The sequence below is a fragment of the Chelatococcus sp. GCM10030263 genome (assembly GCF_042666455.1).
Classification (GTDB): domain Bacteria; phylum Pseudomonadota; class Alphaproteobacteria; order Rhizobiales; family Beijerinckiaceae; genus Chelatococcus.
Map to the genome: position 1 here is coordinate 858306 of NZ_JBHTDB010000005.1, position 113244 is coordinate 971549.

Sequence of the window (113244 nt, forward strand, 5' to 3'; positions counted from 1 at the left end):
CGGCCGCCGGTTGCGCTGATCGGGGCAAGTCCCGCCATCGCATCTGTCCTTGCGCTGATGCGCATTCACGGCTGGCGTCAGTTGCATGCTGCGCTGATTCTTGGTCCGCCATGGTTAGCCGAGAATTCCACTAGGGACCCGTGCCGTTTTCGAGGAGCGGTCATGCAGCAGGGATATGTCGACATTCCAAGCCTTCCGACGCGACATTCATTGCAGCGCGACAGGCTGATCCATATAGTGTCGACATATGGCGCATGCTCAGGCGCTGCCTCCCGCTCGTCCGCGGGGATGGCAGCCCGGTCTCCGCCAAAGCAGACCAGAAACGGGAGGTGTTCAATGAGGTTCTTGAAAAAGTCGGTCTTCGCGTCCCTCGGCTTGCTGTTCCTCGCGGGGAGCGGCGGCGCATGGGCCCAGGAGCCTGTGACTTTGAAGGTCTCGACGACCGTCAAGCGGCCGAACGAGGCTTATGTGTTGCTGGATTATGTGGCCGCGCGGGTGAAGCAGCTCACCAAAGGCCAGGTCACGATGGAGGTGCTGCAGCCCTTCGCCTCCGAACGCGACATGTTCGAGCAGGTACTGCTCGGCCAGCTGCAGGGCCAGGCGTCGAGTGTCGACGTTTTCGGCCAATTCGTTCCGGCGGCGCGCATCGCGAGCCTGCCGATGTTCTACGAGAGCTTCGACGACGTCTGGAAGGTGCTGGACGGGCCGATCGGGCAGCAAATTCGCACCCAGGCCGAGGCGAAGGGCTTCAAAGTGCTCGGCTTCATGGGCCAGGGCATTCGCGGGCTCATCATGCGCAATCCCGTGAAATCCATCGACGACGTCAAGGGGCACAAGGTCCGCATCCAGAATTCGCCGATCTGGAGCGCATTCTACCGCTCACTCGGCGTGATCGCCGTTCCCATGGACTGGAACGACATCTACACGGGGCTGCAGAGCGGCGTCATCGACGGGGTGGACACGGTCTTCTCGAGCTCGCTCAACAACAAGCACCAGGAAGTCGCCCCCCACGGCGTGACGACCCGGCACTCCTACCAGGTGCAGATCTTCGTCGTCTCCATGAACGTCTGGAAGAAGCTCACGCCCGAGCAGCAGGCGGCGGTGCAACAGGCGGTGACGGAGGCTCTGCCGGCCGAGCGCTTCGCCTCGATCAGCCAGCAGGGCTACGAGGCGATCCTCAACTGGCGGATCGCCGGGGGCGAGGTGGCCGACCCGTCGCCGGAATTTCTCGACGCCATGCGCAAGGCGGCCGAGGCCGCACGGCCCGAGTTTGCCAAGGCGGTCGGCGGCGAGGACGTGCTGAAGCAGGCCGAGGCGAGCCTCGGGCGCAACTGAGCCGGACTTCATTCGCCGGGTCGCCAGAGCGGTGACCCGGCTCCTGTGCGATGCCGGTTTCGGCCGGCCTTTAGCCGCTCACCACATCCACGACGATCTTGCCCTGTGCCGTGTGTTCGGTGATGGCGCGGTGAGCGTCTTCGACTGTACCGAGGGTGAAGCGGCGCGGATCGACATTCACCACGAGCCGTCCGCCCTCGACGAGGCGCCGTGCCTCCTCCAGGATTTCGCCGTGATGGGCGCGGCCTTCGCCGGTCAGAAGCGGGAGCAATGTAAAGACCCCCGAATAGGTCGCAGCGCGGAAGGAGAGCGGTGCGAGCGCATGCGTGCCCCACCCCAGCGCGCTCACCACATGGCCGAACCGGCGGACCGCTTCAAAGGACCCATCCAGCGTCGGACCGCCGACCGTGTCATAGATGAGATCGAAGCCCTTACCGGCGGTGAGGCGTCCGACATAGTCGGTGACAGGCTCCGCGCGGTCGATGAAGGCTGCCCCGAGCCGCTCGACAAAGGCGCGTTTGGGCTCAGAGTCGGTTGCGAAGACCTCGGCACCAAAGGCCTTGGCAATCTGGATGGCGACATGTCCGACACCGCCGCCGCCACCGTGGATCAGCGCCGCCTGACCGGCCGAGACATGCGCACGATCCACCAATCCTTCCCAGGCCGTGATGAAGATGAGCGGCAAAGCGGCTGCCTCGCGCATGGTCAAACCGGCCGGCTTCAACGCCAGGAGATCAGCATCGACGGCCGCATATTCGGCAAGCGAGCCCTGATGGCCGCCGACACCTCCGGTCATCCCATAGACTTCGTCACCAACGTGAAAGCGGGTGATCCCAGGCCCCAACGACGCCACGGTGCCCGCGAGATCCATTCCCAGGATAGCTGGCAGCGGATGCCGAGCATGGTCAGCGACACCAGCGCGGATCTTGGTGTCGAGCGGATTCACGCCGCTCGCGTGAATTCGGACGAGCACCTGACCCTCACCTGGCTGCGGCCGTGCGATATCGGTGATGCGGAACGGTCCGCCGTAGATTTCGAGAAGGGCCGCTTTCATGGTCGAGGTCGTCATGGCGAATGTCCTTTCGTCACCCTGGGGATGATGACGAAAGATGTTCCATTCCAATTAGCATGAGAACAAAAGACATGGCACGATGCCCATACATTTCTGTTTGGGGGCTTGCACGTGGAATGGAGCGATCTGCGGATATTTCTGGCGATCGCCCGTGAAGGCACACTGGGTGCGGGCGCGCGACGGCTCGGACTGACGCAGCCGACCATGGGACGGCGGCTGCGGGCGCTCGAGGCCGCAGTCGGCCAGACGCTTTTCCAGCGCACCGCCGACGGTTTCGTATTGACCGACGAAGGCAATGCCGTGCTCCGCCACGCCGAACGCATCGAGGAGGAAGCGCTTGCCTTTCAACGTCAGCTCGCCGGGCGCGATCATCACCTTGAAGGTATGCTGCGCCTGTCCTCCTCCGACTGGTTCGGCGCCACCGTGCTGGCGCCGGTGCTTGCGGAATTCGGCGAGCGGCACCCGAGGGTCACGGTCGAACTGCTGACGGACGCGCGCCTCTACAGCCTGCCGCGGCGCGAGGCCGATCTCGTGTTCCGCATAAAGCCTTTCGACGAGCCTGAGGTGATCTCCCGCCGCCTGATGCACATCGACTATGCGCTCTATGGGCGCGCTGGCACCACACCGCCGGATCGCGGCGACGGCGCGGGTGCGCGCGTCGTGACGATGGACACCGCCTTTGCCGAAATGCCGGACGCCCTATGGCTTCGCAAAGTTCTGCCCAAGGCAGAGGTGGCTTTCCGCAGCAACAACCGCGAAGTACAGGCACGGCTCTGCGCGCAAGGCGCGGGGCTGGCGGTGCTGCCGCGCCCGCTCGGCGACACGAGCCCCGGAATAGTGCCGCTCGACATCGGCGAGGTCCCGCCGGGGCGAGACACTTTCGTCGGCTACCATCGGGATCTACGTCATCTCACGCGGTTGCGTGCACTGCTCGACCTGGTCATCGAGCGGCTGGCGAATTGACGTTAGGGGCTACCCATCAAGAGATTGGGCAGCCAGAGCGTCACCGCCGGCACATAGGTGATGACGATCAGCGCAAAGACGAGCGCGCCCATGAAGGGCCAGGATTCGCGGACGAATTCCCGCATGGATACCTTGGCGATCGCCATGACGATGAACATGACCGTGCCGACCGGGGCGGTGATCATCCCGATCATCAGATTGAGAATGACCACGACGCCGAGCTGAACCGGGTCGATGCCGAGATTGGCGAGTGGTTCCGCGAGGATCGGCGTGATCAGGATCAGGATCGGCAGCGGCTCGATGAAGATGCCGAGCAAAAGCAGCAGGATGTTGAGATAAAGGAGAAGCAGCCACGGCTGGCCGCCGGCGAGTTCAAGCAGCTTCATCACGAGAAGCTCGCCGACATTGTCGAGCGCCATGATCTTGCCGAAGATCGCCGAGGCGGCGATGACGATGAGCACCGCACCGACCGAGACGATCGTCTCCTGCGAGGCTGCCACGATGCCCTTCAAGGTCAGCTCGCGATAGATCAGCTTGCCGATGAGGATGGCCGCGGCGACGGCGATGACACCGGATTCAGTTGCCGTAAAGACGCCTGCCACGAGCCCGAGAACGACGACGAAGGGAACGATGAAGGCCGGTCCCGCCGAGAGGAAATTCGTCCGCACCACCGGCCAGCTGAAGGGCGAGGTCTGGCCGAGGCCGCGCCGCCGGGCGACGAAAAAGCTCGTCGCCATCAAGGTCAGGCCCATCAGAAGGCCGGGCACGATGCCGGCGAGGAACAGCCGGCCGATCGAGACATTGGCGAGTGAGCCATAGACGACCATCGGGATGCTTGGTGGAATGATCGGTCCGATGATGGCCGCAGCGCCAACGATATTGGCGGCAAAACCACCGCCATAGCCCTTGTCCTTCATAGCGGGGATCAGCGTCGAGCCGAGTGCGGCGGCATCGGCCGTCGCAGAGCCGGAGACGCCGGAAAGGAAAATGCCGCTGAGGACGGAGGCATGGGCGAGCGCGCCCCGGAACGAACCGACCAGGCTGAGCGCAAAGTCGATGAGCCGGCGCGTGATGCCGGCCGCCACCATCAGCTCGCCCATCAGAATATAGAGAGGAACGGCGAGCAGCGACCAGTTGTCGACGGAATTGACGATGGTATGCGGGACGATCGTCAGCGGGATCGGGGAGATGAAGAGGAGCACGATCAGCGCGGCGAGGATCAGCCCGAACGCGATGGGCAAGCCGATCAGCATCAGGAGCGTGAGCAGCACGCTCATGCCGAGTACGGTCATCGGCTTATCCTCACGCGTTGTTGGGGGCCGGGCGCGCGGCCGGGCTGACGAGGCGGATTGCGATGGAAAGGAGCATCAAGGCTTCGAGCACCGCCGTCGCACAGGTGAAGATGATGAAGGGCAGATACATCCAGGTGACGGAAATATCGAAGGCGGCCATGGTCTGGCCGCCGACGAGGTCGAGCATCAGCCAGCCCTGATAGGCGAGAAAGACCGCGATCGTCGCCGTGGCGAGCGCGATCATGGCGCGCATCAGGAGCGGCTGGGCGGAGGGATCCTCCTGGAAGGCGATGGCGAAATGCCGTCCCTGTGCCATCGCCACGATCGCGCCGATGAAGGTGAGCCAGATCAGTGCAAGCCGCCCCAGCTCCTCCGGCCAGGGCAGACCGATCTTGAACAGGAAGCGGTCGAACACACCCGCGAGCAGGGCGATGACGAGCACGGCCAGCGCAAGCCCGCCGAAAAGCCAGCACGCCCACGTCACCAACCGGACCACGCCGCGGTGGATGATGCCGAACCGGCCCGGCGCCGGCGATACGAAGCCGACCGCCGGTTGAATGTCTTGCGTCATCGGACATCCCCTTCCCAGACTGCGATGTTATGGCGCCTCGCGGTCAAAGGTGGCGACACTTTGGGCGCAAGGCTTCCAGCGGCAGGCCCTCCATAGCCTCTACGCAGCGTGCCGGTTGCAGGCGCGATAGGCATTGGCAAGATCAAGGGCGTCGGCCCAAGGGCCGAAGGCCGGGAGGTTGAGCTTGTCAAACACGGGCCCAACGGTTCCGATCACGCCGACCACATCGCGAGCAGGCCCGGTGCTCTCGGCATCGGCGAAGACGCGGATCTGCCGGACGCCGGCCTTATCCGCGAAGGAGGTTTTGAGGCCCTCGACGATGGCCGCGTCGGCATCGGCCGGCACGGCGCGAAAGCGCAGCACGAGCACGTCGGGGGAGGGCTGGAGAAGCTCCTGCCCGGGATAGATCTGATCGGCCACGAGGCGCAGCACATGCGCGCGCGACAAGATGCGTTTGGTCCACGGACTATTGTTCGGGCCGGATACCCGTGCATAGGTCTCAGACTGGAGGACGTCTGCCCGTTCCACGTCATAGATCGCGAGATAACGTGGCCAGGCGCTGTCGGAAACATAGCGGCTCGCCGTCTCAAAACCCGGAACGGCCAGTCGCTCCTGCACATGCTCGGTATCGTACCAGGTGTTGAACTCGTCCTCCATGTCCGGGGACACTTGGGTCATTGCGAGCAAGATGCCCTTGTTGTGCATGCGTCATGGTCCTCCCGATAAGCTGAAGCCGTAAACACGCTGCGCGCGAACCCAGGCGGGCCGGGGCGCTTCCTCAAGCCTGAGGTTACGACCTCATCGAACAGCTGTCGACACTACAGTGCCGTTATGCACGCCACGATCGGCGTGCCGCGATCAAGGAGCCGCCGACGTGAGCCCGTGCTGGGCCATGAAGCCCTCCACGAGGCCCGCAAATTCGGCCGGTCGTTGATAGGGGATGAAATGCGCCCCGCCCTCGACGATCGTGAGTTCCGCCGAAGGCAGATGCGCCTTGATCTCCTCGGCATGCTCGGGCGGCAGCAGGCGGTCCATGCTGCCGGCAACAAGCAGCGTCGGACAGCGGATCTCGGAGAGGTCGGCTGTCACATCGGCGTGCAGCATGCCTTCGATCGTCGCCGCATAGAGCGTCGGATCCTGCGCGCGGAAGCGGTCAACGAAACGCGCCCGGACCCCATCGTCCGGGCAGCCGGCGAAAGCACCGTCGACGATAGGTGGTACAGCTGCCTCCATGCCGTCGCGGCGGACGGCGGCCGCCCGCTGCGCGAGCGCCTCGCGTGCCGCCTCGCGCGTCCTGATGCCCGGATTCGAGAGCACGAGGCCGGCGACGCGCTCCGGGTGGGCGGCGGCATAATGCACCGCCGTCATCGCGCCAACCGCGCAGCCCACCACAACGAGGCGGTCAGGCCCGAGATGAGCGACGAGCGCTTCGAGGTCTCCCACATGGCTCGCCGGTGTCACCGCGGCCGCCGGCCGCAGCGAGCGCCCGGCGCCACGCAGATCGCAGGCGATGGTCCGGAACCGGGCGTCCCAGATGGCGCGGCAGCCGTCCCAGAAGCTGCTGTCGGCGCCCATGGCATGGATCAGCAGGAGCGTGGGCGCGCCGGGCAGGCCGCTGACGGAGTGGTGAAGGAGCTCCGCCATGTCACGCTTCCTCCCCAGCCGGCGGTGTCGATCGTCTCATGGAGTGGGTCACGGGATGAGCACGCTCGCGCCGCGCGTGCGGCGGCTTTCCAGCGCGCGATGCGCCTCGGCCGCGTCGGCCAGCGCGAAGCGCTGGTGCACCGCGGCTTTGACCGCGCCCGTGAGGATCACATTGAACAGATCCGCGGCGCGCGACAAAAGCTCCGCCCGGCTCCTCACGAACCAGGCGAAGGCGGCGCTGGTGATCGTCAGCGAGCCCATCTTGTTGAGCAGGAACAGGTCGAAGGGCGGCACAGGGCCGGAGGCCGTGCCGAAGGAGACGAGCGTGCCGCGCGGCCTCAGACATTTGAGCGAGGCCTCGAAGGTATCGCGGCCGACGGCGTCGAACACCACCGGCACGCCTTCGCCCGCGGTGAGCGTGCGCACCCGCTGGGCGATGTCCTCGCGGCCGCTGATGAGCACATGCTGGCAGCCGTTGGCTTTGGCGAGTTCGGCTTTTTCCGGCGAGCCAACCACGCCGATGACCTGCGCGCCGAGATGGTCGGCCCATTGTGAAAGGAGAAGCCCGACGCCGCCGGCGGCTGCATGCACGACGATGGTGTCGCCGGCCTGCACCGGATAGACGCTCTTCAGGAGATATTGCGCCGTCAGCCCTTTTGTCAGGATCGCCGCGGCCGTGATGTCGTCGATCTCGTCCGGCAGCAGCACCAGCCGGCTCGCATCGAAGAGGCGCGCCTCGGCATAGGCGCCGGGCGGGAAATTCGGCCCGCCGGCGGCATAGGCGACCCGGTCGCCGATCTTGACCTCGGTGACGCCGGGGCCGATCGCCTCGACGACGCCGGCCGCCTCGCCACCGAGCACATGCGGCAGCGAGGGCAGGGGGTAGCGCCCCTCGCGGTTATGGGTATCGGCGAAATTGAGGCCGATGGCCCTGTGGCGCACCAGGGCTTCGCCAGGGCCGGGCGCACCGATCTCGATGTCCTCGTAGCGGAGCTGTTCCGGGCCGCCATAGGCGTGGATGCGAACTGCCTTGACCATTGCGAGCGAATTCCTTCAGCGCGCGACCGTGCCCGGCCGCAACCGTCACTTCATCGAATGCGGCAGGTACAGTGCCATTTCCGGAAAGGCCAGCAGGAGGATCAGCATGACTGCGCAGGCGATCATGAAGGGCCCAAGTCCGCTGAATATTTCTTCCAGTGTGACGAGATCGCCGGCCGCACCCTTGACGACAAAGCAATTGATGCCGACGGGCGGCGTGACCGCGCCGATCTCCGCCAAGATGATGACATAGACCCCGAACCATAACGGGTCGAAGCCGAGCGCCGTCATCGTGGGATGGGTGATCGGGAGTGAGATGGCGAGCAGCGACGGCGCATCCATCAGCATGCCGAGCACGAGATAGACGGCCGTCACGATCGCCACCACGACCCAGACGTTGAGCGTGCCGTCGGCGAGCAATTCCCGGATAGCCTCGGAAACGCCGCTCAGCGCGAGAAAGCGGGCGAAGAGGAGCCCCGCGATGATGATGGCGAAGATCATTGCGGTGAGTTGCACCGTCTCCAGCAAGGTCTTGCCGAGCTGCAGTCCGCGCAGCCCGCGCGCGCGGATGACCGCCATGACGAAGGTCACCAGCGCGCCCATGCCGCCGGCCTCGGTCGGCGTGAAGACGCCGCCGTAGAGGCCGCCGATCATGGCCATGATGACGACGATGAGCGGACCGACAAGCCGTAGCGACCACAGGCGCTCGCCCCAGGTATAGCGCTCCGCCATGCGCGGCGCCTTCTTGGGGTTGACCATGGCGACGACGAAGATGGTGAGGCCGAGCAGGATGGCGAAGACGATGCCGGGAATGATACCGGCGATCAGGAGATCGCCGATCGGCGAGTCGGTCAGGATGCCGTAGACGACCATGAGCGCGCTCGGCGGGATGACGACGGCGAGCGTGCCGGCGATTGCGATGGCGGCGGCGGAAAAGCCGCGATCGTAGCCGCGCTTGATCATCTCCGGCAGGGCGAGCTTGGTGAACAGCGTCGCCGAGCCGACGCTCGAGCCCGAGGCCGCGCCGAAGGCAGCCGCAGCCCCGGTGGTGGCTATGGCGAAGCCGCCCGGCAGGCGCCCCATCCACTTCGTGCAGGCGTCGAAGAGATCGTTGCCGATGCCGGCGCGCATGGCAAAAAAGCCCATGAGCAGGAACATCGGGATGACGCTGAAGTGGAAGCTGTTGACGACGGTGAAATAGATCGTGCCGAGCACCGACAAGGCCGGCGCAAAGCCGGTCAGCAGCACGAGACCGGCAAACCCGACGAGCGACAGCGCCACCATGACATGGGCGCCGAGAAAGATCGAGGCGACGAGAACGACGATACCGGCAACGCCGATCATGACCTCAGACATGAACTTCGCCCTCGATGGCCTCGGGGGAGTTCGTGGCCCGGTCGTCCTCCGGAAAGAATGAGAGAAGGATCGCATCGAGCACGAACTGGATCGTGATCAGCAGGGCGCCGACGCTCACCGCCATCTTGGCGGGATAAAGCGGAAAGCGGATGGTCGCGCCCCAGACCATCTCGTTCATACGGAAGGACCGCATGGCGTACCGGTAAGCGGCATAGGTGAGGCAGGCGAATAGCACAGCCCCGCCGATCAGCGAGATGATGTGGAGAATGCGCGCGACACGCTCGGGGAAATGCGCCACCAGCAGCGTCGTGCGCACATGATCGCGGCGCAGCTGCGTATAGGCGAAAGGCAGGATGATACTGATCGTCAGGAGTGACTGTGAGAATTCGACGCCGGCCGGAAGCGGCCAGTTGAAGAGCTTGCGCAGAATGACATTGGCGTCGATCACCCACATCATAAGGAAGGTGGCGATGCCGCCGATGACGGCTGCCCCGAGCAGCAACTGCCCATAGGCGCGATAAACCTTTAGAAACGGAGCTCTCATCGGGCCTCCCGCCACCGGGCCAATATGGGATGCGGGCCCTCCTCCCCCAGGAGAGCCCACATGCGCCTTTGCATCAATTGTTGATGTCGTTGACGACCTGGCGCGCCTGATCTTCCGGCAGGCCTGCCGCGACGGCGCGGGGGATCCAGCTGTCCCGGACGGCCTGAACGCGCGGATTCTTCAGGGTAGCGTTCAGGAATTCCTCGGCGGGGAACTGAATGATCTCCACATTGCCGTTCTTCTTCCAGCCTTCGCGCACCTCGTTGACGGCCTGATCGTAGACTTTCAGATATTCGTTCAGGTAATCATGCTTCATGTCGTCGATGATCTTTTTGAGATCATCCGGCAGCGCAGCGTATTTATCCTTGTTGATGACCAGGATATGGCCCCAGGATGCGCCCATTGGCACGTCGATGAAATACTTGGCCTTTTCCTCATATTTGAAGCCGCGGGCGATGCCCGGATCGGCAGGCGAGCAGTCGAGCACGCCATTGCTCAGCGCCTCATAGGCATCGACGTCGGCCATCGATACCGGCACGGCCCCGAGAGCCTCGAGCATGGCCGGAAGGGCAATGCCATAGGAGCGGATGCGCTTGCCCTTGAAATCGGCGAGCGTGCGGACCGGCGTGGTGCAGATGATGCCATAGGAGGCCAGCGGCCGCACCGAGACGAGCTTCAGGTTGTATTTATCGAGCTCGTCGCTGAAGGCCTTGTATTTTTCATGCCAGCTGAGCATCAACTCGCCGAGTTGCTTTTGACTTTTCGGCTGAGGCCAGAAGAAGGGCAGCGCATTGTTGATGGGAAACTGGTCGGGAAAATAGGGCGTGACGAGCGCGCCCATGTCGATGACGCCGTTCTCGACTGCCGTCGGCACCTCGCCCACCGTGACGACGGTGCCGCCCCAGAGCATCTGCAGCTTGTGCTTGCCGCCCGAACGCCGGCTGATCTCGTTGGACAGCCATTCCGCGGTCTTTGCATGTTCGGTGCTGCCTTGCGCCATCCAGTCGCCCCATTTGAGGGTCTCGGCATGCGCGGCACTGGTGATGCAACTCACGAGGCCGATGGCCGCAAGAGCGCCTTTAACGAAAGCCTGCATCTTCATTCCTCCCTGAATATTCGCGCAAGGTTTGGGCGCCGTCTTCTCCACATCAACGAAGTCGAGCGGGGTGCGCGCGTTCTGAATCTCTAGGCGCATATCGAGGTCTCGATGCTGAAGCGCGGCGCACTCTAGCGAACCCGCCGAGATCATCGCACATCATCGAAGCGGCGGCAGACGCGTCCTGCCGGACCCGCATGGGAGCATCAGCGAACCACTGCACGATCACCTCCTGTCGCCTCGGTCGGAGCAACCTTGCCATGGCCACTACTCATCGACGCCGAGCCAGGCTCGGCCCTGGTCATCCCCCTTGGACAGCCATGCGGGGCTGTCCAAACGCCTCAAAACCATTCCATGTTTTACTCTTTTGGTCAACATGTGTCGACACTAGTCGGAAATTTCTATCGTTTTCTGCTGCCCAGCATAACTGTTCTCCGGCAGGCGCTTCTTGGGATCCAGCAGCGCAACGAGTGCTCACAGGAGAGGTGAACAGCAAACATACGATAAATTCCGAAAAGAGCAGGGCATCCTCTCCGCTTGGTGCTCCCTGTTGGGCGGCAGTGCTGTCGTTCTCCACGGCGGTTGCTTTGGTGTCGACGAGTGTCGACAGATGACAGTTAAGCACGCCGCGCAGCCTCACCGCGGATCGGACTACCGAAAGAGGCCGCGAGAAAGTCGAGGACGGCGACCGCGAAGGCATCCGCCGTTTCGATCTGCATCATATGCGGGGCGCCCGGGAGCACGGCGAGCTTGCTGCCGGGAATGGCCGCGGCGAGCGCCTGTGACGCCTCGAGCGGGGTCGCCGCGTCCTTGTCGCCGGCGACGACAAGCGCCGGAATCGCGAGCTTCGACAAGGCGCCGAGTGCGTCGTGGCCCGAGATTGCTTCCCAAGCGGCAGACCAAGCCGAAACGTCGTCCGACAGCAGGCGCTGACGCACCGCCTCCACCTCGGGCGAAGAACGAAAGCCAGGTGTAAACCAGCGCTCTAGCGTAGCCGGGACAACCGCCTCCATGCCGCCGGCTTCCGCCTCGCGCCCGCGCGCCAGGATCGCCTCGCGGGCGGCCTCCGGCATGCGGCCGGGGCAGCCGCAGGTGATCAGCCCGGCGACCTGCTCGGGGTAGGCCACCGCCACGTTCTGCGCGATCATGCCGCCGAAGGAGAGCCCGATCAGGATGGCCGGACCGCTGTCGAGCTCTTTGACGAGCTCCGCGACCGTCCGGGCATAATAAGCCATGTCTCCGGGCCGCGGCGCGGGGCCGGCGCGGCCATGGCCCGGCAGGTCCACAGTGACGACACTAAAGCTTTCGGCGCAACGACCGGGCAGCGCCCCCCAGAAGCTGCCGTCGAGCCCGACCGGATGAAGAAACACCAGCGGCTGGCCGTGTCCGGAACGCTCGTAATGCACTTGTCCGTTCACCGTGCCCTCCCTCTTGCCTTCGTTTTGCTCATAATCTGTCGACATGTGAGTTTTAGCAGCCGTGCACCCTCGTTCAATGGCGCAATTCGTCTGGGGTCGCCGCCCGCCGCGCTCAGACGGCGATCTTCGTGGAATCGGGCACGAGCCGTGGAAGTTCGAAGACATCGCCCGTGCGCACATAGGAATTGCCCTGCATGCGGCCGAGCATCCGCAGCTTCCGCGTGTCGATGTGATAGCGTGCCTTGTCCAGCACTGCCTCGTCCGCGACATGCATCACCTGCACCTCGCCGAGCACGAGCGAGCGCCCCGGGCCGAGCTCGACGATCGTGAGGAGCCGGCATTCGAAGGACACCGGGCTTTCCGCGATCCGCGGCGACGAGACAGTCAGCGACGGCACGGGGGTCAAGCCCGCCTCGGCGAACTCGTCGACCTCCGGCCGGAATTCGGCGGCGGTCACGTTCATCTGCGCCGAGAGCGTCTCGCTCACCAGATTGAAAACGAAGTCTCCGCTCCGACGGACATTGGTGCCGGTATCCTTGCGATCACCCGGCCGGCGGTCGTTGATGCTGAAACCAACCACCGGCGGGTCCTCGCCAAAGACATTGGAGAAGGAGAAGGGGGCCGCGTTGGGCACGCCTTCGGGGCTCACGGTGGAAATCCAGGCGATCGGGCGGGGCACAATAGTCGAGGACAGAAGCTTGTAGCGTTCGAGCGGACCGAGTTCGGCGAAATGGAAAATCATCGTCGCTCCAGGCGGATGGCATCGGTTGGCTGGGCCCCGGCTCAGGGCCGTTGCGCGCCGCGCTCGCCCACATAGATAGCGTAGAGCGAGGTCGCGCAGGTCAGGAACAGGCGGTTGTGCTTCGGCCCGCCGAACGTGAGATTGGTCACGACCTCGGGGCATTGGATCTTGCCGATGAGCTCGCCGTCCGGCGCATAGCAATGGACGCCGTCGCCGGCGCTCGTCCAGATATTGCCGGCGGTGTCGACGCGGAAACCATCGGACACACCGGGCTCGATCGTCGCGAAGACGCGCGGCTCGACCAGCCGCCGGCCGTCCACCACCTGCCAGGCCATGATGTGATGGGCGCCGGCGGGATCGTGCGAAATGCTCGTGTCGGCGACATAGAGAATGGATTCGTCCGGTGAGAAGGCGAGGCCATTGGGCTTCACCATCTCGGCCGTGGCGGTGTCCAACGTTCCCGAACGCGGATCGAAACGGAAGACGTGATTGGCGCCGAGCTCGCTCTCCGCCTTGTCGCCCGTATAATCCGAGAGAATGCCGTAGTCGGGATCGGTGAACCAGATCGTGTCGTCTGACCTGACCACCACGTCATTCGGCGAGTTCAGGCGCTTGCCTTGAAAATTGTCGGCAAGCACGGTGACGGAGCCGTCATATTCCGTGCGCGTCAGGCGACGCCCGCCGCTCTCGCAGGTAATCAGCCGGCCTTGCCGATCGCGCGTATTGCCGTTGGCATTGTTGGACGGGTAGCGGTAGGTGGTGACGCCACCGCCTTCGACCCAGCGCAGGATTCGATTATTGGGGATATCGCTCCACAGGAGGTAGTCGCCATCGGCGAAATAGACGGGCCCCTCGGCCCAGCGCATGCCGGTATGCAGCAGTTCGAGCCGCGCATTGGCGACGATGCTCGGCCTGAAGCGCTTGTAATTGATGATCTCGTATTCGGGGCTCACGGGCGATCTCCCTCGACAATCCGTGTTTTGAAGGCGTTGTCGTCCACCCTTGGCGGGTCGATCTCGCCATACATATTGGCCAGATTCATTTTCATGTAAAATGCATTTTCAAGGCACCCTCCCGCCCGTCCGGTCAATTGACAGGGCAGGGGTTCCTCGCTACGGTTCAAATAAAATGCATTATATAGAATGGGGAGGTGCAGGACATGCTGAAGTCGCTGCTAGCAGTTGTTTCTATTGCCGCAAGCTTGGCTCTGGCGCCTGCCGCGCAGGCGCAGCAAGAGGAACTCAAGATCGGCGTGATCGCCGCCTTGTCCGGCGGGGGCACCGGCTGGGGCCTCGGCCTGCAGCGCGGGGTGCAGATCGCCATCGACGAGGTGAACGATGCCGGCGGCTTGAAGATCGGCGGGAAGACCTATCGTCTTCGGCAGATTGCCTTTGACGATCAGTATAATGCTGCGCAGGCAAAGACAGCTGCGGACCGACTGGTCAATCAAGAAAAGGTGAAGATCATCTTTGGTCCGGTTGGCTCGCCCGGCGCGCTCGGGTCGCTGCCGGTCACGCAGCCCGCCAAGGTTCTGCAATTCGTCGACGGCTATGCGCCGGCCATCCTCAAGAACGAATGGCACGGCGGCTACGTCTTTCGCGTCAACAACAGCAATCTCGAATTCTCCGAGCCCATCGTCAAATGGGTCAAGGAGGCCATGCCGAATGTGAAGAAGGTCGGCATGATCGCCCCCAATGATGCGGTCGGCCAGGCGGCGGTTCCGACGCTCGTCAATGCTTATAAAGCCCAGGGATACGACGTCTGGGTGGAGTATTACGAGCGCGGAACGAAGGAATTCACGCCGCTGCTGGTGCGCATGCTCGCGCAGGGCGTCGACCTCTTCGAGCTCAACAGCAATGCACCGGGTGAAGCGGGGCTCCTGGTCAAGCAGGCCCGGCAGGTGGGCTACAAGGGCCCGATCCTGCAGTCCGGCGGCGCCGGTATCGACGAGATCATCGAGATCGCCGGCCCGCTCGCCGAAGGCTTCCTGAAGTATGACGTGATCGACACCTCGCTGCCGCAGGTAAAGCCTTTCGTCGATGTCTACGAGAAGAAGTACGGCGGAATTTTCAATGGCATGGCCCCGGTTTACTACAATGCCGCCCAAATCGTCTTCGAGGCGATGCGCCGTGCGGATTCCACCGATACGACCAAGATCCGCGACGAGATCGAGAAGATGAGCGGCTACAAGGCGCCCATCTTCGGTGACGTCGTTTGGACCGGCGAGAAGAGCTATGGCGTCAACCACCAGTTGTTCCATGCCTTCCTCATCAAGGAGGTCAAGGACGGCAAGGGTGTGGTGAAGACGGTGATCAAGGCGCAGTGAGGCTGGAACCGGCCGCCCCGGGCTTGCTCGGGGCAGCTTCTCCATGCCGCCGGGTTCCGTGAGAGAGCCTCGCCGACAGCGGTCGTCGGCCCGCGCTGCCTTTCAAGGCAGGCAGCATGGGCCGTCATCGAGCGCCGCACCGCAGTATGTGGCGCGGAATCCCTGTTCCACCTGAGATCGCCCCATGTTTTCGCCGATCGTCATCGCGCAGGTCATCGTCAACGGCATAGGCTTGAGCGCGATCTATATTCTGGTCGCGCTCGGCTTCACGCTGCTCTTCGGCATCATGCGCGTCGTTAATTTCGCGCATGGGGCCTTTGCCATGCTGGGCGGCTATGCGCTTTACTATATCTACGGTGTCTATCACATTCCCTATCTGATCGCGGCCCCCGCCGCCGCGCTCCTGGTCGCGACGCTCGCGCTGGTGCTGGAGCGAACGGTCTACCGGCCCTTCTACCAAAAGATGTTCCAGAGCATGATCGGGCTCCTCGGCCTCGATATGGCGCTGGTCTTCACGGCGGTCATCATCTGGGATGCGCAGGAGCGCTCGATCCCGCCTGCAGTCAGTGAGATCCTGCAGTTCGGCGGCATCATCGTTCCCGCTGACAAGCTCGTCATCGCCGGTGTGGCCGCGGCGGCCTTGCTCGCCTTCTATCTTTTCACGCGGTTTACGCGCTACGGCCTCGCCATGCGCGCAGCCGCCCAGGACGTGGAGATTGCCGAGGCGCAGGGCGTCAATACCGATTTCATCTATGGACTTGCGTTCTTCATTGCGATCTTCATGGCGGCGCTCGCCGGCGGCTTCTATGGGCAGACCTATGCCCTCTCGCCGCTCATGGGCGAGCGCCCGCTGATGATGGCCTTCATCGTGGTCATCCTCGGCGGCATGGGCAGCATCCCCGGGGTGGCGCTCGGCGGACTCTTGCTTGGCTTCGGCGAGAGCTTCCTGTCGACGTTCTACGGCAGCTCCGTCTCCGTCTTCGCCTCTTTCGGCGCCGTCATCCTGCTCCTGATCTTTCGACCCTGGGGCCTCTTGGGAACGCCTGAACGATGACCGAACTCGCAGCCTCGAATGCGGCAGCGCCGATCCCTGCCGCCCGCCCGCAGCGCCGATCGCTGGCATTGAGCGGCGCGATTGCGCTTGTCGTCCTCTTGGCCGCTCTGCCGCTCGTGGTCACCGACACCTTCATCCTGAATGCGTCGACCACCGTCTTCATCACGGCGATCGCGGCGGCCTCCCTTCATCTCATCATCCGCACCGGCCATGTCTCGCTCGGGCACGCCGCTTTCATGGGTCTCGGCGCCTATGCCTCGGTGCTGGCGAATATGACGCTCGGCTGGCCGTTCTATCTCTGTGTCGTGGCAGCCTTCCTGCTGCCGGCGGCGCTCGCGCTCCTCATCGGGCCGCTGGTGCTCCGCCTCACCGGCAAGTATTTCGTGCTGGTGACCTTTCTCCTCGGCGAAATCGTGCGCATGGTTTTCGTCGAGTGGCAGAGCGTCACGGGCGGGGCCAACGGCGTCTTCGGCATCGCCCCGCCGGCGCCGATCTTCTTGCAGCCGGCCGCTTATTATTATCTCGCCCTCGGTTTCGCGGTGGTCCTCATCGGCTTCATCGCGCGGCTGCTCGCCTCGGAGGTCGGGCGCATCGTCGATTCCATCCGTGAGAGCGAGCAATTGGCGGAATGTTCCGGCGTGCCGGTGCTGCGCTTCAAGGTCATGATGTTCGCGCTCGGCTGCGGCATCGTCGGCATCGCCGGCGCGCTGCAAGGCCATTTCGTCCGCTATATCGATCCGACCTCCTTTTCGATCGTCCAATCCCTCAACCTGGTCGTGATCAATGTCATCGGAGGGATGTATGCCATCGTCGGGCCGCTGATCGGAACGCTCTTTCTCGTCGTCGTCCCGGAATTCCTGCGCAGTTACGTGGAATTGCAGCGGATCATCTTCGGCGTAATCCTCATCATCGTGATGGCTTTCTTTCCCGGAGGCCTGATCGAAATCGGCACGCGCGCCGCAGGCCTGCTGCGCAAGGGGAGGGCCGGGCGATGAGCGCGCTCCTCAATGTGTCCGGGCTTACCCGGCGCTTCGGCGGCCTCACGGCGGTTAGCGACCTGAGCTTTGCGGTGGCCGAACGGGAGATCCTCGGCATCATCGGCCCGAACGGCGCCGGCAAGACGACAGCGATCAATCTGATCAGCGGCGTCATCCGGCCGACCTCCGGCGAGGTGACCTTCGACGGGCAGACCGTCACCGCCTTTCCGCCGCACCGGCTCGCCGCGCGCGGGCTCGTGCGCACCTTCCAGTCGACGACCGTCTATACAGACCGGACCGTCTGGGAAAATACGCTGCGGGGCGCCTATCACGGCCTTTACCCCGGTTTCTTCCCGGCCGTCTTCGGCACGGCGCAGGCGCGCCGGCGAAGCGTGGAGACCGAGCGGCGGGTAGCCGAGCTCATCGAGTGGCTTGGCCTCACCGCCGTCGCCGACCAGCGGGCGGGCGATCTGCCTTACGGCTATCAGAAGACGCTGGGCATGGTGATCACCCTCGCCGCCGAGCCGCGGCTCGTCATGCTCGACGAGCCCGTGGCGGGCTTGAGCGCGGAAGAGGCCGATCATGTGCGCGATACCGTGCTGCGCATTCGCGAGCGCGGCATCACCGTCGTCGTGATCGACCACAATATGCGCTTCATGAAGGGCCTGTGCGATCGCGTGCTCGTCATGAACCAGGGCCGCGAACTCGCCATGGGCACGCCGGCCGAAGTGCTGGCTGATCCGCGGGTGATCGAGGCCTATCTCGGGAGGGGACATGCCGCTCATCAGCATTGATCGGCTCGAGGTCCGCTACGGGCGGATCCGCGGCACGCAGAACGTGTCCTTCTCGGTGGAGGAGGGCGAGATCGTGGCGCTCGTCGGCAGCAACGGCGCCGGCAAGAGCAGCACGCTCAAGGCCATCCTCGGCATGGCCGGCTATGAGGAGGGTGCGATCCGTTTCGCCGGCGCCGATCTCAAGGGCAAGAAGCCGTCGGAGATCGTGCGCCTCGGCATCGGCTATTCGCCGGAAGGCCGGCGGGTGTTCCCGCAGCTCACTGTGACGGAAAACCTCCGCATGGGTGCCTTTACCCGCAGTGCGCGCGAATGCGCCGAGCGGGAGGAACAGATGTTCGGCTATTTCCCGCGGCTGCGCGAACGCGCTTCCCAGCGTGCCTCCAGCATGAGCGGCGGCGAGCAGCAGATGCTCGCGATCGCACGGGCACTGATGTCGCGTCCCAAGCTCTTTCTGCTGGACGAGCCGTCGCTCGGCTTGGCACCGATCATCGTCGAGCGCATCGGCGACATCCTGCAGGAGATCCGCGTGAAGGAAGGCCTGGCCGTCATCCTCGCCGAGCAGAACGCCAATTGGGCGATGAGCCTTGCCGCGCGCGCCGTGATCCTCGACCTCGGCAAGGTCACGCTGACCGGTCCGTCGAGCGAGCTTCTCAAGGACGAACGCGTGCGCAGCGCCTATCTCGGAGCATGACGGGGGAGGGCGTCAGATGACACCCTCTTCCGCGAGCTTCTCCACATCCGCGGCCGAGAAGCCCAGCAGCGTCGTCAAGATGTGGACATTGTCCTCGCCGTAGCAGGGCGCGCCGCGGTCGATCGGCCCACCGGCATAGGCCGGCGTGCGACTGAGCTTCACCGGGAATTCCGGCACCGGCCAGCGGCCGATCTTCGTGCCGGTGACCTCGGTCAGCCAGTCGAGCGCCGTGAGCTGCGGATCGTGATCGCAGCGGTCCTGCGCCGTCTGGCAGACGCCGGCGGGCACACCGGCTGCCTGCAGCCGCATCATTACCTCATAGGCCTCGCAGGTGGCCGTCCAGCCCTCCACCACCGCGTCGAGCTCGTCCTGGTGTTTCAGGCGGTCGGCGAGGGTCGTGAAGCGGGGATCGGCCCTGAGCGCCTGAAGGCCAGCGACCTCGGTGAAGTCAGTCCATTCCGCCTCGTCGAAACAGGCGATGGCGACCCATCGGTCCTCGCCCAGGCAGCGATAGGCGCCGTGCGGCGCCGCCGACTTATAGGGCGAGCGGTTGCCGATGCGCTGCCAGGCGCGACCATTGGCGGACCAGTCGAGGATCGGCACGGCCGTCTGGAAGATGCCGGCCTCGCATTGCGAGGAATCGATCCATTGGCCCTCGCCGGTCCGGTCGCGGTGGTAGAGCGCGCCGAGAATGGCGAGTGCAAAGCCATAGGCGCCGGCCCAGTCGAGATAGGAATAGCCCCAGCCGGCTGGCATCGCAGGCTCGGCCAAGCCGGACATATCGGTCGTGCCGGCGAAGGAGGCGGCAACCGGCCCGACCGTCCGGAAGCGTCCGTAGAGGCCGCGGCTGCCCATGCCCGACTGCTGGATATAGATGATGTCCGGCCGGATCGACTTGAGCACGTCATAGCCCAACCCGAGCCGCTCCAGCACGCCGGGCGAAAAGCCCTCCGCCACGATATCCGACATGCGGATGAGATCCTTGGCGATGGCGAGCCCTTTGGGATGACGGATATTGAGCGAAAGCCCCCGCTTGCCGGCATTCTTGTTGTTGAACTGCCCGCCCATGTCGGGATCGGTGACGCCTTGAAGCGGCGCGGTGGCCGCCGCGCGCGCCGCCCGCCCGCCGATCGGCGCCATGGCGGCAAGGCGCGTGTCGGGATTGTCCTTCCACTCCACCTTGAAGCTCTCCGCGCCGAGCGAGGCGAGGAAGCGTGTGCCGCCCGCCGAGGCAAGGAACCAGGAAAAGTCGAAGATGCGGATGCCCTGCAGCGGAAAGGGCTTTCCGCGCGGGGAGAGGCGCGGCGGTGTCTCCATCTTGGCCACCGCGAAGGGCCGCTCGGCAACAGGTTGCCACTCACGGCTTGCCGCCAGCACCTCGGCCGTGTGCTCGCCCACGAAGGGCGCGCGCCGGCCCGGCTGCCAATCGGTCCCGGTGCTCAGCCACTTGCTCGTCGGGTAGCGGAACGAGCGGCCGAGCTCAGGATGAGGAATGTCGGTGAAGGTGCTGCGCGCCTCCCAATGGGGATCGCCGGCATTCTCATGCGGCTTGCGCACGGGCGCCCAGAGCAGCCCCGTTTCCTGCGCCTCGCGCCAGGGCACGTCCTTGTAGCGGTAGCTGCGCACGAAGCGCTGGATGACGTCCTGGGTGTGGTTGCTTTCCTCGTCGCTCGCGGCCGAACCGGGGATGCTGCGGGCGGTGAGGTCGGCATTCGCGTCCGGCGGCTTGAGGTCGGCCGCCATACCGTAGCGGTCGAGGAAAGGTACGAGTTTCGACTTGTCCTTGGCCGAGACGCCCCAGGACATGATCCACCGCCCATCCTTGGTATTGCTGACATTGGGCGTGCGGTTGGGATGCTCGACCGCATGGCGCGCCGTCTGCCGGAAGAGCGGCGCGCGGCGCATGATCCAGGACATCAGGTCGAGCTCGGTGTTCTTTGACACCGCCTCGTGCACGGCGACCGAGACGTCCTGTCCCTCGCCGGTGCGGTTGCGGTTGAAGAGCGCCGCGGCAACCGCCGTCGCGAGCTGCTCGCCCGCGATGTGATAGGCGTGCCAGAGCTGCGGGGCGATCGGCGGCAGGTCGTAGCCATCGGGAGACGCGTCGTAGCCGCAATTCATCATGATCCCGCCGAGCGCGAGATGGATGAGATCCGAGCCCTTGAAGTCCTTCCACGGACCGGTATCGCCGAAGGGCGTCAGCCGCGCAGTAATCAGCCGGGTATGGCTTTCGTTGAGGCTGCCCGTGACGCCGAAGACGGCGAGCCCCCGCCCGCCGGTGCTGTCGAGCAGGACGTCGGCGCCGGCGATGAGCCGCAGAACGTCTTGCTTGCTCGTCGGGCAGATGGACTTCTTGCCGCGATTATAGGCCCAGAAATGGAGCGACTTCTCGCGGTCTGGATCATCGCCGTAGAAGGGGCCGATCAGCCTGCTGGGCGAACCCTCCGGCGGCTCGATCTTGATGACCTCGGCGCCGAGCCCCGCGAGGATGAGGCCGCAATATTCGCCGAGCTCATCGGCGGTCTCGATGACGCGGATGCCCGTGAACATGCCGGGCTTGAGCGGACGGTCGGCCTCAGTCGCCATCGTCGTGCAATCCTCCCTATATGATCGGCCGCGATGCCGATTTCAGTGGGCGCGCTTACCCTCCCCTTGAGTGCGGGCTATTGCATATGGAAGGCAGAGGCTGGTTTACCTCTCCCCTGCGGGGAGAGGTCGGCCGCGAGCGGCCGGGTGAGGGGAATCTTGCTATGAGAGATCCTGCCCCTCAGCCTGGCCCTCTCCCCGCATGCGGGGAGAGGGGACGACAGCCCATATGCAATTGCCCTTCCTCAAGGTGGATGGACGGGCGCCCCAATCGGCGGCCTTAGTCATCTTCGAACTGGAACCTGAGCCCGCCGGGGCGGCTGACGACGCGGCCTGCGGTCGGATCCGGGAAATGGCCGGTGAGCATCAGAATGTCGCTGTCGACGCAGCGCTCGATGAGCTTCACCCGCGTGTCCTTGCCCTGCGGGCTGTCGTAGTCGGCGAAATTCGACAGTTCCGGCGCCGCGCATTGGATGGCGTGGTGCAGCACGTCTCCGCAGAAGCAGGCCCGCCGGCCGCCCGATTTGAGAAAGATATTGACGTTGCCGGGGCTGTGGCCCGGTGCGCCTTCGAGCCAAACATTGTCGGAGAGGTCGACATCGATCACGTCGCCCGGCTCGACCATCACCGCCTGGCCATGCTCGACGACCGGCAGCACGCTGTCGACGAAGCTGCCACGGTTGACGGTCTGGCCGGCGCGATGCATCGCGTCGAAATGGGCGAAATCCGTGCGCGAGAAGATGTAGCGCGCCTTGGGGAAGGTCGGCACCCAGCGCCCGTTGTCGAGCCGCGTGTTCCAACCGACGTGATCGGCATGGAGATGCGTGCACATGACGATGTCGATGTCCTCGGGCGCCAGTCCGAGCGCCTTGAGCCGCTCGAGATAGGGCGTGTCGAGCCGGTGCCAGTCCGGCATCGACGGCCGCTCCTTGTGATTGCCGTTGCAGGTATCGACGAGGATATTGAGCGTCGGCGTGCGAATGACATAGCTGTGGAAGCTCAAATAGAGCTTGTCCGTGCCGGTTTCGATGAGACGCGGCCCGAGCCATTCGCGGTTCTCGGCGAGATGCTCCGATGTGATGTTGGGGAGGAGCCAAGTTGCGTCGACGGCCAGCCGCTCGATTTCGACCAGCTTATGCACCTCGATGGAACCCAAGGTCTGCGGCTTCATGGTTGCTTCTTCTCAGAGACACGCAAGGAAGGCGGGCGAGGCGATCTCAATTTGCGGTTTCACTTGGCGAGCCGCACTTGCGGGATGATATTATCGGCATTGTCGCTGCCGTAGCAGATCTCGACATCCCGGCCGATCCAGCTGCCTTCGGGCTCTTCGCCGACGAGATTGCTGATGACGAGCGGGCCTTCCGCGAGTTGCACGGAAACGACATTGTAGGGCGGCTTGTAATTGTCGAAATATTGGCGGTGGAAGACCACCCAGGAGATGATCTTGGCCCTGCCCGACAAGGGCCGCCACGTGGTCGCCATGGAAAGGCAATGGGGGCAGATGGGGCCGGGCGGATAGCGGAAGGTGGAGCAATCGTCGCATTGCTGCAGCTGCCAGCGCTCGGCGCGAATGCTCTCCCACATCGGCTCATCATAGAGCGAGACGACGGCTTGCGAATTGGCCATGGCGGCGCGTGTCCTCAGGTGCCGTAGATGATCGAGACGGCCTTGCCGGCGACATCCGAGTTGTAGTGAACGAAGCGGCAGTCCTCGACCTGCCGCGGCCCGCATTCGCCGCGGACCTGGCGGACCGCCTCCACCTGGTGGTTCCAGCCCTGCATATAGGTTTCTGACAGATGGCCGCCGCCGGTATTGACCGGCAGTTTGCCCTTGAGCGAAATGCCGTCCTCGCGCATGAAGCGGCCGACATCGCCGGTGCGGCAATAGCCATAGCCTTCGAGCGCAAAGGGCACATGGCAGGAAAAGCTGTCGTAGATCTGCACGGCGTCCATGTCTTCGGGGCCCAAACCGGCCATGTTGAAGACTTGTTCGGCGCATTTTTCTTGGGCCGGGCGATAGAAATCGAGAAGCCGCGGCTCGAGGCTGGTCGCGCCGCGATTGAGATCATAGCGCCCGACGCCATGCACGAGGACAGGCGTCTTCTTGGCGATGCGCTTGGCGCGCTCGGCCTCGGCAATGATCAAGACGACGCCGCCGTCGTTGATCAGGCAGTAATCGAAGAGATGCAGCGGCTCGCAGATGTAGCGCGAGGCGACATAGTCCTCGATGGTGATCGGCTTGCGCATGAGGGCGTGCGGATTGAGGCTCGCCGCATAGCGCTGCGCCACCGCCACTTCGCCCAAGTCGCGCTCCGTGCAGCCGGTGAGCTCCATGAAGCGGCGGAACATCATGGCGTAGAGCGCGCCCTGCGAGGTGTAGCCCCAGGGCGCGTGATAGACGTAGGACAGAAAAAGATTGCCGCCCATCGCCTCCGGGCCGCCATACTGGATGGCGGCCGACCGCTGGTCATTGCCGTAGACGAGCGCGACCACTTCGGCCATGCCGGACTTGATCGCCATCAGCGCCTCGATGACGGCGAGCATCGCATCGGCCTGCCCGCCCCAGCGCGGGTTGATGCCGAGGATCTCGCCGGTGCGCTCATAGGCGATCGTCGGGCCGACGATGAGCCCGTCGATCTCGTCGCGGTCGATGCCGGCATCCGCCAGCGCATCGCGGAAGGCGACTGCCGCATAGCCATAGGAATCATGCGGCTTTTCGCCGGCGCGCACACGCGCATAATCGCCGACATAGTCGCTTTGACCGACGCCGATGACGGAGCCGACCTTGGCCAGTGTCATTCGAGCACTCCCTCGGCATGCAATGCGCGAACGCGCTCGGGCGTATAGCCGAGGATGTCGGTCAGCACGCTGTCCGTATGTTCGCCGATGAGCGGCGGCCGCTTCAGATTCACCCGCTCGTCGTCGAGCAGGAAGGGCGGAGAGGTGAAGCGGCTCTCGCCGATTTCCGGATGATCGATGACCTGCCAGTAACCGCGGTGCTTCAGCTGCTGGTCCTCGTCCATCAGATAGCGCGAACTCGCGACGACGCCGGCCGGCACACCCTTGGCCTGCAGCTCCATCATCACGGCCGTCGCATCACGCGTTGCGGTCCAGGCGCCGACGGCCTTCTCGATGCGCTCGACATCGGCGAGGCGGCCCTCGGCGGTCGCAAGCGCCGGGTCCGCGGCGAGTTCTTCATCGCCGATCGCATCGCAAAGCGCCCGCCATTGCGCATCGCTGGTGACAGCGACGGCGCACCAGTCGTCCTCGCCGGCGCAGCGGAAGATGTTATGCGGTGCGTGATGGGGCGAGCGGTTGCCGAGCCGCTCCCGCTCCACGCCGGTGACCGCATGTTCGAGAAAAGCAAGGCCCATGCAGTTGATCGTCGATTCCACCTGCGACAGGTCGATCTTCATGCCCTTGCCCGTCGCGCGCCGATGGCGCAGTGCCGCCATGACGGCGAAGGCGGCGTGGTAGGGGTTGGCCGCATGGTCGGGGAAATGGGTGCCGGGGCCGAGCGGCCCTTCGCCCTCATAGCCCGTCTGCCACATGAGACCAGTGACGGCGCTGATCGTCATGCCCACGCCGAGCAGATTGGCGAGCGGGCCGTTCTCGCCATACATGGGCATGGCGAGATAGATGATGTCCGGCTTGATGGCCTTCACGTCGTCGTAGCCGAGCCCGAGGCGCTCCATGGCGCCCGGTCCGAAATTGTTGCTCACCACATCCGACTGACGAATGATGTCGTAGATCGTCTCGCGGCTTGTCGGGTTCTTCAGATTGATCGCGACGCTCTTCTTGCCCGTATTGCGCGAGGCAAAGTAGCCGCTGCGATTGATGCCGAAGATGCCATCACGGAAAGGGCCGCCGACCCTGACGGGGTCCGCACGCGACTTGCCCTCGATCTTCAGCACCTCGGCGCCGAAGTCGCTGAAGATCTTCGTCGAGAAAGGACCGGCTCCGGCCCAGGTGAAGTCCGCGAAGCGGATGCCTTTCAGGAAATCGGCCTGCATTGAAAAAGCTCCTACTGGCGGGCCTGGCGTGCGCTCGTCGTGCCGAGCACCGCATCATCGTCCTGGCCGAGGCGCGGCGCCGGGCGATCGATGCGCCAGACCGGCTCCGACAAACGATAGGGCGCACCGGGGAAGAGCACATCGCGGCCGAGGCCGGGGATCGCGACCTTCTGGAAATAGCGGCGGAAGACGAGCTGCGGGTCGGTCTGCAGATCGGCGATGCGGCTGACCGGCGCCATGATGATCTTGCGCTTGAGGGCCTCGGCTCCAAGCTCGGCCTTGGTCTTCTGGCCGATGAAGCGTTCGAACAGTGCCCGGAATTCCTGCTTCATGGCGGCGGTCGCCCGCTTCGGGCGATCCTGCCAGTCGGGAGAGGCGAGACGGGCGAGGCCGTCGAAGCCCTCATCCTTCATCCAGGCGAGAACACCGCCCCAGGATGCAGGCAGGGACAAGGGCGCAGCCAGGAAGACATAGCCGTCCTTGCAGGAAAAGGAACTTTCGGTCGCGTCGCGCACGCCCTCGCCGCCGCGACTCATGACGCGTCCTTCGAGGTCATAGACCTGCACGGCATTCTGCAGCGAATGGGCGATGGCTTCTTGGGCGGAGACGTCGAGCACGTGGCTCGCGCCCGTGTCTTCGCTGTGCCACAGGGCTATCGCCGTGCCGGCGGCCGCATAAAGCGACGCGACGAAGATGCTCTGGCTGCCGGCGAGCTTGAGCGGCGGCTTGCCCGGCTCGCCCGAGAGAAAGGCGATACCGCCGAGTGCCTGCGCGACGAGGTCGCATCCGACAAAATGACTGTAAGGGCCGGTAAGGCCGAAATAGGAGACGGCCGTGACTACCCGCTGGCCGGGAACAGCCAGTATCTCAGCGAGCTCGGCTTCGCTATCCTCGCCGGGCTCATAGATCACGACCTGTGCCGACGCGACCAGATCCCGAAAGATCTCTGCTCCCCCCGCGCTTTTCAGATCAACGACAATGCTCTTCTTATTGGCGTTGAGGAAAGCATAGGGAATGCCGCCCGAGGCCGGATCGACTCCGGCGAGTGTCGGCGGCGCTTGCCGGTCGGCGCGACCTTCCGGCGGCTCTATCCGAATGACCTCGGCACCGAGATCGGCGAAGAGACGCGCGGCATAGGATCCGAGCTCGCGCGTGAGATCCACGATCCGCACGCCGTCATAGGGGCGGCTTTCGCTGGTTTGCATGACCTGATTCATCCGTTCTCGTGAGCCGTAGTGATTACGGCCGGAGGACATCGCACGGAACGAAGCCTGCGTGTTCAAATATAATGCATCATATAAAAAACGATCGCAATACTCAATCGAGCAGATAGGCTCACTCTATTGTGGGTTGCCGTCTCAGTTCCCGTCCTGCCGCTGTCTGATCAGGCGCGACAGAAGAGGATTGAACCTGTCGGCCGCCTCGTACGGCAGCCAATGGCCGGCGCCCGGCACGAGCGTCACGACCACATCCGGACGTATGGAGCGCAAGAGCGCTTCGCGCTCGGCAAAATGCGGCGCGGCCACGGGATCCTTGTCGCCCCAGATCGCGAAAAGCGCGTCCGACCGGCATTGGGGCAGCACATCGGCGAGCACGCTGGAATGGGCGAAGCGGCGGCTCTTGATTCGCGCGAGCCCGACATTGATCTCTTGGATATCGACCGCGAGCTCGTCGATCTTCTCGGGATCGGCGAACATCAAGAGCGCGAGGTTGTGCCGGTGAATCGCCCGCTTTTCCGCTGCGGTGGTCACCTGGTCATGGCGCTCCAGCAGGATTTCGGTTCGCGGCAGGCCAAGCGCGCCGGCCCCGACCATCGTGAAGGAGGCGAGGCGATCGCGCTGCGCGGCCACATGGCCGCCGACCACAGCGCCGAAGGAGAAGCCGACGAGATCGACATCGGCGCCGAGACCGAGATGATCGAAGCCTTCCGCGATGATCCCACCGATCGTGAAGAGCGAAGCGGGCTCGGGCGGCGCGTCCGAATCGCCCAAGCCCGGAATATCCGGCACGAATATCCTGTGGGTCGCTTGGAAATACGGAATGGTGCGCACCCAGTGCCGCCAGGAGCCGTAGCCGCCGTGCAGGAGAACGAGCGGCGGCCCGCTTCCCCAGACCCGCCAGACCATGCGGCCCCTGCCGCAGGGCGTCTCGAGATGGCGCGCGGCCGCGTCGAGCTGGTCGAGAATGTCCGCCCTTCGCATGTCGGATTGGGTCACGGCGTCTCCACCACATAACGGACTGACCGAACCGGAACGCCCAGGGCTCTCATGCGAGGGGCGGCTGGCCAGAGCAAAACGGTTCTGTCCGACTGCGACGCTCGCGCGCGCCGCGCAGCGTGGCTATCGGTCACTGCATCATGCATCTGATAAGGCCATATCGAAGCCTGCGTCCCACCATCCCACCGGTCAGCGCGGACGGGAAGCGGTTTTGCGCGGCGAGGGGCTCGCCTCGGCTCGTTTCTGTGGTCGCGGACGCCGGCTCTTGGTCTCGCCATCCTCGGACGTGGTCTCCAGATTGCCCTCGCGCCAACCGTTCTTGATATGCTGCACCATCGCCTCTACCGCTCCGGCCAGATCGTCTTCTTCGATCTTCTGGAGAAAGACATCATGCTCGCTGCGCATGCGCACCGGGCGATCGCGCCGGACGTCTTGCATGGTGAAGGGGTATTTTGCCCAGAGCACGCGCACGAAATGCAGCGTCTGCGGCCGCTCGGCGATTTCGTAGAGCCTGAAATGGAAGCGGAAATTGGCGGTGCGAACGGCCTGCAGGTCGCCTGAAGCAATCGCCTTGACCAGGGTGCGCTGGAGGTCCTTGAGCTCCTCGAATTTCCCGGGCGTGAGCTTCGACAGGGCAACCGCCGTGAGTTCGCGCTCCAGCATCACCCTGAGCTCGAAGATTTCGCGCAGCTGCCCTGGGATGAATTCGGGGACGAGCAGGCCTTTGTGCGGCAGGCCGCGAACATAGCCTTCCGCTTCGAGCATCAGGAGAGCTTCGCGGACGGGTGTAATCGAGACGCCGAGCTCGGCGGCGAGATCGGCCTGCTTCAGCTTATCTCCACGGCCATAATGGCCGACGATGATTCGCTCGCGAATGATCTCGGCAACCCAATCCTGTTTGGTCGCGAATGACATTTCTCTTGCCCACAGCACGAAGTTGCAACGCCAGCCCAAAGTTCTGCGAGAGCATGTCGTCGCGCCTGCGTCAAAGCAAACATTGATTTGGCGGCGCGCCTGCCGTTTGACCAGCCTCGCTGCGCCGCCGCGCGTTAGACGCCGAGATGGGCAAGCAGCTGGCTTTCCTCCTGGATCACCTCGTCATTGCTCATCGTGCGGACGATGCGCCCGTTTTCCAGCAGGTTGTGGCGATCGGCGAGCGATGTGGCGAAAGGCAGGTTCTGCTCGACGAGCAGCACGGTGAGGCCGGCCGACTTGAGCTCGCCGACTACGCGGCCGATCGCATCGATGATCACCGGCGCCAGACCCTCCGTCGGCTCGTCGAGCAACAGGAAGGAGGATCCCATATAGAGCGGCCGGGCGATCGACAGCATCTGCTGCTCGCCGCCCGAGAGCGCCGAGGCCTTCTGATGCGCCCTTTCCTCCAGCACCGGGAACAGGCTGAAAATGCGCGCGAGCGGCCAGGCGCCATCACCCTGCGGCGGGGCGATCGTGAGGTTTTCAAGCACCGTCAAGGTTGAGAACATGCCTCGGTCTTCCGGCACATAGCCCATGCCGAGCTTGCAGATGCGCTCGGAGCTGAGCCCGATGACCTCCTCGCCCCTGAACTTGATGGAGCCGCTGCGGCGCGGAATGTCGCCCATGATCGACTTGAGCGTCGTCGACTTGCCCGCGCCGTTGCGTCCGATCAGGGTGACGATCTCGCCGGCCGCGACATCGAGATCGATGCCGCGCAGCACCTGGCTGTCGCCGTAGGATGCATCGAGGCCGCGGATCTCAAGCATGGCCGTGGGCTCCCCGCGTCCCGAGATAGGCGTCGATCACGCGCTGGTCGCGACGCACCTCGTCATAGGCGCCGCGTGTCAGCACCTGTCCCTGCTGCATCACCACGATCTCCTTGGCGAGGTCGGCGATGACGCCGAGATTGTGCTCGACCACGATCACCGTCCTGCCCACCGCGATCCGCTCGATCAGGTCGGTAACGCGCTTGATGTCCTGCATGGTCATGCCGGCCGTCGGCTCGTCGAGCAGGAGAAGGTCGGGTTTGGCCGCGAGGCTGATGCCGAGTTCGAGCGAGCGCTTGAGCCCATAGGGCAGCGCGTTCGCCGGCCGGTCCCGCCATTCCACAGGGATGCCGACCTGGGTGAGAAGGCCATCGATCTCCTCGCCATAGCGCAGATCCCCACGGCCGCGGCTCAGGAAGGCGGTTCCACCCTCCTCGCGCCGCTGGATCGGCAGCACCAGATTCTCGGCGATGGTGAGATTGCCGAAGATGCTGGTGATCTGAAAGCTGCGCACCACGCCGCGCCGGGCGATGCGCTCTGGGGACAGGCGCGTGACGTCCTGACCACGATGCTTGAGCTGTCCCGAGGTCGGCTTCAGAAAACCGCTCAAGAGATTGAACAATGTCGTCTTGCCCGCGCCGTTCGGTCCGATAATGCCGTAGACGCCGCCTTCCGTGAATTCGACACTGACATCCTTCACGGCGATGAAGCCGCCGAAGGACTTGGTCACATTCTCAAGGGCGAGCACCGTGGGAGCCGCGGCCCGCGCAGCCGCGCCGGGTAGCCCGTTTTGCGCTTCGGGGCCTACCGGTGCCGGTCCATCGGCTGAGAAATTCATGATCCTCCTCCCTCGCCTGCGGCGCGGCTCCTTGGCGCCAAGGTCGATTTCCGTCAGTCAAGCATACGACACAGATAATGCAAAATGTTTTTTATAAAATCGCTTGACAGCTGTGGCTGGGCGGAGCCAGTCTCCGCCAAAATCAGAACCAAGAGAGGAAGACGCCATGCCATTCACCCGTGCCATGGTCATCAAAGCGGCCGTCGGTTTTGCAAGTCTGTTTGCCTTGGCGCCCGCCGCCCATGCGCAGATGGCGAAGGATAAATTCACGATCCTGGTCGTCACCGACCTGTCGTCGGTCTTTTCCGACACGTCGGGAAAAGGATCCGTGGAAGGCGTGAAGATGGCGGTCGAGGATTTCGGCGGTCAGGTCAATGGCGTGCCGATCCGGGTCATCGTGCTCGACAACAAGCTCGATGTCGCGCTCACTGTGAACAAGACGCGCGAGCTCATCGAGAAGGAAGGCGTCAACCTCATCACCGACGTGACGAGTTCTGCCGCTGCCATCGCAGTCTCGAAGCTCGCCAATGAATACAAGGTGACGACGACTTTCGTCAGCCCGGGAACGACGGCGCTCACCAACGACGCCTGCAGCAAGTATACTTGGCACTACGCCTGGGATACGACGGCCATGGCGGCAGCCGCGGGCAAGGTCACCGACGCCGGCGCCAAGAAATGGTATTTCATCACTGCCGATTACGCCTTCGGCCATTCACTGCTGGAGCAGTTCGAGAAGACGGTGAAGGCGAGGGGCGGCACGGTGCTCGGCAACGACATGGTGCCCTTCCCGAACGACGATTTCTCGAGCTATCTGCTCAAGGCCCAGTCGGCCGGCGCGCAGGCGGTCGGCATTCTCAATTCCGGGCAGGACCTTCGTAACGCCGTGAAGCAGGCCGGCGAATTCGGCCTGATGGCGAGCGGCATCGAAGTAGTTCCCGGCCAGATGAACTTCTCCGATATCCGCGCAACGGGCATCGACATCTGGAGCGGCGTCACCGCCGGCGAGATCTGGTATTGGAACTACGACGATCAGACCCGCGCCTGGGCCGAGCGCTTCAAACAGCGCACGGGCTATATGCCGGGCAGCCTGCATGCCGGCAATTATTCCGCCGTCACGCAGATTCTGAATACTGTGAAGCGCATCGGCACGGATAATCCCGACAAGATCGCCGAAGCACTCGAAGGCACGAGCTTCAACGACTTCTTCGCCCGCAACGCCACCTGGCGCAAGAAGGACCATCGCGTCGTCCGCGACATGTATGTGATCAAGGTCAAGAAGGCAGACGAGGTGAAGACACCCGAGGATTATTTCCAGGTGGTCGCCACCGTGCCCGGCAAGGACGTCTTCATTCCGGAAGACCAGAGCACCTGCAAGCACAACTGGTAATCTGACAGGCAAGCGGCCGCGCGGCGGCCGCTTGCCGCCTTGCCCTCGGCGGCGGGAGACCTCCCATGTCCTTCTATGTGGCGCAGATTTTCAACGGGCTCGTGAACGGCGGGTTCATCGCCCTGATGAGCCTGGGCCTCAGCATCATTTTCGGCATGATGCGGGTCGTGAATTTCATGCACGGCGCCATGTATATGCTGGGCGCCATTCTCGCCTTCGTCGCCGGTTCCTATTTCGGCCTGTCCTTGTGGATCGGTCTCGTCATCGCCGCCTTGCTGGTGGGCGGCCTCGGCCTGATCCTGGAACGTCTGCTGCTCAGCCGGCTCTACAAGCTCGACCCCGCCTATAACCTGTTGCTGACCTTCGGCCTGACGCTAATCATCGAAGACGTCGTGCGCAGTTTCTTCAGCGTAACCGGTGGGTCGTTTCTCGTGCCGAGCGGCCTGACCGGCGCGGTCAATCTGGGCTTCATCTTTTATCCGAAATACCGCCTCTTCGTGATGGTCGTCTCGATCGTGCTCTGCCTCGCGACCTGGCTTCTTCTGGAGAAGACACGGCTCGGGGCGCTCGTGCGCGCCGCGACCGAGCGGCCGGATCTCCTCAAATGCTTCGGCGGAAATGTGCCGTTGCTCATTTCCGGCACATTCTTCTGCGCGGCGGCACTCGCCGGTCTCGCCGGTGCGCTTGCAGCCCCCATCCGTAACATCTCGCCCTTCATGGGCCAGGAGATGATCGCGCTCACCTTCGCGGTGGTTGTGGCCGGCGGCATGGGCTCGATCGCCGGATCCGTGCTGATGGGCTTCATCGTCGGCATCCTCTCGGCACTCTCCGCCATCTGGTATCCGCCGGCAGCCACCGCCATCACCTATATCGTGATGCTCGTCGTGCTGGTCGTGCGGCCGGGCGGCATCTTCCGCGGCGTGGACATCTCCCACTTCCCGCTGCACTACACGCCGATGACCGAGAAGGCGCGGCGCGTCTTCCGCAGCCCGGCAATGGGCCTGGCGGCCCTCGCTGTCGGCCTCGTTCTGCCCTGGTTCGTCTATCCGGTTCTCGCGACCGACATCATCCTCTGGGGGCTTTGCGCGCTCGGCTTCGATCTCCTCTTCGCCTTCGCCGGGCTCCTCTCCTTCGGCCAGGCGGCCTATTGGGGCGCGTCGGCCTATATCACCGGCGTGCTCGTCGCCAAATTCGGCTTCGCCGGATGGGAGGGCTTCCTCCTGGGCGTTGCGCTCAGCACCCTCATGGGCCTTCTCTTCGGCTTCATCATCGCGCAGAAGAAGGGCATCTATTTCTCGATGATCACCTTCGCCTTCGCGCAGATCGTCTATTTCGTGGTCAACCAGTTCGCCGCATATACCGGCGGCGAGGACGGGCTGCATGATGTGTTCAGGGGCGAGATCTTCGGCTTCAGCCTGCAGAACGACCGCGTCTTCTACTATGTCGCGCTTGCCCTCGTCGCGCTGATGGTCGTGTTCGTCTTCCGCATTCTCAGATCGCCCTTCGGTCTGTCATTGACTGGCGCGCGCGAGAATGAACGCCGCATGATGAGCGTCGGCTACAACATCTATCTCATCCGCGTGCAGGCCTATGCGCTCTCTGCCTTCATCATCAGCGTGGCCGGCGGGCTCTATGTCCTCAATCACGAGTTCATCAGCCTGGAGGCGGTTTATTGGCGCGCGTCGGGTGAGCCGGTCATGATGACCCTGCTCGGCGGCGCCGGCACCATCTATGGGCCGATGATCGGCGCGGCCGTCGTGCTCCTGATCCGCAATTCGCTGTCGACCGTCACGGACAACGGCAGCCTTATCTTGGGTTGCCTCTTCGTGCTCATCGTCCTCGTCTTCCGTCGCGGCATCCTCGGCGAGCTCGTGCACGCGTTGTTGCACCGCGATCGCAAGGGCGAGGCGGTGCCGAAAGAGGGCGTCGAGGCGACGACCCACTGAGCGGCCGCTCTTACGGAGACCCACATGCGTGTTGCGCTGCTCGACGATTACCAGAACGTCGCCCTGAAGATGGCCGACTGGCAGCGGCTTCAGGGCCGTGCGGAAGTCGATGCCATCCACGAGCATATCGCGGACATCGACCGTCTGGCCGAGCGGCTGAAGCCCTTCGCCGCCGTCATGATGGTGCGCGAACGGACCAAGTTTCCGCGCGCGCTCTTCGAGCGGCTGCCGAACCTGCGCCTGCTCGTCACCGCCGCCATGTGGAACGTGGCGATCGACCTCGATGCGGCGACCGCGCACAAGGTCCAGGTCTGCGGCACGCGCGACTGGTCCTTCGCGACGGCGGAGCTTGCGCTCGGCATGATGATTGCGCTCGCCCGGCATATCCCTGCCGAGGACCGCGCGATGCGCGAAGGTCGCTGGCAGACGACGCTCGGCACCGGCCTTCACGGCAAGACGCTCGGATTGCTCGGCCTCGGTTCGCTGGGCTCGCAGATGGCCCGCTTCGGTGAGGTTCTCGGCATGAAGGTGCTGGCCTGGAGCCAGAACCTGACCGCCGAGAGCGCCGCCGAGCACGGCGCCGTGCTCGTCCCCAAGAACGAGCTGCTGGCGCAGGCGGATGTCGTCTCCATTCACCTCAAGCTGTCGGAGCGCACCCGCGGCCTGCTTGGTCGCGAGGAACTCGCGCTGATGAAGCCGACCGCCATGCTGATCAACACCTCGCGCGGGCCGATCATCGACGAGGCGGCCCTTCTTGCCCACCTCCGCGAAGGGCGGATCGCCGGTGCGGCGCTCGATGTCTACGACCAGGAGCCGCTGCCGGCGGATCACCCGCTGCGCGGTTTCGACAATGTGATCGTGCTGCCGCACATCGGCTATGTCGTCGAGCAGAACTACCGGCTCGTCTATGGCGACACCCTCGAGGACATCGAGGCCTTTCTCGACGGCCGCGTCATCCGGCCGCTCAACACCCTGGGTTAATTAGCCGCCGCTGATGGGCTTGCGCGCTTTCCGGTGATATGGTCGTCGGCGATCGGTCGTCGGGCCGGAGCCGCGCAGAAGCAAACCAGCTTGAAAAGCCGTTTGATCGAGGCGCGATGCTCCGCTCGCGCGACCGACGCATGCGCTGAGATCACCGGACCCGCTTTGATGAACACCGATCGCTCCATACCGCTTCTCTTCGGCCGCTCGCATATTTCGGTGGATCTGCCGGAGGGCGCGAAACCGCTGGTCATCCGCAAGGCGGAGCTGCCGAAGCTCGCAGACCCGGCGGGGGCCATCGGCCAAGCCTTCGCCGCGCCGATCGGTGCTGCCCCCCTGAGCGAGCTCGCGCGGGGGCGTGAGAGCGCCTGCATCCTTATCTGCGACATCACCCGGCCGGTGCCGAACGGCCTCTTCCTCAGGCCGATGATCGAGACCCTGCAGGCCGGCGGCATTCCGCTCGACCGCATCACGGTGCTCGTCGCCACGGGCCTGCACCGGCCGAATGAGGGCGCGGAACTCGAAGAGCTCGTCGGCGACCCCTGGGTCACCGCCAATGTCACCGTCGCCAATCATTTCGCGCGCAATGACGACGAGCATGTCGACCTCGGGCGGACGGCGACGCGCGGCACGCCCGTCAAGATCGACCGGCGCTTCATGGAAGCCGATCTCAAGATCGCGACCGGGCTCGTCGAGCCGCATTTCATGGCCGGTTGGTCCGGCGGGCGCAAGGTCGTGGCGCCGGGTGTGGCCGGCCACGAGACCATCCGCACCTTCCATTCCGCCCGCTTCATGGAAGATCCGCTCGCCGTCCAGTGCAATCTCGTCGGTAATCCTCTGCACGAGGAGCAGCTCGAGATCGTGCGCATGATCGGCGAGATCTATGCGCTCAATACGGTCATCGACGAGGATCGCCACCTCGTCCATGTCACCTTCGGCGAGATCATCGCAAGCCATCTGGCGGCCGTCGACTTCGTGCAAGGCGCGACGCGCATTCCCGTTCCGCGCCGCTTCAAGACGGTGGTGACGACCTCCGCCGGCTATCCGCTCGACAAGACCTATTATCAGACCGTCAAGGGCATGGTGACGCCCCTCGACATCCTGGAGCCGGGTGGCACGCTCATCATCGCCTCCGAATGCTCGGAAGGCTTCGGCTCGGCGGAATTCCGCGAAGCCCAGGCGCGCCTCGTCGAGCTCGGCCCCGAAAAATTCCTGGCCACGCTCACGGCCAAGACGCTGGCGGAAGTCGACGAGTGGCAGACGGAGATGCAGCTGAAGCCCATGCGCGTCGGCCGCATCCAGCTCTACACCACCGGCCTCGACACCGAGGAGCGGCGCATCACCGGCGTCGAGATCATTCCGTCGGTGAACGAGGCGGTGGCGGCGAGCATCGCCCGCTCCGGCGATCCCGCCGTTGCCGTCATTCCCGAGGGACCCTACGTGGTGCCGGTGCACGCAGGCTGATGGGCGCACGCCATATCCATCTCGACACCGTCGGCGGTATCGCCGGCGATATGTTCGTTGCAGCCATGCTCGATGCCCTGCCGGAACTCCAATCCCGCGTCTTGGCCGATTGCCGCGCGGTGCTGCCGACGGACGTTGCACCGCATCTCGAGGCCGGCGCGAGCGGCGGCGTGCGTGCGCTGCGCTTCGGGCTCGATGGCGGGGCGGGCGAGGCACATCGCGGCGAGCCTCACGACCAGCACGACCACCATCATCACGACCATGATCACCATCACGGCCGGCATGCGCACGACCATCGGCATCACGGGCCGGGGCAGCGAGATCACGATCACGGTCACGGCAGCTTCCGCGACCTGCGTCAGCGCATTGCCGCCGCCGAGCTCGCACCGGGCACGGCCGAACAGGCCATCGGCATCTTGACGGTGCTGGCCGAGGCCGAAGCCCATATCCATGGCGTGTCCGTGGAGGACGTTCATTTCCACGAGATCGCCGACTGGGATTCGCTCATGGACGTGGTCGCGGCCGGGAGCATTATCGCGACCCTGGGGGATGCGAGCTGGAGCGTCTCCGAGCTGCCGCGGGGCGGCGGCCTCGTGAAGACGCAGCACGGATTGCTGCCGGTTCCGGCGCCGGCGACCGCGCAGATCCTCAAGGGCTTTGCCTTCCGCGACGACGGCATCAGCGGCGAGCGGGTCACCCCGACCGGCGCAGCCATCCTGCGACATCTGAAGGCTGAGAGCCGCCGCGCGGCCGGCCGCCTCCTCGCCGAGGGCACCGGCGCGGGCACCCGCAGCCTGCCAGGCATGCCCAATATCCTGCGGGCGCTCGTCTTCGAGGCGGGCGAGGGCACCTCCGATCAGGTCGCGGTGCTCTCCTTCGACATCGACGACATGACCGGCGAGGAGATCGGTGAGGCGGCCGAGCGGTTGAGGCAGCTTGCCGGAGTTCTCGATCTCGCGCTCGGCCAGCAATTCGGCAAGAAGGGCCGGCCACTCACCACCTTCCGCCTGCTGGTCAAGCCCGAGGCGCTCGACGCGGTCTCCGAGCAATGCCTGGTGGAGACTTCGACCATCGGCCTGAGGTGGCATATGGAGCAGCGCCGCGTCTTGCCACGCACGCAGGAGAGCGTCACGCGCGAGGGCCGCAGCTTGCGGCGCAAGGCGGTCGTGAGACCCGGTGGCGCAGTCACGCGCAAGGCGGAGAGCGACGATCTCGCCGGCCAGCCGCTCGCCGTGCGGCGGCGCCTGCAGCGCGGCGCGGAGGATGACCGTGAGCACTGACGCGCTCGCAGAGAAGCTTGCGGCGGCACTCGCCCGCCACGGCAGCCTTGCCATTGCCGTCAGCGGCGGCGTGGACAGCATGACGCTTGCCGCGACAGCCCATCGTCGGATGCCGGCCGGTACGGTCAGCATGATCCATGCGGTCTCGCCCGCCGTGCCACAGGCCGCGACCGAGCGTGTCAAGGCGCGGGCCGCGGCAGAGGGCTGGGCACTTTCCGTCACCGGCGCGGGCGAGTTCGACGATCCGCGCTATCGCGCCAATCCGGTCGACCGCTGCTATTTCTGCAAGTCCAGCCTTTATGATCGCATCCGCGCGATCACTCCTGCGACGATCGCCTCGGGCGCCAATCTCGACGACCTCGGCGACTATCGTCCGGGCCTCCTCGCCGCGGCCGAGCGCGACGTGGTGCATCCCTTCGTCGAGGCCGAACTCGCCAAGGCCGATGTGCGGCGCCTCGCGCACCGGCTCGGGCTCGACGAAGTCGCGGAGCTGCCGGCGCAGCCCTGCCTCGCGAGCCGCGTCGAGACGGGCATCGCCATTTCGGCCGAGGATCTCGCCTTCATCGACGAGACAGAGACCCGCATCGCGGCCCTGCTGCCGGCCGGCGCGACGCTTCGCTGCCGGGTGACCCATGCCGGCATCGTCATCGAGCTCGACGATGCCGCCGACGCAAAGGTGCGGGAAACGGCCGAGGCGCTCTGCGCAGGCGCCGGCCGGCGCTTTGCGGGTGTGCGTCCCTATAAGCGCGGCGCCGCCTTCCTGAGGGCTGCACCATGAGCGACCTCGTCATGGATTGGGCCCGCCAGGCGCGCACCGGCGTGCCCGAGGCGGTGCTCTGCGCCTCCAAGAGCGCAGCCCAGATCGAGGCGGCGCTCGCGGCGGCCGAGGAAGCCGGCCATTCGCTGCTGCTGACGCGCCTCGCCGAGCCGCTCTTTGCGAGCCTTTCGCCCGCCACGCGCCAGCGCCTGGATTACGACTCGCTGTCGGCCACCGCCTTTTATGGCGAGGTTCCCAACCCTGCCGCGGCCATCGCCGGCGTCGGTATCGTTGCCGCCGGCACGTCGGACCTGCCGGTGGCGCGTGAGGCGGCCCGCACGCTCGCCTTTTGCGGCTATGCGAGCCCGGTCATTGCCGACGTCGGCGTCGCCGGCCTCTGGCGCCTGCTCGACCGCATGTCGGACATTGCCGCGTTTCGGGTGATCATCGCCGTGGCCGGCATGGAGGGCGCGCTGTTCAGCGTGCTCGGCGGATTGGTCGCGGCCCCCGTCATCGCCGTTCCGACATCGGTCGGCTACGGCGTCGGCGCGGGCGGAACCCTTGCGCTTCATTCGGCGCTGGGCAGCTGCGCGCCGGGCGTCGTGGCCGTCAATATCGACAACGGCTTCGGCGCGGCGGCGGCGGCGATCAAGCTGCTCCGGGCCGGTGCTCGGAGCTGATCAACTTCATCCGAAAACGCCGATGCGCCAGAGCAGCGCGAGAATAACAACGGCCGCGAGTCCCGCGATGAAGATGAGGCGTCGCGTGCGCGTGCGCAGGATGATTTCGCCCTGACGGGCGTCCTGCCCCGAGATCGTCGTCGGCTGTTCGGGCTTGCGATCGTCGGTCATGCGATCGGCCATATGGATGCTCCCTTACGAGGGACAACGCCGCGATCGGCGGCCTGTTCCGGAGAACGGCTCGTGTCGAGCAGGAGGAGAACGAGGCCGATCGAGGCGTAAGGTCGCGCGCTGAAGAAGCCCTTCCGAGAGGCTGCGGGTGGCCTTATACCACTCATACGAGCGGCATCCGCACCGCATCCCGCAGGAGATCTGACCTTGCCGTCGCTGTTCTCGCCCCTTTCCATCGGTTCCCACGAACTGAGCCACCGCGTCGTCATGGCGCCGCTCACGCGCATGCGCGCTGGCCGGCCCGGCAATGTGCCGCATGCGCTCAATGTCGAATATTACCGCCAGCGCGCCAGCAAGGGTGGGCTCATCATTGCTGAAGGCACGCAGATCTCGCCGAGTGGCCAGGGCATGCCGGCGACGCCGGGCATCCATTCTCCGGAACAGATCGCCGGCTGGCGAGACGTGACGGACGCCGTACACGCCGAGGGCGGACTGATTTTCCTGCAGCTTTGGCATGTCGGGCGGATCTCGCATTCCTCCCATCAGCCGGCCGGCGCCCTGCCGGTGGCGCCCTCCGCCATTGCCGCCGCGGGCAATGCCTTCACCGCCTCCTTCGAGCGGGTACCCTTTGAGACGCCGCGGGCCTTGGAGACGGCCGAGATCCCGGCGCTCGTGGAAAGCTACGCGACCGCCGCGCGCAATGCCGAGGCCGCCGGTTTCGACGGCGTCGAGATCCACGGCGCCAACGGCTATCTCCTGGAGGAGTTTCTGCAGAGCCGCACCAATCAGCGTACCGACGCCTATGGCGGCTCCATCGAGAACCGCGCGCGGCTCGTCGTCGAGGTGGCGAGCGCGGTCGCCGGCGTTTGGGGGCCCGAGCGCGTCGGCATCCGCCTGTCGCCCTTCGGCATCGCCAATGACAGCGGCGAGGCCGATCCCATGCCGCTCTACAGCCACGTGATCCGGGAACTCGCCAAGCTTCGGCTCGGCTATCTCCACCTCATCGAGCCGCGGGCGAGCGGCGCCGGCCAGGCGGAAGTCGACCACAAGGACGTGCCCTCGGCGGCTGAGCTCTTCCGGCCGATCTGGCCGAATGTCTTGATCGCCGCCGGCAATTTCAGGGCCGACACGGCGGAGGCTGCGGTGGCGGAGGGCAAGGCCGACGCTATCGCCTTCGGCCGGTTGTTTATCGCGAATCCGGACTTGCCGGAGCGCCTGCGGCGCGGGGCGCCGCTCAATCCCTATAACCGCGCGACATTCTACGGTGGTGGGGTCGAGGGCTATATCGATTATCCGGCGCTCGACGCGGCCAAGGCGGCGGAATAGACGGACGGGGCCGCGTCACCCCTGCGAGGCGCCAACCGTATCCGCCACGGCCGCGCCGCGCCGGCCGAGCGGACGCGGTTGGCCGACAGTCGTGTCGCGCGCCGTCTGATGCTCCATCTCGGCGTCGAGTTCGGCGCCGACCAGGATGACGATCGCCGAGATCCAGATCCAGATCATGAAGCCGATGACGGCACCCAGTGAGCCGTAGGTTTCGTTATAGCTGCCGAAATTGGCCGCGTACCAGGAGAAGAGGATCGACGCGATGACCCAGGCGACCGCCGCGAAGGCACTGCCCCAGGTCGTCCAGCGCCAGCGCGGCAGGTCGCGGCTCGGGCCGTAGCGATAGAGGACGGCGAGCGCCAGAATGATCGCCACGAGCAACAGTGGCCAGCGCACGAGCCGGATGAGAAGATCGCTCGCCCCACCGAGACCCACGAAATTGAGCGCGACCGGCAACACGACGACAGCCGCCATTGCGACGAGCAGGAACAGGATCGCCCCGGTGGTGAAGGCGAGCGAAACCGCATTGAGCTTGAAGAAGCCGCGCTTTTCCTCCTCGCCATAGACGACGTTCAAGGCATCGAACAGCGCCTTCATCCCGGCGTTGGAGCTCCAGAGCGCGGCCAGGAGGCCGATGGCGAAGGTGAGCCCCAGCGTGCCGCCGCCTTGGGAAGCGACCCGCGTCATCTGCTCGCGCAGGACGTCGATCGCTCCGCTCGGCAGCACGCCCGCCACTTGGTCGAGTTGCGCACCGATCGTCCCGGCATCGGCGAAGAGCCCATAAAGCGAGACGAGTGCGGCGATGGCGGGAAAGATGGCGAGAATGGAATAGAAGGTCACGCCGGCGGCGATCGCGAGCACGCGATGCGTCGAGATGTTTCTGTAAACCCGCAGACCGATGTCCTTCCAGCCGCGGGCCGGAATCTCCGACGGCGTGGTGGCATGGCGGCCGCGATCATGGCCGGTGCTGGCGCGAGCACCGTTGGGTCCCTCCGCGGGGCGCCCGCGGGCGTTGCCGCGACTGTTGAAACCGCCGACGAGCAGCACGACCGTTACAGCCGTGACCCATAGCGGCACCCGCTCACCGCCCTCCGGCATAGCCTGCCAGTGGCGGGCGTCACCCACGCTCATGAGATGTTCCCTTCAGGAGAAGCGGCGCGGGCCGACCCTTGAGGCCGGCCCGCTGCCGTTGTCGTGGTGCTCAGCGGCCGAGTGGCCCGGAGCTACCTGGCCGCTTCCACGGGCCGTCGCTGCCCGGCGGTGGCACCGGTGCCGTCTCGTCGGATTTCGTCTGGCTGCCCGGCGTCCGGCTCGTCCTGCTCTGGCCCGGCTTGGCGCCTTGCGCGCCGCCCGGTTCGCCGGAGGCTTGACTCATGCCCTCCGCCAAGTCCGGCTTGGCCAAGTCCGGCTTGGCGCTCGGGCTCGTGCCGGTCTGCGGCGACGGTGGGTTGCGGACGGGCTCGCTCGCTTCGCTCATGCCCTTGGCCAGTTCCGGCTTGGCGCTCGGGCTCGTGCCGGTCTGCGGCGACGGTGGGTTGCGGACCGGCTCGCTCGCTTCGCTCATGCCCTTGGCCAGTTCCGGCTTGGCGCTCGGGCTCGTGCCGGTCTGCGGCGACGGTGGGTTGCGGACCGGCTCGCTCGCTTCGCTCATGCCCTTGGCCAATTCCGGCTTAGCGCTTGGGCTAGTGCCGGTCTGCGGTGACGGTGGGTTACGGACCGGCTCGCTGGCACGGGCCATGCCGCCGGCCATATCCGATTTGCCACCCTCCTGCCGGGAGGTTTCGTGTTTGGAGCCCTCCTGTTTAGAGCCCTCCTGCTTCGCGCTTTCGCCCGACAGGCTGCCTTTCGGCATTCCTGCTGCTTGGGCCGCGCCTTCAGCCATCTGGGTCAGGCCCTGCTTGTCGGCCTCTTCCCGGGCGGCGTCGGCCGCGCGTTCGGTCACCGCCGCCACCTTGTCGTAGGCGTCGGCGACGCCTTCGCGAACGCCCTTCTTGGTGCTTTCGCTCGCCTCGCCCATCAGCTCGTCTTCCGCCTTGGTCGCGGGCAAGAGGGCGCCGAGCGCTGCGCCGAGTGCGACGCCGATGCCGGCGAGCACCAGCGGCTGGTCGCGGCAGAAATCGACGAAGTTGCGGCTGGTGGTCGCCGCGCCGCGCCCGACCTGACGGGCCGAGCCCGCCACTGAAGCCGCCGTGCGTGCGGCGGTATCGGTCGCGGTTTCGTAGGCGCTCGATGCCGCGCCATAGGTAGAGGAGGCGGTGTCCTTGATCGAGGATGCCGTGGAGCGGGCCGCACCCGCTGCGCGATCGCGCACGTCGGCGGCCGTATCGCCTACGGCCCGCGCGGTCGATCGCGTCTTGTCGGCTGCCGATCCATAGGCGCTCGATGCGCCATCCCCGACGGCCTGCGTCGCCGACCGGGCCTTGTCAGCCGCGGAGCCAACCATCGAGGATGACGAGGCTTTGTCGGCTGGGTTCTCGCCGTCCGGGCGATAGCCCAGCATGTCCGGCCCCATTTCCGCATAGCTGCTCGCGCGCTCGTCGTCGCTCGCATGAGCGTGACCGTTTTTTCTGCCGGCGATCATCAACCAAGCAAGACCCGCGCCGACCAAGGTCACCGGCAGGGGATTGGCGACGGTCTGACGCTTCAGATTGCGGAAAAATTCGCCGCCGCTGCCTTCCTGCGCGTAGTCGACGAGCTGATCGACGACATTGCCCGGCGAAATACGCGTCCGGAGCTCGTCGAGCGTACCGGCGAGCTCATTCCGGGTCTGTTCGGCTTCACGTTCAAGCTGCTCGGTGTAAGTCATGGCGCTGCCTCACTTGTTCCTTGGCGACGGTTGCGTCCTGCTGGAGCTGGTTGATTGTGCGGCTCGGGATCATTCTGTCCCCCTTGAGCCGGTTCATGCCGACCATGAGCAGGATGAGCCCGACGACGAGCACCACGCCACCGACGATGGCAGCCGCCCAGTAGGGCTGCATGCCGTTCGCGATCAGCGCGGCAACCACCGCCTGCAGCACCACCACGAGCCCGGGGATGAGGAGGACGGCGCCGCCGACGATGAGGCCGAGCCCCGCCGCCACCTTGCCGACATTTTCCACGATCTCGGCGCGCGCGAGCTGCCCTTCCTTGCGCAGGAGGGTCGTAAGCTGTGTCACCACCTCGGTGAACAGTTCCGGGATCGAACGGCCGTTGTTGTGCGCATATGCCATGACGCATCCCTCCTCAGGCTTGGCGATTTTCTTGGCGGTCTTGGCCCGGGGTCGGACCCGAACTCTTCAGGAAGCGGGAGATCGCGAAGCCCGCGAGCATCGCTCCACCAAAGAAGGCTGCCGGCTGCGAGCGGGCGAAGCTGTTGAGGTTCTGGACGATTTCGTCGACGTTACGCTCGCGCAGGCTTTGGGCCGCACTCTCGATCCGCGCGGCCGCGTCATGCACATAGGCCGCGGCCTTGGGCATCTGGTCTTCGAGTTCATGCGCGGCGCCATGAATGGCTCCGGCCATGCTGCCGATCTGCTCGGCGCCGGCGTCCTTCTGCTGCTCGGCGAAATGCCGCGCCTGGTCTTTGACATTGGCTTGAGGTTCCATGTCGGTCGTTCCGCCTGTTTGCCGATGTATTCGCCGGGGGTGATGAAAGTCACCATTGAACATCGGGGGATGATGGAGCCACGTTTTTCTTGTCCGCCGCTCATCGAGCGCGGTATCCGGGCGTGGCCTCGTGCTCTGAGAACCCGTGGACCCTCGAAATGTTCCGAGAATCCAAGGATATGCATCGAGGAGCGCGTCAGGGCGCTGCGCCCCTGAATCGGCGGCCGTGCCGCCCCGCCGATCCCTTCCTCGAAGGGGCGGTGTCTGCCTTCAGCCCCGCCGCCGTGAGCGGCGCAACTCAGGCCGGGCGCGTACCGCCGCCCTTCTTTTCGGGATCGTGCGTGTGATGCACGTCGCCCTCGCCGCCGCCGCCCGAGACGCGGCTGCGGTGCTTCATCTCGTCGTCGGCCGGCGGCTTTTTGATCTCGAGCGGCTTCTTGGCATTTTCGTGCGAAGCGCCCGGACCGCCCTGGCGAATGCTTGCCTTCGTCTTCGTCGAGGTTGACATGGTCGTCCTCTCCTCAGCGATCCTGCTGATAGCCTTGATTGGTGGTGTTCACCTTGGTATTGCCCGCCTGGCCCTTCTTGTCGGGATCTTCGACCTGCGCCGATGTCGGCGCCTCGTTCTTACCAGCGCCCTTAGGCGCATCCCTGTTCTCGCCGGTCCCTTTGTCGCTGCGGCTGGCCGGCGGCACCGGTGGAGCTTTACTGGTCATCGACAATCCTTCCATTGGCGACCGGCGGATCCGCCCGCCGGCTAAGTCTTCCCAAATGCTGCTCAGTGCATGCCGATGGACTGAACGGCCGCATTGCAGGCCTGCTCGCATTCGCGGCAAACCTCTGCGCAGACGCGGCAATGCTCATGTTGCTCGGCGTGATGGCCACATTCCTCGCCGCAGAGCCGGCAGGCTTCGGCACAGGCCTGCAATGTCTGGCGTATGACAGTCTCGTTGGAGCCGGTGCGTCGTGCGCCGATCATCCCGGCAGCCGCGCAGATGTCGGCGCAATCGAGATTGAGCCGGATGCACTGGCGAAGCTCCGCCACCATGTCCTCGCCGAGGCAGGCGTCCGCGCAGATGGTGCAGGTCTGCGCGCAGTCGAGGCATTTCTGGATGCAATCGACGAGCGCATTGTTCACGTTACCGCGCACATGCGGATGTGTTGAAATCATCGTTTCGACATGCATTGTGCTCTCCTATGCTTCAGCTCGAGCCCGAATTCATCATGGTCTTCAGTGGCTCTTCGGCGATCATCGCCTCGATCTGCTCGTGGCCGGGGGTCTCGGGCAGGGCCTTCTTGAAGTTCTTTGCGTAATCGGGTGGCATTTTCGGCGGCATCATCGGCTCGGCTGCGTCCACCACCGCCTCGATGACCACCGGCCCCTCGGCCGAAAAGGCGCGGTCGAGAACGTTCCCGACGTCCTCCGGACGGCTGACGGAGAAGCCGATGCCACCCATCGCTTCCGCCGCCATCGCGAAGTCGATCGGCTGCAACTCGCAGCCGAACTGCGGATTCCCCAAGAACATCATCTGCTCCCAGGCGATCTGGTTCAGCATGTTGTTCTTGATGACCAGAAGCTTGAGCGGGATCTTGTAGCGCACGGCCGTCGAGAATTCGCCGAGCTGCATGGCAAAGCCGCCGTCGCCGACGATGGCGAAGATCGGCCGGCCGGGAAAGGCGATGCCGGCGGCGATCGCATAGGGCAGGCCGCAGGCCATTGAGGCGAGGGCGCCGGAGACGCCAAAGGCCTGGCCGTCGCGCAAGTCCACATGGCGCGCGCCGAGCTCCGTGTTCTGGCCGGAGTCCGTCACGAGCACCGCGTCATCCGGGAGCCGCTCGCCGAAGGCGCGCGCCACCACCTGTGGCCGCAGCGGCATGTCCGTCTTTCCCTCGGCCGTCTTCATCATCGCGCGCCAGCGCGCCATCCCCGCCTGCGCCTGTTCGAGGAAGCTGCGGTCCCGCTTCGGCGTGAGGCGCTCGTTGAGGAGCTGCAGCGTTTCCTCGGCGTCGCCGACGAGCCCCGCCTCGACCGGATAGCGCAGGCCGATGCGCTGCCCGTCGCGGTCGATCTGCACCCCGCGCGCCTGACCGGGCTTCGGATAATATTCGATGTAAGGGAAGGTCGAGCCGACGATGAGCAGCGCGTCGCATTGCTCCATGGCTTCCTGCGAGGGCAGGGTGCCGAGAATGCCGATGCCGCCGGTCGTGTAGGGATGGTCGTCCGGCAGCACCGCCTTGCCGAGCAGCGCCTTCGCGACGGGGGCGGCAAGAAGCTCGGCCGTGCGTTCGAGTGCGGCGCGGGCACCGAGAGCCCCGCGCCCGGCGAGGATCATCACGCGCGATGCCCCGTTCAACAGCTCGGCGGCCTTGTCGAGTTCGGCTTCGCTCGGCAGCCGCCGCCCTTCGAAAAAGCGGTTCGGCACGTGCCCGGGTTGGTTGCGCTTGGAGCGCTTGGCATCGCCGAGGCTCTGCTCCTGGATATCGTTGGCGATCGAGAGATGCGCGACGCCGTATTTGGCGAGCGCCGAGCGGCAGGCGAGGCTGGTGAGATTTTCCACATGCGCGGCGTCGCTCACCTCGGCGTTGAACACCGTGACGTCGTTGAAGACGCGCGTGAGATCCACGTCCTGCTGCGTGAAGGTCTCGATGAGGTCGTGAAATTGCATGCCGGTAATGGCGAGCACCGGCGCCTGGTCGAGCTTGGCGTCATAGAGCCCCGTGAGGAGATGCGTCCCGCCGGGGCCGGACGTGGCGAGGCAAACGCCGAGCCCGCCCGTCCATTTGGCATAGGCTGAGGCCATGAAGGCCGCTGATTCTTCGTGCCGCACCTGGATGAAGCGGATCTTGTCCTGGCGCGTCCTGAGCGCCTCCATGATCCCGTTGATGCCGTCGCCCGGCAGGCCGAAGACGACTTTCACCTGCCAGTCGATCAGCGTGTCGACGAGGATGTCTGCTGTGGTCGGCATCGCTTACTCCGCCGCTTCGAGGCGGATATCGCCGATGGCATGGAAGACAACGGCCTTCATAGGCTCCTCCTGCTGGCCGGAACGGCCGAAGTTCCCGATCCGCGACCCTGACGCCCTCGAAAGCCCTGTGTCAGCCGTGAGTGCGCGTGTCCGACTGGTGAGGGCCGGGCCGCGTACGGCCGGCTCGGGCCCGGTGGCATGGCACGGTGATGCCGGGGCGACCGGTACCGCCCGGCGCGCCCATGGTGACGGCATGCTTGTGAACCCGTCGCGACCGGCGAAGGTTTCGTCGCGAGCCAAAAAAACGTGCTGGGGCTTGAACATAAGGCTACGCTGAGGCTCAGGACCGAGCCTCAGCGCTTCGCGGGATTGGATAGGAGGCACCGGCGGTCGGCGCGGGACCGCCGGTCGCCTCACAGGCGCTCAGCCGGGCACGCTGACCCGCGCTGACGCTTTCTTCTCGCGCAGCAGCACGGCCTCCGGCGCCACGCGGCTGTCGAGCGCCGTCAGTGCGCTTTGCAGGAGCTTGCGCGTGCGGTCGGCCGTCATTGCGTCGAGCGCATCGACATCGAGGAAGATGTCGATGCCCTGGCTCTGCTCGCAGATGACGCTCGGCTGCTCGATGGCTTCCTGACGCAGGCCCCGCACCACATAGGGCACCACTTCGCGGCTGATGCCTTTGACGGCGATCGGCGCGAGTGCATCGGCCCGCACGACGTCGCGCACCAGCGCATAAGTCTCGTAGCTCAGGACGATGCTGCCGGGCTGCGCGATCGTCTGAAGGCGCGCGGCGAGGTTCGCTTCGGCGCCGATGATCGTGTAGTCCATGCGCTTGTCGCTGCCGAAATTGCCGACATTGCAGAAGCCAGTGTTGATGCCCATGCGCACCCGGATCGGCACGTCGATGCCGCGCCGGTGCCACTCGCCGTTCAGCCGCTCGAGCGAAGCCTGCATCTCGATCGCCATCCTGACCGCGGCCTCCGCATCCTCCTTGACGCCACGCGTCTCGGGGTCACCGAAAAACAGCAGAATGGCGTCGCCGATGAACTTGTCGATCGTCGCGCCGTGCTTGAGGGCGATCGTCGACATCTCGGTGAAATATTCGTTCAGCACCGTGGTCAGGTCTTCAGGCTGCAGGCGTTCGGTGAGCGCCGTAAAGTCCTTGATGTCCGAGAAGAAGATGGTGAGCTTCTTGCGTTCGGTGGTCAGCGCCGCGTCCTTCGCGCCGCTGAAGATGCTCTTATAGATCTGCGGCGAGATATAGCGCGCGATCTTCGCGGAGACCGAGCCGAGGAAGGCATTGGTCTGGGTGAGCTCGCGGTTCATCGCCCGGATGAGATTGGCCTGGCGGTTCTGCATCAGGATGAAGGCCAGCCCGAGCGCCGCCACCACGGCGAAATAGACGAGCAGATATTTGAAGGTGAAGACGCTCGCCGCAATCGGCCGGTGAACCGTGACTTCCTGGATGCCGCGCACGTCGCCGACATTCCAGTTGCGCTTCGGGCTGTCCGGATGGGCGTTGTGGCAGCTGACGCAAGCCGGCCCCATGATGATCGGCGTCGCCCGCCGCACCGTGTGGTCGAACAGCGATCCGGTCGACTCGATGACAGGCACGCTCGCGTTGCGGCGCAGGCTGTTGAGTGCGCGCCGCTCGAAGGCGTCGATCGCGTGGCCCGGACGGCCCTTGAAGGGGAAGTCGGAGAACACACGGAACTTCACCGCGCCGTCGCGCGCACTGATGCGCTTGCCGAGCTCGACGGACATCGCTGTCGGCATCGGCAGTTCCAGGCTGGCGTTGGCGTCCTTGGCGGCGCTGCCGTGGATGCCCTCGCTGTTGAGGCGTCCGACGACCTCGCTCGAATAGTAGCTGCGCATTTCGTCGATGAGGGCGTCGATCTCGGTCGCCTGACTACGCAGCATGCCTTCCGAGAGGGCTCTCAGATCGAGCCAGACGGCGGCAGGCAAACCGGCGAGCAGGAACGACACGAGCACCGCAACGACGATCCCCGCCCGCGTGGGCTGGAGATTGAACGGGCTGATTTGGCCGAACGTACCCATGGTGTGCCTCGAAGTCTTGAAGCGGTGCCCAAGCGAGTCGCTTCCCCTTCATGAGGCACTCTGGCCCATGCGCATTGCACGGCAATTTCGTCATTCTTTGCTTTGTTTCGTCCGCTTGGGTGCGCTTGTAACAATCTTGCGGCGCGAGGCATTGGCGGTGATCGGTCGAGAACGCGCCGGCCTTCTGAACTGCCATCAGAGAGGCGCGTACCGGCGCGCGTCATCAGCCAAGCTGAAACCGCAAGGCCAAGCGGCAGGGCGAGCGCTCCCAGCATCGTCTGAGTGGCGGTGGTGGCGAGAAGGGGTGCGCAGGGCTCTGAGCGACGTCCCATAAAGGCAACATCCAGCTCGTGCTCGGCGACGTGGCGCGCATGAGCGGACGCCGAGGGTCTCTATAGGAGTATCGTTACTACGGATGTGTCAGAAAGATTTCCGCATAGCGCGGTCTGCGGATTGACCGGCGAGCGGGAACGACAGGAGCACCGCGACGACGATCTCCGCCCGTGGGGCTGGAGATCGAGCAGGCACGGCGTTGGCACGCACGGTAGTCCCGGCCGTTTCAAGCTCAAACCAACAACGTTCGTGTCCGACGCCGCCTCACTACCTGAACAATTGCCTAATCAAACCGCTTCATCTAATCGCCATTCGAGTTGGAAGGCTTGAATGGGCTGTTGGAATCCCTTCAGGTATTTGAAGCCTCTATCGGTCAGCTTGAACGTAGCAGAGCATTCCGCACGAATATTAGCCGATATCAGGATCTGATCCGGCTCGGCCTCCGTGCACATTCGTGCAGCGCATTGGACGGTCGACCCGAACAAATCGCGACTGTCTTCGACCGGCTCGCCACAATCGAGGCCGATGCGAATGTGAATCGGCTCCGTGCTTGCCCGGTTATAGGCATTCAGAGAAATTTGGATGTCTCTAGCGCATGCCAATGCTGCTTCGCTCGCGTCGAACACCGCCATGATTCCATCGCCGAGGTGCTTGACCTCGCGTCCTTCATGGTGCGCAAGCGCGCGCCGCACGAAGGCATCATGGACCCGAACAAGTTCGGTTGCCGCCCGGTCGCCCAGCCTGGCGGTCATTTCGGTGGATCCGACGATGTCGGTAAACATGATGACGCGATGTGCCGGTTCAAGATTGCGATTTTCCGACTGAGAGGAGGGTTGGGGGTCGCTGATGCGACCCAGAAAGGCCTCTACCGCAGAGAGGGCAACTTGGATGACTTCTCCGGCGACATGCCCATGGGCCTCGTGATGGACGCGCTGAGCCGTCTCTTGATCGGGGGCATCGATCAGACAGAAGACGGTCCCGCGCTCTTCGTCGAACCAATAGGTCATGAACTTCACGCCATAGCGATCCTGTATCGACACATCTTTGAGATGCGCCTCCGCAACCTCGATTGCGTTCGTCCCCTTCATGTCATGGCGGTCTAGGAAGATCGGCATTGTCGTCTCCTCCCCATCTAAATGTTGGCCATGTAAATCTTGGCCTGGGGCCGCGACGGATCACGGCAGATCGATGGCCCTTGAGGGCTCGCCCCGCTGGGCTGGACATCGTACGGGCTGACGTTCCGCAGACCCGGGGTGCCTTGGAGCTTCAAGCGAGTCGCCTCCGCTTCATGAGGCATTCTGGCCGATGTGCATTGCACGGCAATTTCGTCACTCTTTGCTTTATTTCGTCCCGTTGGGTGCGCTTGTAACAATCTTGCGACTTCATATCCCTGCCTGCCAGTCCTGCTCGCACGCCAGTCTCAGCGGGCTCTCGGGGCCCATGTGGAGGAACTACGGCGCTGACGACTCCAACGAGATACGTGCGCGCTAACCGGGCCGCCGTTTCCGTTCTCGCGACCCATCGCAGGTCCCGAGTGGCCGCAGCTCCAGGTGGATTCAAAGTGGCGATCGTCTTATGAGTCCTGCCTGCCGCCCGAGAGAAGAACAGAGGAACTGCACAGGCGATGAAAAAGAATGCTGCCAGCGAGGGCGAATCCCCATCTCGGCTGATCGACGCGCGGATCAAGGAACTTGACGACTGGCGGGGCGAGACGCTCTCCCGTATCCGCGCTCTCATCAAGCAGGCGGACCCGGATGTGGTCGAGGAGTGGAAATGGAGGGGCGTTCCGGTGTGGTCTCACGATGGGCTGATCTGCACCGGCGAGACCTACAAGAGCGTCGTGAAGTTGACTTTCGCCAAGGGCGCCTCGCTCGACGATCCCTCAGGCCTTTTCAACTCCAGCCTTGAAGGCAACACCAGGCGCGCCATCGATCTCCGGGAGGATGATGACATCGACGAGAATGCCTTCATGGCGCTCATACGTGCTGCTGTAGCCCTGAACAGGTCTTCAGCCCGATAATCGGTTGTGGCTCCTGACGCCCAGCCTAGGAGACAGTGGGCACCAGGGCGAGGAAATAGACCAAGGTCGCGACGCCACCGAGGACGCTGCGCCAGGCGTGGAGCTTTCCCCACTGCACGAGCAATAAGCGAGCTTCGCTATGTGGGTTGTCGGCGACCATCGCCTCCAAGCGACGATTGACCGGCATGATGACGAGCACCGTATAGGGCCAGTTGGCGAGGATGAAGGCGGCGCCGAGCACCCACAGCAGATCGCCGCTCAACCACCACGCCGAAAGGCCCAGCAGCCCGGACACAACTGCAAGCGAGGCTTGCATAGCAAAGCCGCGCTTGTAAGCTGGTCCCCATTGCATCAATGCGGCACGGTCGTCCAGTTTAAGCCTGGCGGGCTGCTCGGCTATATTGATATAGATCGCGGCGCCGAAGAATATCGCTGCACTCGATAGAGCCAGAAGTCCGATCATCCGCTATTCTCCGAGCCATCGAGTGAGCATGGCTCGGCACGATCCCACATCCGCCCGCCAGCCGCTATGCTTTCCTCGGCCAAGGTTTTGGCCTTCGGCCCTCGAGAGGGTTTCACCCGATCGGCATCACTGCACCAGGTCCACGCCCTCGAAGAGATGGCGGCCGATCGGATCGATGCGGAAGCCGGTGACCTCCTTGCGCAGCGCCATGAAGACCACGGAATGGGCGAGCGGCACCCAGGGCGCATCGTCTCTGAAGATGGCTTGGGCAACGCCGTAGAGCCGCTCGCGTTGCGCCTGATCGGTGATGACCTTGGCGCGCGAGACGAGATCGTCATAGGCGGGGTTGCACCATTTGGCGATGTTGTTGCCGCCTGGGCGCGCCGTCGCGCAGCCGAGCAGAAGGTGGAGGAAATTGTCGGGATCGCCGTTGTCGCTCGTCCAGCCGTAGAGCGCGAGCGATGGCACGCCGGCCTGGAGCTTGACGCGATAGGTGTTCCATTCCTCGGTGACGAGATTGACGTGAATGCCGATGCGCGCGAGATCGACCTCGATCATTTCAGCGACCCGGCGGCCATTGGGGTTATAGGGGCGGCTGACCGGCATGTACCACAAGTCGGTCGAAAGGCCCTGCGGGTAGCCAGCCTCGGCGAGCAGGCGCCGGGCGGCTTCCGGATCGTATGAATAGTCGACGATCGTTTCGTTGTAGGACCACATGGTCGGCGGGATGGGGTTTTTCGCGACCGTGCCGGTCTCCTGGTAGACGGCATCGATGATGGCGCGCTTGTCGATCGCCATATTGATGGCCCGGCGCACCCTCAGGTCATTGAAGGGCGGCCGTCCGGTGTTCATCGCCAGATAGCCGACATTGAGGCCCTCCTGCTGCAGCAGGGTGAGTTCCGGATCGTCGGTGATCGTCTTGAGGTCCGCCGGATCGGGAAAGGCCATGATGTGGCATTCGCCGGCGCGGAGCTTGGCGAGCCGCACCGCCGGATTGGGCGTGATCGAGAACACGAGCGTGTCGACGGCGGGACGGCCCTGCCAGTAATCGGCGAAGGCCCGGTAGCGCACGCTGACATCACGCTGATAGCCGGCGAAGGTGAAGGGGCCGGTGCCTATCGGTTCGCGGTCGAGCTGCTCGGGCTGGCCCATCTTCAGGAGCTGTTCGCCGTATTCGGCCGAGAGGATGGCATTGAAGGGCATCGCCACATCGGCGAGGAAAGGCGCCTCGGCCCGGGTCAAGCGAATGCGCACGGTCCGGTCGTCCAACTTCTCGACCGATTCCAGGAGCTCGGGCATGCCGAGATCGCGGAAATAGTCGTAGCTTTCGCCGGAGGTATTGTGGAAGGGGTGGTCCGGCTTCCACTGGCGGTTGAAGGAAAACAGGACGTCGTCGGCGTTGAACTCCCGCGTCGGCTTGAACACGGCGTTGGAATGAAATTTGATGCCGCGGCGCAAGCGGAACGTATATTCCGTTCCGTCCTCCGACACCGTCCAGCTCTCGGCGAGCGCCGGCCCGACGCGCGTCGTTCCGGGAACGAATTCGACGAGATTGTTGAACATCGGCCGCCCGGCGTTCATGCCGGTGGTCGTCGTGACGAGCTGCGGATTGAGCGATTCCGGATTGCCTTCCGAACAGAAGACCAGGGTCTTCGCCTGGGATGCGGTTGCGGAGAAGGCGATCACGGCGGCGGCAATGGCGAGAATTCGAGCCTTCATTGATTCGATCCTATGACAGCGCCGCGGCGCTGATGGGCGCTTCGCCCGCGACCGAGCGCGGCAGGTCGATGCGGAAGGTCGTTCCCGCGCCGGGACGGCTCGCCACCTCGATGCGTCCCTGCAGCTTGTTGGTGACGAGATTATAGACGATGTGCAAGCCGAGGCCCGTACTGCCGCGGCTGCGCGCCGTCGTGAAGAACGGATCGAAAATCCGGCCGATCTGGTCGGCCGGAATGCCCTTGCCGTCGTCCTGCACCGTCAGGCTGAGCCGGTCGGCCCGCTGCTCGCTCACGGCGATCGAGATCCGTCCGGCCTGGCCTTCGCCATAGGCATGCACGACGGCATTCATGACGAGATTGGTGAGCACCTGGGTCAGCGCGCCGGGATAGGTGTGGACGCGCAGGTCGGGCGGACAGTCGAGCGCCACCTCGTGTTTCGTCCTGCGCAGCAGGGGGCCGAGGCTCCGGATGACGTCTTCGAGCCAGGTCTTCACCTCGAACCGGCGGCAGTCGTCGCTCACCTGGTCCACCGCGACCTGCTTGAAGCTGTGCACGAGATCGGCCGCGCGGCCGAGATTGACGAAGAGGAGCCGCGAGCCCTCCTTCATGCGGTCGAGGAAGGAGATCAGCCTGGAGCGCGGCAACTGGTTGCCGTCGAGGGCGCGCTCGAAATCCTTGGCCTCGTCGCCGAGGAGCGTCGCCGTGGTCAATGCGATGCCCAGGGGCGTGTTGATCTCATGCGCGACGCCGGCGACGAGCTGGCCGAGCGAGGCGAGCTTTTCCGCCTGGATGAGGTCGGCTTGCGTCTGCCGCAGTTCGGCCAGCGCCTCCTCGGTGCGGTCCTTCGCCTGGCGCAGGTCTTTTTCACGCCGGCCGATTTCCAGGACGAAGAAATTGGCGGCGCGCGCCATGTCGCCGAGCTCGTCGCGCCTGTTGGCCTCGCCGACTTGGCCCGCGAGCGGATCGGCGGCGAGCGCGAGCATGCGCTCCTGCAGGCGCCGCAACGGATTGGTGATCGAACGCGCGACGAGGAAGGCTGCCCCCGACCCGAAGAGGAGGCCGAAGGTGGCCCCGACCACAAGGATCGAGCGAATGAAGGAGCCGAGTTGGTCGGCATCGCCCGTGAACATGTCGTTCAAGGAGCGCGCGCTCGCCACCATGGCTGCCGCCGTATTGTCCATGTCGGCGATCATGTCGTTCTGTCGCCGGAGGCCGTCGATCGTGGTGCCCAGGCGCTCGCGCCATTGGGTGATCGCGTCCATCATATCGGCCTGGATTAGGGGCGAGATCGGCAGGGTGGCTGCCGCCGTCGCGAGCTCGCTGCTCTTTTCCAGCTTGAGCCTGGCGGCTTCCGGATCGCGGCTCGCCAGCGCCTCATTCGTTTCCTGCCCCAGCTTGAGTGTGGCAATGGCGATATTCTGCGTCGCCTGCTCGTTTTCGTTTGCCTGGACGGAATAGGTGAGAAGCTGGGCGATCTCCTCGTGCAAGGCGCGGCGTGCGGTGATCTCCACCTTGAGCAGCCGGTCGCACCAGGCGAGCAACGCCTCGGTCGCACGTTCCGCATCGCGTCCACTGCTGCTCTCGACGGCACGGGTGAGGGCGACCAACTCGTCGGCGGCGGGGCGGCCGTCGCGCTTCAGCGCCTCGGCCAGCTCGTCGCTCGCCCGGTGCAGCTGGCTCAGGGCAAAGCTGCGATCGTCACGGCCGGCTTCCGCACTCGCCGCCGATTGCACGGCCCACAGCGCGGCCCGCAGCTCGTGGGCGTGATCCTCGATGTCGCGCATCCGGCCGAGGCGCTGGTCCTTGGCCGTCAGCGAGGCGATGATATCGGCGTTGGACGCATGCTGGCGTGTGCGTGCCTCGTTGGCGAGCGTGACGAGGGCGTCGGCCCTCAGCGACATGTCGTAGATGAGCTTGTCGTTGGCTTCCGTGACGGCGATATACTGCCGCATGCGGTCCACATAGCGCGAGAGCGCCTCCTCGACCTCATGGACCTTGTCGCGCTGCGCGACCGTGCGCGCCGTCTCGCCAAGTTCATGGAGCCGCCCCTGGACGCTCGCGGCCATATCCATGAAACGCTCCGCCTGTGGCGATCGGTCGACGGAGCGGGCCTCGACATAATCGTCGCGCACCGTCATGGAGACGAGAAGATCGCGATAGACCGCACCGGCGAGGACGGCGCCGTTGCGGGCTCTCTCGGCCTCGTTCAGCAGCAGCCAGGCGGTGAGCGCGATCACGGCCGCTATTGCGATGGGAACGCCGCCCACCAGCAATATCCTGTCCCTGATCCGCATGACCCCTCCGACCCGACCGCCGCGCATTATCGCTGATGATCATTGCCGCGCTTTTGCGTGCAATGAAGATCAAAGGGCGGTTTATTTCAGCGAGGACACATTGTTTCGTCGAGGGCCTCGCGACGCAACAAATGCGGGTCGCCCGTCACTCGCTGCCGTCCGGCTGAAAGATATAGCCGATGCCCCGTACCGTGCGGATGAACCGCGGATTGGCGGGATCCGGCTCCACCTTCTTGCGGATGCGGTTGATGCGCACGTCGATGGAGCGGTCGAAAGCATCGGGGTCGCGCGCGTCGGCGAGGTCGAGAAGGCGCTCGCGCGACAGAACGCGTTTGGGATGATCGGCAAAGGCCTTGAGCAGCAGATATTCGGACTTGGTCAGGACCTGGGCCGCGCCGGCCTCGTCGCAGAGCTTATGGCTGTCGAGATCGAGCCATTTGGTGCCGAAGGGAACGCGCCGGGTCGGCGGAGCGGGCGCTGCCACAGCGCCGCGATCGGCGCTGCGCCGGAGCACCGAGCGAATGCGTGCCACGAGCTCGCGCAGCTCGCAGGGCTTGGCGAGATAGTCGTCCGCCCCGAGCTCCAGTCCGACCACGCGGTCGATGGGGCTGGCGGTTGCGGTCAGCATGATGATCGGCACATCAGCCTTCGCCTTGAGGCCGCGGATGACCGACAGGCCGTCCTCTTCCGGCATGTTGAGGTCAAGCACGACCAGATCGGGCCTTGCTTCATCCATCAGCCGCCTGAGGCTGCCGCCGCCGTCGCAGAGCGTTACCGAAAACCCGTGCATGGTGAGATAGTCGCCCACCATCTCGCGGGCGGCCTGCTCGTCGTCCACGACGAAAATCCGCTGACCCGTGCTCATCGGCCGTTCGTGTCGTTCGTCGCCAAGAGATGCAAGGAGAAGATGGAGCCACGCCCCGGCCCGAGGCTTTCGGCGCTCACATGACCGCCGTGGAGCTCCGCGATGCGCTTGACGATGGAGAGGCCGAGCCCCGTGGATGTTTCGCCCGCGGTCGGCTTGGCCGACAGACGCTGGAAGCGCGCGAAGACCCGGCGTTCGTCTTCCGGCGACAGGCCGGGTCCTTCGTCGCGCACGCGGCAGACGATGGCGCCGTCTTCCTGCGACAGCGCCACTTCGATGGTGCTGCCGACCGGACCATATTTGATGGCGTTGGACACGAGATTGTCGATAGCCTCCCGAAGCCGGTCCTGATCGCCGTTCACCGCGATCGCGGGCGGACCTTTGACGGTGATTCGCTGCTCTTTTCTTTCGGCCAGAAGACGGTTGCTTGCAACGACATCGCAGACCAGGGCGGCATAATCCAGCGGCTCTCTCCGGACGGTGATGTCGAGCGCGTCGTTCATCGCATCGGCCAGAAGCGTATCGACCATCGTCGTAAGGTGACGTGCGGAACCGCGCACATGCTCGATCTGGGTTCTCAGCGATTCGACGGGCGGCGGCGATGTCGCGAGCAGCTCCTGCATCATCTCCGTGCGACCGAGAATGATCCCGAGCGGGTTTTTGAGGTCATGGGCAATGGTGCCGAGAATCTCGTTCTTCAGCCGATTGGCGCGCCGCAAGTCGGCGCGCTGCGCCTCCAGCCGCTCGTTGGCCTTCACGAGCGCGGCGGTACGCTCGAGGACGCGCTCTTCGAGACAGGCATTGACTTCCTCCAGCGCCCGGCGGGTCTCCTGCAGCCGGCGCAATTGCTCGTAGCTGCGTAGCGCCGCGGTCATGGTGGTGAAGAGCTTGTCGGCCGTGAGTTCCGTCTTGGACTTGTAGTCGTTGATGTCGTGATCGATCACCACGCGGCGTTCGGGCGCCTGGCCGGGCTGCCCAGTGCGCAGGATGATGCGGATGATGTCGTTGCCGAGTTCCTTGCGCACGAAATCGGCGACCTCGAGACCCGCGTCGTCGGTTTCCATGACGACGTCGAGGAGGACAAGCGCCGTTTCGGGATGCGCGCGGAGGAGCGTGCGCCCTTCCTGCGCCGAATGCGCGGACAGGATCACCAGGCGGCGGGCGTCGAGCGTATAGTCATGGAGGGCAAAGCGCGTCGCCTCGTGCACGGCGGGGTCGTCGTCGACGACAGCGATCGTCCACGGATTGCGTCGATCGACGCCCGCGTCTTCTAGTTCATCGTCGGTGAGGTAGAAAAGATCGCTCTCGCCCACCACCTCGCCCTCTGCCGCCCCCTTATATGCGCAGATTACCACGATACAACAGGGGCTAACATCCGCGATGAAGGCGGGAATCGCTTGTGGAATGGCGAAAAATGAGGCCGAGCCGGTAATCAGCGCCCGGTAAGGCCCGGCCTTAGGGGTAAGTCAGCAGATGGACCAATGACGCGGGATATCCCGCCTCATCCAATATCGCCGGCGACCGGCTGCTCGGCGATGTTGAGGATGGCGCCGATGCCCTCCCGCAGATAACGCGGCTGGCGATCCTCCAGGCCGAGCACGAAGACGAGGGCCGAGCGCCCGGTGACCGCATAGACATGGCCGAAGTCGAAGGTCGGCGCATTGGTGCGGTCCGGGTCATTCGTATCGAGCAGGCCGATCCACCGCTTGCCTTCGGGCACGGCCGGCAGGGTGAATTCGACGACGTCGTGGTGGGCGTTCATGACGATGAGCAGGGTGGCGTCGGAGCCGCGCCGCTTGATGCCGGTGGGCTGCGCGCGCCCGTCGAGCAGCATGCCCATGCAGCGGGCATTGGAGTCTTCCCATTGGTCCTGGGACATTTCCTCGCCCGTGGGCGATAGCCAGGTCACGTCCTTGACGTCGAGTTCCTCGTTGTAATTGCCGACGAGAAAGCGCCCGCGATGCAGGATCGGATAGGCCTTGCGCACGGCGATGAGCTTGCGCGTGAATTCGATCAGCGCGCGGCCTTCCGGGGTGATTGCGGCCCAGTCGAGCCAGGTGATCTCGTTGTCCTGGGCATAGGCATTGTTGTTGCCGCGCAGGCTGTGGCCGAACTCGTCGCCGGCCAGGATCATCGGCGTGCCCTGCGACAGAAGAAGCGTCGCGAGAAGGTTGCGCTTCTGGCGCTCGCGCAAGGCGGTGATCTCCGGATCGTCGGTCGGGCCCTCCACGCCGTGGTTCCAGGAATGGTTGTTGGAATGGCCGTCGCGGTTGTCCTCGCCATTCGCCTCGTTGTGCTTGTCGTTGTAGGAGACGAGGTCGTTCAGGTTGAAACCGTCGTGGGCCGTGATGAAATTCACGCTCGCCCAGGGTTTGCGGCCGCGCTTGTTGAAGATGTCGCCGGAACCCGCAACGCGGGCTGCAAGCTCGGCGAGCTTGCCCTCGTCGCCCTTCCAGAAGGCGCGCACGGTGTCGCGGAACTTGTCGTTCCACTCCGCCCAGCCCGGCGGATACTGGCCGACCTGATAACCGCCCGGTCCGATGTCCCAAGGCTCGGCGATGAGCTTGACGCTGGAAAGAACCGGGTCCTGCCTGCAGGCGTCGAGGAAGCCGCCGCCTTCATCGAAGCCGTAGGGTTCGCGGGCGAGGATCGTCGCAAGGTCGAAGCGGAACCCGTCGACGCGCATCTCCTGCGCCCAGTAGCGCAGCGAATCCGCCACCATCTGCAGCACGCGCGGGTGGGAAAGATTGACCGTGTTTCCGGTCCCCGTGTCGTTGATGTAGTAGCGTTTCTCGTCGGGCAGCAGGCGATAGTAGCTCGCGTTATCGATGCCCTTGAGCGAGAGCGTCGGCCCGAGTTCGTTGCCCTCGGCCGTGTGGTTATAGACCACGTCGAGGATCACCTCGATGCCGGCCGCATGGAACTGGTTGACCATCTCCTTGAATTCGTTCGTGAAGGGCGAATGGAGATAGCGCGGCTCCGGCGCGAAGAAGGCGATCGAGTTATAGCCCCAGTAGTTCCTGAGGCCCTTGTCGACGAGATAGCTGTCGTCGACGAAGGCATGGATCGGCAGCAACTCGGCCGAGGTCACGCCGAGCGTCCGCAGATAGTCCGCTATCCGCGCATGCGCGAGGCCGGCAAAGGTCCCGCGCTCGCTTTCCGGAATGCGCGCGTTGAGCTTGGTGAAGCCCTTCACATGCATTTCGTAGATGATCGTCTGCTCCCAGGGCACGGAGGGCCGGCGCTCCTGCCCCCAGGTGAAGGCGGGGTCGATGACCCGGCATTTGGGCATGCGCCTGGCGCTGTCGCGTTCGTCGAAGGACAGATCCTTGTCGGGGCTGTCGATCTTGTAGCCAAACAATTCGGGGCCCCAACTCAGCGAGCCGACGAGCTGCTTGGCATAGGGATCGATCAGGAGCTTGTTCGGATTGAAGCGGTGGCCGGCATCGGGCTCGTAGGGGCCATAGACGCGATAGCCATAGACGGTGCCGGGCCGCGCTTCGGGCAGATAGCCATGCCAGACCTCGTCGGTATATTCCGGCAGTTCGATGCGCTCGATTTCCTTCTCGCCGTCGATGTCGAACAGGCAGAGCTCGACTTTCGTGGCATTCGCCGAGAACAGGGCGAAATTGACGCCCAGGCCATCCCAGGTGGCACCGAGCGGGAAGGCTTTGCCCTCGCGAATGACTGAACGCTGCACGGTGGAAGACCGGTGCTTCCCGTGTATGCTCGGCGCCATGGAGATCCTCGGAGAACGGAGAACGGTCTTTCCAAACCGACCGATGTCCCGCTTCGTTCCACGCCGCCTCCGCCGAATTCGACCTGAGAACGACGCCTCTACCCGAGCCTCGACACGACATCGCCGACGATGCCGAGGCGCGCTGCGGTTTCGCTCGCCACCGCGACGATCAATCTCTCCTCGTTCCAGTGGCAGGGAAAGCCGTTCTTCTTGAGCGTAGCGCGAGCCTTGCGGCCCTTGCCGCGAAAGGTGATGGCGATCGCCTGGGGGCCGGCATCGATGCGCGCGATCCCCAGCCGGCGGCAGGCCTGCCGGATGCGGGCGAGCGCCAGGAGGTCACGCACCGGTTCGGGCAGGCTGCCGAACCGGTCTTCGATCTCGTCCTCCAATTCGTCGACCTCGCCCTCTGTCGCGGCGCGCGCCACCCGTCCATAAAGCTCGAGCCGCGCCTCCTCGTCGGGCACATAGTCGGGCGGGATGCGAGCCGTGGCGTCGAGGTTGAGCTCCGGCACATAGTCCTCCACCACGTCTTCGCCACGTGCTGCCCGCAGGGCGCGGTCGATGAGATGCCGGTAGAGCGAGGGGCCGACGAGCTTCAGATGTCCTGTCTGGTCTTCTCCGAGAAGATCGCCGGCGCCACGCAAATTGAGGTCGCGTTCGCTGATGGCAAAGCCGGCGCCGAGCCGCTCGAGGTCCTGCAGGGCCTGCAGCCGCTCTTCGGAGATCTCGGTCTGCTGAGCTTCCGGGTCACTCAGCAGATAGGCGAAGCCGCGCCGCGCGCCGCGGCCCACCCGGCCGCGCAGCTGATGGAGCTGGGCGAGGCCGAAGCGGTCCGGGCGACAGACAAGGATGGTATTGGCGCGCGGCAGATCGAGCCCGCTCTCGATGATATTCGTCGCGACGAGCACGTCCCCTTGCCCGGCGGCAAAGGCGACCATCACGTCATCGATGGCTTGAGCCGGCATCCGGCCGTGCACCACACGCAGATCGAGCGCCGGAACGATCTCGCGCAGGCGCGCTGCGATCGGCTCGATGTCCTGGATCCGCGGGCAGACGACAAAGCTCTGTCCGCCGCGGCGATGCTCGTAAGTGAGCGCGCTGCGCACGGCCTCGTCGGCAAAGGGGGCGGCGATGGTCCGCACCGGCATGCGCCGGGCGGGCGGCGTCGCGATGACGCTGAGATCGGCGAGGCCGGTGACGGCATGCTGCAACGTGCGCGGGATGGGCGTTGCCGTCAGCGTCAGCACGTGCAGGTCCTCGCCGAGCGCCCGCAATTTCTCCTTGTCCTTGGCGCCGAAGCGCTGCTCCTCATCGATGATGACGAGCCCGAGCTCCTTGAAGGCCACGTCCTTGCCGGCGATCGCATGGGTGCCGATGACGATGCGGATCGAGCCGTCGGCCAAGCCGTCTTTGACGCTGCGGGCCTCCGTGGCCGAGGCGAAGCGCGAGAGATGGCCGATTGTGACGTCGAAGCCGGCGAAGCGGCGCCGAAAGGTCTCGAGATGCTGGCGTGCGAGCACCGTGGTCGGCACAGCGACAGCGACCTGGAAGCCGCTGAGCGCAGCGGCCGCCGCCGCGCGCAGCGCGACCTCGGTCTTGCCGAAGCCGACATCGCCGCAGACGAGCCGATTCATGGGCCGGCCGGAGGCGAGGTCTTGCAGCACCTCCTCGGCGGCACGCGCTTGATCGGGGGTGGCAAAAAAGGGAAAGCGGGCGACGAAACGTTCATAGTCGGTGGCCGACGGCACGAGCTTCGGCGCGGTCTTCGCCGCGCGTTCGCTCGCGAGCGCAGCCAATCGCGCGGCCGTCTTCTCGATCTCCTTTTCGAGATCGCCGCGGCGCTTCTCCCAGGATCCGCCGTCGGGGCGGTCGAGCTGGATGCCCGCCTCCGCGCCATATTTCCAGACGAGCGCAAGCTCCTCCACAGGCACCATGACGACGGCGCCGCCCGCATATTCGAGGCGGACCATGTCGCGCTCGGCGAGCCCGGTGCCGGAGATCGTCTCGATGCCGCGCAACTGGCCGACGCCACGCTCCAGATGCACCACGATATCGCCCGTTCGCAGCACCTCACGCGCCGGCGCCATGTCCTGTTCGCGCAGGCCGAGCGGCGCCTCATGCGCCGCACGTGAGCCGAAGACATCTGCCGCGGTCACGACGCTGACCGACAGCGACGGCAGCACGAAGCCCGCTTCGCAATCGACCCGCAGGCTGGAGAGGGTGCCCACTTCGCGCTCGACCACCTCGGGCCAGCTGGAAGCCCTCTGAACGCCGCCGGGCGCCGCCTCCCGGGCACGGCGTTCGAGGCTTCGCAACTCCGCATCGTCGGCGGCCGTCAGCACCACACGCCTGCCGCGGGCGAGCTCTTCCCCGAGGAAGTTGCGCAAAGCGCGCAGCGGCGCGGGCCGCGTTGCGAAGCGCGGCACGCGCGTCTCGGCCGGACAATCTTCCCCCGCGAGCTCCGTCACCTGCGGCCCGCTCGTCGCAGCCTGCCATTCCTGCTCGCTGAGATAGAGGCGATCGGGGGAAATTGCGCCGAGGCTCGCCCGCAGGAGCGGCAGGTCGCGGCTCGTCTCGCGCGCTTCCGCGATCTGTCTGAGCCATTGCGCCCCTCGTGTCTCGACCCCGCCGCCCTTTACGATCGTCGCTTCGGGCATATAGTCGAACAGGCTCTGGAGCCGTACGTCGGCCGCGGGTGGGCACGCCGGATCCTTCGCCGCTAAGGCGAACATCTCGGAGGCCGGATCGAGGACCACCTCGGCCAGTTCGCCGGTTGTGCGCTGGGTGAGGGGATCATAGCTCTGCAGGCCCTCGATGCGGCCTTCGCCGAGCTCGATGCGCACCGGCCCGAGCGCGCCGGCCGGATAGACGTCGACCACCTGGCCATGAACGGCGACTTCGCCGGGCTCATCGGCGCGCGCCTCCTGCACATAGCCGGTGCGGTCGAGAAAAGCTTGGAGCGCCCCCAGGTCGAGCGGCATCCCGAGACGGAGCGCCAGCGTCGCATCCGCCCATACATCGCGTGGCGGCACCCGCAGCAGGGCGGCATCCGCCACCGCAAGGACGAGCGGCTTGCCCGCGCCCTGCGCGACCCGGCGCAGCACCGAGGCGCGCCGCCCCATCACGTCGCGCGACGGCAGACCGTCGTCATAGGGCAGGGCATCCGAGCGCGGCAGGACCATCGGGTCGCAGGCGGGATCGAGCGCGTAGAGGATGGCGCCGAGATGCTCCGCTCGCCGCTCGCTGCCCGACAGGAAGAGGAGACCCGCCGGCGATGATCGCCACTGCCCGAGCAGAAAGACCCCGATCGCCCCGAGCGGCGATGATCGGGTAATCTCCGGCGGGGCGAGCGCGACGTCGGCCGGCATGTGCATCAGCGTGACCGGCGTTGCCGGGCAGCGCGGGCCGGCGGCCGCGCGGACGCGTCAGAAGGGTGGGAGAGGGGAGAGCCGACGCGCGTCATGGGATCCAGCTTTGTCAGCCGGTAACCCGAAGTCGGCCCGCTCGGTTCCAGCAGCCTCATGCTTCATTGAGCCGAGGAGGGAAGGATGGCTAAATGCGATCGCCTGCCCTCAGCGGAGAGTGGGGTCTTATTGCCCCGCCTTCCGCGCCACGACGTCCTCATAGGCCGCTTGCAATCGCGCGAGCACGGAGGGACCGGCGGATGGCGCGCCGAGATGCAGCGTGCGGAGCTCGTCCATGAAGGCCTCCCAGAGCGGCGGACCGCCTTCTTCCAGGAGCTGAGCGCGGATGGAAAGCTCTTCCGACACTGGCCTATGCCGCCGGCCCCAGGCGCCCATATGGGCGAGGAGCGGCACCAGCTGAATGGCGGGCTCCGTCAGGCTGTAGATCGCCTTCTGCTTATGGCTGGGATCATCGCGCTTCGAGAGGAGCCCGGCCTCGACCAGCCGTTTCAAGCGGTCGGCCAGGATATTCGAGGCGATGCCTTCGTCGGAGAGAGTGAGAAGCTCGCGATAGTGGCGGCGGTTGCCGAACATGATGTCGCGAATGACGATGAGACTCCAGCGGTCGCCGAGCACTTCGAGCGTCAGATTGATCGGGCAGCCCGAGCGATGCGCCGCGTCCATGAATGATCTCCAGAGGAAACTGCTTGCAAAGTAAGATCGGTTTGGTTAGAACACAACTGCTTGCAATTCGAAATCAGTCTTATCGAGAGGGAGAACGGTTATGGCAAAGCTCGTCTTATCGATGTTCACGAGCCTCGACGGCTATATCGAAAAGCCCGATGGCGAATTCGCCCCGCCGGCCTGGTCGGACGACCTGTCGGCGCACTGGTCGGGCTATGCCTTGCCGCGGGCCGGCCACCTCATCTACGGCCGCACGAATTTTCTCTTCAACAAGGGCTTCTGGAGCGCGGCCGACACCGATCCGGCGAGCCCTGCGGCCGGTATCTCTTATGCCGTGACAATGAACCGGCTGCCGAAGACGGTGGTCTCGACGACGCTGACGGGCGATCCCGGCTGGAACGCAACGCTCGTCAAGGACGATCTTGCCGCCGCGGTGAATGCGCTCAAGCGCTCTGCCCAGGGCGAGATTTACTCCTTCGGTGGGGCGGGTCTCGCGAACAGCCTCGTTGCGCTCGACCTCGTCGACGAGTACCGCCTGATGATCACACCAAGCCTTTTCGGCGACGGCAAGCGCCTCTTCGAGCCCGGTTTGCCGGCGCTGGCGCTCAGCCTCATCGACGCGCACAAGCTCGATACCGGCGCCGTCATCCTGCACTATCGCCGCGATCGCTAGGGGACGCGTTATGGCGCTGACGCTCTATGCCCACCCCTTCTCCTCCTATTGCCAGAAGGTGCTGATCGCTCTTTATGAGAACGAGACGCCCTTCACCTACCGCAAGCTCGACGAGGACGGCGCCATGGCCGAGCTCACGGAGCTCTGGCCGCTCAATCGCTTTCCCGTGCTCGTCGACGACGGCCGCGCGGTGATCGAAACCACGATCATCATCGAGCATCTCGCCCTGCATCACCCGGGGCCGGTGCGGCTCATTCCGCAGGATCAGCGCGCGGCGCTCGCGGCGCGCTTTATGGATCGCTTCTTCGACAACCACATTGCGACCCCTCAGGGGCGCATCGTCTTCGACAGCATCCGCCCGGCCGAGCATCGCGACCCCTATGGCGTCGCCGAGGCGCGGGCCATGCTCGACACCGCCTATGGTTGGCTCGACAAGGAATTGGCAGGACGCGAGTGGGCGGCGGGCGACGCCTTCAGTTTGGCCGATTGCGCGGCGGCGCCGTCCCTCTTCTACGCCGACTGGACCCATCCGATCGGCGAGGCTTTCGTCAATGTCCGCGCCTACCGGCAGCGGCTTCTCGCCCGGCCTTCCTTCGCGCGGGCCGTCGACGAGGCGCGGCCCTATCGGTCGCTCTTTCCGCTCGGCGCGCCGGACCGCGACTGAGCCTTACGCTGCCTTGATCATCTGAGGCTGCGGCCAGCGCTCCAGCGCCGCCCGGCCGGCATCCGTCAGCTCGTAGATGCCGCGACCGGTGCGGACGAACCAACCGTAGACGTTGCGCTTGAGGATCTTCGGCGCATCCGGGATCGCGGGCTTCAGATCCCGCGGTCGCCGTGGTCCCTCGACGAGCACCGCGGCGCAGGCGAGCGCCTGTTGGCGATAGGCGGTCATGATCGGGGCGCGCGTGCTACCGCCTTCGGCGGGATCGCCTTGCCGGCGGCGGTGCTCGTCGACGAGGCGCGAACGGCGGCGCGGGTCCTTGCGCGGCATCGGCGCGGCGGGGCTCACGATGATCTCGACGTCGCCGCCGGACGAGACACCGAGCAGGCCGAAGCCGAGCCGGCGGCAGAGATTGCGGAAGCGGGCATCGCTCTCCCGGCCCTTGCCGCGCGGCGAAAGGCGGGCGGCGAGCCAGACCTCGTCGCAGGCAGTGGCGCGGTCGACGCCCTGCAGCACCAATTCGAGATTGAAGCTCATCTTGAGCTCGCCGATGACGATGAGCGGCGGCTCCTCGCCCTTCACCGCGAGGAGGTCGCAGCCACCGATCTCGCCCTTGACGGTAAAGCCGAGCCCTTCGAGGAAGCGCTTGACCGGCAGATACAACGAGGTTTCCAGATCCGCCCTCCCGGTTAGCCGCGGCCGGAAGATGCCCCTTGCCGCCGATTCGCCGGTTGCTATCATAACGGATCGCGCTGTAGCCGCGGCGTCGAGCCTCGCTCATGGTGAGAGCAGGCGATCCGGTTCGGCATTAGCTGCCTGTCAGAGTCCTGAATGCGCGATGGCCCGCTGCAGGTCGCGCTGCTCGAAGGGTTTGCGGATCGTGACCTGGTCGTTGTAGGGCGGCTCGAGGCCGGCCGACCCATAGCCCGAGGCGAAGAAGAAGGGGATGCCGCGCGTGGCGAGCACGTCGGCGACCGGGAAGGAGCGCCGCCCGTCGAGGTTGATATCGAGAATGGCAAGGTCGAAGTCCATCGAGCCGGCCATTTGCACGGCCTGCGGCAGCCTCATGGCGAGGCCGACGACCTCATGACCGAGATCGAGCAGCATGTCCTCGACGAGCATTGCGATGGTTGCTTCGTCCTCGACGACAAGGATCCGCAGACGTCCCGGCATGAATCATTCATCGTTATAGGGGGGCATCGACACATCAACGACACAGATCACTCCAGTCGGTTCGAATAGAACCTGCACCCGACCGCCGAGTTCCGCCGCCAGGCCCCTTTCGATGAGGCGCGTTCCGAAGCCGCGCCGAGCAGGTGCGACGACGGGTGGTCCTCCGCTTTCGCGCCAAGTCAGGGAGAGGCGCTCGCCTGTGGTTTCTGGCGCGAGCGTCCACCGCACCTCCACCATTCCCGAAGGGCTGGAGAGGGCGCCGTATTTGACCGCATTGGTGGCGAGTTCATGCATCGCCATCGAGACGGCCATTGCCGTCTTCGGCGACAGCCGCACCACCGGCCCATCGATGATGAACCGGTCGGCGTCGCCCACATGCGCCGCTGCCGTGCGGGCGATCACATCTCCGAGCGACGCGCCCTCCCAGTTCTCGCCAATCAGGAGGTCGTTCGCGCGTCCGAGCGCCATGACGCGGGCGGAAAACGCCGCCTGGGCGGCGGCGAGATCCTCGCCGTCGCGGAAGGTCTGGGCGGCGATGGCCTGCATCATCGACAGCGTGTTCTTCACGCGATGGTTGAGCTCGTTGACGACGAGGCGCAGATGCCGCTCCGTCTTTAGCCGCTCGGTGACGTCCTGGCCGTCGACGAAGATGCCGGTGACCTCGCCGGCGGCATTCGTGACCGGCTGGTAGATGAAATCCAGATAGCGATCCTCGAGCGGGCCGTCCGGCACACGCCGCAGGCTCGCCTTCATGCCCGCGCCGATGAACGGCTCGCCCGTCGCATAGACCTGGTCCACGAGTTCGAAGAAGCCCTGCCCCTCGATCTCCGGGATCGCCTCGCGCAGCGGCCTTCCGAGCACCTCTCGCCCGCCGATCAGATTGCGAAAGGTCGCATTGGTGAGGCGGAAGACGTGGTCCGGGCCGCTCAGCATTGCCATCAGGCTCGGCGCCTGCTCGAACAGCCCGTGCAGGAATTCCGATTCCGCCGCAAGCCGCCGGTTGGCTCCCTCCACCGCCGCGCGTTCGGCCGCCAGCGCCTGTTCGGCAAGGACGCGCTGGGTGGTCTCGACGACAATGGCGAGCACGCCGGCAGGCTTGCCGTTTTCGCCGAGGACGGGGCCGTAATTAAGGTCCATCCAGACCTCTTCCGGCACATTATTGCGGTAGAGCGTGAGCTGCTGATCCTTGAAGGAGAGGGTGCCGCCGGCAAGCCCGGTCTCCATCACGCGCCGGTTGAAATCCGCCACCTCCGGCCAGCCTTCGAGCACACGCGAGCCGAGGAGGCTAGGGTGGCGCTTTCCCGCGAAGGCGGAATAGGCATCGTTATAGATCATGATGCCGTCCGCCCCCCACAGCATGACGAGGGGGAGCGGTGACTGCAGCACGATATTGGTCGCCGTGCGCAGGCTTTGCGGCCACTGGTCGATCTGCCCGAGGTTCGTCTTCGACCAGTCGTAGGCGCGGATGACCGCGCCGAGTTCGCCACCGCCGGGGATAAGGCCTGTCGCGGCGACAGGAGCGCCCGTGTCACCGGTCATCGTGGCGCTCTCTCCAGACCTGCCTCGGCATGGGCGTCTCGTTAAGGCTGGGGTCCCGTTCTCGGATGCGGATCTCGCCAGAACTTCGCATTAGCATCCAAGCGGATTCATATCATATTGCGCTGAATGTCGTCGTAGCCGCTTTGCCGCACTGCCTATCGCCTGCGCCACGACTGTGATGCGCCGCCGCGGCGCAAGCCTTGGGCAGCACGCCGTCAGGATGGCTTGACACCCATTTCGACGAGCATCGTGCCCAGCATCTGCGGCTGAAACGGCTTGCCGAGCACCCGCAGATAGGGATCGCCAGCGATCGATCGGCGCAGACTGCTCTCGCCATGCCCGGTCGCCAGAACCACCGGCAGCTCCGGCCGCAGCGCTCGGATCTGCTCGACGAGCTCGTCGCCGCGCCCATCGGGAAGCCCGACGTCGAGCACGACCGCGGCGAGGTCCTGTCCAGCCGCCTCGATGGCCTGCAAGGCCTCTTGCCTGGTTCCCGCCTCCTTCACTTGGAAGCCTGCCTCCAGCAGCGCATCCGCACAGAGCATGCGGATCAGCGCCTCGTCGTCGACGACCAGGATGGAAGGGGCGGGCGCGCTCGCATCGAGCAGTTGCCGGACGCGCCGGCTAAGGTCGACGTAGCTGAAGGGCTTCGGCAAAAGCTCGATATCCGCATCGAGCCGGCCGTCGTGGATGAGCGCCCCGCCGGCATAGGCGGTGGTGAGCAGCACCTTGAGCATCGGGCGCTTCTGCCGGGCGCGTTCGGCAAGCGCGCGACCGTCTAGATCGCCGGGCAGGCCGAGATCGGTGAAGAGGAGCTTGAGATCGGGCTCGCATTTGATGATTTCGAGCGCGGCGGCGCCCGTATCGGCTTCGAGCACCCGGTAGCCGAGCTCGCGCAGGCTCGCCGTCGCATAGCGGCGGACGTCCTCGTCGTCTTCGACCACGAGGATCAGCTCCGCGCCCTTGCTCACCGGCGTTTCCGCGGCGATGGGCGCCTGAACCGCCGGCTCTTCCGCGCCTTGATAGCTCGGCAGATAAAGCTTCACAGTCGTACCGAGGCCGGGCTCGCTATAGATGCTGACATGGCCGCCGGTCTGGTTCACGAAGCCGTAGACCTGGCTCAGCCCGAGGCCCGTGCCCTGGCCCGTGTCCTTGGTCGTGAAGAAGGGCTCGACGGCGCGGCTGAGCACCTCCCGGCTCATACCCGTACCCGTATCGGTGACGGATATCAGGACATGCGGGCCGGTCTGGGCATCCTCCTGCGTGGCTGCATAGGTGTGGTCGAGATCGACATTGGCTGTCTCGATAATCAGCTTGCCGCCGTCCGGCATGGCATCGCGGGCATTGACGGCGAGATTGAGAAGGGCGGCTTCGAGCTCGGTCGGATCGGCATGCGTCAGGCGAAGATCCTTGCCGAGCACAGCCTGAACCTCGATCCTTTCACCGAGGGTGCGGCTGAGGAGATCCGACATGCCCGAGACGAGCCGGTTGGCGTCGACGGGCTTCGGCGCGAGCGGGCGGCGGCGGGCGAAGGCGAGGAGCCGTTCGGTCAGGGCGGCGGCCCGCTGCGCGCCGGTCATGGCGTTGTCCGCTGCCGAGAGGAGCCGTTCGTTGCCGTTGCCGCGATGGCGCCGAACCGTCTCCAGATTGCCCATGATGACGGTCAGAAGATTGTTGAAGTCGTGGGCGATGCCGGCCGTCAGGCGGCCGATGGCCTCCATCTTGGCGGCGTGGCGCATCCGCTCCTCCACGAGGCGGCGGGCTGATACGTCGCGCAGACTGGCGAGCCAAGCCGGTCGGTTCTCCCACCGCGTCTGCACTACGCGGATCTCGGCCTCGATCTTTTCGCCGCCGGGACGGAGCACCACGATATCGGCCGTTTCGCCGTCGACGGCGGGAATTCCGACCGCTGTGCCTACAAGCTGCTCGGAGGACCGTCCGAAAACGTGTTCGGCGGCGGGGTTGGCGAAAAGCACCACGCCCGCATCGTCGACGACCAGAATTCCGTCGGCATTCTTTTCGACCAGAAAGGTAATCTCGCTCGGGCTGATGCCCGCCTTGTCAGCATCTTGTGCAACACGCGCCATAACCGATTCCTGCGGCAAAACCTTCAGCCTGCGCCCCTACCTCACTCCAGATCGCCTCCGGCGAAGACGTCCGGCGCATCGGCAAAGGCGCCGCCGAAATGCATGCCGGCGCCGTCGATGGTGAAGCGACGGATTTCCTTGGCGTGCTCGCTGCCGCGCATCTTCAGAACCATCAGGCCACGGTGCATCGTCTGCTGCTCCTGGATATAGCGCAGCAGAATGATGGAATCGGTCATCGTCGAGATATGCTGCTCGCTGACACTCTGGCCTCCGATCAAGGACTTGCTCGTCGCCGTGCAGAGGCCGGCGATCTCGCGCTTCTTGATGAAGGACGTCAGGCTGATCAGGAACTCCCGAAACCCTGTATCGGGGGCGATGCGCTCCAGCGCCGAGAGGCTGTCGACGGCAATCCGGGTCGGTCCGAACTCGTCGACGATGCCCTGAATCGTCAGAAGATGATCAGGCAGACCCTGGGCCTCGGGATAGAGGCAGATCACCTTGAGCTTGCCGTCGGCTTCCATCTGCTCGAAATCCACGCCCCATCCGCGAGCGTTGCGGAAGAGCTGGCCGCGACTTTCCTCGAAGCCGAACAGAACGGCCTTTTCGCCGGCCGCGACTCCGCCGCCGAGGAAATTCGTGACGAGCAGGGTCTTGCCGGTGCCCGTCGCGCCGCTGACGAGGGTCACGCTGTCGCGAAAGAAGCCGCCGCCGCACATCTCGTCGATGTCCGCGTGGCCGCTCGTTACCCGCGTCGTGCTCGAATGCTGTTCGAGCCTGAGCGACGAGAGCGGCACGGCGACGACGCCGCGGTCGCTCAACAGCGTGAAGGGCGCCTCGCCCTCGACATGGTGGCTGCCGCGCATCTTCAGGACTTCGATCGTACGCCGCCGCTTCTCGTTGGAAAGCACGTTGCGCAGGATCACGACATTGTCGGCCACGAATTCCTCGAGGCGATGGCGAGTGATCTCGCCGTATTCGCTGTTGCGCTCGGCGGTCATCAGCACCGTCAGTCCGGCCTTCTTCAGCACCGTCCCGATCCGGAAGAGTTCGCGGCGCAAGAGCTTTGGATCGCCGATGAAATGATCGAAGAGCTGGGCGAGCGAATCGAGCACGACACGCTGGGCATTCACACTGCGCGCGGCATGCTGAATGCGAGCCAGCAGCGCGTTCAGGTCGAATTCGCCGATGACGAGCTCGTCCTTGTCGGAGGGGCTCGCATCGACGAAGGCCAGGCACTTTCGCCTGCGCCAGCTGGCCATGTCCCAGCCGAAGCTGCGCATATTCGCGATGATGTCGGCGGGCGGCTCTTCAAAGGTGACGAATACGCCGTTCTCACCATAGGTGGTGATGCCCTGGGCTAGGAACTGCGTGGCAAAGACGGTCTTGCCACTCCCCGGGGTACCGGCCACGACGGTGGTTCGCGCCCGCGGCAGGCCGCCCATCACGAGCTCGTCGAAGGCCTCGACGCCGGTCCGCACGCGTTCGAGCACACCGGCGACCTCGAACTCCTCCTCGGTCATGCGTTCTCTTCCTTCGCTTCGATGCCGAGAAACCGCAGGATCCTGGTCGCATCGCTGAGGTCGCCGATGATCCGCTTCGGACCGGCCGGATGGTCATAGGACAGGGTTGGGGTCGCCAGGATGCCGGCCTCCTCAGCGCGCTGAGGGGCGGTGAGGACGTCGATCACATCGACGGTCCAACGGGAGCCCAGAGTGCTCTCGCGCAGACGGGAGAGGTTCTCCTTCGCCCGGCGCGAGCTCGCGGTGTCCCCTGAGATGTAGAGCCGAAGCAAGAACTCGCCCACTTGGACCCGTATTCCTTTCGGCATTGAGGTCTCGCTCAACCGAGCGCTTTCGGCGAGCCTGGTGCTGGCCGGGGGCGCGGGCTTGCGTGATGACGCTCATCGACGCGGCTCAAGACACCATCACGATATTTTTTTCGCAAAACAAGATTAGGAACTACCAATCACCTTGGTACGTTGATCACTTTCTTGCCTCTTTGGAGCCCGTTCCCGCGTGGCTTTTCCGGCGCGGGATGGTGTCGCGTCCGGTTACGCCGCGTTCGCGCGCCCAGATGATCGCCGCCGACCGGCGATTGACGCCGATCTTGCGATAGAGCGACGAGATGTGGTTGCGAATGGTGTTTCGCGACAGGCCGAGCGTCTTGCTCATCGCTTCGTCGCTTTGGCCTTGGCAGATCAGGTCGAGAATGTCGCGCTCGCGCTCCGTGAGCTCGTCGAGTTCGGCGGAGGGCGGTAGCGGGCTCGTTGCACGGCGCAACCCGGCGAGCTTCTCGACCACGGTCCTGCTGAACCAGGACGTGTCTTCCATGACCGCCTCGATGGCCGTCATCAACTCGTCTTCGGAGCGTTTGCGGTCGCCAATGTCTTGAATGACCCACAGGACGCAGGATTCATTATTGATGGTGACAGTCACGGCGGAGGTGAGGCAATCGATCGTCGCACCGTCCTTGGTCCGCATCTTCATATCGATGCCGTCGATGCTCCCCGTCCGTGCGATAGCGTCCTCGATCTGCCGTTGTGCTGCCCCGTCGTCCCATAGCACGAGCTCCCGCGCGCTACGTCCGATGACCTCCTCGTCCGTGTAGCCGGTCTTCTCGCGGAAGGCCCGGTTGACCTCCGTGATCTTGAAGCCCTTCAGCAGCGCGATCGTCTGCGGCACCGGGGACAGGTGGAAGGATTTCGAGAAGCGTTCCTCGCTGTGCCGCAGCGCAAGCTCGGTTTTCTTCAGCGGATCGAGATCGGTGAAGGTGAACAGCATGCAGCCTTCCGCGCCGATCTGGATGGGTTCACCAGCCACGATGACGAATTTCTTCGCTCCGTCATGGAGCTGGATGCAGGATTCCATCTGCGGAACCGTGCGGCCCTGCTTGAGGCGCTCGAGCGCGAGTTCCCGCTTTTCGGCGTCGGCGAGCACATCGAGCTCATAGGCCGAGCGGCCGACCACCTCCTCGCGCGCATAGCCCGTCATCTCCAGGAAGCCCGCATTGACCCGGACATAGCGCAGGTCCGACAGCCGGCAGATGATGGCGGGCGCCGGATTAGCGTTGAAGGCGCTCTCGAACCGCCGTTCGGCGCGATATTGCTCGGTCAGATCCGTGATGAGGAGAACGATCCGCCGGGGGCCCGAAGAAGATCCGGCCAGGCGCAGGCTGCAGACGGAATGCGTCCAGACCGGATCTTCCTCCCCGGCCTTTCGCACCTCCACCACGATGTCCCGCAGGTTCTCGCCGGCGAGGGCCCGCGCCATGGGATAGGCCTCTGCCGGCAGACGGTGGTTGTTCCTGTAGCGTAGCTCGAATCGCTGCGCATAGTCCTGCCAGGTCTCGCCAAGCTCGCTCTCCGCCTCGGCTCCATGCAATTGCAGCGCAGCATCGTTGACCCAGACAAGATCGCCATACTCGTCGAGGACCAATACTCCTTCCCTCAGGCAGGAGATGATCTGCTCGAACTGATTTGGATCCCGAAACCCGTGATCAACAACCTGATCCATTCATAGACCTCGACCTTTGCTGCTCGTTGATGGAACGCAGCGTCGGCCGGCTTGGTTCCTGTGGACCAGGGGCCTGGTAGTTTTGCACCAAATGACCTCGCGCGCCTGCGCCAAATGGCGAGCGGCAGCGCGATATAGCGATTGCCCCGCACCACGCAAGAGCGTCGTGCCGGGCGGTTTCGCGCCACGCTAGGTGGCTTTTCGGCGATTTGCGCCGGTTCGGAATTCCACCGCAGGAAACGGAGTGGCGGAAAACTTCGGCGCCGGCCAAGATTGCAGCCTCGCGTCGCAGCATTTTGTTACAGTGCCTGGGAATCCACATCGTGCGCAGGGACATGCCTCACATCAACCGGACCATGACGGCGCGCGAGTGGGCCATGCTGCTCGCACTTTCGGTGCTCTGGGGCGGCTCGTTCTTCTTCGCGGGCGTTGCCCTCAAGGAGCTCCCGCCCTTCACGGTCGTTGCGCTGCGCGTCGGCATCGCAGCCGTGGTCCTCAACATCGTCGTACGGGCCTGTGGGCTGGAGGTGCCGCGCAGCCGCGCCGTCTGGGCGGCGTTCTTCGGCATGGGCCTCCTGAACAACGCCATTCCCTTTTCGCTGATTGCCTGGGGCCAGACGCATATCGCCTCGGGGCTCGCGGCCATTCTGAATGCAACGACCCCGCTCTCCACCGTCGTGGTGGCGCATTTTCTGACGCGCGATGAAAAGATGACCGCCAATCGCGCCGCGGGTGTCTTGATCGGCCTCGCCGGCGTCGTGCTGATGATCGGGCCGGAGGCGCTGAAGGGCATCGGCACCAATGTGCTGGCGCAGCTCGCGGTGCTCCTGGCATCGATCGTCTATGCCTTCGCCGGAGTTTACGGGCGACGCTTCAAGGGCATGGCTGTCGCGCCGATGGTGACGGCCATGGGCCAGGTCACCGCCTCGTCGGTGATGCTGGTGCCCGTCGCGCTTCTCGTCGACCGGCCTTGGACGCTTCCCACGCCGAGCCTCACGGCCTCCGGCGCCATCCTATGCTTCGCCGTGCTCTCCACCGCGCTCGCCTATGTCATCTATTTCCGGCTTCTGGCGAGCGCCGGCGCGACAAACCTGCTGCTCGTGACCTTCCTCAATCCCGTCGGCGCGATCCTGCTCGGCTCGTTCGTGCTGGGCGAGAGGCTCGATGCCAATCACTTCCTCGGCATGGCGCTCATCGGCGCGGGGCTCGCCGCGATCGACGGACGCCTCTTGAAGCGGATCATGCAATCCGGCGGCGCCGCCAGGCGCTGACGATGCGTCACCGCAACGGCTCAGGTCCCGCGACGCCTGGACATAGCGCGCCGAGGAACGCGCGACGGCCGCCTTGGCGCCCTGTTCGATCTCGCGATCCCAGAAGCCGGCGTAGATCGCATCGAAATCAAGCGTCGCCAAGCGCGCGGCGATGCGCTCGACCTCGGCCGCCGGCAGCGGCACCTGGTTCGGATAGGACCACATGAAGGAGACATGCTGGCGGTCCGGCATCACGAGCGCCGTATCGCCCGACAGGAGCAGCCGCCGCTCCGCCCAATGGAGCACGGCCGCCCCCGGAAAATGGCCGCCCAGCCGGTGCAGGACGACGCCGGGCAGGATCTCCCGGCTCTCGCCCTCCCAGAAGTCGAGGCAGGGGTCGGGCTGCGCCACCCAGTCGCGGTCGGCGGCGTGAACCAGCACCGGGCAGTCGAACACCCGGCCCCACTGCGCCATCACGCTGTAGTAATGCGGATGCGAGATCGCGACCGCCTTCAAGCCGCCGAGCCCCTGGATGATGTCGATCGTCGCCGGATCGAGCAGGCTGATGCAGTCCCATAGCACATTGCCGGAGGGCGTCCGCAAGAGGAGCGCCCGTTGTCCGATGGCGAAGGAGGGCACGGTGCTCACGCCCATCAGGTCCGGCCGCAGTGCGCGGACCATATTGCAATGGCCCGCAGCCAGCTCCTCCGGCGTCAGCCAGCGCTGACCGGTCTTGGGCACGAATTGCCGCTCGTCCTCGCAGATGAAGCAGCGCGCCGGCGGTGTCTCGCCGTCGGGATATTGCACGCCGCAAGCCGCACAGAGAAAACCAGGCATCTGACCTCCTTCTCCCGGACACGCCAATGCCGCGGAGTGGGATCCGCCCCGATCGGCCGCGCATAGTCGCGTGAAAGCGGGCGGCGGTCGATCCCCTCGCCGCGTCGTCTCGAAAAAGTAAAAAAGCTGAACGTCGTCAAGCTCAAGCTTGGTCGCGGCGGCTTCGTCCGAAGGTCAGGAAGCGCGTCATAATCCTGGCATAAATATCGCTACTGTCGTAGAAATTCTCTCCTGCAGCTGTTCAGAGTTTCCCCTATGGCCTCAGCGCTCCGCGACGGCGTCGCCGGCATCGATCTCACCATGCGCATCACGCTCGGCGTGCTGGCGTTGGCCTCGGGCGTCTATACCTATCTCGGCGTGCGCGATCTGCTCGACGGCTCCGCCCTCATCACCTTCTTCGCGGCGCTCATCTATTCGAGCGCCGTCTCCGTCGCGATCTATGCCTTCTGGTCGTTCCTCATGCGCTTTCTGCCGCATGTGCATGACGTGGGAAGCCGGCTCTGGCTGGGCGCCGCCATGGTGCTCGGCTCGCTGATGATCGTCGCCATGTCGTCGTGGCTGAATGCGGCGGCGCTCGCCGGCTCCGCGGCCATCGAGCAGCATCTCGCGGTGACGCTGCAGGCCTATACGCGCGACCTCGACACCGCCCATAACCGGGCGCTCGCGGCGCAGAGCCTGCTGCCGGACATCCAGCTCGCCTCCACGCGCTTTGCCCGCCTCGCCGAGGCTGAGCGTGGCGGCGCGCTGACCGGCACGGGCGGCTCGGGCACGGTTGTGCAGCTCTTGAGCCAGATGGCGGGCCAGCTCGACGATCTCGGACGCCAGGTGACGGAGAGCGCTGAACGTTCGAAGCAGCTCTATGCGGACGGCGGCACGCAGATCGCCAGGATGCGCGAATTCGTCTCGGGGCAGGGCGACATCAAGGGGCGGAGCGACGCTTTCGGCTCCGAGGCCTTGAAGCTCGTCGGCACGGTCGCCGCGCTCGAACAGACCTCGATGGCGCCTGCCGTCAAACGCGCTGCCGACGATCTGGCGACGGGCTTCATCGCTCCTGCCGCGGATGGACGGACCGCCGATCTCGCCGGCCGGCAGACCGCGGTAGTCGACAATGTCGAAAAAGCGGTGGCCGCGCAGGCGAACGCGCTGTCACAGGCCGCCCAGGCGATCATCGGCAGCGGCCCGGTGGAGCCTGCCCGGTTCCAGCCGCTTTCCAGCGCCGAGGCCGTGCTGCGCTATGCCGGCGACTTCATGCCGAGCTGGGCCGGCGCCATATCGATCGACCTCCTGCCGGCGGTGCTCGTCCTCATCCTCTGCGTGGTCCATGCCGCGATCCGCCGCGAGGCCGACCCCGCCGATGCCGAGACCATGACCGCGGCCGAGCTCATGACCGCCACACGCCTGCTGCGCCAGATGGACGAGGAGCGCCTGGCCGTGGCCGGCCCAGGCGCGGCCGTCGTTTCCGACGACGAGGCCGCGGCGAGCGCCGACCCGCGTGTGACACCGCTTCCAACAGCCTGGGGCACGAAAAAGGAATGAGCGTCGCCACCCCCGAGCCATCGCTGCCGTGGTGGCGCCGCCTCCTCGGCGCGCGCCCGGACGAGACGGTGCTGCGCGCCGTGTTTCACGCGCTGATCGCGCTGACGGTCGTGGTACTCGGCTACGACCTCGCCGAGCGCATGCAGGATCAGGCGCGAAACGTGCCGACGCTTCTGCCGGGCGAAACGCCCGACGTGCAGCCCTTTCTGCCGTCGGTCCGCCGTGACGTCGACACGCCCGGCGATAAGCGTTCCGGCCGCACGCCGACGGACGACCTGCGCAAGCCGATGACGATCGAGCTCGTGGCGGGTGGCCGGATGGAGGCGACCGGTGCGATCACGCCCGGCACCGCCGACCGCTTCAAGGCGGAAATCGACAAGCGCGGCGATTACGTCAAGACCGTCGTCCTGAACTCGCCGGGCGGTTCGGTGCAGGACGCGCTCGCGATCGCCCGCCTGATCCGCGACAAGGGCCTGGACACCGAGATCAATGCGAAGGGCCTTTGCGCATCATCCTGCCCGCTCGTCTTCGCCGGCGGTGTTCGCCGCATCGCCGAGAAGGGGGCTGCCATCGGCGTCCACCAGGTCTTTGCTATCGCGCCGGCGAATGCGCCGTCTCCGCTCAAGCGGGAAGACGGCTTTGCCGAGGCGCAGCGGGTTTCGGCGGAATGCCAGCGCCACCTCGTCGCCATGGGCGTCGACCCGCGCGTCTGGATTCATGCCATGGAAACGCCGCCCGAAAGGATGTTCTATTTCACGCCGGAGGAACTCGAGAGCCTCAAGCTCGCGAGCGGCGCCGCTCCCGCGCCTGCAGCCGCAGCCAAGCGCAGCTGAGAGGCAGCCTCAGTCCTGGAACTGCTTCCACAGGACCATGCGTTCCCTGAGATCGATGGTGCGGCCATCGACGGTGAAGGTGCCGTCGCCGTTGTGATGGAGCCTGCGCCGCTCCTTGCGGTCCGGATCGGTCCAGATCCGCACGGCGCGAAGAATGAACAGATGGTAGCGCTCGACGAGGCTCGTGTCCTCCACCCGGCACTCGATATTGGCCAGGCATTCGCCAATCAAAGGCGCCGCGACGTCGCGGGCCGGCAGCGCCGTCAGGCCGAATTGCGCGAATTTATCGACGGACCGTCCGGAGCAATTGCCGATGTCGACGACCTTTTTTGCGAGATCGACCGTCGGGATGGCGATGACGCATTCGCCGGTGGCGGTGAGCGCCTCATAGCTGTGGTCCCACGGCCCGATCACGCAGCCGATCAGCGGCGGCGCATGCTGCACCACCATGTGAAAGCCCATGGTCATGACATTCGGCCGCTCGCCGTCGTGCGTCGTCACCAGGACGATCGGCCCGGCTTCGAGCAGGCGATAGGCTTTATGGGCGGGCATCTCCTGCATGGCAGATCTCCGGCATGTTCTTCCCTACGGAGGATCGATCGCTCCGGCTCGCATCTTTGGTTCGCCCGGAACAGCGCTTGAGAGAAGAACCCGCCCAAAGCGCCGTCAGCGGCGTGAGCTCACCCTCTCCGTCGCAAAGAGAATGAGCGCGAGGAGCCCGATGGCGCCGCCGGCGGTTGCCGTGCCCGTCCAGCCGCCGGCGTGATAAGTCAGCGTGCCGAGCATGGAGCCGAGCGCACCGCCGATGAAGACGACGGTCATGTAGATCGCATTGACCCGGCCTCGCTTCTCCGCCGGAACGGCGAAGATGATGCGCTGGCTCGTGATCTGGTTGGTCTGCACGGCCGCATCGAGGAGTACCGTGAGAAGGACGAGGGCAACGAGCGCGCCAGCCGCGGCGGCCCAGCCCGTCGCATAGAAGGAAAGGCCGAGCACGGCCATGGCCCCGACGGTCAAGCTGCGCAGGAAGCCGCGGTCCGCAAGGCGCCCGACGACGGGCGCGGCGAGCGCGCCGCCGGCGCCGGCGAGCGCGAAAAGGCCGATGCCTTGCTGGCTCAGGTGGAAGCGATCCGCCAGCATGATCGGCGCTGCCGTCCAGAACATGTTGAAAGCCGCGAACATCAGCCCCTGATAAACGGCACGGCGGCGCAGCACCGGCATGCCGCGCAGAAGCCCGGCCATGGAAGCGAGGATCTCGCCGTAATGCAGGCCGGAGCGTGGCCGATGCCGCGGCATCATGCGCGCGAGCGTCAGGCCGATCGCGACCATGAGCGCTGCCGAGCACCAGAACACAGCCCGCCAGCCGAAACTCGCGGCGATGAACAGTGAAAGCGGCCGCGCCAGCATGATGCCCGTGAGGAGGCCGGCCATGACATTGCCGAGAACACGCCCGCGGCGCGCCTCCGGCACGAGATGGGCGACGAAGGGCAGAAGCACCTGCGCGCCCGTCGAAGAGAGGCCGATGAGGAAGGCGGCGGCGAAGAACGGCGCCGCCGCCGTCGATACGGCCGCGCCGATGAGCCCCACGATCGTGAGCGCGACCGTCGTCAGCACGAGCCGCTTGTTCTCGATGAGATCGGCGAGCGAGACGAGCAGGAACAGCCCGACCCCGTAGCCGATCTGGCCGATGCTGACGACCGAGCCCGCGAGATCGGGGCTGACACCGATCTCCGGCGCGATCGAGGCGATCAGCGGTTGCGCATAATAGAGATTGGCAACGAGGGCGCCGGTCGCGACCGCGATCACCGTCACCAGCCACGGGGAGGGCCCACCAACCTGGGCCGCTCCCGCCTTCACGCTTACACGATCATGCATAGAAAAATCACCGGATCACTCGGGCGGCAGGCGATTGGCGCCCTGGCGCTCGATCATCCAGCCCGGATATTCCGGCGGCAGCGCGCTCACCTGGTCGAGCCGCTGCATCTCCTCTGCAGTCAGCTTGATCTCGGTCGCGGCGAGATTGTCGTCGAGCTGCTCGATCGTCTTGGCACCGATGATCACCGACATGACGAAGGGCCGGTGCAGCAGCCAGGCGAGCGCGATGCGCGCCACCGAAACGCCGTGCGCCTCGCCGATCTTGCGCATCGAATCGATGCAGGCGAAGGCGCGGTCCTTGTTCACGGGCGGGAAATCGAAGGAGGCGCGACGCGCGCCTTCCGGGCCGTTGCCGTCGCGGTCGTATTTGCCGGAAAGGAGACCACCGGCGAGGGGGCTCCAGACCATCAGGCCGAGACGCTCGGCTTCGAGAAGTGGGGCGATCTCGCGCTCCAGATCGCGGCCGGCGATGGTGTAATAGGCCTGCAGTGTCGCAAGCCGCGCCCAGCCCTGCTTCTCGGCGATGCCGAGCGCCTTCATGATGGTCCAGGCCGACCAGTTGGACACGCCGACATAGCGCACATGGCCCTGCCGGACGAGGTCGTCGAGCGCGCGTACCGTCTCCTCGATCGGCGTGACGCGGTCCAGACCATGGATCTGATAGAGATCGATGTAGTCGGTGCCGAGGCGCTTCAGGCTGGCCTTGACCGCATCCATGATGTGGCCGCGCGAGGCTCCGCGGTCGTTCGGCCCTTGCCCGACCACGCCCAGCGCCTTCGTGGCGAGCACGATATCCGAGCGCTTGCGGCCCGAATTGACGATCGCCCGCCCGGTGATCTCTTCCGAAAGGCCCTCGGAATAGACATCCGCGGTGTCGATGAAATTGACGCCCGCATCGAGCGCGCGCGCCACGATGCCGTCGGCGACGGATTGGTCGAGCGTGCCGATCGCGGTCCATTGGCCGCCGCGCCCGCCGAAGGTCATGGTGCCGAGGCACATCTCCGACACGAGCAGGCCCGTGCCGCCCAAAGTCTTGTAGCGCATGACATCACCTCGTCGAATGAGGACGTCCGGAGCGGCGATCGCCGTCCGGTTCGTCCGGTTGCTTGAGCTGTGTGAACCGCGTCGGTTCGAGCCGGCGCTTCGGCCGGAAGAGGTCGGCCTTCTGGCTGCCGAGAATGTAGGCCGTGTTGGAGGCCTGATAACCGCCGCTCTGCTCCACACGCCATTTAGGACAGCTAAACAATCACGGCAGTGCGATGAGGACTGGCAGACAAGCGCTATCATTTGCATCGTTTAGCGCAGAACGCTATGTGACGAGATCGTCTGTTTAGAAGGGCTGATCAGTCCGATGGCACGCGCAGATCCCTTCGACGGCCTGTCGGAATTCCTGGCGATCGTTCGGCGCGGCAGCTTTCGGGGGGCAGCGACCGAACTCGGCGTCACGCCGGGCGCCGTGAGCCAAGCTTTGCATGCGCTGGAGCGACGGCTCGGTCTGCCGCTCTTTCACAGGACCACCCGCCGCATCGCCCTCACCGAGGCCGGCGAGACGCTTCTCGCACAACTGCGGCCGGCCGCCGAGACGATCACGAGCACGCTCGACGACCTGACGCGGTTGCGAGCCCAGCCTTCCGGGACCCTGCGGCTCCTGGTCCATCGCATGGCCCTGCCGCATGTGATGGAGCCGATCCTGCCCGCCTTTCGCCGTGCCTATCCGGACGTGAAGGTGGAGATCGCCGTCGACGACGGACAGGTCGAGGTGGTCGGGGGCGGCTATGACGCGGGCATCCGCATCGGCGAATTCATCGACGGCGACATGGTGGCAGTGCGCGCGTCGCCGGCTTTCAGCTGGGTGGTTCTGGGCTCGCCCGGCTATTTCGCCACTCACGGCCGGCCGCTCGTGCCCGAGGATCTCGCCCGTCACGAATGCGTTCGCTTCCGCCTGCCGGGCAACGGCAAGGTCTATCGGTGGGAATTCGAGCGCGACGGCCAGGCCCTGACGATCGACCCGCCCGGCTCCATCCTCGTCAACGATGCATCCTTGCTGCGGTCGCTTGCGCTGGCGGGCATGGGCCTCATTTATACCGCGAGCCTGCTCGCCGCCGCGGAAGTGGCGGCGGGCCTGCTCGAGCCCGTGCTCGTGCCCTTCGCGCCGGCACGGGACGCCTTGTTCATCTGCTTTCCGCGCTCCAGCCGCAACCAGCCGAAGCTGCGTGCCTTCGTCGAGATGGCAAGGCTGGGCCTCCTGTCCGCCGAGACCGGCCATCAGCCTGTCTCCGCCGCCGCCGCTTTGCACCGCTAGCCATTCCCATCGCGGCCTTGAAGGCTGCGCATCCGCCTTGCATGGCCCGATCAGAAATCTTGATCGCTCCGGTTAGATCATATCATTTCGTAGACCCCCGGGACCGTATTAGATGTCCGGGAGTTCCACGCTGCAGCCGGGACGCGTCGCGCATTCCGGAGGCGGCGTGTTTCCGTGCGCAGAGTGTGGCGATGCGTCGATCCGCGAATCTCGCGGGCCGGCTGGCGCCGTCACGAAAGCCGCCACTCCAGGCGCGTATTCATATGCGCGTGTTCCACATCAGTAGGGGAGGCCGTTCATGGGCCGCTATTTGAAACAGGGCAAGGACGCCGCCGCCCGTGCGGAGGTCGATCGCAAGGTGCGTGAGACAGTCGAGACGATTCTCGCCGACGTCGAGGCTCGCGGCGACCAGGCGGTGCGCGAGCTGTCGGAAAAATTCGACGGCTGGAGCCCTAAGGAGTTCTTCCTGTCGCCGGCCGACATTCGTGCCGCGATGGATCAGGTCGCGCCGCGCGATCGCGACGATATCGCCTTCGCCCAGGCGCAGGTGCGCGGCTTCGCCGAGAGGCAGAGGGCCAGCATGCAGGATCTCGAAGTCGAGACCATGCCGGGCGTCATCCTCGGTCATCGCCACATTCCGGTGAATGCGGTCGGCTGCTATGTGCCGGGCGGGCGCTATCCCATGGTCGCCTCCGCTCATATGAGCGTCGTCACCGCCAAGGTGGCCGGGGTCAAGCGCGTCATCGCTTCCGCGCCGCCGCATCGCGGGGCGCCCCATCCGGCGATTGTCGCGGCGATGAGCATGGGCGGGGCGGACGAGATCCTCGTGCTCGGCGGCGTCCAGGCGGTCGCCGCCATGGCGATCGGCACCCAGAGCATCCGCCCGGTCGACATGCTCGTCGGTCCCGGCAACGCCTATGTCGCCGAGGCCAAGCGCCAGCTCTTCGGCCGCGTTGGCATCGATCTCTTCGCCGGTCCGACCGAGACCCTTGTCATCGCCGACGAGACCGTCGACGCCGAGATCTGCGCGACCGACCTCCTCGGGCAGGCCGAGCACGGCCCGACGTCGCCGGCGGTGCTCATCACCAATTCCGAAAAGCTCGCCCGCGAGACCATGGCCGAAGTGGAGCGGCTCTTGTTGGTGCTGCCGACCGGCGATGTGGCGCGCACGGCCTGGAACGACTATGGCGAGGTCATCGTCTGCGACGGCTACGAGGACATGCTGGCCGAGGCCGACCGCATCGCTTCCGAGCATGTGCAGGTCATGACGGACCGGGACGACTGGTTCCGTGACACTATGACGAATTACGGCGCGCTCTTCCTCGGGCCGCGCACCAATGTCGCCTATGGCGACAAGGTGATCGGCACGAACCACACGCTGCCGACCAAGAAGGCGGCGCGCTATACGGGCGGGCTCTGGGTCGGCAAATTCATGAAGACATGCACCTGGCAGAAGGTGACGACCGACGAGGCCTCCGCCAAGATCGGTGAATATTGCTCGCGCCTGTGCATGCTCGAAGGCTTCGTCGGCCATGCCGAACAGGCCAATGTGCGGGTGCGCCGCTACGGCGGCCGCAATGTCGCCTATGGGGAGGCCGCGGAATGATTGCGCTGCCCAAGACGCCTTCCTTTCGCCTCGACGGGCGGCGCGCGCTCGTGACGGGCGCCGGCCGGGGCATCGGGCTTGCCGCTGCCACGGCGCTCGCCGAGGCGGGTGCGGAGGTCGTGCTCGCCGCCCGGTCGGCCGCCGAGATCGAGGCGGCTGCGGGCGCCTTGCGCGAGGCGGGCTATTCCGCCTCCGCCCTGCGCCTCGACGTGACCGACATCGAGACCGCCGCCGAGACGATCGCTGCTGCCGGGCCCTTCGACATCCTCGTCAATAATGCCGGCACCAATCGGCCGAAGCCGATGACGGAGGTCAGTCGCGACGATTTCGATGCGGTGATGGACCTCAATCTGCGCGCTGCCTATTTCGTGGCGCAGAGCGTCGCCAAGGGGCTCGTCGCCGCCGGCCGGCCCGGCTCCATCATCCACATGTCCTCGCAAATGGGGCATGTGGGGGGCGCCGGCCGAACGATCTATTGCGCCTCGAAACACGCGATCGAAGGCTTGACCAAGGCGATGGCGATCGAGTTCGGGCCGGCTGGCATCCGCGTCAATTCGCTATGCCCGACCTTCATCGTCACCGACATGACGCGGCCCTTCTTCGAAGACGAAGTGTTCAAACAGTTCGTCTTGTCGAAGATCAAGCTCGGCCGGCTCGGCGAAATCGAGGACTTGATGGGGCCCGTCGTCTTCCTGGCCTCCGATGCCGCGCGGCTGATTACCGGGACGGCTCTTCTCGTCGACGGCGGCTGGACGGCCGAGTGAGGCGGCGGCTCCCCCCAGCCGCCGCCTCTGTCCGGAGGGGTTACCCCTCTCCCCCCTCCAGCTACTTGATCGCCTGCGGGTTGATCGGCGAGCCGGCGGCGCCGGGCAGATGCAGCGGCGGTGCGGTGAAGAAGAACTCGTAGACCTTGTCCTCGGCACAATCGGCGGCGAGTTCCTTCACATAGAAGATCTCGCCCATCGAGATGCCGATCGCCGGGATGACGACCCAGTGCCAGGGCTGGTTGGCATCCCGCGTTTCATTCGGGCGCACCTCGCAGCCCCAGGTGTCCGAGCAGATCGCGGCGATGTCCTTCTCGCGGATCCAGTAGCAGGTCTCGAAGGCAAGGCCGGGCGCATCGCCGCCGGCATAGCCGCTCCAGTCCTGCCGCGCCAAGCAGCGCTCCTGCTGGCCGGTGCGCACGATGACGAAATCGCCCTTGCGGATCGCGACGCCCTGAGCCTTTGCACAGGCGTCGAGGTCGTCATTGGTGATGGCATAGCCGTCATCGAGCCAGTCGACTCCTTTGAAGCGGGCGATGTCGAGCAGCACGCCGCGTCCGGCCATCTTGTCGCGGACATGCTCGATGCCGAGCTTCTTGGCGCCGCGGGCATCCACCAGCCGCGCGTCATAGCCGTTGTACATCTTGTCCTCGAGGAAGATGTGGCAGAGCGCGTCCCACTGGGTCGAGGCCTGGCACGGCATGTTGATGGCGTCGTCCGCATAGCGGAGATAGGGCGCCGGCTCGTCCTGACGGCCCGCGGCGGCATCCGTGCCGGTGGCGAGCATGGTGTGGATCGGGTTCCAGCGGCCGCCGAAGAGCCCGGACTGGATCGGCTCCTTCAACGACAGTCCGAGCGCGAAGACCTTGCCCTTGCGAATGAGGCCGGCGGCTGAAACGATATCGTCCGGCGTGACGTTGTTCAGCGTACCGATCTGATCGTCCGCGCCCCACCGCCCCCAATTCGAGAGCTTGTCGGCGGCTTGCAGGATGGCCTCGCGGTTGACCGGCTGCGGCATGGGGGCGTTCTCCGTCGGGTTGCTGTGACGCATTAATTTATCGTATGAAAAATAATCTCGACAGGATGTCAACGCACGTTAGTCCAGGGCGCACTTGCATTGGGGCGCTCGACCGTGTAATTTATCGATCGATAAATCAGGAGGACGCAGATGCCCGCGCGCGGCTTCAACCATCTTTCGGTCGGCTCCAGGAACATGGAGGAATCGGTGCGCTTCTACGAGCGGCTGTTCGGGATGGAGCGACTGCCCACCTATAATTTCGGTTTCAAGACGCAGTACTTGCGTTGTGGCGATCTGCAGCTGCACATTTTCGAGCTTGATGACCAGGTGCCCATGTACCAGCACTTTGCCATCGACGTCGACGACTTCCACGCCGTCTACGACGAGGCGAGGGCGCTTGATGTCCTCGACAACAAAACCTTCCGCAATTCCGTCAACGAACTGCCCGACGGCTCGGTGCAGATGTATCTGCGCGATCCCGGCGGCAATCTCGTCGAGGTCGACTGGCCTGATGTGACGACCCTCGACCGGACGCGCATTCCACATCTGAAGAACCTCGGTGATTTCGCGGAACAGCGCGGCGAGGCGCTTGAAGCCTCGCTCTACTACGACCGGCCACAGATGCGCGGCGGCGCCAAGGCCGACTGAAGACGGAACCGGGCTCCCAACCGACGGCATCGTCGCGTTCGGGCCCAAGACGGAGACGATTGTGACCGACGATTACGAAGCCCTGCTCGCGCGCGCCCGCGCATTGGTTCCGGTCCTGCGTGAGCGGGCGGAGCGAACCGAGGATTTGAGAGGGCTGCCCCCCGAAACCGAAGCCGACCTGCACGAGGCGGGCCTGTTCCGCATTCTCCAGCCGCGCAGAGTAGGTGGTGCGGAGCTCGATTATGTCGCGCTCGTCGATTTCGCGGCAGAGCTCGCGCGCGGCGATGCCTCGGTCGGCTGGAACCTCGCCAATCTCGCGAGCCACCACTGGATGCTCGCCATGTTCGGCGAGGAGGCGCAGGACATCGTCTGGAACGAGAGCCCCGACACGCTTATCGCCTCCTCCTTCATCTTCCATGCGGGACGGGCGACGAAGACCGAAGGCGGCTACCGTCTTTCCGGCCGCTGGCCGTTTTCCTCGGGCGTAGAGCCGAGCCTATGGAACATGCTGGCGGCGGTGGTGACGTCCGAGGACGAGGCGGACGCCAGCGAATATCGCATTTTCCTGGTCCACAAACGCGACTATCGCATCATCGACACCTGGGACAGCGCCGGGCTGCGCGGTACGGGCTCTCACGACGTCGAGGTCGGCGACATCTTCGTGCCGGAGGAGATGACATTGCCGGTGTCGGCGCTCACCGGCGGGGCGACCCCCGGCAGCAGCGTCAATCCGGGGCCGCTCTACCGCTTGCCGGTCTTCGCGCTCTTTCCCTTCGTGCTGTCGGGCGTCGGGCTCGGCAATGCGCAAGGATGCCTCGAAGACTATGAAGCCTCGGCGCGGGTGCGCGCCTCCACCTATAATCGCGCCAAACTGGCCGATCTGCAGTCCACCCAGATCAAGGTGGCGGCGGCTGCCGCGCGCATTGCGGCGGCACGGCGGATCATGCGCGGCATCTGCATCGAAGCGATGGCGGATGCGGCGCGCGGGCGGGTGCCCGATCTCCTCGAAAAGACCGCCTATCGCCGCGATGGGGCTTTCTCGGTCAATCTATGCACCGAGGCGGTGTCGCTCATCTTCGGCGCAAGCGGTGCGGGCGGGCTCTATCGCAGGGGCACCCTGCAGCGCCAATTCCGCGACGGCTATGCCGTCAATGCCCATATCGCCTTCAATTTCGATGCGGCGGGATCCGGTTACGGGCGCGTGGCGCTTGGCCTGCCGTCCGAGAATCCGACATTGTGAGCGGGCTGTGAGCAACTCCGGAGATCCCCCGGGCGAAATGCCTGATCCACGCCCCGGCATCGATCCGCACGATTTTCGCCGCGCGCTCGGCTCTTTCGGCACCGGGGTCACCGTCATCACGGCCGTGGCCGGCGACGGCCGCCGTGTCGGCCTCACCGCCAATTCCTTCGCCTCGGTGTCGCTCAGCCCGCCGCTGGTGCTCTGGAGCCTGGTGGTGCATTCGCCGAGCCTGTCGGTGTTCCAGGAGGCCGGCTATTTCGCCGTCAATGTGCTCGGCCGGCATCAGGAGCATGTCGCGCGCCACTTTGCGAGGTCGGCGGCGGATAAATTCGCCACCGTCGCCTGGACGCCGGGGCGCGGCGGGGCGCCGCTCATCGACGGCAGCGTCGCGCGCTTCGAGTGCCGCAATACCGATCGCTATTACGGGGGCGACCACGTCATCTTTCTCGGCGCGGTGGAATCCTATAGCTACGATGATCGAGAGCCTCTCATCTTTTGCCGCGGGGCCTTCGGATCCTTCACCCCTACAGTGGATGTCACCCCTTCCGGATCATGAGCACAGCCGAACCCGACGTCAGCCCGCCACGCCCCAAGCAGAAACGCCGCTCGCCCGACGAACGCCGGGCCGAGTTCATCCGCAAGGCGGCGGAGTTCTTCGCGGAAGAGGGGTTCGGTGGCGGCACGCGTGAACTCGCCCGCACGCTCGGCGTCACACAGCCGCTGCTCTACCGCTATTTCCCCAGCAAGGACAACCTCATCGAGGCGGTCTACCGCACGATCTATCTCGATCGCTGGCGGCCGGAATGGGACGATCTCCTGCGCGATCGGACGCTGCCCATTCGCGCCCGCCTGCAGAATTTCTATGAGGCCTATACGGACGCGATTTTCACCCGCGAATGGATCAGGATCTATCTCTTCTCGGGATTGAAGGGCGTGGAGATCAATCGCTGGTATGTCGGCGTGGTCGAAACACGCATCCTCACGCGGATCATCGAGGAATACCGCCACGAGGCCGGCCTGCCGCCGCAGGAGACGCCCACCGCCGCCGAACTCGAACTCGCCTGGGTGCTGCACGGGGGTATCTTCTACTATGGCGTGCGCAAATACATCTACGGCTCGCCGGTGCTCGAACAGAAGTCGCGCATGATCGCCAATGCACTCGATGTATTTCTGGAGGGCATTTCTCGCGTCTTCGGCACCAATGTGAAGGTGCGTCCGACGGCGGTGCGCCGCCGGCCCGATGTCGAGCAGTGAGCTCGCGGGTGCGTCTCAGACGGCTTCGATCCGGCCGCTTGCTGCCGAGCGGGTGATCGCTTCGAAGGCGCGGACATTGGCCAGCATCTCGTCGAGGCTGACGGGATAAGGCGCCTCTCCGGCGAGCGCACGGGCGAAGCTCTCGATATTGGCGTGCACATTGCCATAGGGTGGCGCAAAGGTCGTGACCGGCGCCTCGCCCCGGCGGACGCTCGTCACGTCCCAGCCGGCCGGGCTCTCCGGATGCGCGCGATCGCGGATCTCCATCCACCCTTCCGAGCCGTAGACGGCGAGCCGACCGACGAAGGGCGTGGTCAGGATGGCGGTAATCAGCGCGGTGGCGCCGCTTTCAAAAGCGAGGGTGATGGCGAGCGTATCGCCATTGGCGAAGCGGGTAGCGCGGGTGGAGAGCCGCGCCCAGACTTCCGCCGGGCGGCCGAATAGGGCGACCGAGAGATCGACCAGATGGATGCCGGTGGCCGACAACGGCCCGACCGGAGCTTCCGTGGCCGACAGGCGCCAGTTGTCCGGCGGCAGGGCAAGAAACTTATCCTGACTGAAATTGCCTTCGAGAAGCAATGCGGTGCCGAATTCACCGGCGGCGAAGCGACGGCGCATGTCGATCACCGCCGGCTCGAAACGTCGCTCGTGGCCGATGCCGAGTTGGACGCCCGCCGCCCGCACCGCCGCAATCGCCCGGTCCGCCTCGGCTGCGGTCGTGCACAGGGGCTTCTCGCAGAAGACATGCTTGCCGGCCGCGGCCGCCGCAGCGATCTGCCCGGCATGGAAGCGGTGCGGCGTGCAGAGCACGACCGCGTCGATGTCGTCGCGCGCCAGCGCATCCTCGAAATGCGACGACACTGCAAGCCCGCTCGCCGCCGCCGCGCCGCGCCCGGCCTCGTCGGGATCGACGCCGAGCACGAAGCGCAGGTGCTCGCTGCCCGCCATTTCGCGCAGGATCGTGCGCCCCCACCAGCCGAGCCCGACGATCGCGGCATTGATCATGACTGGATCCTCCGGTGATTGATTGCGCCCCGCACTCCCGCCGAGATCGTCAGGAAAGGCCGAGGAACGGGGCGACGGCGGCGTGAAAGGCAAAACTGTTGTCGACATTCGGCAGATGCGCGGCGTCGGGGATCTGCACGAGATGCGCGCCGGGCGTGGCGGCCGCCATGGCGCGCATTGCCTCGGGCGGTGCGCCCTGGTCCTTCTCGCCGACCACATAGAGCACGGGAATGCGGATCCGCGGCAGGTCCTTCAGGTAGTCGAGCCGCTTCAGCGCCTCCGCGCAGCCCGCAAATCCCACCGGCGAGGTGGCGAGGAACATGGCCCGAAAGCGCGCTATTTGCTCGGGATTCGCCTTATGATAGCGGGCGACGAACCAGCGCTCCAAGGTGCCGTCGACTATGGCATCCAGCCCGCCGGCCGCGATGGCGGCGAGGCGCTCGTCCCAGCTGCGCACGAAAGGCTCGGGTCCATCGGCGCGCGCATCGCAGCACACCACGCGCTCGAATCGCCGCGGATGATGAATGGCGAGCCCGAGCGCCGTCATGCCGCCGAGCGAGAGGCCCATGAGGGCGGCGCGGTCGATGCGGAAATGATCCATGAGCGCAAGCACGTCGCCCGTCAGATCGGCGAATGAATAGGGGCCGGGCGGCGCCTCGGACGCGCCATGGCCGCGGGTGTCATAGGCGAGGATCCGGTAGCGTCGGCCGAGCCACTCCATCTGCGGCTCCCACATCAGGGTCGAGGCGCCGAGCGAGTTCGACAGGACGATCCAGGGCGCGCCTTCGCTCGCGCCGCAGACGCGGGCGGCGAGCCGAAACCCGCCGCGATCCACTATCACGGGCTCACTCATAGCGCGGCCTCGATTCCGGCGGGCGCATCCGAGAGGCGCGGCATCACCTTCTCGGCCATCAGGATCATGGAGCGGCGGCCGAGGTCGCGGTCCTTCCAGTCCTTGCCGGCATAAAGCATCGTGCCGAAGGTGCCGACTTCCTCCTGGAACCCTTGAATGTCCTCGGCGACCTTGTCCGGCGTGCCGTAGATGATGAGCCGCTGGCAGATGCCCTCCAGGGTGACCTCCTCGTCGGGCTGATCGCGATGGGTCTTGAAGAGCTCGACCCGGCCGTTCTTCTTCATCTTGGTGAAGAGCGAACGGTAATAGGCCCAATAGGGGCCCTCCGGATCCATGGCATAGGCCTTTGCGGTCGCCATATCGTCGGCGACGAAGACGCTCTTGGCGACACGCCAATTGGCGGGGTCGGCCGCGCGGCCGACGCGCTCGCAGCCCTCCACATAGCGGGGCCAGTGGCTGCGCACCCATTGCGGCATGAGGAAATTCGCCGAGATCGGCTCCCACCCGCGGGCCGCTGCCTCCGTCACACCCTTCGAGAAGGGGGCGACGGCGGTGACCACGATGGGCGGATGCGGCTGCTGGAGGGGGCGTGGCAGGTAACCCTGGCCGATCTCCTTCATGGCCGTGCGGGCGGTGGAGACCGTCCAATATTTGCCTTCGATGTCGTAGGGCGGCTCACCCGCCCAGATGGCGAGGATCGTGTTGATCGCCTCCAGGAACATGCCGTTGCGGTCGGCATCGAGATTGCCGAACAGTTCCGCGTCGGACAGAAGGCCGCCAGGGCTGATGCCGAAATTGAGCCGGCCGTCGAGCATGTGGTCGAGCATGGCGATCTGGGCGGCGACGGTCGCCGGATGGGCATTCGGCAAGTTCACCGTGCCGGTACCCAGGCGGATGCGCTTCGTGGCGGCGGCGATCCAGGCGAGGAAGGCGACACAGGAGGTGATGTTCTCCGCCTGATCGGTGACATGCTCCCCCACATAGGCCTCGCTGTAGCCGAGTTCGTCGGCGAGCAGGAAGGCCTCGCGATCTTCGGCGAGGCACTGGCGCCAGTCCTTGCCGAGGGGGTGGATCGGCATGGTGAAGAAGCCGAGCTTCATCGCAAGTTCCTCAGCATAGGGGCGGAATGACCGGAGCCTAGGACGCGAGGGTCTGTCGACGAACTAATAATTTCTACTCTTTCCCATTAGAAAAGGTGAAACGCCCTCAGCGCGTGAGACCGGACTTGGCCGCAATCACGCGACAGACGGCCGCTGTGTCCTGGTCGGCGAGCCCGGACGCCAGGGCCTCGTCGTAAACGGGCCCGCTTGCCGAAAACAGCGGGGTTTCGCAGCCGAGTTCGCGGGCGAAGGCGCCGATCACGGCCATGTCCTTCTGCCAGGTCGAGACGCGCATGGTTGCGGGCTCGTAGCAGTTCTCGGCCATCATCGGTGCCCTGACCTCGAACATGCGCGAAGTTCCGGCGCCGGCGCCGATCACCCGGACCACCTCATGCGGATCGAGCCCGGCCTTCATGGCGAGCACCATCGCCTCGGCGGCTGCTACATTGTGGATGGCGACCAGAAGATTGGCGACGAATTTCATGCGGCTGCCGTTACCGAAGACACCGACGTCTTCGGTGCTGCGGGCGAAATCGCCGAACAACGGTCGAAGCTTGGCGATCGCGGTGGGATCGCCACTGGCGAGCACGACGAGATCGCGCATCTTCGCCTGCGCGCCGGTGCCGCTCAAGGGGCAATCGAGCGCCTCATGGCCGCCACCCTCCACGATCTCCCGGAACTTGAGCTTGTCGGCGAGTGCCAATGTGCTCGTCTCGACGACGACGCGCGGTTCAGCGCCCGACGACGCGATTTCGGTGGCGACCGCGGCTGCCGCCGCTGGGCTCGGTAGGCTGGTTAGCACTACCGGCGCTGCCCGGGCGACGGCGGCGGCACCGTCGGCGATCTCGACGCCCGCCGCCGCGAGCTCGGCCCGCCGTCCGGGATCGAGGTCGCTGCCGACGACCGTCCAACCGCGCTCGACAAGATTGCGGGCGATCGCGCCGCCCATGATTCCGAGGCCCACGATACCGACAGTTCCGCCCATGATGCCCCTCGTGCTGCTGCGGACTCGCATCTGTTGCGATCCGTCTCCATCGAGAATAATGATCAATCGATAACTTGGGTCAACGGCGCTGTAGCCCGGCGATAGTCTGCCCGTCCGAGCCGCGGTGGTTTCGCGCCAAAGTGATCCGGACAATTTTGATGGCACGCCGGTGCCGCGCGATGGAGAGAATGATGCCCGTATTGTCGTTGAAACAGGCCGATGAAATCGCCAATGTTGCGCTGGCATGCGGACGCGAGCGAAGCTTTGCGCCGCTCACGGTGGTCGTGCTCGATGCGGGCGGCCATGTGATCGTCGCCAAGCGGGAGGATGGCTCCGGCATTCTCAGGATCGAGATCGCGACCGGCAAGGCCTATGGGGCACTCGGCATGGGATTCGGCAGCCGGGAACTCGCGGCGCGTGCGGCCAAGATGCCCGGCTTCTTCGCCGCGCTCGGTCCCGTCAGCCAGGGTCGCATGATGCCGGTACCGGGCGGCGTCCTGATCCGCGACGGGGCAGGAGAGGTGATCGGCGCAGTCGGCATTTCCGGGGATACGTCGGATAACGACGAGATCTGTGCCGTCGCCGGGATCGAGGCCGCGGGTCTGGCGGCCGACACTGGCGGCTGAGCTCCCTAGGCGACGACCCTCATGGCACGGAAGCTTTAATAATCGCTCGATAAACAAGCTTGACGCCCAGGCAGCCTGAGGTTCTACTTATCGGCGAGGAAACGCAAGGGGATGACACCCGCCCATGAAAGCTGCGGCGTTCGACTACGTCCGCGCTGACTCGCTTGCCCATGCGCTCGATCTTCTCGCGCGCCATGGCGAGGGCGCGCAGCTGCTGGCCGGCGGACAGAGCCTTTTGCCGGCGCTCAATCTGAGGCTTTTGGCACCCGACCTGCTCATCGATATCAGCCAGCTGGACAGCCTTCGGTCCATTGCGCTGCAAGACGCGACGGTCCGCATTGGCGCTCTCACGCGGCATGCCGATCTCCTGGCCTCCGATGTCATTGCGCGCGAGTGCCCGCTCGTGGCCGAGGCCGTGCGCCACGTGGCACATCCCGCCATCCGCAACCGCGGCACGATCGGCGGCAATCTCGCCCAGGCCGATCCGGCTTCCGAACTGCCGGCCGTGATGGTGGCGCTCGAGGCGGTGATCGTCATCACCGGGCCGGACGGCGAACGGCGCGTGCCGGCCGATGACTTCTTCATGGGCATTTACGAGACGGCGCTTGCGCCGGGTGAGCTCATCACCGCGGTGGAGATCCCGCAAGGGCGCGCTGACGACCGCACGGGCTTTGCCGAGCTCGCTCGGCGCGGCGGCGACTATGCCCTGGTAGGCCTCGCCTGCCGGCTCCGGCTCGCGCAGGACGGAACGGCCGCCGACGCGCGGCTCGCCTTTTTCGCGGTCGGCGATCGCCCGACGCTCGCCACAGCGGCAGCGGCGCGGCTGGTCGGCCGCCCGCCGTCGCCGGACGTGCTGGCCGAGGCGCAGGCGGCGCTCGACATTGATCTCTCGCCGCCTGATGATCTGCAGGCCTCTGGCGAGACGCGGCTCAAGCTCGCGCGTGTGCTCCTTGCGCGTGTCGTCGCGCCGCTCCTGCCGGGGCTTGCGGCCGAGGGGAGGGCGGCATGAGCGCCACGCGTCTGCCGATCGCGCTCACAGTCAATGGCGAGACGATCACCGCCGAGGTGCCGCCGCGCGTGCATCTCGCCGATTTCCTGCGTGAGGAGCTCGGTCTCACCGGCACGCATATCGGCTGCGAGCACGGGGTTTGCGGCGCCTGTACCTTGCGTCTGGACGGCGTCATCGTCCGTGGCTGCCTCGTGCTCGCTGTGCAGGCCGACGGCGCGCAGGTCGAAACCATCGAGGGCCTGTCGGACACGGGCGAGATCGCCGATCTGCAGGCAGCCTTTGCCGACCGCAATGCGCTGCAATGCGGCTATTGCACGCCGGGGATGCTGATGGCCGCGCAGGATCTGCTCCGCGCCGAGCCCATGCCGGATCGCGACGCAATCCGCGAGCACCTATCCGGGAATTACTGCCGCTGTACCGGTTACCAGGCGATCGTCGATGCGGTCGAGGCGACGGCCCGAAGCCGGGGAGGGCGCGCATGAGTGATCCCGCCTCCGGCCTGTCGGCTCTCGATCGGCCCAATTCCTATATCGGCCGCTCGGTGCCGCGCCCGAATCTCACCCGGCTCCTGCAGGGCCGTGGGCAATTCGTCAGCGACATGACCCTGCCGCGCATGGTCCATCTGGCCTTCGTGCGCTCGCCGCATGCCCATGCCAGGATCCTGGGGATCGACGCGGAGGAGGCGCGCCGCCGGCCGGGCGTGGTGGCTGTGGTGACCGGGCCCGAGCTCGCCGCAATCTGCACGGCCTGGGTCGGCGTGCTGTCGCATCTCAAGGGGCTCAAATCGGCGCCGCAGCACGCCATGGCCATCGATCGCGCCTGCTGGGCCGGCGAGGCGGTCGTCGCCGTTCTCGCCCGGACGCGCGCCGAGGCGGAGGATGCCGCCGAACAGGTCGGGGTCGATTACGAGCCCTTGCCGGCCGTCACCGACATGATGACGGCGCTCGACCCGCACACGCCCGTGATCCATCCGGATCTCGGCGACAATCTCGCCTTCGAGCGGCGGCTCGATGCGGGGGCGGTGGATACCGCCTTCGCCGAAGCCGATGCGGTGGCGGAGGTCGAATTCGTCTTCGGCCGTCACACCGGCGTGACCCTCGAACCGCGGGCCGTTCTGGCGGACTGGAACCCCGGCGAGGAGCTGCTCACCGTCTATCAGGGCACCCAGGCGCCGCATATGATGCAGAATGTCTATGCGACGCATCTCGGACTTTCGGAACGGCAGGTCCGCATCGTCTGCAAGGATGTCGGCGGTTCATTCGGCATCAAGGTGCATGCCTATGCCGACGAGATGGCGACGGTGGCTCTTTCCAAGCTGCTGAAGCGGCCGGTGAAATATGTCGCGGACCGCATGGAGAGCTTCGCCACCGACATTCACGCCCGCGACCACCGCTGCCGCGGTCGTGTGGCCGTGAAGAAGGACGGCACCATCACCGCCTTCGAGATCGACGACGTCACGGGCATCGGGCCCTATTCCATGTATCCGCGCACCAGCGCCATCGAGGCCAACCAGGTAGTGAACCTGGTCGGCGGCCCCTATGTCACGCCGAATTATCGGGCGCGGGCGCGCGTCGTGTTTCAGAACAAGAACGTCACCTGCCAATATCGCGCCGTCGGCCATCCCATCGCCTGTTCGGTGACGGAGGGGCTCGTCGACCTCGCCGCCCGTGCCATCGGCATGGATCCGGTCGAGATCCGCCGGCGAAACCTCATCCGCGACGACGCCTATCCCTGCGGGTCCCCGGCCGGCCTCAAGTTCGAGGCGCTGTCGCACCATGCCTCGCTCGACAAGCTCCTCGCCATGATGGACTACGAGGGCCTGCGCGCCGAGCAGGCGGAGCTGCGGGCCAAAGGCGTTTATCGCGGCATCGGCCTTGCGAGCTTCATCGAGGTCACCAATCCGAGCGCCGCCTTCTATGGGGTCGGCGGCGCGCGCATCTCCTCGCAGGATGGCGTGACGGTGAAGCTCGATGCGACTGGCGCCGTCGTTTGCCAGACGAGCATCACCGAGCAGGGGCAGGGCTCGGAGGCGATCACCGCGCAGATCGTGGCAACCGCCATGGGCGTGCCGATCGAGCATGTGCGGGTCATTCTCGGCGACACTGACGTCACACCCTACGGCGGCGGCACCTGGGCGTCGCGCGCGGCCGGCATCGGCGGCGAAGCCGCCTGGCAGGCCGGCAAGGCCTTGCGCAGCAATGTGCTCGCGGTCGCGGCCACCATTCTGCAGGCGGACCCGGAGGAACTCGACATAGCCGGCGGCGTGGTCATCGATCGGGCGGGCGGCCGCGAGCGTGTCGGTCTCGAAGAGGTGGCGCGCATCGCCTATTTCCGGCCGGACACCCTGCCGCAGGACTTTCAGGCCGAACTGATGGCGACGCGCCATTACGTGCCGCGAAAATATCCCTTCGCCTTCACCAACGGCATCCAGGCCGCTTGGCTCGAGGTCGATGCCGAGACCGGCTTCATCAAGCTCCTGAAGCACTGGGTGGTGGAGGATTGCGGCACGCTCATCAATCCGCAGCTCGTCGACGAACAGGTCCGCGGCGGTGTCGTGCAGGGGCTCGGCGCCGCGCTCTTCGAACATTGCCGCTACGACGAGGCGGGTCAGCTCCTGAACGCCACCATGGCGGATTATCTCGTGCCGATGGCGGGGGAGATGCCGGACATCGAGGTCGGCCACGTGGTCTCGCCCACGGCGGAATCCGAGCTCGGCGCCAAAGGCGCGGGGGAGGCCGGCACCGCCGGTGCGGCCGCCGCTGTCGCCAATGCGGTCAATGATGCGCTCGCGCCCTTCGGCGTGACCATCACGGAGATACCGTTGACGCCGGAGGTCGTGCTCCAGGCGCTCGATGCAGCCAAAGACAGACCATAGCAACAGTCGCAAAGACGACGAGGGAGGACATCATGACCGACAGCGTGAAAACCGGGCCGCGGATCAGCCGTCGGCGGCTCCTCGGCACCGCGGGTGCGGCGCTCGCCGTCTCGCCCTTCACCTTCAACATCGTCAGGGCCCAGGAGGGGCCGATCCGGGTGGGATTTCCGGTGCCGCTCACCGGCCCCTATGGCGCGGAGGCGCAGGACCAGGTCCGTGCCGCGCAGGTGGCGGTCGCCGAATTCAACGAAACGGGCGGCCTCAAAGGGCGCCAGGCCGAGCTCCTCGTGCGCGACGACAAGCTCAACCCCGGCGAGGCCGCGACCCGAGCCCTCGAGCTTATCGAGAACGACAAGGTGAGTTTCATCGTCGGCAGCCTCTCGGCTTCCGTTCAGCTTGCGGTCAACAATGTTACCAAGGCCCGCAAGGTTCTCTACAACTCCATCAGCCAGTCGGACACGATCAACGAAGCCTCCGACTTCAGCCGCTATACCTTCCACGAGGCGCTCAACCCGCATATGACTGCGGGCGCGGTCGGCCGCTATGCCTTCCCGAAATTCGGCAAGAAAGTCGTCTTCCTTACCGCCGATTACGCCTATGGCCACGAGATGGTGCGCGGCTTCCAGGAGGCGGGGAAGGCTTTCGGCATCGAAACCCTGGCCGATATCCGCCATCCCCTCGGCGCGACCGACTTCTCGACGCTCCTGCCGCGCATCCAGGCCATGAAACCGGACATGCTGATCATCAGCAACTTCGGTCGCGACCAGCAGATCGCGCTGAAACAGGCGACCGATTTCGGCATGAAGCGGACGATGAAGATCCTCGCGCCAATCCTGCTCTATACCGGGCGAATCGCGGCGGGGCCGCAGGCCTTCGAGGGCGTGATCGGCGGCACGTCCTACTATTGGGGTGTCGAGGACAAGATCGCCTCCGCCAAGGCCTTCAACGACCGCTTCCGCAAGCAGTTCGACGGCCGCGTGCCCTCCGACTACGGCTCGCTCGCCTATGGCGGCGTCAAAACCTTGCTGATGGCGGCGCGCGAGGCGGGCTCCACCGATCCGGAAGCGGTGATCCCAGCGCTCGAAGCGTTGAAATACGATTATTACAAGGGCGCGCAATACTATCGCAAATGCGATCATCAGTCGGTCCAGTCGGTTTTCATCATCGAATCGAAGTCGAAGGACCAGCGCAACGAGTCCGATGTCTTCAATGTCCTTGCGACCGAAGAGCCGGACGAAGCGCATCTCAGATCCTGCGAGGCGCTCGGCCACCACGGCTAGGAAATCCCATTCGGCGCGCGCTCGCAGCGTGTGCCGCCACCGGAGGCTTTCATGGCGGGTCTCACGCTCGACCTGATCGGGTTGCAGCTCTTTGCCGGCGTGGCGTTGGGGGCGGTCTATGTCCTGCTCGCCATCGGCCTGTCGCTCATCTTCGGCATGCTGACGGTCGTCAATTTCGCGCACGGCGCCTTCTACATGCTCGGTGCCTATGTCGGCCTGTGGCTGCTCTCGCAGGGCTATAACTTCTGGGTCTGTCTCATCGCCGTGCCGCTTGCGGTGGGCGCTGTCGGCCTTGCCATCGAGCGGGTGCTCATCCGGCCGCTTTATGGGCGCGGCATCGACTATCCGCTGCTGCTCACCTTCGGCCTGAGCTATGTGCTCGTCGAACTCGTACGCATCGCTTTCGGGCGGACCGGCTATCCGGTCGATACGCCCGAGCTGCTGCAGGGCGTCGTCGATATCGGCGTGGGCTATTTCCCGCTCTACCGGCTCTTCGTGATCGGCGTCACCGCCGTCATCCTGCTCGGGCTATGGCTCTTCCTGGAGCGAACAAGCTACGGCCTCATCATCCGGGCGGGCGCGCGCGATCCGCAGATCGTTCGCATCCTCGGCGTCGATGTCTCGCGCGTCTGGCTGGTCGTCTTCGGGCTGGGAACGGGCATTGCCGGGGTGGCGGGGCTACTCGCCGCGCCGCTCCAGGGCGTCATCCCGGAAATGGGCGGGCCGGTGCTCGCCGAGGCTTTCGTGGTGACGGTGGTCGGCGGCATGGGCTCGCTCATGGGCGCTGTCGTTGCGGGCCTCCTCGTCGGCATCGTCGTGAGCTTCACATCGCTCTTTGCGCCGGAAATGGCGAAAGTCTCGATCTTCCTGATGATGGCGCTCGTTCTCCTGGTCCGCCCCCAGGGCTTTTTCGGCCGTGCCGGACTGATGAGCTGAACCGATGACCATCGATCACACGTCTCCAGCCGCTCTCGCACGGCCCGGGCGCCCGCCCAAGCTGCTCGAACTCGCCGTCCGGCACCGCGTCCTCCTGGCCGCGCTGTTCCTTCTGGTCTTTCCCCTGGCCGTGCCCTTCAAGGCGCTGGCGATCCAGATCCTGATCTACGGGCTTTATGCGCTCGGTTTCAACCTGCTCTTCGGCTATCTCGGGCTCCTGTCCTTCGGCCATTCGGCCCTGCTCGGCACCGGCGCCTATCTCTGCGGCATCGCCTTCGTGCATCTCGGCGCGCCCTGGTATCTGGCGCTCCTCGTCGGCGTCGTCGCCGGCATGCTGATCGCGGCCGTCATCGGTGCGCTCGCCATTCGCACGCGCGGCATCTATTTCGCCATGGTGACGCTCGCGCTCTCGCAATGCGTCTATTACGTGTTCTACCAGTCCGTGGATTGGACGGGCGGCGAGAACGGCCTGCGCGGCATCGATGTCGGCACCATCGATCTCTTTGGACTTACGGTCGACTTCATCGATCCTCTGACGCGCTACTATGTGGTTGCAGCCTTCGTCATCGCGGCGCTGGCGGTTCTCTCGCGCATTCTCGCCTCGCCCTTCGGCGCCGTCATCGAGGCCGTGCGCGAGAACGAGGCGCGGGCGCGCGCCTCCGGCTACGACGTCACCATGACGCGCCTTCTCACCTTCGTGCTGTCGGGTGGCTTTTGCGGGCTCGCCGGGGCACTGCTCGCCCTTCATCTCTCGATCGTGCCGATCGAGACCCTGGGGATCGAGACCTCCGGCCTCGCCGTCATGATGTGCCTGCTTGGCGGCATGGGCACCTTCTTCGGACCGTTCGTGGGCGCGGCGGTCTTTCTCGGCCTCGAAAATCTCGTGTCGCTATGGACCGTGCATTGGCAGCTTATCGTCGGGGCGATCTTCACGGCCTGCGTCCTCTTCTTCCCCAAGGGGATCTGGGGCACGCTCCTGCACTGGATGGAGCGGGGAGGGCGCCGATGAGCGAGGTCATCCTGCGCACGGAGAAGGTCGGCAAGCGCTTCGGCGGGTTCGTCGCTCTCAAGGACATCAGCGCGGAGTTCCGCCGCGGCAAGATCACCTCGATCATCGGGCCGAACGGGGCGGGCAAGAGCACCTATTTCAACCTGCTGTCGGGCGCCTTCACACCGACCGCAGGGCGCGTGGAGTTCGAAGGGCGAGACGTCACGGGGCTCGCCCAGCACCGCTTCGCCCATATGGGCATCGCCAAGTCCTTCCAGATCACCAACGTCTTCCCGCAGCTCACGACGCACGAGAATATCCGCGTAGCCGCCCAGGCGCTCGTCTCCCGCTTCGACATCTGGCGCCCGCGCGCCGCCATGACGGATCTCGCCGACAAGGCCGACCACCTCCTGGAGCGGGTCGGCCTCCAGGATCGCCGCAATCGCCCGGCGGGCACCCTGGCGCATGGCGAGCAGCGGGCGCTCGAAATCGGCATGGCGCTCGCGAGCGACCCGCGGCTCCTGCTGCTCGACGAGCCGACCGCCGGCATGAGTCCGGAGGAGACGCGGGTGATGATGGACCTCGTGCTGAGCCTTGCCCAGGAGCGCACGGTCATTCTCGTCGAACACAAGATGAAGCTCGTCATGGGTATCAGCGACCGCCTTCTGGTGCTGCATCACGGCGAGCTCATCGCCGAAGGCACCCCCGACGACATCCGCCGCAACGAGATGGTCAAGCGCGTCTATCTCGGCCAGAGGGAGCACTGAGGATGCTGGCGATCCGCGGCCTCGAGGCCTGGTACGGGCAGAGCCACGTGCTCCAGGGCATCGATCTCGAAGTCGAGCAGGGCGAGATCGTCTGTCTCATCGGCCGCAATGGGGCTGGCAAGACGACAACGCTGAAGGCGGTGATGGGCCTCCTCGAGAAGACGCGCGGCAGCGTCCGCTTCGAGGGCGAGGAGATGCTCGGCCGCCCGGCGCATCTGCGCTTCGGCAAGGGCCTCGCCTATGTGCCGGAGGAGCGGCGCATCGTGCCGGGGCTCTCGGTGCGCGAAAACCTGCGGCTCGGCCTCATCGCCTCGCCGAACAAAGCGCAAGAGAACGCGCTCATCGCGCGCACCGCCGAAACCTTTCCGCGGCTCGCCGAGCGGCTCGACCAGACGGCCATCACCATGTCGGGCGGCGAGCAGCAGATGCTCGCCATCGCCCGCGCGCTGATCGCCGACCCCAAGCTCGTCATGCTCGACGAGCCCTCGGAAGGCATCATGCCGGTGCTCGTCGACGAGATGTTCGACTTGTTTCGCAAGCTCAAGGCGGCCGGCACGACCATTCTCCTGGTGGAGCAGAATGTCGAGCTCGCGCTCGGCCTCGCCGACCGCGCCTATGTGGTGGACCAGGGCACCATCGTCCACCACGGCGCGGCGGCCGATCTCCTCGCCGACGCCGACATCCAGGAGCGCTACTGCGCGGTGTGAGCCGCGGTGGCGCCTGTCGACCAACTTAAGGAAGCCCTCATGATCGCGGACGAAGCCCACGGATTGAAGCTCATCGGCCACCATACGCTGCAAGGCTATGGCGGCCTCGGCGAGGGCATGTCGCTGCAGGCCGCACGCGACGGTCGCCGCATCATGTGGCTCGCCCATGAAGGGCCGCCGAAGAACTTCACCGGCGTCGATGTCACCGATCCACGCAATCCGCGGGTGGTCGTGCAGACGGACCTGCCGCATAATCGCGTCCGTTCCAACTCGCTCGAAACCTGCGGCGACGTGATGGCGGTGGCCTATCAGGTGCTGGAGCCCGGGTTGCAGCCGGCCGGCATCGAGCTCTTCGACATCAGCGTGCCTGAGGAGCCGAGATCCATCGGCTTCTTCGACTGTTCCGGCCCGCATTCACGCGGCGTCCATCAGGTCTGGTTCGTGGACGGGCGCTATATCCACTGCGCGGCCGGCGCTGCCGATTTCACGCCGCGCAACCAGCTCGACGACCAGCCCTACCGCATCATCGACGTTGGCCAGCCCTCGAAGCCCGTGGAGGTCGGCCGCTGGTGGATGCCCGGCACGCGCGAGGGCGACGATGCGCCACCGCCCGAGCGCTTGCCGATCGACTCCGGCTTTCGCGCCCACAACACCAATGTCTTTCCCGAGCGGCCGGACCGGGCCTATGTCGGCTATCTCGACGGCGGCGCCTTCGTGCTCGACATCTCCGACATGGGCGCGCCGAAGGTGGTGTCTCGCTTCTGCCCGCATCCGCCCTATCCCGGCTTCACCCACACCGTGTTGCCGCTGTTCAGCCGCGGCCTTTTGATCGTCAGCGACGAATGCGTGCAGGACAACGGCGCGGATTGGCCGAAGCTCACCTGGATCGTCGACGCGCGCAACGAGACCAATCTCGTGCCGATCTCCACCTTCCCCATGCCATCCTTCGAGACCTACGGGCGCAAGGGCGGGCGTTTCGGCTCCCATAATCTCCATGAGAACCGGCCGGGCGAGACCTCGTTCAGATCGGACACGCTGATCTTCGCGACCTTCTTCAACGGCGGCGTCCGCGTCTTCGACACGGCCGATCCGCTGCAACCGAAGGAGGTCGCCGCCTTCGTGCCGCCTGCGCCGGAAGGAAGCCGCGTCGGCACCGTCCAGATCAATGACGTTTTCGTCGACGAGAACGGCCTGGTCTACGCCGTCGATCGCTTTGCCGGCGGCCTCTATATCCTGGAGACGACCTTCTGAGGCTGGGGCCGTTTCACGGCGGCGGGCGCGGTAACGCTCCGCCGCCGCTCGGTCAGCGACGTGACTCCGGGTGCCAGGCAAGCAGCCGGGCGCGCAGATATTCCAGGCTGCGAATGACCACGAGCCCGAGAAGGGCGATTTCGACGATGCCGGCGAAGACGCCGACGGAATCCGCAAAACGGCCGGCGGTGATCATGGTGCCGCCGATGCCGCGGCCGCCCATCAGCATTTCGGTCACGACCGTGGTGATCATGGCGACGGGAAGCGCGATCTGCACACCGGTGAGGATCTGGGGCGAAGCCAGAGGTAGCACCACCTCCCATAGAACCTGACGTTCGCTCGCCCCGAGGGCGCGCGCCGACCATTGCGGCCATTTGTCGGCCGCCGAGGTGCCGGCGAAGGTCATGGAGACGAGTGGAAAGAAGCAGGAGAAGGCCACCATGATGACCTTCGAGGTGTCGTAAATATCGAACCACAAGATGAAGATCGGCAGAAATGCGATCTTCGGCATGGGAAAACCCACCGAGATCAGCGGGTCGAAGAACCAGCGCAGCGCCGCCGAGCGCGCCATGAGCACGCCGAGTGGAATGGCGACGATGGCGGCGATGAAGAAGCCGAGGAGCGCACGGTAGAGCGTAAGCGCGAGATCGGTGAAGACGGTGCCGGCCATCGCGTCCTGCCACAGGCGGGCGACTACGTCGCTCAGGGCCGGGAGGAGGAAGGGATGAACCAATCCGAGCCGGGCGCTTGCCTCCCACAGCGCGCAGAGCACGAGCACGACGCCGATCTGGATGCCGGTGTCACTGATACTGCGCCAGCGCTCGGACCGGTGTTTGACAGGCGGGGCGGTGACCCGGCCCGCATGGGTGCTGGGGCTGGTGCGCATCAGGCGTCTCTCCAGCGCAGCTGACGGCGGGCAAAGGCGGCATAGAGCCTATCGGCCGCAAAGCCTGCGGCGGCGACCAGGATGATGACGGCGAACATGGCCGGATAGGTCCCGCCATCGCCGAGCGAACTGATGAGGAAGCCGAGCCCGTCCTTGGCGATGACGAATTCCGAGCTCACCATGAGAATGAAGGCGAAGGCGAGCGCCGTGCGGCATCCCGAGAGGATCTCCGGGGTTGCGGCGGGAACGACCACCTCGCGCAACTCCTCCCATTTGGTGGCGCCGAGGCTCGCCGCCGACCAGCGCAGCACGTGGTTGACGCCGCGCGCGCCGTTGTAGCTGCTGACCACCACGGGCAGGAAGCAGCCCAGGAAGATGAGGAAGATCTTGGAGGAATCGCCGAGGCCGAACCAGATCATCACCAGCGGGATGAGCGCCGATTTCGGCATGGGATAGAAGATCTGGACGAGCGGATTGACGAGGAGCCGCACCGGCCGGAACATCGCCATGAAGAGCCCGGCCGCGATCCCCACAACGACGGCGGCGGCCAGCCCCGCGGCGGCGCGGGCGAGCGAATGAATGGCATGCATGAAGAGGTCGCCGCCGAGCATGAGGTCCCAGAGCGCTCTCGCCACCTCGCCCGGGCCCGGCAGCATGCTCTGCGGCACGAGGCCGACGAGCGTCACGAGATACCAGAGGAGGACCATCACCAGAATAGGTGTGTAGCGCAGGGCCGTGCTCACCATCAGTGGCCCCCGCGGCTCGCGGCGACAGCCTCGGCGCGCACGAGGCGCCAGATATGCTCGCTGAGTTCCAGGAACTCCGGTTTTTCCAGGATCTCCTCGCCCCGGTCCTTGGGAAGGTCGACGTCGACCACATGCCGGATGCGGCCCGGCCGCGCACTCATCACCGAGATCCGGTCGGCCAGAAACACCGCCTCGTGGACGTCATGGGTGACGAAAACCACCGTCTTGCGGCTGCGCTGCCAGATCGCCCGCAATTCCTCCTGCATGACGCGACGCGTCTGCGCATCCAAGGCGCCGAAGGGCTCGTCCATGAGAAGGATTTCGGGATCGACGGCGAGCGTGCGGGCGATGGCGGCGCGCTGCTGCATGCCGCCGGAGAGCTGCGAGGGGTAGGCGTTCTCGAAGCCGCCGAGTTCGACGAGCCGGATGAACTCCCGCGCGCGCTCCGCCGCCTCCTTCGCGCCGAGCCCCTGCTTGCGCAGGCCATAGACGACGTTCTCGAGGACCGTCTTCCACGGAAAAAGCGCGAAGTTCTGGAAGACGATGCCGCGTTCCGGGCCTGGCCCGGCGACTGCACCCCGTTGCGTGACGATCCGGCCACGCTGGATGGGGATGAAGCCGCCGATCAGGTAGAGGAGCGTGCTCTTGCCACAGCCGGAGGGGCCGAGCAGGGCATGGAACTCGTCGCCGCGGATATTCAGATTGATGTCGTCGAGCGCGATTACCCCCGGCCCGTTGCGACCGGCATAGGAATGGCTGACGCCGACGATGTCGATGCCGCTCGATCCTTCTTCGACGACCTGTTCGCGCAACGCCGCGACGCTCATTGGTCGGCCTCGATCCGGCGCTTGGCTTCTTCGACGAAGCTCAGGTCGACATATTTCGGCGCCACCTCGATCGCAGTCGGCGCGAGCCCGAGATCCTTCGCGATATTGATGCTGTCCTGCAGCGTCTTCACATTGGGGAAAAGGAACGGGTCGCGATAATAGTCATTCTTCGTGAACATATAGCTCAGCTTGTCAGGCGACTGCTTCATGAAATCGGCGATGATCTTGATCGCTTCGGTGCGGTTCGCCGGATCGCGGAACCAGCGCATGGCGCGCACGTGATCCTCGAAGAAGTCTTGGAGCGCCTGCCTGTTTTTTTCGAGGAAGTCCGCGCGAGCGGCCAAAAAGACGAGCTGGGAAGGCCCGATAGCATCCTTTGACCGAAACAGGACCTGGTAGTTTCCGCTCTGCAGCAATTGGCCAGAGTTCGGCTGCAGCACGGTCCCCATATCGATCTTGCCCTCGTCGAGCATGGACGGGATATTGGGGAAAGCGACTTCGACCACTGTATAATCGCGCTTGTCGACCATCCCCTTGGAACGGAACATGGCGCGAATGGCCGTGTCCGAGGCCGAGCCGATGGCATTGCTGCCGACGCGCTTGCCCTTCATGTCAGTGACGGTCTTGATGCCGGAGTCCTTGCGAACCAGGAAGGTCTCCGAATGGTAGTCGTCGACGCCGTCCTGAATGATGTCGGCGACGACCTTCACGTCCTGGCGCGCGTTGGTGACGGCAAGCGTCAGCGCGAGCGCCGAGAAGGCGGCCATATCGATCTCGCCGGCCGCCATGGCCGTAATCTGGGGCGAGCTGCCGCGAAAGAGAATGGGCTCGACCGTGTAGCTCTTGCCGTAGTGCTTCAGGATCTCAGGCTTTGAATAGAGCACCGGGATCATATGGCCCGGCATGGTCGACCAGCCGATCCGGATGTTGACCGGGTCGGCCGCTGCCGCCCCGCCCGAAATCATGAGGGCCGCGAACGTCGCCCCTGCGAGCTTCCGCAATGCTGTCGTCATAAGGCGTTTCCCTTCTTTGGCCGTGCTCTTCTGGTCCGATGCCGGAGCACTGTGCGGGCGCCGGAGCGACGCCATATGGAAATTATCGATCGATAACAAACGTCGCGTCAAGCCCTAAAGGCTGGCGTCGGAGACTCGTTCGGCCAATAAATTATAGTTCGATAAGTTATGAGACGATCGTGCCGCCCGTGGTTTTCAGGCTGCGTAGCTCGAAAGCCGGCCGGCATTGCGTCCGTAAGGAAGCCTCCATGTGCTTGCCTATCCGAGGGGAGCGCTCGATCTATTGGAGAGTGTTGACCTCGGAAAGGAGTGGCTCATGGATCTGCAGCTCGACGGAAAAACGGCCCTCGTCACCGGCTCGACCGCCGGCATCGGCCTTGCGATCGCCAAGAGATTGGCGGCAGAAGGCGCGCGTGTCGCCATCGTCGGCCGCTCGCAGGCCAAGCTCGACGAGGCAGCCACCGCCGTTGCGGCCGAGGCGCCTTCGGGCGCGGCGGAGGCCGGCATACGCGCCATTCTCGCCGACGCCGCAACTGCAGAAGGTGCGGCGGTTGCGGCCCGCGAACTGCCCGACGTTGACATTCTCGTGAACAATCTCGGCATCTATGAATCCAAGGATTTTGCTGAAATCTCCGATGATGACTGGCGCAAGTTCTTCGAGGTGAATGTGCTGAGCGGCGCGCGTCTGGCGCGGCAGTATCTTCCCGGCATGCTGCAGCGGGATTGGGGCAGGATCCTCTTCATCGCCAGCGATTCCGCCATCGTAGTCCCGCCGGACATGATCCACTACGGCATGACCAAGACGGCGCAGCTTGCGATCTCGCGCGGCCTTGCCGGGCGCACCAAGGGCACGCGCGTGACGGTCAATGCGGTGCTGCCCGGCACAACGCGCTCGGAAGGCATCACCGATTTCCTGAAGAGCGTCGCCAGTGATCCGAACGCGCCAGCCGAGACAATCGAGCGGGAATTTTTCGCCAAGGAGCGGCCGACCTCGCTCATTCAGCGGATGATCGAGCCGGAGGAGGTTGCAAGCCTCGTCGCCTATGTGGCGAGCCCCTTGTCTGCGGCGACCAATGGCGCAGCACTACGCGTCGACGGCGGGATAACACCGACCATCATCTGAGGCCCGATGAGCCCGCGGCCGGCTGAGCCTAGGCTGCTGTCGGGCTCCGCGCCTTCTGCACCTCCTGCCAGGGCGCGGTGAGGCGCCGGGTCTCCTCGTCGAGTATGTCGAGGAAGGCCTCGGCGGCAGCCGACAAGGGCCTGCGGGCAGGTTCGATGAGCACGAGGTCGAGGCCGAGCGGCGGATCGGCCAGCGGGTTGACGACGAGCGATCGCGCGTCGGGGGAGCCTGCGTCCTGCGCCATCATGAGCCCCGGCAGGATTGTCACCCAGTCGGTGCTCGCTACGAAGTCGAGTGTGCCGAGCATCGCGTCGAGCTCGAGGAGGCGCTCGATGATGACGCCATTCGAGGACCAATAGGTCTCGAGGTTCCATCGCCTCGCGTTCTGCCGGCCTGGAACTGCGATCTTCAAGGGACCGAGATCGGCGAGCCGCACCGGCGTCATGTGCCGCAGGCCGCGCTTGGCGCCGGAGACCAGCACCTCCCGGGTCTGGGCGAAGAGCCGGCTCTTGATGCCGACGGTGCCCGGCGCGGCCGGCACGATGGCGAAATCGAGCTCGCCGGTCTGCACGCGCTGCGTGAGCACCGCCGAAAAGGCTTCGACGATCCGCACGATGACATTCGGCTGCACCTCGACGAAACGTGCCAGCGCCGGCGCCAGCACGCTGCGCGTCATTGTCGGCATCAGGCCGACGACGATTTCACCGTCCAGGCCGGCGCCGTAGCTCATGACGGCGCGCTTGGCCGCCTCGTTCATCCGCAGCACCTCGATGCAATGGCGATAGTAGCTGTCGCCGGCCGGGGTGGCCGTGACAGTGCCACTGCCGCGCTCGAACAGCCGCACCCCGAACCGCTCCTCGATCTTGCGGATATGCTGCGACACGCCCGATTGGGTGGCGTTCTCCCGTTCGGCCGCAGCCGTGAAGGAGCGCTCCTCGTAAACGGCGACGAAAAGACGGATGTCGCGGAGGCTCTCGATCATGATTTCCGTATCAGGAATGGTGATGGAAAAGAGCAGATCATATCATTTCATCAGCATAGCATGGCCGTCTACTCTCGCGTTCATGAACGAGCCTCCTCATGAACCGGCTTCCTGCCTTAGGGGCACGGGCCATGTGGGCTGCCTTGATCCTGCCGATGCACCTTTCCCGGGGCGCTGATAAGATCCGGTTGACCTGCCGCAAGCTAGCAAGAGAGCACGCGATGTCTCCTCGATTCCGATCCCTCGACCGTGATGAGCTCGATGACGAGAGACGGCGTGTCTTCGACGAGATCGGGCGCCCTCGCGGCGGCGCAGTGCCGGCGCCGTTCCACATCTATGTGGAGAGCCCGGAGCTCGCCTCGCTGGTTCAGGCGGTCGGCGCCTTTTGCCGCTATCGCACCGGTCTCGCGCCGCGGCTGTCGGAGCTCGCCATTCTGACGACGGCGGCCCATTGGAAGGCCGATTACGAATTCGCTGTGCATGCCGGGGAGGCGCGCAAAGCGGGCGTCCCCGAACACGAGATCGAAGCCCTGGCGAGCGGCCGCCGCCCCGATTTCGACGATGAGGATGCCGCTCTCGTCCACGATTTCGCCGCTCGGTTCTACCGTGACAATGATGTTCCGGACGCGCTGTTCGAGGCGGCGCTCGCGCGCTTCGGCCGCCGCACGGTTGCCGAGCTGGTCGGCGTACTCGGCTATTATTCCATGCTGGCCATCGCGCTCAGGATCTTTCGTGTGCCGACGCCCGAGAAGGCCGATTGAGGAGCTGGCGCGCGCGGCGAATGCCCTTCCCGATCCTGGATGTGGAAAAAACAGGCCACATTTGCGCGATGACTGTTGCCTCGGAGCCGGCGACGGAAGCTTGATGCGGCATCGGTTGTAGACAGGGCGATAGGGGCAATTGTGCTGCAGACACGTCAGGTGGAAGCCTTCCGCGCGGTGATGCTGACCGGCAGCATGACGGCTGCGGCCGAAATGCTGCGCATCACCCAACCGGCGGTGAGCCGCCTGATCCGCGATTTCGAGGCCGACCTGGAACTCAAGCTCTTCGACCGTCGCGGGCCGCAAATCGTGCCGACCGCCGATGCGACGGCATTGTTCGGAGAGGTGGAGCGCTCCTTCGTCGGCCTGTCGCGCATTGCCGAAGCTGCCAAGGCGATCAAGGGCAATCAAGTCGGATCGCTTCGGATTGGTGCCATGCCCGTTCTCATGGGCGGCGCCTTGCCCCGTTTCGTCGCTTCCTTCCTGCAGCCACGGCCCGATATCCGCATCTCGCTCATCGGGCTCAGCTCGCCTCAGGCCGCCGAGGCAGTCATGGCCGGACAGATCGACCTCGGCTTCGCCGATGCGCCGCTGGAGGCACCGGCGCTCGATGTGACCCTGTTCTCCACACCGGCCGTCGTGATCATGCCGTCCGGCCACAGGCTCGCGCGGGCAAAGCACGTTCGGGCGGCCGATCTCGCGGGCGAGCGCATGGTCAGCGCCGCCGACGGCACGCTGTTCCGCTTCCGTGTCGATGCCGCGCTCGCCGAGATTCGTTATGCGGTTGCCGCGGAAGCCTCGCTCGCGCTCACCATCTGCCAACTGGTCGCCGGCGGCCTCGGCCTTAGCATCATCAGTCCCTATGCCGCCGAGGAATTTCGCGACCGCGGCGTTGCGGTTGTTCCTTTCGTGCCCTTCATCGAGACAGGTTTTGTCGCGCTGCGCTCCCGCCAAAGGTCGGCCTCTGCGCTGGCGAGCACCTTCCTCGACGAATTCGCTGCCACTGCCAGGCGTTGGCAGCGCGACGCGGCGGCATGATCGCCGGACCGCACCGGCCGCGACGTCGCCGGTTTGCATAACATCTGGTTATGAAAGCACGTGCCGGTGCGATTTGACACGATAGCATCGTGGCGCCCACATTCGGCCGCATAACAGGGGAGCTTGCCATGCAAGAGCGGACGCCATGAAGCTCGAGCCGTATTGGCTGGCGACAGCCCCACAATTCACCGGTAGTGCCGCGGGTAGCGTCGAGGGCCGGTTCGACATCGCCGTCATCGGCGGCGGCTTCACCGGCCTCTCCGCCGCGCTTGCCCTGGCGAAGGCCGGGGCTTCCGTCGCTGTGCTCGAAGCCGGGCGCGTCGTCGGCCAGGCGTCGGGCCGCAATGGCGGCCATTGCAGCAACGGCCTCGCGCATGACCTCGGCACGCTCGCCGGCAAGATCGGCATGGAGCGCGCAGCCGCCATGTATCGCGCCTTCGACGAGGGCGTTGACGAGGTGGAGGCGCTGGTGCGCGAGGAGGGAATCGACTGCGGGTTCCGCCGCACCGGCAGGGTGAAGGCGGCCGCCAAGCCCGAGCATTACGACAAGGTCAAGCGCAGCTTCGCCGTCCTGAAGCGCGAGGTCGAGCCGGATGCGGAGCTTCTGGGCCCGGCCGATATCCGCCGCGAGGTCGGATCGGACAAGTTCTATGGCGGTATCGTCTTTCCGAAAAGCGCGCAGATGCATGTCGCACGCTTCGGCGTCGGCCTTGCCGAGGCAGCCGCCCGGCGCGGCGCGCAGGTCTATGAGAACGCGGCGGTCACTGCTCTCGAACGGCTGAACGGCTCCGGGCATCGCGTCACCACGACGAGGGGAACGCTCGAAGCCAAGCAGGTGCTGGTGGCGACGGGCGTCTCGCGGCAGGGCCCGCTCTTCTGGTTCCGGCGGCGCATCATCCCGATCGGCAGCTTCATCGTCGCGACCGAGCCGCTGCCGCAATCGCTCGTCGACGCCATCCTGCCGACCCGCCGCTCGGTTTCGACCACCCGGCATATCGGCAATTACTTTCGCCTGGCCGAGGACAATCGCCTGATCTTCGGCGGCCGTGCGCGCTTCGCCATGACCAGTCCGAGTTCCGACGCGAAGAGCGGGCGCATTCTGCAGGCGAGCATGCGCCATTACTTTCCCGAGATGAAGAATGTCGGCATCGATTATTGCTGGGGCGGGCTCGTCGACATGACGGCCGACCGGCTGCCGCGCACGGGCGAACATGCCGGCCTCTACTACGCCGTCGGCCTCAGCGGTCACGGCACGCAGATCTCGGTCCATCTCGGCCAAGCTATGGCGCGGCGTATGGCCGGTGGGACAAAGGCGGGCGACACGCTCTTCGATGATCCCCATTGGCCAGCCATTCCCGGGCATTTCGGCCCGCCCTGGTTCCTGCCCTTCATCGGCGCCTATTATCGTTTCCTGGACTGGCGCCATTGACGCCGGCGCCAGAGTTGCGGGACCGGAGGTAGAGAGCCATGAATGACACCGCTTCATCCGCCGGCGATAAGGTCGTGCTTCGCGCGATGACTGACGCCGACATCCCGACGGCGCACGCGTTGTCGCGCGAGGCAGGCTGGCCGCACCGCGCCGAAGATTGGGCTTTCCTCTTTCGCGTCGGGCATGGCGTGGTCGCTTGCGACGGCGAAGACGCCGTTTGCGGCACGGCCATGTGGTGGCCTTTCGGCGAGGCTGCCGGCTCGGTCGGCATGGTCATCGTGCCGCCGAAGCTGCAGCATCGCGGCATCGGCCGCCGCCTGATGCAGGCGCTTGCGGGGCAGGCGGAAAGCCGCAGCTTGCGGCTGACGGCGACGGCGGCCGGTTATCGGCTCTACGAGAGCGGCGGCTTTGAGGCGGTCGGTGCCATCCATCAGCATCAGGGCACGGCAATGATGCCGGGCGAGAGGCCCAGCTTTGAGGCTGGCACTGTCCGTCCAATGCGCGCGGAGGATCATGCGGCGGTGGTGGCGCTCGACAGGGCGGCTTTCGGTGCCGACCGGGCGCGGGTGTTTGACCAACTCACCGGCGTGGCCGACGGGCTCGTCTGCGAGCGCGAGGAGGGGATCGTCGGCTTTTCCTTCTGCCGCCTTTTCGGGCGCGGCAGAGCGATCGGTCCCGTCGTCGCGGCTGACGATGCAATGGCTGTTGCTCTCATCCATCCGCATGTCGTCGCCCAGGCTGGCGAATTCCTGCGCATCGATACCGCCGCGGCGGAAGGTCCCTTCGTCGACTTCCTCGACGCGAGCGGGCTCGTGCGGGTC

The 113244-nt window shown here is 65.4% G+C and carries 104 protein-coding genes (1 of these 104 cut by a window edge); 43 read left to right on the forward strand and 61 right to left on the reverse strand.

The window, feature by feature from the left end; translation table 11 throughout:
• Positions 1-336: 336 nt before the first annotated feature.
• Positions 337-1335 carry a TRAP transporter substrate-binding protein gene (locus ACFQU1_RS14175; protein ID WP_378133567.1) on the forward strand — a complete coding sequence of 333 codons (999 nt, stop codon included), beginning with the start codon at positions 337-339 and terminating at the stop codon, positions 1333-1335.
• Positions 1336-1405: 70 nt separating this feature from the next.
• Here ACFQU1_RS14175 and ACFQU1_RS14180 read toward each other — a convergent pair whose 3' ends face one another.
• Positions 1406-2389 (reverse strand): zinc-dependent alcohol dehydrogenase family protein, encoded by a 984-nt coding sequence (locus tag ACFQU1_RS14180; protein ID WP_378134061.1) that lies wholly within the window; start codon positions 2387-2389, stop codon positions 1406-1408.
• 129 nt (positions 2390-2518) lie between these two features.
• Here ACFQU1_RS14180 and ACFQU1_RS14185 point away from each other — a divergent pair, with 129 nt between their 5' ends.
• Positions 2519-3370: a LysR family transcriptional regulator gene (locus tag ACFQU1_RS14185; protein WP_378133569.1), complete on the forward strand. Its 852-nt coding sequence runs from the start codon at positions 2519-2521 to the stop codon at positions 3368-3370.
• Positions 3371-3372: 2 nt separating this feature from the next.
• On the opposite strand, the gene ACFQU1_RS14190 is transcribed toward ACFQU1_RS14185, so the two are convergent.
• The 11 genes from ACFQU1_RS14190 to ACFQU1_RS14240 form a co-directional block, all read right to left on the reverse strand.
• A complete protein-coding gene (locus tag ACFQU1_RS14190) occupies positions 3373-4662 on the reverse strand; it encodes a TRAP transporter large permease (protein ID WP_378133571.1) in 1290 nt (429 codons plus the stop codon).
• Between the two features lie 10 nt (positions 4663-4672).
• On the reverse strand, positions 4673-5233 hold the full coding sequence (locus ACFQU1_RS14195) for a TRAP transporter small permease (RefSeq protein WP_378133573.1): 561 nt from the start codon (positions 5231-5233) through the stop codon (positions 4673-4675).
• Positions 5234-5332: 99 nt separating this feature from the next.
• The gene (locus ACFQU1_RS14200; RefSeq protein WP_378133575.1) at positions 5333-5938 is read right to left on the reverse strand and encodes a hypothetical protein; all 606 of its coding nucleotides are present in this window, start codon (positions 5936-5938) and stop codon (positions 5333-5335) included.
• Positions 5939-6091: 153 nt separating this feature from the next.
• Positions 6092-6877 carry an alpha/beta fold hydrolase gene (locus ACFQU1_RS14205; RefSeq protein WP_378133577.1) on the reverse strand — a complete coding sequence of 262 codons (786 nt, stop codon included), beginning with the start codon at positions 6875-6877 and terminating at the stop codon, positions 6092-6094.
• A 48-nt stretch (positions 6878-6925) separates the two neighbouring features.
• Positions 6926-7915, reverse strand: coding sequence for a quinone oxidoreductase family protein (locus tag ACFQU1_RS14210; protein WP_378133579.1), 990 nt, complete (start codon positions 7913-7915; stop codon positions 6926-6928).
• Between the two features lie 45 nt (positions 7916-7960).
• Positions 7961-9271 (reverse strand): TRAP transporter large permease, encoded by a 1311-nt coding sequence (locus tag ACFQU1_RS14215; RefSeq protein ID WP_378133581.1) that lies wholly within the window; start codon positions 9269-9271, stop codon positions 7961-7963.
• Complete coding sequence (locus tag ACFQU1_RS14220) at positions 9264-9815, reverse strand: TRAP transporter small permease subunit (RefSeq protein ID WP_378133583.1); 552 nt, start codon at positions 9813-9815, stop codon at positions 9264-9266. Before ACFQU1_RS14220 ends, ACFQU1_RS14215 begins: the two co-directional genes overlap by 8 nt.
• A 73-nt stretch (positions 9816-9888) precedes the next feature.
• Complete coding sequence (dctP, locus tag ACFQU1_RS14225; protein WP_378133585.1) at positions 9889-10911, reverse strand: TRAP transporter substrate-binding protein DctP; 1023 nt, start codon at positions 10909-10911, stop codon at positions 9889-9891.
• A 617-nt stretch (positions 10912-11528) separates the two neighbouring features.
• Positions 11529-12329 (reverse strand): alpha/beta fold hydrolase, encoded by an 801-nt coding sequence (locus tag ACFQU1_RS14230; protein WP_378133587.1) that lies wholly within the window; start codon positions 12327-12329, stop codon positions 11529-11531.
• A gap of 112 nt (positions 12330-12441) precedes the next feature.
• On the reverse strand, positions 12442-13071 hold the full coding sequence (locus tag ACFQU1_RS14235; RefSeq protein WP_378133589.1) for a flavin reductase family protein: 630 nt from the start codon (positions 13069-13071) through the stop codon (positions 12442-12444).
• 41 nt (positions 13072-13112) lie between these two features.
• On the reverse strand, positions 13113-14024 hold the full coding sequence (locus ACFQU1_RS14240) for an SMP-30/gluconolactonase/LRE family protein (protein ID WP_378133591.1): 912 nt from the start codon (positions 14022-14024) through the stop codon (positions 13113-13115).
• 206 nt (positions 14025-14230) lie between these two features.
• Between ACFQU1_RS14240 and ACFQU1_RS14245 the strand changes: the two genes are divergently transcribed.
• The 5 genes from ACFQU1_RS14245 (at position 14231) to ACFQU1_RS14265 (ending at position 18913) form a co-directional block, all read left to right on the forward strand.
• Entirely contained in the window at positions 14231-15397 is a 1167-nt protein-coding gene (locus ACFQU1_RS14245; protein WP_378133593.1) for an ABC transporter substrate-binding protein, read from the forward strand.
• Positions 15398-15581: 184 nt separating this feature from the next.
• Complete coding sequence (locus ACFQU1_RS14250) at positions 15582-16451, forward strand: branched-chain amino acid ABC transporter permease (RefSeq protein WP_378133595.1); 870 nt, start codon at positions 15582-15584, stop codon at positions 16449-16451.
• A complete protein-coding gene (locus ACFQU1_RS14255) occupies positions 16448-17446 on the forward strand; it encodes a branched-chain amino acid ABC transporter permease (protein WP_378133597.1) in 999 nt (332 codons plus the stop codon). The genes ACFQU1_RS14250 and ACFQU1_RS14255 overlap by 4 nt, the downstream gene beginning before the upstream one ends.
• The gene (locus tag ACFQU1_RS14260) at positions 17443-18222 is read left to right on the forward strand and encodes an ABC transporter ATP-binding protein (protein WP_378133599.1); all 780 of its coding nucleotides are present in this window, start codon (positions 17443-17445) and stop codon (positions 18220-18222) included. The genes ACFQU1_RS14255 and ACFQU1_RS14260 overlap by 4 nt, the downstream gene beginning before the upstream one ends.
• The gene (locus tag ACFQU1_RS14265; protein ID WP_378133601.1) at positions 18203-18913 is read left to right on the forward strand and encodes an ABC transporter ATP-binding protein; all 711 of its coding nucleotides are present in this window, start codon (positions 18203-18205) and stop codon (positions 18911-18913) included. The genes ACFQU1_RS14260 and ACFQU1_RS14265 overlap by 20 nt, the downstream gene beginning before the upstream one ends.
• 12 nt (positions 18914-18925) lie before the next feature.
• Here ACFQU1_RS14265 and ACFQU1_RS14270 read toward each other — a convergent pair whose 3' ends face one another.
• The 10 genes from ACFQU1_RS14270 to ACFQU1_RS14315 form a co-directional block, all read right to left on the reverse strand.
• Entirely contained in the window at positions 18926-21499 is a 2574-nt protein-coding gene (locus tag ACFQU1_RS14270; RefSeq protein WP_378133603.1) for a CoA transferase, read from the reverse strand.
• 280 nt (positions 21500-21779) lie between these two features.
• Positions 21780-22670 carry an MBL fold metallo-hydrolase gene (locus ACFQU1_RS14275; RefSeq protein ID WP_378133605.1) on the reverse strand — a complete coding sequence of 297 codons (891 nt, stop codon included), beginning with the start codon at positions 22668-22670 and terminating at the stop codon, positions 21780-21782.
• A 59-nt stretch (positions 22671-22729) separates the two neighbouring features.
• Positions 22730-23125, reverse strand: coding sequence for a Zn-ribbon domain-containing OB-fold protein (locus ACFQU1_RS14280; protein ID WP_378133607.1), 396 nt, complete (start codon positions 23123-23125; stop codon positions 22730-22732).
• 14 nt (positions 23126-23139) lie between these two features.
• Positions 23140-24297 (reverse strand): thiolase family protein, encoded by a 1158-nt coding sequence (locus ACFQU1_RS14285; protein ID WP_378133609.1) that lies wholly within the window; start codon positions 24295-24297, stop codon positions 23140-23142.
• Positions 24294-25511 (reverse strand): CaiB/BaiF CoA transferase family protein, encoded by a 1218-nt coding sequence (locus tag ACFQU1_RS14290; RefSeq protein ID WP_378133611.1) that lies wholly within the window; start codon positions 25509-25511, stop codon positions 24294-24296. The genes ACFQU1_RS14285 and ACFQU1_RS14290 overlap by 4 nt, the downstream gene beginning before the upstream one ends.
• 11 nt (positions 25512-25522) lie before the next feature.
• Entirely contained in the window at positions 25523-26728 is a 1206-nt protein-coding gene (locus ACFQU1_RS14295) for a CaiB/BaiF CoA transferase family protein (protein ID WP_378133613.1), read from the reverse strand.
• A 141-nt stretch (positions 26729-26869) separates the two neighbouring features.
• Positions 26870-27727, reverse strand: a complete 858-nt coding sequence (locus tag ACFQU1_RS14300) for an alpha/beta fold hydrolase (protein WP_378133615.1) — start codon at positions 27725-27727, stop codon at positions 26870-26872.
• Positions 27728-27916: 189 nt separating this feature from the next.
• The gene (locus ACFQU1_RS14305) at positions 27917-28642 is read right to left on the reverse strand and encodes a GntR family transcriptional regulator (RefSeq protein ID WP_378133617.1); all 726 of its coding nucleotides are present in this window, start codon (positions 28640-28642) and stop codon (positions 27917-27919) included.
• A gap of 134 nt (positions 28643-28776) precedes the next feature.
• Entirely contained in the window at positions 28777-29469 is a 693-nt protein-coding gene (locus ACFQU1_RS14310; protein WP_378133619.1) for an ABC transporter ATP-binding protein, read from the reverse strand.
• Positions 29462-30307, reverse strand: a complete 846-nt coding sequence (locus ACFQU1_RS14315) for an ABC transporter ATP-binding protein (RefSeq protein ID WP_378133621.1) — start codon at positions 30305-30307, stop codon at positions 29462-29464. Before ACFQU1_RS14315 ends, ACFQU1_RS14310 begins: the two co-directional genes overlap by 8 nt.
• 166 nt (positions 30308-30473) lie before the next feature.
• On the opposite strand from ACFQU1_RS14315, the gene ACFQU1_RS14320 reads away from it, so the two are divergent.
• The 7 genes from ACFQU1_RS14320 (at position 30474) to larB (ending at position 38802) form a co-directional block, all read left to right on the forward strand.
• Positions 30474-31694 carry an ABC transporter substrate-binding protein gene (locus tag ACFQU1_RS14320; RefSeq protein ID WP_378133623.1) on the forward strand — a complete coding sequence of 407 codons (1221 nt, stop codon included), beginning with the start codon at positions 30474-30476 and terminating at the stop codon, positions 31692-31694.
• Between the two features lie 65 nt (positions 31695-31759).
• On the forward strand, positions 31760-33640 hold the full coding sequence (locus ACFQU1_RS14325; RefSeq protein ID WP_378133624.1) for an ABC transporter permease: 1881 nt from the start codon (positions 31760-31762) through the stop codon (positions 33638-33640).
• Positions 33641-33664: 24 nt separating this feature from the next.
• Positions 33665-34621 carry a D-2-hydroxyacid dehydrogenase family protein gene (locus tag ACFQU1_RS14330; protein ID WP_378133626.1) on the forward strand — a complete coding sequence of 319 codons (957 nt, stop codon included), beginning with the start codon at positions 33665-33667 and terminating at the stop codon, positions 34619-34621.
• A gap of 168 nt (positions 34622-34789) precedes the next feature.
• Positions 34790-36085 carry a nickel-dependent lactate racemase gene (gene larA / locus ACFQU1_RS14335; protein WP_378133628.1) on the forward strand — a complete coding sequence of 432 codons (1296 nt, stop codon included), beginning with the start codon at positions 34790-34792 and terminating at the stop codon, positions 36083-36085.
• Positions 36086-36150: 65 nt separating this feature from the next.
• Positions 36151-37365 (forward strand): LarC family nickel insertion protein, encoded by a 1215-nt coding sequence (locus tag ACFQU1_RS14340; RefSeq protein ID WP_378134063.1) that lies wholly within the window; start codon positions 36151-36153, stop codon positions 37363-37365.
• Positions 37355-38143 carry an adenine nucleotide alpha hydrolase gene (locus tag ACFQU1_RS14345; RefSeq protein ID WP_378133630.1) on the forward strand — a complete coding sequence of 263 codons (789 nt, stop codon included), beginning with the start codon at positions 37355-37357 and terminating at the stop codon, positions 38141-38143. Before ACFQU1_RS14340 ends, ACFQU1_RS14345 begins: the two co-directional genes overlap by 11 nt.
• Positions 38140-38802: a nickel pincer cofactor biosynthesis protein LarB gene (gene larB / locus ACFQU1_RS14350; protein WP_378133632.1), complete on the forward strand. Its 663-nt coding sequence runs from the start codon at positions 38140-38142 to the stop codon at positions 38800-38802. Before ACFQU1_RS14345 ends, larB begins: the two co-directional genes overlap by 4 nt.
• Positions 38803-38808: 6 nt before the next feature.
• Here the strand turns inward: larB and ACFQU1_RS14355 are convergent, their stop codons facing one another.
• A complete protein-coding gene (locus ACFQU1_RS14355) occupies positions 38809-38985 on the reverse strand; it encodes a peptide ABC transporter permease (RefSeq protein WP_378133634.1) in 177 nt (58 codons plus the stop codon).
• Between the two features lie 189 nt (positions 38986-39174).
• Between ACFQU1_RS14355 and ACFQU1_RS14360 the strand changes: the two genes are divergently transcribed.
• A complete protein-coding gene (locus tag ACFQU1_RS14360; protein ID WP_378134066.1) occupies positions 39175-40299 on the forward strand; it encodes an alkene reductase in 1125 nt (374 codons plus the stop codon).
• 15 nt (positions 40300-40314) lie between these two features.
• On the opposite strand, the gene ACFQU1_RS14365 is transcribed toward ACFQU1_RS14360, so the two are convergent.
• From ACFQU1_RS14365 to ACFQU1_RS14410, 10 genes are all read right to left on the reverse strand, one after another.
• A complete protein-coding gene (locus tag ACFQU1_RS14365; protein WP_378133636.1) occupies positions 40315-41430 on the reverse strand; it encodes a YihY/virulence factor BrkB family protein in 1116 nt (371 codons plus the stop codon).
• A gap of 70 nt (positions 41431-41500) precedes the next feature.
• Positions 41501-43105 (reverse strand): DUF3618 domain-containing protein, encoded by a 1605-nt coding sequence (locus ACFQU1_RS14370; RefSeq protein ID WP_378133638.1) that lies wholly within the window; start codon positions 43103-43105, stop codon positions 41501-41503.
• A complete protein-coding gene (locus ACFQU1_RS14375; protein WP_378133640.1) occupies positions 43083-43508 on the reverse strand; it encodes a phage holin family protein in 426 nt (141 codons plus the stop codon). Before ACFQU1_RS14375 ends, ACFQU1_RS14370 begins: the two co-directional genes overlap by 23 nt.
• A gap of 13 nt (positions 43509-43521) precedes the next feature.
• The gene (locus ACFQU1_RS14380) at positions 43522-43884 is read right to left on the reverse strand and encodes a hypothetical protein (RefSeq protein ID WP_378133642.1); all 363 of its coding nucleotides are present in this window, start codon (positions 43882-43884) and stop codon (positions 43522-43524) included.
• A gap of 298 nt (positions 43885-44182) precedes the next feature.
• Positions 44183-44392, reverse strand: coding sequence for a hypothetical protein (locus ACFQU1_RS14385; protein WP_378133644.1), 210 nt, complete (start codon positions 44390-44392; stop codon positions 44183-44185).
• A 13-nt stretch (positions 44393-44405) separates the two neighbouring features.
• Complete coding sequence (locus ACFQU1_RS14390) at positions 44406-44600, reverse strand: hypothetical protein (RefSeq protein ID WP_378133646.1); 195 nt, start codon at positions 44598-44600, stop codon at positions 44406-44408.
• Positions 44601-44662: 62 nt separating this feature from the next.
• Positions 44663-45070, reverse strand: a complete 408-nt coding sequence (locus ACFQU1_RS14395; RefSeq protein WP_378133648.1) for a four-helix bundle copper-binding protein — start codon at positions 45068-45070, stop codon at positions 44663-44665.
• Positions 45071-45086: 16 nt separating this feature from the next.
• On the reverse strand, positions 45087-46850 hold the full coding sequence (locus ACFQU1_RS14400; RefSeq protein ID WP_378133650.1) for a thiamine pyrophosphate-dependent enzyme: 1764 nt from the start codon (positions 46848-46850) through the stop codon (positions 45087-45089).
• 423 nt (positions 46851-47273) lie between these two features.
• Positions 47274-48908, reverse strand: a complete 1635-nt coding sequence (locus ACFQU1_RS14405) for an adenylate/guanylate cyclase domain-containing protein (protein ID WP_378133652.1) — start codon at positions 48906-48908, stop codon at positions 47274-47276.
• Between the two features lie 620 nt (positions 48909-49528).
• Complete coding sequence (locus ACFQU1_RS14410) at positions 49529-50356, reverse strand: nickel-binding protein (RefSeq protein ID WP_378133654.1); 828 nt, start codon at positions 50354-50356, stop codon at positions 49529-49531.
• Positions 50357-50865: 509 nt separating this feature from the next.
• Here ACFQU1_RS14410 and ACFQU1_RS14415 point away from each other — a divergent pair.
• Positions 50866-51261 carry a DUF1801 domain-containing protein gene (locus tag ACFQU1_RS14415; RefSeq protein WP_378133656.1) on the forward strand — a complete coding sequence of 132 codons (396 nt, stop codon included), beginning with the start codon at positions 50866-50868 and terminating at the stop codon, positions 51259-51261.
• 25 nt (positions 51262-51286) lie between these two features.
• On the opposite strand, the gene ACFQU1_RS14420 is transcribed toward ACFQU1_RS14415, so the two are convergent.
• The 8 genes from ACFQU1_RS14420 to ACFQU1_RS14455 form a co-directional block, all read right to left on the reverse strand.
• The gene (locus ACFQU1_RS14420; protein WP_378133658.1) at positions 51287-51724 is read right to left on the reverse strand and encodes a DUF1772 domain-containing protein; all 438 of its coding nucleotides are present in this window, start codon (positions 51722-51724) and stop codon (positions 51287-51289) included.
• 126 nt (positions 51725-51850) lie between these two features.
• Positions 51851-53443: an ABC transporter substrate-binding protein gene (locus ACFQU1_RS14425; RefSeq protein WP_378133660.1), complete on the reverse strand. Its 1593-nt coding sequence runs from the start codon at positions 53441-53443 to the stop codon at positions 51851-51853.
• Between the two features lie 10 nt (positions 53444-53453).
• Complete coding sequence (locus ACFQU1_RS14430) at positions 53454-55736, reverse strand: ATP-binding protein (RefSeq protein ID WP_378133662.1); 2283 nt, start codon at positions 55734-55736, stop codon at positions 53454-53456.
• Between the two features lie 145 nt (positions 55737-55881).
• Complete coding sequence (locus ACFQU1_RS14435; protein ID WP_378133664.1) at positions 55882-56601, reverse strand: response regulator; 720 nt, start codon at positions 56599-56601, stop codon at positions 55882-55884.
• Positions 56598-57836, reverse strand: coding sequence for an ATP-binding protein (locus tag ACFQU1_RS14440; RefSeq protein WP_378134068.1), 1239 nt, complete (start codon positions 57834-57836; stop codon positions 56598-56600). The genes ACFQU1_RS14435 and ACFQU1_RS14440 overlap by 4 nt, the downstream gene beginning before the upstream one ends.
• A 266-nt stretch (positions 57837-58102) precedes the next feature.
• Positions 58103-60340 carry a glycogen debranching protein GlgX gene (gene glgX, locus ACFQU1_RS14445; RefSeq protein WP_378133666.1) on the reverse strand — a complete coding sequence of 746 codons (2238 nt, stop codon included), beginning with the start codon at positions 60338-60340 and terminating at the stop codon, positions 58103-58105.
• A 98-nt stretch (positions 60341-60438) separates the two neighbouring features.
• A complete protein-coding gene (locus ACFQU1_RS14450) occupies positions 60439-63708 on the reverse strand; it encodes a TRCF domain-containing protein (RefSeq protein ID WP_378133668.1) in 3270 nt (1089 codons plus the stop codon).
• A gap of 222 nt (positions 63709-63930) precedes the next feature.
• Positions 63931-64428, reverse strand: coding sequence for a winged helix-turn-helix transcriptional regulator (locus ACFQU1_RS14455; protein WP_378133670.1), 498 nt, complete (start codon positions 64426-64428; stop codon positions 63931-63933).
• Positions 64429-64528: 100 nt separating this feature from the next.
• Here ACFQU1_RS14455 and ACFQU1_RS14460 point away from each other — a divergent pair, with 100 nt between their 5' ends.
• Both ACFQU1_RS14460 and ACFQU1_RS14465 read left to right on the forward strand, forming a co-directional pair.
• A complete protein-coding gene (locus tag ACFQU1_RS14460; protein ID WP_378133672.1) occupies positions 64529-65101 on the forward strand; it encodes a dihydrofolate reductase family protein in 573 nt (190 codons plus the stop codon).
• Positions 65102-65111: 10 nt separating this feature from the next.
• Positions 65112-65765 (forward strand): glutathione S-transferase family protein, encoded by a 654-nt coding sequence (locus tag ACFQU1_RS14465; protein ID WP_378133674.1) that lies wholly within the window; start codon positions 65112-65114, stop codon positions 65763-65765.
• A gap of 3 nt (positions 65766-65768) precedes the next feature.
• On the opposite strand, the gene ACFQU1_RS14470 is transcribed toward ACFQU1_RS14465, so the two are convergent.
• From ACFQU1_RS14470 to ACFQU1_RS14500, 7 genes are all read right to left on the reverse strand, one after another.
• Complete coding sequence (locus ACFQU1_RS14470) at positions 65769-66437, reverse strand: DUF2161 domain-containing phosphodiesterase (protein WP_378134070.1); 669 nt, start codon at positions 66435-66437, stop codon at positions 65769-65771.
• A gap of 144 nt (positions 66438-66581) precedes the next feature.
• Positions 66582-66935 (reverse strand): response regulator, encoded by a 354-nt coding sequence (locus ACFQU1_RS14475; protein ID WP_378133676.1) that lies wholly within the window; start codon positions 66933-66935, stop codon positions 66582-66584.
• Between the two features lie 3 nt (positions 66936-66938).
• Entirely contained in the window at positions 66939-68474 is a 1536-nt protein-coding gene (locus tag ACFQU1_RS14480) for a sensor histidine kinase (RefSeq protein ID WP_378133678.1), read from the reverse strand.
• 215 nt (positions 68475-68689) lie between these two features.
• Positions 68690-70561, reverse strand: a complete 1872-nt coding sequence (locus tag ACFQU1_RS14485; protein ID WP_378133680.1) for a response regulator — start codon at positions 70559-70561, stop codon at positions 68690-68692.
• A gap of 41 nt (positions 70562-70602) precedes the next feature.
• Positions 70603-72081, reverse strand: a complete 1479-nt coding sequence (gene kaiC, locus ACFQU1_RS14490) for a circadian clock protein KaiC (protein WP_378133682.1) — start codon at positions 72079-72081, stop codon at positions 70603-70605.
• Entirely contained in the window at positions 72078-72365 is a 288-nt protein-coding gene (locus ACFQU1_RS14495; protein WP_378133684.1) for a circadian clock KaiB family protein, read from the reverse strand. Before ACFQU1_RS14495 ends, kaiC begins: the two co-directional genes overlap by 4 nt.
• 178 nt (positions 72366-72543) lie before the next feature.
• Positions 72544-74073, reverse strand: a complete 1530-nt coding sequence (locus tag ACFQU1_RS14500; RefSeq protein ID WP_378133686.1) for a PAS domain S-box protein — start codon at positions 74071-74073, stop codon at positions 72544-72546.
• 335 nt (positions 74074-74408) lie between these two features.
• Between ACFQU1_RS14500 and ACFQU1_RS14505 the strand changes: the two genes are divergently transcribed.
• From ACFQU1_RS14505 to ACFQU1_RS14515, 3 genes are all read left to right on the forward strand, one after another.
• On the forward strand, positions 74409-75344 hold the full coding sequence (locus ACFQU1_RS14505; protein WP_378134072.1) for a DMT family transporter: 936 nt from the start codon (positions 74409-74411) through the stop codon (positions 75342-75344).
• Positions 75345-76415: 1071 nt separating this feature from the next.
• Positions 76416-77696, forward strand: coding sequence for a hypothetical protein (locus ACFQU1_RS14510; RefSeq protein ID WP_378133688.1), 1281 nt, complete (start codon positions 76416-76418; stop codon positions 77694-77696).
• Complete coding sequence (locus ACFQU1_RS14515) at positions 77693-78529, forward strand: ATP-dependent Clp protease proteolytic subunit (RefSeq protein ID WP_378133690.1); 837 nt, start codon at positions 77693-77695, stop codon at positions 78527-78529. The genes ACFQU1_RS14510 and ACFQU1_RS14515 overlap by 4 nt, the downstream gene beginning before the upstream one ends.
• A 9-nt stretch (positions 78530-78538) precedes the next feature.
• On the opposite strand, the gene ACFQU1_RS14520 is transcribed toward ACFQU1_RS14515, so the two are convergent.
• The 3 genes from ACFQU1_RS14520 to ACFQU1_RS14530 all read right to left on the reverse strand — a co-directional run bounded on the left by ACFQU1_RS14520 (position 78539) and on the right by ACFQU1_RS14530 (position 81448).
• Positions 78539-79090: a flavin reductase family protein gene (locus ACFQU1_RS14520; protein ID WP_378133692.1), complete on the reverse strand. Its 552-nt coding sequence runs from the start codon at positions 79088-79090 to the stop codon at positions 78539-78541.
• A 105-nt stretch (positions 79091-79195) separates the two neighbouring features.
• A complete protein-coding gene (locus ACFQU1_RS14525; protein WP_378133694.1) occupies positions 79196-80404 on the reverse strand; it encodes an MFS transporter in 1209 nt (402 codons plus the stop codon).
• A 15-nt stretch (positions 80405-80419) separates the two neighbouring features.
• Positions 80420-81448: an aldo/keto reductase gene (locus ACFQU1_RS14530; protein ID WP_378133696.1), complete on the reverse strand. Its 1029-nt coding sequence runs from the start codon at positions 81446-81448 to the stop codon at positions 80420-80422.
• Between the two features lie 307 nt (positions 81449-81755).
• Here ACFQU1_RS14530 and ACFQU1_RS14535 point away from each other — a divergent pair, with 307 nt between their 5' ends.
• From ACFQU1_RS14535 to ACFQU1_RS14545, 3 genes are all read left to right on the forward strand, one after another.
• Positions 81756-82706 (forward strand): LysR family transcriptional regulator, encoded by a 951-nt coding sequence (locus tag ACFQU1_RS14535; RefSeq protein ID WP_378133698.1) that lies wholly within the window; start codon positions 81756-81758, stop codon positions 82704-82706.
• Positions 82707-83004: 298 nt separating this feature from the next.
• Positions 83005-84312 carry a histidinol dehydrogenase gene (hisD, locus tag ACFQU1_RS14540; protein WP_378133700.1) on the forward strand — a complete coding sequence of 436 codons (1308 nt, stop codon included), beginning with the start codon at positions 83005-83007 and terminating at the stop codon, positions 84310-84312.
• On the forward strand, positions 84309-85076 hold the full coding sequence (locus tag ACFQU1_RS14545; protein WP_378133703.1) for an SDR family NAD(P)-dependent oxidoreductase: 768 nt from the start codon (positions 84309-84311) through the stop codon (positions 85074-85076). Before hisD ends, ACFQU1_RS14545 begins: the two co-directional genes overlap by 4 nt.
• Positions 85077-85137: 61 nt before the next feature.
• Here the strand turns inward: ACFQU1_RS14545 and ACFQU1_RS14550 are convergent, their stop codons facing one another.
• Positions 85138-86094 (reverse strand): cyclase family protein, encoded by a 957-nt coding sequence (locus ACFQU1_RS14550; protein ID WP_378133705.1) that lies wholly within the window; start codon positions 86092-86094, stop codon positions 85138-85140.
• Between the two features lie 150 nt (positions 86095-86244).
• Here ACFQU1_RS14550 and ACFQU1_RS14555 point away from each other — a divergent pair, with 150 nt between their 5' ends.
• From ACFQU1_RS14555 to ACFQU1_RS14570, 4 genes are all read left to right on the forward strand, one after another.
• The gene (locus ACFQU1_RS14555) at positions 86245-86742 is read left to right on the forward strand and encodes a VOC family protein (RefSeq protein WP_378133707.1); all 498 of its coding nucleotides are present in this window, start codon (positions 86245-86247) and stop codon (positions 86740-86742) included.
• Positions 86743-86803: 61 nt separating this feature from the next.
• Positions 86804-87982 carry an acyl-CoA dehydrogenase family protein gene (locus ACFQU1_RS14560; RefSeq protein WP_378133709.1) on the forward strand — a complete coding sequence of 393 codons (1179 nt, stop codon included), beginning with the start codon at positions 86804-86806 and terminating at the stop codon, positions 87980-87982.
• Between the two features lie 37 nt (positions 87983-88019).
• The gene (locus ACFQU1_RS14565) at positions 88020-88538 is read left to right on the forward strand and encodes a flavin reductase family protein (RefSeq protein WP_378133711.1); all 519 of its coding nucleotides are present in this window, start codon (positions 88020-88022) and stop codon (positions 88536-88538) included.
• A complete protein-coding gene (locus tag ACFQU1_RS14570; RefSeq protein WP_378133713.1) occupies positions 88535-89236 on the forward strand; it encodes a TetR/AcrR family transcriptional regulator in 702 nt (233 codons plus the stop codon). The genes ACFQU1_RS14565 and ACFQU1_RS14570 overlap by 4 nt, the downstream gene beginning before the upstream one ends.
• 15 nt (positions 89237-89251) lie before the next feature.
• Here ACFQU1_RS14570 and ACFQU1_RS14575 read toward each other — a convergent pair whose 3' ends face one another.
• From ACFQU1_RS14575 to ACFQU1_RS14590, 4 genes are all read right to left on the reverse strand, one after another.
• Entirely contained in the window at positions 89252-90241 is a 990-nt protein-coding gene (locus ACFQU1_RS14575; protein ID WP_378133715.1) for a Gfo/Idh/MocA family protein, read from the reverse strand.
• A 49-nt stretch (positions 90242-90290) separates the two neighbouring features.
• A complete protein-coding gene (pcaD, locus tag ACFQU1_RS14580) occupies positions 90291-91094 on the reverse strand; it encodes a 3-oxoadipate enol-lactonase (protein WP_378133717.1) in 804 nt (267 codons plus the stop codon).
• Positions 91091-92194, reverse strand: a complete 1104-nt coding sequence (locus ACFQU1_RS14585) for an LLM class flavin-dependent oxidoreductase (RefSeq protein ID WP_378133719.1) — start codon at positions 92192-92194, stop codon at positions 91091-91093. The genes pcaD and ACFQU1_RS14585 overlap by 4 nt, the downstream gene beginning before the upstream one ends.
• A gap of 106 nt (positions 92195-92300) precedes the next feature.
• Positions 92301-93179 carry an NAD(P)-dependent oxidoreductase gene (locus tag ACFQU1_RS14590; RefSeq protein ID WP_378133721.1) on the reverse strand — a complete coding sequence of 293 codons (879 nt, stop codon included), beginning with the start codon at positions 93177-93179 and terminating at the stop codon, positions 92301-92303.
• A 191-nt stretch (positions 93180-93370) separates the two neighbouring features.
• On the opposite strand from ACFQU1_RS14590, the gene ACFQU1_RS14595 reads away from it, so the two are divergent.
• The 10 genes from ACFQU1_RS14595 (at position 93371) to ACFQU1_RS14640 (ending at position 103618) form a co-directional block, all read left to right on the forward strand.
• Positions 93371-93805 carry a heme-binding protein gene (locus ACFQU1_RS14595; protein WP_378133723.1) on the forward strand — a complete coding sequence of 145 codons (435 nt, stop codon included), beginning with the start codon at positions 93371-93373 and terminating at the stop codon, positions 93803-93805.
• Positions 93806-93929: 124 nt separating this feature from the next.
• Entirely contained in the window at positions 93930-94814 is an 885-nt protein-coding gene (locus ACFQU1_RS14600; RefSeq protein WP_378133725.1) for an FAD binding domain-containing protein, read from the forward strand.
• Positions 94811-95296 carry a (2Fe-2S)-binding protein gene (locus ACFQU1_RS14605; protein WP_378133727.1) on the forward strand — a complete coding sequence of 162 codons (486 nt, stop codon included), beginning with the start codon at positions 94811-94813 and terminating at the stop codon, positions 95294-95296. Before ACFQU1_RS14600 ends, ACFQU1_RS14605 begins: the two co-directional genes overlap by 4 nt.
• Entirely contained in the window at positions 95293-97689 is a 2397-nt protein-coding gene (locus ACFQU1_RS14610) for a xanthine dehydrogenase family protein molybdopterin-binding subunit (protein WP_378133729.1), read from the forward strand. The genes ACFQU1_RS14605 and ACFQU1_RS14610 overlap by 4 nt, the downstream gene beginning before the upstream one ends.
• Before the next feature lie 32 nt (positions 97690-97721).
• Positions 97722-98969, forward strand: coding sequence for an ABC transporter substrate-binding protein (locus ACFQU1_RS14615; protein WP_378133731.1), 1248 nt, complete (start codon positions 97722-97724; stop codon positions 98967-98969).
• Between the two features lie 51 nt (positions 98970-99020).
• Entirely contained in the window at positions 99021-99905 is an 885-nt protein-coding gene (locus ACFQU1_RS14620; protein WP_378133733.1) for a branched-chain amino acid ABC transporter permease, read from the forward strand.
• Positions 99906-99909: 4 nt separating this feature from the next.
• The gene (locus ACFQU1_RS14625; protein WP_378133735.1) at positions 99910-100914 is read left to right on the forward strand and encodes a branched-chain amino acid ABC transporter permease; all 1005 of its coding nucleotides are present in this window, start codon (positions 99910-99912) and stop codon (positions 100912-100914) included.
• A complete protein-coding gene (locus tag ACFQU1_RS14630; protein WP_378133737.1) occupies positions 100911-101660 on the forward strand; it encodes an ABC transporter ATP-binding protein in 750 nt (249 codons plus the stop codon). Before ACFQU1_RS14625 ends, ACFQU1_RS14630 begins: the two co-directional genes overlap by 4 nt.
• A 2-nt stretch (positions 101661-101662) precedes the next feature.
• Positions 101663-102367, forward strand: coding sequence for an ABC transporter ATP-binding protein (locus tag ACFQU1_RS14635; protein WP_378133739.1), 705 nt, complete (start codon positions 101663-101665; stop codon positions 102365-102367).
• Between the two features lie 39 nt (positions 102368-102406).
• The gene (locus ACFQU1_RS14640; RefSeq protein WP_378133741.1) at positions 102407-103618 is read left to right on the forward strand and encodes an LVIVD repeat-containing protein; all 1212 of its coding nucleotides are present in this window, start codon (positions 102407-102409) and stop codon (positions 103616-103618) included.
• 52 nt (positions 103619-103670) lie between these two features.
• Here ACFQU1_RS14640 and ACFQU1_RS14645 read toward each other — a convergent pair whose 3' ends face one another.
• Genes ACFQU1_RS14645 through ACFQU1_RS14660 form a run of 4 tightly spaced genes read right to left on the reverse strand, consistent with a single transcriptional unit; the run spans position 103671 to position 107090 of the window.
• Positions 103671-104504, reverse strand: a complete 834-nt coding sequence (locus tag ACFQU1_RS14645; RefSeq protein WP_378133743.1) for an ABC transporter permease — start codon at positions 104502-104504, stop codon at positions 103671-103673.
• Positions 104504-105250: an ABC transporter permease gene (locus ACFQU1_RS14650; RefSeq protein WP_378133745.1), complete on the reverse strand. Its 747-nt coding sequence runs from the start codon at positions 105248-105250 to the stop codon at positions 104504-104506. Before ACFQU1_RS14650 ends, ACFQU1_RS14645 begins: the two co-directional genes overlap by 1 nt.
• Positions 105250-106077, reverse strand: coding sequence for an ABC transporter ATP-binding protein (locus ACFQU1_RS14655; RefSeq protein WP_378133747.1), 828 nt, complete (start codon positions 106075-106077; stop codon positions 105250-105252). Before ACFQU1_RS14655 ends, ACFQU1_RS14650 begins: the two co-directional genes overlap by 1 nt.
• Positions 106074-107090, reverse strand: coding sequence for an ABC transporter substrate-binding protein (locus ACFQU1_RS14660; protein ID WP_378133749.1), 1017 nt, complete (start codon positions 107088-107090; stop codon positions 106074-106076). Before ACFQU1_RS14660 ends, ACFQU1_RS14655 begins: the two co-directional genes overlap by 4 nt.
• Positions 107091-107412: 322 nt before the next feature.
• On the opposite strand from ACFQU1_RS14660, the gene ACFQU1_RS14665 reads away from it, so the two are divergent.
• On the forward strand, positions 107413-108213 hold the full coding sequence (locus tag ACFQU1_RS14665; RefSeq protein WP_378134074.1) for an SDR family NAD(P)-dependent oxidoreductase: 801 nt from the start codon (positions 107413-107415) through the stop codon (positions 108211-108213).
• Positions 108214-108241: 28 nt separating this feature from the next.
• Here ACFQU1_RS14665 and ACFQU1_RS14670 read toward each other — a convergent pair whose 3' ends face one another.
• On the reverse strand, positions 108242-109195 hold the full coding sequence (locus ACFQU1_RS14670; protein ID WP_378133751.1) for a LysR family transcriptional regulator: 954 nt from the start codon (positions 109193-109195) through the stop codon (positions 108242-108244).
• Positions 109196-109416: 221 nt separating this feature from the next.
• Here ACFQU1_RS14670 and ACFQU1_RS14675 point away from each other — a divergent pair, with 221 nt between their 5' ends.
• The 4 genes from ACFQU1_RS14675 to ACFQU1_RS14690 form a co-directional block, all read left to right on the forward strand.
• Positions 109417-109956, forward strand: coding sequence for a carboxymuconolactone decarboxylase family protein (locus ACFQU1_RS14675; RefSeq protein ID WP_378133753.1), 540 nt, complete (start codon positions 109417-109419; stop codon positions 109954-109956).
• Positions 109957-110097: 141 nt separating this feature from the next.
• The gene (locus ACFQU1_RS14680) at positions 110098-110994 is read left to right on the forward strand and encodes a LysR family transcriptional regulator (RefSeq protein ID WP_378133754.1); all 897 of its coding nucleotides are present in this window, start codon (positions 110098-110100) and stop codon (positions 110992-110994) included.
• Between the two features lie 145 nt (positions 110995-111139).
• A complete protein-coding gene (locus ACFQU1_RS14685; protein ID WP_378133756.1) occupies positions 111140-112423 on the forward strand; it encodes an NAD(P)/FAD-dependent oxidoreductase in 1284 nt (427 codons plus the stop codon).
• 38 nt (positions 112424-112461) lie between these two features.
• Positions 112462-113244, forward strand: partial view of a GNAT family N-acetyltransferase gene (locus tag ACFQU1_RS14690; RefSeq protein ID WP_378133758.1) — the 5' portion only. 90 nt of this gene lie beyond the right edge of the window; 783 of the gene's 873 nt are visible here — the first part of the coding sequence; the start codon lies at positions 112462-112464; its stop codon lies beyond the right edge, outside the window.

Bases quoted from the DNA above. Each gene is read 5' to 3' on its own strand.
- ACFQU1_RS14175 (WP_378133567.1), top strand. From the start codon at position 337: ATGAGGTTCTTGAAAAAGTCGGTCTTCGCGTCCCTCGGCTTGCTGTTC.
- ACFQU1_RS14180 (WP_378134061.1), bottom strand. From the start codon at position 2,389: ATGAAAGCGGCCCTTCTCGAAATCTACGGCGGACCGTTCCGCATCACC.
- ACFQU1_RS14190 (WP_378133571.1), bottom strand. From the start codon at position 4,662: ATGACCGTACTCGGCATGAGCGTGCTGCTCACGCTCCTGATGCTGATC.
- ACFQU1_RS14195 (WP_378133573.1), bottom strand. From the start codon at position 5,233: ATGACGCAAGACATTCAACCGGCGGTCGGCTTCGTATCGCCGGCGCCG.
- ACFQU1_RS14200 (WP_378133575.1), bottom strand. From the start codon at position 5,938: ATGCACAACAAGGGCATCTTGCTCGCAATGACCCAAGTGTCCCCGGAC.
- ACFQU1_RS14205 (WP_378133577.1), bottom strand. From the start codon at position 6,877: ATGGCGGAGCTCCTTCACCACTCCGTCAGCGGCCTGCCCGGCGCGCCC.
- ACFQU1_RS14210 (WP_378133579.1), bottom strand. From the start codon at position 7,915: ATGGTCAAGGCAGTTCGCATCCACGCCTATGGCGGCCCGGAACAGCTC.
- ACFQU1_RS14215 (WP_378133581.1), bottom strand. From the start codon at position 9,271: ATGTCTGAGGTCATGATCGGCGTTGCCGGTATCGTCGTTCTCGTCGCC.
- ACFQU1_RS14220 (WP_378133583.1), bottom strand. From the start codon at position 9,815: ATGAGAGCTCCGTTTCTAAAGGTTTATCGCGCCTATGGGCAGTTGCTG.
- dctP (WP_378133585.1), bottom strand. From the start codon at position 10,911: ATGCAGGCTTTCGTTAAAGGCGCTCTTGCGGCCATCGGCCTCGTGAGT.
- ACFQU1_RS14235 (WP_378133589.1), bottom strand. From the start codon at position 13,071: ATGATTTTCCATTTCGCCGAACTCGGTCCGCTCGAACGCTACAAGCTT.
- ACFQU1_RS14245 (WP_378133593.1), top strand. From the start codon at position 14,231: ATGCTGAAGTCGCTGCTAGCAGTTGTTTCTATTGCCGCAAGCTTGGCT.
- ACFQU1_RS14250 (WP_378133595.1), top strand. From the start codon at position 15,582: ATGTTTTCGCCGATCGTCATCGCGCAGGTCATCGTCAACGGCATAGGC.
- ACFQU1_RS14255 (WP_378133597.1), top strand. From the start codon at position 16,448: ATGACCGAACTCGCAGCCTCGAATGCGGCAGCGCCGATCCCTGCCGCC.
- ACFQU1_RS14260 (WP_378133599.1), top strand. From the start codon at position 17,443: ATGAGCGCGCTCCTCAATGTGTCCGGGCTTACCCGGCGCTTCGGCGGC.
- ACFQU1_RS14265 (WP_378133601.1), top strand. From the start codon at position 18,203: ATGCCGCTCATCAGCATTGATCGGCTCGAGGTCCGCTACGGGCGGATC.
- ACFQU1_RS14270 (WP_378133603.1), bottom strand. From the start codon at position 21,499: ATGGCGACTGAGGCCGACCGTCCGCTCAAGCCCGGCATGTTCACGGGC.
- ACFQU1_RS14275 (WP_378133605.1), bottom strand. From the start codon at position 22,670: ATGAAGCCGCAGACCTTGGGTTCCATCGAGGTGCATAAGCTGGTCGAA.
- ACFQU1_RS14280 (WP_378133607.1), bottom strand. From the start codon at position 23,125: ATGGCCAATTCGCAAGCCGTCGTCTCGCTCTATGATGAGCCGATGTGG.
- ACFQU1_RS14285 (WP_378133609.1), bottom strand. From the start codon at position 24,297: ATGACACTGGCCAAGGTCGGCTCCGTCATCGGCGTCGGTCAAAGCGAC.
- ACFQU1_RS14290 (WP_378133611.1), bottom strand. From the start codon at position 25,511: ATGCAGGCCGATTTCCTGAAAGGCATCCGCTTCGCGGACTTCACCTGG.
- ACFQU1_RS14295 (WP_378133613.1), bottom strand. From the start codon at position 26,728: ATGAATCAGGTCATGCAAACCAGCGAAAGCCGCCCCTATGACGGCGTG.
- ACFQU1_RS14305 (WP_378133617.1), bottom strand. From the start codon at position 28,642: ATGTCATTCGCGACCAAACAGGATTGGGTTGCCGAGATCATTCGCGAG.
- ACFQU1_RS14310 (WP_378133619.1), bottom strand. From the start codon at position 29,469: ATGCTTGAGATCCGCGGCCTCGATGCATCCTACGGCGACAGCCAGGTG.
- ACFQU1_RS14315 (WP_378133621.1), bottom strand. From the start codon at position 30,307: ATGAATTTCTCAGCCGATGGACCGGCACCGGTAGGCCCCGAAGCGCAA.
- ACFQU1_RS14320 (WP_378133623.1), top strand. From the start codon at position 30,474: ATGCCATTCACCCGTGCCATGGTCATCAAAGCGGCCGTCGGTTTTGCA.
- ACFQU1_RS14325 (WP_378133624.1), top strand. From the start codon at position 31,760: ATGTCCTTCTATGTGGCGCAGATTTTCAACGGGCTCGTGAACGGCGGG.
- ACFQU1_RS14330 (WP_378133626.1), top strand. From the start codon at position 33,665: ATGCGTGTTGCGCTGCTCGACGATTACCAGAACGTCGCCCTGAAGATG.
- larA (WP_378133628.1), top strand. From the start codon at position 34,790: ATGAACACCGATCGCTCCATACCGCTTCTCTTCGGCCGCTCGCATATT.
- ACFQU1_RS14340 (WP_378134063.1), top strand. From the start codon at position 36,151: ATGCTCGATGCCCTGCCGGAACTCCAATCCCGCGTCTTGGCCGATTGC.
- larB (WP_378133632.1), top strand. From the start codon at position 38,140: ATGAGCGACCTCGTCATGGATTGGGCCCGCCAGGCGCGCACCGGCGTG.
- ACFQU1_RS14355 (WP_378133634.1), bottom strand. From the start codon at position 38,985: ATGGCCGATCGCATGACCGACGATCGCAAGCCCGAACAGCCGACGACG.
- ACFQU1_RS14365 (WP_378133636.1), bottom strand. From the start codon at position 41,430: ATGAGCGTGGGTGACGCCCGCCACTGGCAGGCTATGCCGGAGGGCGGT.
- ACFQU1_RS14370 (WP_378133638.1), bottom strand. From the start codon at position 43,105: ATGACTTACACCGAGCAGCTTGAACGTGAAGCCGAACAGACCCGGAAT.
- ACFQU1_RS14375 (WP_378133640.1), bottom strand. From the start codon at position 43,508: ATGGCATATGCGCACAACAACGGCCGTTCGATCCCGGAACTGTTCACC.
- ACFQU1_RS14380 (WP_378133642.1), bottom strand. From the start codon at position 43,884: ATGGAACCTCAAGCCAATGTCAAAGACCAGGCGCGGCATTTCGCCGAG.
- ACFQU1_RS14385 (WP_378133644.1), bottom strand. From the start codon at position 44,392: ATGTCAACCTCGACGAAGACGAAGGCAAGCATTCGCCAGGGCGGTCCG.
- ACFQU1_RS14390 (WP_378133646.1), bottom strand. From the start codon at position 44,600: ATGACCAGTAAAGCTCCACCGGTGCCGCCGGCCAGCCGCAGCGACAAA.
- ACFQU1_RS14395 (WP_378133648.1), bottom strand. From the start codon at position 45,070: ATGCATGTCGAAACGATGATTTCAACACATCCGCATGTGCGCGGTAAC.
- ACFQU1_RS14400 (WP_378133650.1), bottom strand. From the start codon at position 46,850: ATGCCGACCACAGCAGACATCCTCGTCGACACGCTGATCGACTGGCAG.
- ACFQU1_RS14405 (WP_378133652.1), bottom strand. From the start codon at position 48,908: ATGGGTACGTTCGGCCAAATCAGCCCGTTCAATCTCCAGCCCACGCGG.
- ACFQU1_RS14410 (WP_378133654.1), bottom strand. From the start codon at position 50,356: ATGCCGATCTTCCTAGACCGCCATGACATGAAGGGGACGAACGCAATC.
- ACFQU1_RS14415 (WP_378133656.1), top strand. From the start codon at position 50,866: ATGAAAAAGAATGCTGCCAGCGAGGGCGAATCCCCATCTCGGCTGATC.
- ACFQU1_RS14420 (WP_378133658.1), bottom strand. From the start codon at position 51,724: ATGATCGGACTTCTGGCTCTATCGAGTGCAGCGATATTCTTCGGCGCC.
- ACFQU1_RS14425 (WP_378133660.1), bottom strand. From the start codon at position 53,443: ATGAAGGCTCGAATTCTCGCCATTGCCGCCGCCGTGATCGCCTTCTCC.
- ACFQU1_RS14430 (WP_378133662.1), bottom strand. From the start codon at position 55,736: ATGCGGATCAGGGACAGGATATTGCTGGTGGGCGGCGTTCCCATCGCA.
- ACFQU1_RS14435 (WP_378133664.1), bottom strand. From the start codon at position 56,601: ATGAGCACGGGTCAGCGGATTTTCGTCGTGGACGACGAGCAGGCCGCC.
- glgX (WP_378133666.1), bottom strand. From the start codon at position 60,340: ATGGCGCCGAGCATACACGGGAAGCACCGGTCTTCCACCGTGCAGCGT.
- ACFQU1_RS14450 (WP_378133668.1), bottom strand. From the start codon at position 63,708: ATGCCGGCCGACGTCGCGCTCGCCCCGCCGGAGATTACCCGATCATCG.
- ACFQU1_RS14455 (WP_378133670.1), bottom strand. From the start codon at position 64,428: ATGGACGCGGCGCATCGCTCGGGCTGCCCGATCAATCTGACGCTCGAA.
- ACFQU1_RS14460 (WP_378133672.1), top strand. From the start codon at position 64,529: ATGGCAAAGCTCGTCTTATCGATGTTCACGAGCCTCGACGGCTATATC.
- ACFQU1_RS14465 (WP_378133674.1), top strand. From the start codon at position 65,112: ATGGCGCTGACGCTCTATGCCCACCCCTTCTCCTCCTATTGCCAGAAG.
- ACFQU1_RS14475 (WP_378133676.1), bottom strand. From the start codon at position 66,935: ATGCCGGGACGTCTGCGGATCCTTGTCGTCGAGGACGAAGCAACCATC.
- ACFQU1_RS14480 (WP_378133678.1), bottom strand. From the start codon at position 68,474: ATGACCGGTGACACGGGCGCTCCTGTCGCCGCGACAGGCCTTATCCCC.
- ACFQU1_RS14485 (WP_378133680.1), bottom strand. From the start codon at position 70,561: ATGGCGCGTGTTGCACAAGATGCTGACAAGGCGGGCATCAGCCCGAGC.
- kaiC (WP_378133682.1), bottom strand. From the start codon at position 72,081: ATGACCGAGGAGGAGTTCGAGGTCGCCGGTGTGCTCGAACGCGTGCGG.
- ACFQU1_RS14500 (WP_378133686.1), bottom strand. From the start codon at position 74,073: ATGGATCAGGTTGTTGATCACGGGTTTCGGGATCCAAATCAGTTCGAG.
- ACFQU1_RS14505 (WP_378134072.1), top strand. From the start codon at position 74,409: ATGCCTCACATCAACCGGACCATGACGGCGCGCGAGTGGGCCATGCTG.
- ACFQU1_RS14510 (WP_378133688.1), top strand. From the start codon at position 76,416: ATGGCCTCAGCGCTCCGCGACGGCGTCGCCGGCATCGATCTCACCATG.
- ACFQU1_RS14515 (WP_378133690.1), top strand. From the start codon at position 77,693: ATGAGCGTCGCCACCCCCGAGCCATCGCTGCCGTGGTGGCGCCGCCTC.
- ACFQU1_RS14520 (WP_378133692.1), bottom strand. From the start codon at position 79,090: ATGCAGGAGATGCCCGCCCATAAAGCCTATCGCCTGCTCGAAGCCGGG.
- ACFQU1_RS14525 (WP_378133694.1), bottom strand. From the start codon at position 80,404: ATGCATGATCGTGTAAGCGTGAAGGCGGGAGCGGCCCAGGTTGGTGGG.
- ACFQU1_RS14530 (WP_378133696.1), bottom strand. From the start codon at position 81,448: ATGCGCTACAAGACTTTGGGCGGCACGGGCCTGCTCGTGTCGGAGATG.
- ACFQU1_RS14535 (WP_378133698.1), top strand. From the start codon at position 81,756: ATGGCACGCGCAGATCCCTTCGACGGCCTGTCGGAATTCCTGGCGATC.
- hisD (WP_378133700.1), top strand. From the start codon at position 83,005: ATGGGCCGCTATTTGAAACAGGGCAAGGACGCCGCCGCCCGTGCGGAG.
- ACFQU1_RS14545 (WP_378133703.1), top strand. From the start codon at position 84,309: ATGATTGCGCTGCCCAAGACGCCTTCCTTTCGCCTCGACGGGCGGCGC.
- ACFQU1_RS14550 (WP_378133705.1), bottom strand. From the start codon at position 86,094: ATGCCGCAGCCGGTCAACCGCGAGGCCATCCTGCAAGCCGCCGACAAG.
- ACFQU1_RS14555 (WP_378133707.1), top strand. From the start codon at position 86,245: ATGCCCGCGCGCGGCTTCAACCATCTTTCGGTCGGCTCCAGGAACATG.
- ACFQU1_RS14565 (WP_378133711.1), top strand. From the start codon at position 88,020: ATGCCTGATCCACGCCCCGGCATCGATCCGCACGATTTTCGCCGCGCG.
- ACFQU1_RS14570 (WP_378133713.1), top strand. From the start codon at position 88,535: ATGAGCACAGCCGAACCCGACGTCAGCCCGCCACGCCCCAAGCAGAAA.
- ACFQU1_RS14575 (WP_378133715.1), bottom strand. From the start codon at position 90,241: ATGATCAATGCCGCGATCGTCGGGCTCGGCTGGTGGGGGCGCACGATC.
- pcaD (WP_378133717.1), bottom strand. From the start codon at position 91,094: ATGAGTGAGCCCGTGATAGTGGATCGCGGCGGGTTTCGGCTCGCCGCC.
- ACFQU1_RS14585 (WP_378133719.1), bottom strand. From the start codon at position 92,194: ATGAAGCTCGGCTTCTTCACCATGCCGATCCACCCCCTCGGCAAGGAC.
- ACFQU1_RS14590 (WP_378133721.1), bottom strand. From the start codon at position 93,179: ATGGGCGGAACTGTCGGTATCGTGGGCCTCGGAATCATGGGCGGCGCG.
- ACFQU1_RS14595 (WP_378133723.1), top strand. From the start codon at position 93,371: ATGCCCGTATTGTCGTTGAAACAGGCCGATGAAATCGCCAATGTTGCG.
- ACFQU1_RS14600 (WP_378133725.1), top strand. From the start codon at position 93,930: ATGAAAGCTGCGGCGTTCGACTACGTCCGCGCTGACTCGCTTGCCCAT.
- ACFQU1_RS14605 (WP_378133727.1), top strand. From the start codon at position 94,811: ATGAGCGCCACGCGTCTGCCGATCGCGCTCACAGTCAATGGCGAGACG.
- ACFQU1_RS14610 (WP_378133729.1), top strand. From the start codon at position 95,293: ATGAGTGATCCCGCCTCCGGCCTGTCGGCTCTCGATCGGCCCAATTCC.
- ACFQU1_RS14615 (WP_378133731.1), top strand. From the start codon at position 97,722: ATGACCGACAGCGTGAAAACCGGGCCGCGGATCAGCCGTCGGCGGCTC.
- ACFQU1_RS14620 (WP_378133733.1), top strand. From the start codon at position 99,021: ATGGCGGGTCTCACGCTCGACCTGATCGGGTTGCAGCTCTTTGCCGGC.
- ACFQU1_RS14625 (WP_378133735.1), top strand. From the start codon at position 99,910: ATGACCATCGATCACACGTCTCCAGCCGCTCTCGCACGGCCCGGGCGC.
- ACFQU1_RS14630 (WP_378133737.1), top strand. From the start codon at position 100,911: ATGAGCGAGGTCATCCTGCGCACGGAGAAGGTCGGCAAGCGCTTCGGC.
- ACFQU1_RS14635 (WP_378133739.1), top strand. From the start codon at position 101,663: ATGCTGGCGATCCGCGGCCTCGAGGCCTGGTACGGGCAGAGCCACGTG.
- ACFQU1_RS14640 (WP_378133741.1), top strand. From the start codon at position 102,407: ATGATCGCGGACGAAGCCCACGGATTGAAGCTCATCGGCCACCATACG.
- ACFQU1_RS14645 (WP_378133743.1), bottom strand. From the start codon at position 104,504: ATGCGCACCAGCCCCAGCACCCATGCGGGCCGGGTCACCGCCCCGCCT.
- ACFQU1_RS14650 (WP_378133745.1), bottom strand. From the start codon at position 105,250: ATGGTGAGCACGGCCCTGCGCTACACACCTATTCTGGTGATGGTCCTC.
- ACFQU1_RS14655 (WP_378133747.1), bottom strand. From the start codon at position 106,077: ATGAGCGTCGCGGCGTTGCGCGAACAGGTCGTCGAAGAAGGATCGAGC.
- ACFQU1_RS14660 (WP_378133749.1), bottom strand. From the start codon at position 107,090: ATGACGACAGCATTGCGGAAGCTCGCAGGGGCGACGTTCGCGGCCCTC.
- ACFQU1_RS14670 (WP_378133751.1), bottom strand. From the start codon at position 109,195: ATGATCGAGAGCCTCCGCGACATCCGTCTTTTCGTCGCCGTTTACGAG.
- ACFQU1_RS14675 (WP_378133753.1), top strand. From the start codon at position 109,417: ATGTCTCCTCGATTCCGATCCCTCGACCGTGATGAGCTCGATGACGAG.
- ACFQU1_RS14685 (WP_378133756.1), top strand. From the start codon at position 111,140: ATGAAGCTCGAGCCGTATTGGCTGGCGACAGCCCCACAATTCACCGGT.